107 protein-coding genes (1 of these 107 cut by a window edge) are annotated in these 115,343 nt (G+C 52.9%); 22 read left to right on the plus strand and 85 right to left on the minus strand.

The window, feature by feature from the left end; genetic code table 11:
• Positions 1-628: 628 nt before the first annotated feature.
• The 5 genes from NSS83_RS04420 to NSS83_RS04440 all read right to left on the minus strand — a co-directional run bounded on the left by NSS83_RS04420 (position 629) and on the right by NSS83_RS04440 (position 4,453).
• Complete coding sequence (locus tag NSS83_RS04420) at positions 629-1,117, minus strand: flavodoxin domain-containing protein (protein WP_036695408.1); 489 nt, start codon at positions 1,115-1,117, stop codon at positions 629-631.
• Between the two features lie 11 nt (positions 1,118-1,128).
• Positions 1,129-2,028, minus strand: a complete 900-nt coding sequence (locus NSS83_RS04425) for a hypothetical protein (RefSeq protein WP_341347768.1) — start codon at positions 2,026-2,028, stop codon at positions 1,129-1,131.
• 1 nt (position 2,029) lies between these two features.
• Positions 2,030-2,662, minus strand: a complete 633-nt coding sequence (locus tag NSS83_RS04430) for a TetR/AcrR family transcriptional regulator (protein WP_341185556.1) — start codon at positions 2,660-2,662, stop codon at positions 2,030-2,032.
• A 186-nt stretch (positions 2,663-2,848) separates the two neighbouring features.
• Positions 2,849-3,910, minus strand: a complete 1,062-nt coding sequence (locus NSS83_RS04435) for a hypothetical protein (RefSeq protein WP_341347769.1) — start codon at positions 3,908-3,910, stop codon at positions 2,849-2,851.
• Positions 3,911-3,943: 33 nt separating this feature from the next.
• A complete protein-coding gene (locus tag NSS83_RS04440) occupies positions 3,944-4,453 on the minus strand; it encodes a GNAT family N-acetyltransferase (protein WP_341347770.1) in 510 nt (169 codons plus the stop codon).
• 135 nt (positions 4,454-4,588) lie between these two features.
• On the opposite strand from NSS83_RS04440, the gene xerS reads away from it, so the two are divergent.
• The 4 genes from xerS to map all read left to right on the plus strand — a co-directional run bounded on the left by xerS (position 4,589) and on the right by map (position 8,176).
• Positions 4,589-5,683 (plus strand): tyrosine recombinase XerS, encoded by a 1,095-nt coding sequence (gene xerS, locus NSS83_RS04445; protein ID WP_341186793.1) that lies wholly within the window; start codon positions 4,589-4,591, stop codon positions 5,681-5,683.
• 47 nt (positions 5,684-5,730) lie between these two features.
• Positions 5,731-6,600, plus strand: coding sequence for a pentapeptide repeat-containing protein (locus NSS83_RS04450; RefSeq protein WP_341347771.1), 870 nt, complete (start codon positions 5,731-5,733; stop codon positions 6,598-6,600).
• Positions 6,601-6,742: 142 nt separating this feature from the next.
• Entirely contained in the window at positions 6,743-7,369 is a 627-nt protein-coding gene (locus NSS83_RS04455) for a TetR/AcrR family transcriptional regulator (protein WP_341347772.1), read from the plus strand.
• A 57-nt stretch (positions 7,370-7,426) separates the two neighbouring features.
• A complete protein-coding gene (gene map, locus NSS83_RS04460; protein WP_341185551.1) occupies positions 7,427-8,176 on the plus strand; it encodes a type I methionyl aminopeptidase in 750 nt (249 codons plus the stop codon).
• Between the two features lie 546 nt (positions 8,177-8,722).
• On the opposite strand, the gene glp is transcribed toward map, so the two are convergent.
• The 8 genes from glp to NSS83_RS04500 all read right to left on the minus strand — a co-directional run bounded on the left by glp (position 8,723) and on the right by NSS83_RS04500 (position 15,196).
• The gene (glp, locus tag NSS83_RS04465) at positions 8,723-9,997 is read right to left on the minus strand and encodes a gephyrin-like molybdotransferase Glp (RefSeq protein ID WP_341185550.1); all 1,275 of its coding nucleotides are present in this window, start codon (positions 9,995-9,997) and stop codon (positions 8,723-8,725) included.
• Positions 9,998-10,182: 185 nt separating this feature from the next.
• Complete coding sequence (locus NSS83_RS04470; RefSeq protein WP_036695414.1) at positions 10,183-10,689, minus strand: DUF4178 domain-containing protein; 507 nt, start codon at positions 10,687-10,689, stop codon at positions 10,183-10,185.
• A gap of 38 nt (positions 10,690-10,727) precedes the next feature.
• A complete protein-coding gene (locus NSS83_RS04475) occupies positions 10,728-11,138 on the minus strand; it encodes a DUF350 domain-containing protein (protein ID WP_036695415.1) in 411 nt (136 codons plus the stop codon).
• Positions 11,139-11,264: 126 nt separating this feature from the next.
• The gene (locus NSS83_RS04480) at positions 11,265-11,933 is read right to left on the minus strand and encodes a PspA/IM30 family protein (RefSeq protein WP_036695416.1); all 669 of its coding nucleotides are present in this window, start codon (positions 11,931-11,933) and stop codon (positions 11,265-11,267) included.
• A 68-nt stretch (positions 11,934-12,001) separates the two neighbouring features.
• Entirely contained in the window at positions 12,002-12,352 is a 351-nt protein-coding gene (locus NSS83_RS04485; protein WP_341185548.1) for a hypothetical protein, read from the minus strand.
• A gap of 87 nt (positions 12,353-12,439) precedes the next feature.
• Entirely contained in the window at positions 12,440-13,372 is a 933-nt protein-coding gene (locus NSS83_RS04490) for a dihydroorotate dehydrogenase (RefSeq protein ID WP_341185547.1), read from the minus strand.
• Entirely contained in the window at positions 13,365-14,069 is a 705-nt protein-coding gene (locus NSS83_RS04495) for a dihydroorotate dehydrogenase electron transfer subunit (protein WP_341185546.1), read from the minus strand. The genes NSS83_RS04490 and NSS83_RS04495 overlap by 8 nt, the downstream gene beginning before the upstream one ends.
• 86 nt (positions 14,070-14,155) lie before the next feature.
• A complete protein-coding gene (locus tag NSS83_RS04500; protein ID WP_341185545.1) occupies positions 14,156-15,196 on the minus strand; it encodes an NADH:flavin oxidoreductase/NADH oxidase in 1,041 nt (346 codons plus the stop codon).
• Between the two features lie 171 nt (positions 15,197-15,367).
• On the opposite strand from NSS83_RS04500, the gene NSS83_RS04505 reads away from it, so the two are divergent.
• Complete coding sequence (locus NSS83_RS04505) at positions 15,368-16,267, plus strand: polysaccharide deacetylase family protein (protein ID WP_341186792.1); 900 nt, start codon at positions 15,368-15,370, stop codon at positions 16,265-16,267.
• A gap of 144 nt (positions 16,268-16,411) precedes the next feature.
• On the opposite strand, the gene NSS83_RS04510 is transcribed toward NSS83_RS04505, so the two are convergent.
• Positions 16,412-17,095, minus strand: coding sequence for a 3D domain-containing protein (locus NSS83_RS04510; RefSeq protein WP_036695422.1), 684 nt, complete (start codon positions 17,093-17,095; stop codon positions 16,412-16,414).
• Positions 17,096-17,395: 300 nt separating this feature from the next.
• Between NSS83_RS04510 and ppk1 the strand changes: the two genes are divergently transcribed.
• Positions 17,396-19,516, plus strand: a complete 2,121-nt coding sequence (gene ppk1, locus NSS83_RS04515; protein WP_341347773.1) for a polyphosphate kinase 1 — start codon at positions 17,396-17,398, stop codon at positions 19,514-19,516.
• Here the strand turns inward: ppk1 and NSS83_RS04520 are convergent.
• The 4 genes from NSS83_RS04520 to NSS83_RS04535 form a co-directional block, all read right to left on the minus strand.
• A complete protein-coding gene (locus NSS83_RS04520) occupies positions 19,464-20,990 on the minus strand; it encodes a Ppx/GppA phosphatase family protein (protein ID WP_341347774.1) in 1,527 nt (508 codons plus the stop codon). The genes ppk1 and NSS83_RS04520 overlap by 53 nt on opposite strands.
• Before the next feature lie 108 nt (positions 20,991-21,098).
• Positions 21,099-21,821: an amino acid ABC transporter ATP-binding protein gene (locus NSS83_RS04525; RefSeq protein ID WP_341347775.1), complete on the minus strand. Its 723-nt coding sequence runs from the start codon at positions 21,819-21,821 to the stop codon at positions 21,099-21,101.
• Positions 21,808-22,467 carry an amino acid ABC transporter permease gene (locus tag NSS83_RS04530; RefSeq protein WP_339314715.1) on the minus strand — a complete coding sequence of 220 codons (660 nt, stop codon included), beginning with the start codon at positions 22,465-22,467 and terminating at the stop codon, positions 21,808-21,810. The genes NSS83_RS04525 and NSS83_RS04530 overlap by 14 nt, the downstream gene beginning before the upstream one ends.
• Positions 22,468-22,602: 135 nt before the next feature.
• Positions 22,603-23,427, minus strand: a complete 825-nt coding sequence (locus NSS83_RS04535) for a transporter substrate-binding domain-containing protein (RefSeq protein WP_341185541.1) — start codon at positions 23,425-23,427, stop codon at positions 22,603-22,605.
• A 234-nt stretch (positions 23,428-23,661) separates the two neighbouring features.
• Between NSS83_RS04535 and NSS83_RS04540 the strand changes: the two genes are divergently transcribed.
• Positions 23,662-25,425, plus strand: a complete 1,764-nt coding sequence (locus tag NSS83_RS04540) for an alpha-glycosidase (protein WP_341185540.1) — start codon at positions 23,662-23,664, stop codon at positions 25,423-25,425.
• Positions 25,418-25,789, plus strand: a complete 372-nt coding sequence (locus tag NSS83_RS04545; RefSeq protein ID WP_341347776.1) for a nuclear transport factor 2 family protein — start codon at positions 25,418-25,420, stop codon at positions 25,787-25,789. Before NSS83_RS04540 ends, NSS83_RS04545 begins: the two co-directional genes overlap by 8 nt.
• A gap of 356 nt (positions 25,790-26,145) precedes the next feature.
• On the opposite strand, the gene glgA is transcribed toward NSS83_RS04545, so the two are convergent.
• Both glgA and glgB read right to left on the minus strand, forming a co-directional pair.
• On the minus strand, positions 26,146-27,582 hold the full coding sequence (gene glgA / locus NSS83_RS04550; protein ID WP_341185538.1) for a glycogen synthase GlgA: 1,437 nt from the start codon (positions 27,580-27,582) through the stop codon (positions 26,146-26,148).
• A gap of 45 nt (positions 27,583-27,627) precedes the next feature.
• Positions 27,628-29,544, minus strand: coding sequence for a 1,4-alpha-glucan branching protein GlgB (gene glgB / locus NSS83_RS04555; protein ID WP_341185537.1), 1,917 nt, complete (start codon positions 29,542-29,544; stop codon positions 27,628-27,630).
• Between the two features lie 216 nt (positions 29,545-29,760).
• Between glgB and NSS83_RS04560 the strand changes: the two genes are divergently transcribed.
• Positions 29,761-30,981, plus strand: coding sequence for a glucose-1-phosphate adenylyltransferase (locus NSS83_RS04560; protein WP_341185536.1), 1,221 nt, complete (start codon positions 29,761-29,763; stop codon positions 30,979-30,981).
• A gap of 107 nt (positions 30,982-31,088) precedes the next feature.
• On the opposite strand, the gene NSS83_RS04565 is transcribed toward NSS83_RS04560, so the two are convergent.
• The 5 genes from NSS83_RS04565 to NSS83_RS04585 all read right to left on the minus strand — a co-directional run bounded on the left by NSS83_RS04565 (position 31,089) and on the right by NSS83_RS04585 (position 36,523).
• A complete protein-coding gene (locus NSS83_RS04565; RefSeq protein WP_341185535.1) occupies positions 31,089-32,519 on the minus strand; it encodes a HAMP domain-containing sensor histidine kinase in 1,431 nt (476 codons plus the stop codon).
• Positions 32,516-33,214: a response regulator transcription factor gene (locus NSS83_RS04570; RefSeq protein WP_076079320.1), complete on the minus strand. Its 699-nt coding sequence runs from the start codon at positions 33,212-33,214 to the stop codon at positions 32,516-32,518. The genes NSS83_RS04565 and NSS83_RS04570 overlap by 4 nt, the downstream gene beginning before the upstream one ends.
• Positions 33,207-34,514 (minus strand): hypothetical protein, encoded by a 1,308-nt coding sequence (locus NSS83_RS04575; protein ID WP_341185534.1) that lies wholly within the window; start codon positions 34,512-34,514, stop codon positions 33,207-33,209. Before NSS83_RS04575 ends, NSS83_RS04570 begins: the two co-directional genes overlap by 8 nt.
• A gap of 33 nt (positions 34,515-34,547) precedes the next feature.
• Positions 34,548-35,273, minus strand: coding sequence for an ATP-binding cassette domain-containing protein (locus NSS83_RS04580; RefSeq protein WP_036726471.1), 726 nt, complete (start codon positions 35,271-35,273; stop codon positions 34,548-34,550).
• Positions 35,274-35,362: 89 nt separating this feature from the next.
• A complete protein-coding gene (locus NSS83_RS04585) occupies positions 35,363-36,523 on the minus strand; it encodes an MFS transporter (RefSeq protein WP_341186791.1) in 1,161 nt (386 codons plus the stop codon).
• A 160-nt stretch (positions 36,524-36,683) separates the two neighbouring features.
• Here NSS83_RS04585 and NSS83_RS04590 point away from each other — a divergent pair, with 160 nt between their 5' ends.
• The 3 genes from NSS83_RS04590 to NSS83_RS04600 all read left to right on the plus strand — a co-directional run bounded on the left by NSS83_RS04590 (position 36,684) and on the right by NSS83_RS04600 (position 39,225).
• Positions 36,684-37,601 (plus strand): helix-turn-helix domain-containing protein, encoded by a 918-nt coding sequence (locus NSS83_RS04590; protein ID WP_341347777.1) that lies wholly within the window; start codon positions 36,684-36,686, stop codon positions 37,599-37,601.
• Between the two features lie 24 nt (positions 37,602-37,625).
• Complete coding sequence (locus NSS83_RS04595; RefSeq protein WP_341185532.1) at positions 37,626-38,378, plus strand: HAD family hydrolase; 753 nt, start codon at positions 37,626-37,628, stop codon at positions 38,376-38,378.
• 109 nt (positions 38,379-38,487) lie between these two features.
• Complete coding sequence (locus NSS83_RS04600) at positions 38,488-39,225, plus strand: DsbA family protein (protein WP_341347778.1); 738 nt, start codon at positions 38,488-38,490, stop codon at positions 39,223-39,225.
• A gap of 99 nt (positions 39,226-39,324) precedes the next feature.
• Here NSS83_RS04600 and NSS83_RS04605 read toward each other — a convergent pair whose 3' ends face one another.
• The 3 genes from NSS83_RS04605 to NSS83_RS04615 all read right to left on the minus strand — a co-directional run bounded on the left by NSS83_RS04605 (position 39,325) and on the right by NSS83_RS04615 (position 43,916).
• Entirely contained in the window at positions 39,325-41,601 is a 2,277-nt protein-coding gene (locus NSS83_RS04605) for a DNA topoisomerase 3 (RefSeq protein WP_341185530.1), read from the minus strand.
• Positions 41,602-41,704: 103 nt separating this feature from the next.
• Positions 41,705-42,118, minus strand: coding sequence for a hypothetical protein (locus NSS83_RS04610; protein ID WP_341185529.1), 414 nt, complete (start codon positions 42,116-42,118; stop codon positions 41,705-41,707).
• Between the two features lie 67 nt (positions 42,119-42,185).
• Positions 42,186-43,916, minus strand: a complete 1,731-nt coding sequence (locus NSS83_RS04615) for a proline--tRNA ligase (RefSeq protein ID WP_341185528.1) — start codon at positions 43,914-43,916, stop codon at positions 42,186-42,188.
• Positions 43,917-44,444: 528 nt separating this feature from the next.
• Between NSS83_RS04615 and NSS83_RS04620 the strand changes: the two genes are divergently transcribed.
• The gene (locus tag NSS83_RS04620; protein ID WP_341185527.1) at positions 44,445-46,445 is read left to right on the plus strand and encodes a methyl-accepting chemotaxis protein; all 2,001 of its coding nucleotides are present in this window, start codon (positions 44,445-44,447) and stop codon (positions 46,443-46,445) included.
• 218 nt (positions 46,446-46,663) lie between these two features.
• On the opposite strand, the gene NSS83_RS04625 is transcribed toward NSS83_RS04620, so the two are convergent.
• The 7 genes from NSS83_RS04625 to pdhA form a co-directional block, all read right to left on the minus strand.
• The gene (locus tag NSS83_RS04625; RefSeq protein WP_341185526.1) at positions 46,664-48,151 is read right to left on the minus strand and encodes a glutamate synthase subunit beta; all 1,488 of its coding nucleotides are present in this window, start codon (positions 48,149-48,151) and stop codon (positions 46,664-46,666) included.
• Positions 48,152-48,307: 156 nt separating this feature from the next.
• On the minus strand, positions 48,308-48,799 hold the full coding sequence (locus NSS83_RS04630; RefSeq protein WP_341185525.1) for a dihydrofolate reductase: 492 nt from the start codon (positions 48,797-48,799) through the stop codon (positions 48,308-48,310).
• Complete coding sequence (gene thyA / locus NSS83_RS04635) at positions 48,796-49,590, minus strand: thymidylate synthase (RefSeq protein ID WP_341347779.1); 795 nt, start codon at positions 49,588-49,590, stop codon at positions 48,796-48,798. Before thyA ends, NSS83_RS04630 begins: the two co-directional genes overlap by 4 nt.
• A 243-nt stretch (positions 49,591-49,833) precedes the next feature.
• On the minus strand, positions 49,834-51,246 hold the full coding sequence (lpdA, locus tag NSS83_RS04640) for a dihydrolipoyl dehydrogenase (RefSeq protein ID WP_076079331.1): 1,413 nt from the start codon (positions 51,244-51,246) through the stop codon (positions 49,834-49,836).
• A 3-nt stretch (positions 51,247-51,249) separates the two neighbouring features.
• Positions 51,250-52,905: a 2-oxo acid dehydrogenase subunit E2 gene (locus NSS83_RS04645; protein ID WP_341185524.1), complete on the minus strand. Its 1,656-nt coding sequence runs from the start codon at positions 52,903-52,905 to the stop codon at positions 51,250-51,252.
• Between the two features lie 109 nt (positions 52,906-53,014).
• A complete protein-coding gene (locus NSS83_RS04650) occupies positions 53,015-53,992 on the minus strand; it encodes an alpha-ketoacid dehydrogenase subunit beta (protein WP_341185523.1) in 978 nt (325 codons plus the stop codon).
• A 15-nt stretch (positions 53,993-54,007) separates the two neighbouring features.
• Positions 54,008-55,075, minus strand: a complete 1,068-nt coding sequence (gene pdhA, locus NSS83_RS04655) for a pyruvate dehydrogenase (acetyl-transferring) E1 component subunit alpha (RefSeq protein WP_341185522.1) — start codon at positions 55,073-55,075, stop codon at positions 54,008-54,010.
• Positions 55,076-55,340: 265 nt separating this feature from the next.
• Here pdhA and NSS83_RS04660 point away from each other — a divergent pair, with 265 nt between their 5' ends.
• Positions 55,341-56,072, plus strand: coding sequence for an alpha/beta hydrolase-fold protein (locus NSS83_RS04660; RefSeq protein WP_341185521.1), 732 nt, complete (start codon positions 55,341-55,343; stop codon positions 56,070-56,072).
• A 137-nt stretch (positions 56,073-56,209) separates the two neighbouring features.
• Here NSS83_RS04660 and NSS83_RS04665 read toward each other — a convergent pair whose 3' ends face one another.
• Positions 56,210-56,683: a low molecular weight protein-tyrosine-phosphatase gene (locus tag NSS83_RS04665; RefSeq protein WP_341186790.1), complete on the minus strand. Its 474-nt coding sequence runs from the start codon at positions 56,681-56,683 to the stop codon at positions 56,210-56,212.
• 166 nt (positions 56,684-56,849) lie between these two features.
• Between NSS83_RS04665 and NSS83_RS04670 the strand changes: the two genes are divergently transcribed.
• Positions 56,850-57,491 (plus strand): thiamine diphosphokinase, encoded by a 642-nt coding sequence (locus tag NSS83_RS04670; protein ID WP_341185520.1) that lies wholly within the window; start codon positions 56,850-56,852, stop codon positions 57,489-57,491.
• Between the two features lie 280 nt (positions 57,492-57,771).
• Complete coding sequence (locus tag NSS83_RS04675; protein ID WP_341185519.1) at positions 57,772-58,311, plus strand: C40 family peptidase; 540 nt, start codon at positions 57,772-57,774, stop codon at positions 58,309-58,311.
• Positions 58,312-58,385: 74 nt separating this feature from the next.
• Here NSS83_RS04675 and NSS83_RS04680 read toward each other — a convergent pair whose 3' ends face one another.
• The 18 genes from NSS83_RS04680 to NSS83_RS04765 form a co-directional block, all read right to left on the minus strand.
• Complete coding sequence (locus tag NSS83_RS04680) at positions 58,386-59,144, minus strand: response regulator transcription factor (protein ID WP_341185518.1); 759 nt, start codon at positions 59,142-59,144, stop codon at positions 58,386-58,388.
• 120 nt (positions 59,145-59,264) lie between these two features.
• On the minus strand, positions 59,265-59,567 hold the full coding sequence (locus NSS83_RS04685; protein WP_341185517.1) for a Dabb family protein: 303 nt from the start codon (positions 59,565-59,567) through the stop codon (positions 59,265-59,267).
• 14 nt (positions 59,568-59,581) lie between these two features.
• On the minus strand, positions 59,582-60,649 hold the full coding sequence (locus tag NSS83_RS04690) for a ThiF family adenylyltransferase (protein WP_341185516.1): 1,068 nt from the start codon (positions 60,647-60,649) through the stop codon (positions 59,582-59,584).
• A gap of 77 nt (positions 60,650-60,726) precedes the next feature.
• Positions 60,727-62,283, minus strand: coding sequence for an ABC-F family ATP-binding cassette domain-containing protein (locus NSS83_RS04695; RefSeq protein WP_341185515.1), 1,557 nt, complete (start codon positions 62,281-62,283; stop codon positions 60,727-60,729).
• A gap of 145 nt (positions 62,284-62,428) precedes the next feature.
• Positions 62,429-63,949, minus strand: coding sequence for a serine/threonine-protein kinase (locus tag NSS83_RS04700; RefSeq protein WP_341347780.1), 1,521 nt, complete (start codon positions 63,947-63,949; stop codon positions 62,429-62,431).
• Between the two features lie 126 nt (positions 63,950-64,075).
• On the minus strand, positions 64,076-65,143 hold the full coding sequence (locus NSS83_RS04705) for an SAM-dependent methyltransferase (protein WP_341185513.1): 1,068 nt from the start codon (positions 65,141-65,143) through the stop codon (positions 64,076-64,078).
• A 5-nt stretch (positions 65,144-65,148) separates the two neighbouring features.
• Positions 65,149-65,922 (minus strand): ATP-binding cassette domain-containing protein, encoded by a 774-nt coding sequence (locus tag NSS83_RS04710; RefSeq protein ID WP_341347781.1) that lies wholly within the window; start codon positions 65,920-65,922, stop codon positions 65,149-65,151.
• On the minus strand, positions 65,922-66,245 hold the full coding sequence (locus NSS83_RS04715; RefSeq protein WP_340993191.1) for a thioredoxin family protein: 324 nt from the start codon (positions 66,243-66,245) through the stop codon (positions 65,922-65,924). Before NSS83_RS04715 ends, NSS83_RS04710 begins: the two co-directional genes overlap by 1 nt.
• On the minus strand, positions 66,242-67,102 hold the full coding sequence (locus NSS83_RS04720) for a deoxyribonuclease IV (RefSeq protein ID WP_341185511.1): 861 nt from the start codon (positions 67,100-67,102) through the stop codon (positions 66,242-66,244). Before NSS83_RS04720 ends, NSS83_RS04715 begins: the two co-directional genes overlap by 4 nt.
• Positions 67,092-67,907, minus strand: a complete 816-nt coding sequence (locus NSS83_RS04725) for a DNA-formamidopyrimidine glycosylase family protein (RefSeq protein WP_341185510.1) — start codon at positions 67,905-67,907, stop codon at positions 67,092-67,094. Before NSS83_RS04725 ends, NSS83_RS04720 begins: the two co-directional genes overlap by 11 nt.
• A gap of 45 nt (positions 67,908-67,952) precedes the next feature.
• Positions 67,953-68,741: a TIGR01457 family HAD-type hydrolase gene (locus NSS83_RS04730; RefSeq protein ID WP_341185509.1), complete on the minus strand. Its 789-nt coding sequence runs from the start codon at positions 68,739-68,741 to the stop codon at positions 67,953-67,955.
• 293 nt (positions 68,742-69,034) lie between these two features.
• The gene (rnz, locus tag NSS83_RS04735) at positions 69,035-69,985 is read right to left on the minus strand and encodes a ribonuclease Z (protein WP_341185508.1); all 951 of its coding nucleotides are present in this window, start codon (positions 69,983-69,985) and stop codon (positions 69,035-69,037) included.
• A gap of 235 nt (positions 69,986-70,220) precedes the next feature.
• Entirely contained in the window at positions 70,221-73,658 is a 3,438-nt protein-coding gene (gene metH, locus NSS83_RS04740) for a methionine synthase (protein WP_341347782.1), read from the minus strand.
• Between the two features lie 109 nt (positions 73,659-73,767).
• The gene (locus NSS83_RS04745) at positions 73,768-74,196 is read right to left on the minus strand and encodes a FixH family protein (protein ID WP_341347783.1); all 429 of its coding nucleotides are present in this window, start codon (positions 74,194-74,196) and stop codon (positions 73,768-73,770) included.
• Between the two features lie 445 nt (positions 74,197-74,641).
• Positions 74,642-75,427: an HAD-IA family hydrolase gene (locus NSS83_RS04750; RefSeq protein WP_341347784.1), complete on the minus strand. Its 786-nt coding sequence runs from the start codon at positions 75,425-75,427 to the stop codon at positions 74,642-74,644.
• Between the two features lie 35 nt (positions 75,428-75,462).
• Positions 75,463-75,990, minus strand: coding sequence for a hypothetical protein (locus tag NSS83_RS04755; protein WP_036695464.1), 528 nt, complete (start codon positions 75,988-75,990; stop codon positions 75,463-75,465).
• 47 nt (positions 75,991-76,037) lie between these two features.
• On the minus strand, positions 76,038-76,247 hold the full coding sequence (locus NSS83_RS04760; RefSeq protein WP_036695465.1) for a DUF896 domain-containing protein: 210 nt from the start codon (positions 76,245-76,247) through the stop codon (positions 76,038-76,040).
• Positions 76,248-76,356: 109 nt separating this feature from the next.
• Positions 76,357-76,773, minus strand: coding sequence for a LysM peptidoglycan-binding domain-containing protein (locus tag NSS83_RS04765; protein ID WP_341347785.1), 417 nt, complete (start codon positions 76,771-76,773; stop codon positions 76,357-76,359).
• 197 nt (positions 76,774-76,970) lie between these two features.
• Here NSS83_RS04765 and lexA point away from each other — a divergent pair, with 197 nt between their 5' ends.
• Positions 76,971-77,597 carry a transcriptional repressor LexA gene (lexA, locus tag NSS83_RS04770; RefSeq protein ID WP_036695466.1) on the plus strand — a complete coding sequence of 209 codons (627 nt, stop codon included), beginning with the start codon at positions 76,971-76,973 and terminating at the stop codon, positions 77,595-77,597.
• Between the two features lie 188 nt (positions 77,598-77,785).
• Positions 77,786-78,124: a L,D-transpeptidase gene (locus tag NSS83_RS04775; protein WP_341347786.1), complete on the plus strand. Its 339-nt coding sequence runs from the start codon at positions 77,786-77,788 to the stop codon at positions 78,122-78,124.
• A 79-nt stretch (positions 78,125-78,203) separates the two neighbouring features.
• On the opposite strand, the gene NSS83_RS04780 is transcribed toward NSS83_RS04775, so the two are convergent.
• The 4 genes from NSS83_RS04780 to NSS83_RS04795 form a co-directional block, all read right to left on the minus strand.
• Positions 78,204-78,422, minus strand: coding sequence for a hypothetical protein (locus NSS83_RS04780; protein ID WP_036695468.1), 219 nt, complete (start codon positions 78,420-78,422; stop codon positions 78,204-78,206).
• Between the two features lie 110 nt (positions 78,423-78,532).
• Positions 78,533-78,754, minus strand: a complete 222-nt coding sequence (locus NSS83_RS04785; RefSeq protein WP_036695469.1) for a hypothetical protein — start codon at positions 78,752-78,754, stop codon at positions 78,533-78,535.
• 93 nt (positions 78,755-78,847) lie between these two features.
• The gene (locus tag NSS83_RS04790) at positions 78,848-79,207 is read right to left on the minus strand and encodes a hypothetical protein (RefSeq protein ID WP_341347787.1); all 360 of its coding nucleotides are present in this window, start codon (positions 79,205-79,207) and stop codon (positions 78,848-78,850) included.
• A 15-nt stretch (positions 79,208-79,222) separates the two neighbouring features.
• A complete protein-coding gene (locus NSS83_RS04795) occupies positions 79,223-79,495 on the minus strand; it encodes a hypothetical protein (protein WP_341347788.1) in 273 nt (90 codons plus the stop codon).
• 674 nt (positions 79,496-80,169) lie between these two features.
• Between NSS83_RS04795 and NSS83_RS04800 the strand changes: the two genes are divergently transcribed.
• Positions 80,170-80,568 (plus strand): hypothetical protein, encoded by a 399-nt coding sequence (locus NSS83_RS04800; protein ID WP_341185500.1) that lies wholly within the window; start codon positions 80,170-80,172, stop codon positions 80,566-80,568.
• 380 nt (positions 80,569-80,948) lie between these two features.
• On the opposite strand, the gene glnA is transcribed toward NSS83_RS04800, so the two are convergent.
• The 22 genes from glnA to NSS83_RS04910 all read right to left on the minus strand — a co-directional run bounded on the left by glnA (position 80,949) and on the right by NSS83_RS04910 (position 109,256).
• Positions 80,949-82,277 carry a type I glutamate--ammonia ligase gene (glnA, locus tag NSS83_RS04805; protein ID WP_036724635.1) on the minus strand — a complete coding sequence of 443 codons (1,329 nt, stop codon included), beginning with the start codon at positions 82,275-82,277 and terminating at the stop codon, positions 80,949-80,951.
• Between the two features lie 29 nt (positions 82,278-82,306).
• Positions 82,307-82,717 (minus strand): MerR family transcriptional regulator, encoded by a 411-nt coding sequence (locus NSS83_RS04810; RefSeq protein WP_019910684.1) that lies wholly within the window; start codon positions 82,715-82,717, stop codon positions 82,307-82,309.
• Between the two features lie 260 nt (positions 82,718-82,977).
• On the minus strand, positions 82,978-83,511 hold the full coding sequence (locus NSS83_RS04815; RefSeq protein WP_341347789.1) for an ATP-binding protein: 534 nt from the start codon (positions 83,509-83,511) through the stop codon (positions 82,978-82,980).
• 60 nt (positions 83,512-83,571) lie between these two features.
• Entirely contained in the window at positions 83,572-84,825 is a 1,254-nt protein-coding gene (locus NSS83_RS04820) for a methionine gamma-lyase family protein (RefSeq protein ID WP_341347790.1), read from the minus strand.
• A gap of 174 nt (positions 84,826-84,999) precedes the next feature.
• Complete coding sequence (gene hflX / locus NSS83_RS04825) at positions 85,000-86,289, minus strand: GTPase HflX (protein WP_341185497.1); 1,290 nt, start codon at positions 86,287-86,289, stop codon at positions 85,000-85,002.
• Between the two features lie 32 nt (positions 86,290-86,321).
• Complete coding sequence (locus NSS83_RS04830; protein WP_341185496.1) at positions 86,322-87,296, minus strand: AAA family ATPase; 975 nt, start codon at positions 87,294-87,296, stop codon at positions 86,322-86,324.
• A 90-nt stretch (positions 87,297-87,386) separates the two neighbouring features.
• Positions 87,387-88,043 carry a YdcF family protein gene (locus NSS83_RS04835; protein ID WP_341185495.1) on the minus strand — a complete coding sequence of 219 codons (657 nt, stop codon included), beginning with the start codon at positions 88,041-88,043 and terminating at the stop codon, positions 87,387-87,389.
• A 3-nt stretch (positions 88,044-88,046) separates the two neighbouring features.
• Positions 88,047-88,601 carry a DUF402 domain-containing protein gene (locus NSS83_RS04840; protein ID WP_076079356.1) on the minus strand — a complete coding sequence of 185 codons (555 nt, stop codon included), beginning with the start codon at positions 88,599-88,601 and terminating at the stop codon, positions 88,047-88,049.
• A 158-nt stretch (positions 88,602-88,759) separates the two neighbouring features.
• On the minus strand, positions 88,760-91,411 hold the full coding sequence (locus NSS83_RS04845; RefSeq protein WP_341347791.1) for a PBP1A family penicillin-binding protein: 2,652 nt from the start codon (positions 91,409-91,411) through the stop codon (positions 88,760-88,762).
• 139 nt (positions 91,412-91,550) lie between these two features.
• Complete coding sequence (hfq, locus tag NSS83_RS04850; RefSeq protein ID WP_036695479.1) at positions 91,551-91,790, minus strand: RNA chaperone Hfq; 240 nt, start codon at positions 91,788-91,790, stop codon at positions 91,551-91,553.
• Positions 91,791-91,809: 19 nt separating this feature from the next.
• Entirely contained in the window at positions 91,810-92,790 is a 981-nt protein-coding gene (miaA, locus tag NSS83_RS04855) for a tRNA (adenosine(37)-N6)-dimethylallyltransferase MiaA (RefSeq protein ID WP_341185493.1), read from the minus strand.
• Positions 92,780-93,559: a class I SAM-dependent methyltransferase gene (locus NSS83_RS04860; RefSeq protein ID WP_341347792.1), complete on the minus strand. Its 780-nt coding sequence runs from the start codon at positions 93,557-93,559 to the stop codon at positions 92,780-92,782. Before NSS83_RS04860 ends, miaA begins: the two co-directional genes overlap by 11 nt.
• Before the next feature lie 42 nt (positions 93,560-93,601).
• The gene (gene mutL / locus NSS83_RS04865; protein WP_341185491.1) at positions 93,602-95,695 is read right to left on the minus strand and encodes a DNA mismatch repair endonuclease MutL; all 2,094 of its coding nucleotides are present in this window, start codon (positions 95,693-95,695) and stop codon (positions 93,602-93,604) included.
• A 481-nt stretch (positions 95,696-96,176) separates the two neighbouring features.
• Complete coding sequence (gene mutS, locus NSS83_RS04870) at positions 96,177-99,035, minus strand: DNA mismatch repair protein MutS (RefSeq protein WP_341347793.1); 2,859 nt, start codon at positions 99,033-99,035, stop codon at positions 96,177-96,179.
• A 1,511-nt stretch (positions 99,036-100,546) separates the two neighbouring features.
• Positions 100,547-102,232, minus strand: a complete 1,686-nt coding sequence (locus tag NSS83_RS04875) for a hypothetical protein (RefSeq protein WP_341185489.1) — start codon at positions 102,230-102,232, stop codon at positions 100,547-100,549.
• Between the two features lie 455 nt (positions 102,233-102,687).
• Positions 102,688-103,245 (minus strand): outer spore coat protein CotE, encoded by a 558-nt coding sequence (locus tag NSS83_RS04880; protein WP_036699039.1) that lies wholly within the window; start codon positions 103,243-103,245, stop codon positions 102,688-102,690.
• A 259-nt stretch (positions 103,246-103,504) separates the two neighbouring features.
• Positions 103,505-104,524, minus strand: coding sequence for an HD-GYP domain-containing protein (locus NSS83_RS04885; RefSeq protein ID WP_036699042.1), 1,020 nt, complete (start codon positions 104,522-104,524; stop codon positions 103,505-103,507).
• Between the two features lie 136 nt (positions 104,525-104,660).
• The gene (locus tag NSS83_RS04890) at positions 104,661-105,650 is read right to left on the minus strand and encodes an aromatic acid exporter family protein (RefSeq protein WP_341185488.1); all 990 of its coding nucleotides are present in this window, start codon (positions 105,648-105,650) and stop codon (positions 104,661-104,663) included.
• A gap of 95 nt (positions 105,651-105,745) precedes the next feature.
• Complete coding sequence (locus NSS83_RS04895) at positions 105,746-106,582, minus strand: ABC transporter permease (protein WP_341185487.1); 837 nt, start codon at positions 106,580-106,582, stop codon at positions 105,746-105,748.
• Entirely contained in the window at positions 106,579-107,358 is a 780-nt protein-coding gene (locus tag NSS83_RS04900; protein ID WP_340753306.1) for an ABC transporter ATP-binding protein, read from the minus strand. The genes NSS83_RS04895 and NSS83_RS04900 overlap by 4 nt, the downstream gene beginning before the upstream one ends.
• Positions 107,359-107,372: 14 nt before the next feature.
• Positions 107,373-108,383 carry an ABC transporter substrate-binding protein gene (locus NSS83_RS04905; RefSeq protein WP_341347794.1) on the minus strand — a complete coding sequence of 337 codons (1,011 nt, stop codon included), beginning with the start codon at positions 108,381-108,383 and terminating at the stop codon, positions 107,373-107,375.
• A gap of 228 nt (positions 108,384-108,611) precedes the next feature.
• Complete coding sequence (locus NSS83_RS04910) at positions 108,612-109,256, minus strand: hypothetical protein (protein ID WP_341185485.1); 645 nt, start codon at positions 109,254-109,256, stop codon at positions 108,612-108,614.
• Positions 109,257-109,440: 184 nt separating this feature from the next.
• Here NSS83_RS04910 and NSS83_RS04915 point away from each other — a divergent pair, with 184 nt between their 5' ends.
• Positions 109,441-109,680 carry a hypothetical protein gene (locus NSS83_RS04915; RefSeq protein ID WP_036699054.1) on the plus strand — a complete coding sequence of 80 codons (240 nt, stop codon included), beginning with the start codon at positions 109,441-109,443 and terminating at the stop codon, positions 109,678-109,680.
• Between the two features lie 137 nt (positions 109,681-109,817).
• On the opposite strand, the gene NSS83_RS04920 is transcribed toward NSS83_RS04915, so the two are convergent.
• Complete coding sequence (locus NSS83_RS04920) at positions 109,818-109,955, minus strand: hypothetical protein (RefSeq protein WP_179090468.1); 138 nt, start codon at positions 109,953-109,955, stop codon at positions 109,818-109,820.
• A gap of 328 nt (positions 109,956-110,283) precedes the next feature.
• Here NSS83_RS04920 and NSS83_RS04925 point away from each other — a divergent pair, with 328 nt between their 5' ends.
• Positions 110,284-110,910: an FMN-dependent NADH-azoreductase gene (locus NSS83_RS04925; RefSeq protein ID WP_036699056.1), complete on the plus strand. Its 627-nt coding sequence runs from the start codon at positions 110,284-110,286 to the stop codon at positions 110,908-110,910.
• 447 nt (positions 110,911-111,357) lie between these two features.
• Here the strand turns inward: NSS83_RS04925 and rsgA are convergent, their stop codons facing one another.
• From rsgA to NSS83_RS04945, 4 genes are all read right to left on the minus strand, one after another.
• The gene (gene rsgA, locus NSS83_RS04930; protein WP_341185484.1) at positions 111,358-112,461 is read right to left on the minus strand and encodes a ribosome small subunit-dependent GTPase A; all 1,104 of its coding nucleotides are present in this window, start codon (positions 112,459-112,461) and stop codon (positions 111,358-111,360) included.
• A gap of 525 nt (positions 112,462-112,986) precedes the next feature.
• Positions 112,987-113,658, minus strand: a complete 672-nt coding sequence (locus NSS83_RS04935; RefSeq protein ID WP_341347795.1) for an HAD family hydrolase — start codon at positions 113,656-113,658, stop codon at positions 112,987-112,989.
• Positions 113,659-113,813: 155 nt separating this feature from the next.
• Positions 113,814-114,272 carry a DUF3939 domain-containing protein gene (locus NSS83_RS04940; protein ID WP_341185482.1) on the minus strand — a complete coding sequence of 153 codons (459 nt, stop codon included), beginning with the start codon at positions 114,270-114,272 and terminating at the stop codon, positions 113,814-113,816.
• A gap of 120 nt (positions 114,273-114,392) precedes the next feature.
• A complete protein-coding gene (locus NSS83_RS04945) occupies positions 114,393-114,989 on the minus strand; it encodes a metalloregulator ArsR/SmtB family transcription factor (RefSeq protein ID WP_341185481.1) in 597 nt (198 codons plus the stop codon).
• Between the two features lie 198 nt (positions 114,990-115,187).
• Between NSS83_RS04945 and NSS83_RS04950 the strand changes: the two genes are divergently transcribed.
• Positions 115,188-115,343 carry the start of a YpdA family putative bacillithiol disulfide reductase gene (locus NSS83_RS04950; protein WP_341185480.1) on the plus strand. 831 nt of this gene lie beyond the right edge of the window, so 156 of the gene's 987 nt are visible here — the first part of the coding sequence; the start codon lies at positions 115,188-115,190; its stop codon lies beyond the right edge, outside the window.

Here is a 115,343-nt window from a genome sequence, read left to right on the forward strand (position 1 = left end):
GGATTTTCTACATTTGCTGATGAACGAATCGTCCCTCTTGGGACAACAGTTGGAAAAATGGCACTTCTTCAGGCGCATTCCCGGCTAATACGTAACATCGCCTCCAGTAGATGCTGTTTTTCCAATTGCTTCGGGAAATCTATTGAATACTACTGAAACAAGATACATTTTTCCACGTGTTTCCTTCAACAGCTTCACTCGGCAACCCTCTGCCGGCTCATCCCTCACTGCCTTGGCCCAATGGGTTGACAACGAAGGCCCGATTTGGCAGGGTTTTTCCTCCTTTTTCCGTGTGTTAGCCGCTAAGTTCAGATCAGAGTTTGACGTTAGGCGTAGTGATTAGGGGAGCTTGTATTTTTGTTTTTTCTATTGTGAATTTTTCATATGTTGAAATATGGTGATTAGAAAGTGTGGAGTTGCTGTATTCCGTTTTGTGGGTTTTGTTTTGTTACACTATCGTTAGCGACTTTAAGTTAACATAATATTTATTATGTTCTATCGATGTATTGCCGTCGATGTTTTGCCGTCTCTCTTTTCGTCTAATTCCCCTTCAATTTAACGCATTGGCGCTTCAAAATACTGCTGCTCCACCTCATTACATCGCCGCTAACCTTCGTTCTCCTCCACCCTACCCGCCTGCCGCCATCGTATGCGCGAAGCGTTCCAGCTTATCCATGGACAGCCCGCCTCCTGTCTTGTGCTCCTTGCCTTTTACCATACGTATAACCCACTTATCCAGCGCAGATATCCGGTCCGGGTAGATCTCATCGCCCATGATCTCTCTGGCAAGCGCCTTGTTGTAGATGATCCCGGGATATGCCTGCTTAAGCTCCTGCTCCCCCTTCTCCCCTGTCATTCCTGCACAGATGTACAATCCCAGCCGTTTGGTTAAAAGCTCTTGCTTGTGCTGGGCTGTAAATGCAGCCATCTCCTTACGGATTCTTCCATAGTAGATCGAGCCGCCTAAAATTACTGTGTCGTAGCCAGTCAGATCGGGCAACTTGCCAGATCTCAGATTCACCACCTCAGCCCCGTCCAGCCTGGCTTGCAGCAGTAAAGCGGCTTTTTCAGTACATCCGTATTTGCTTGCATACACGATCAAGATCCGATTGCTCATGAAGTCCGCCTCTATTCTATAGGTAATGGGATTGCAGGTGGTGCGGGTTCCTGCGCGTTGCGAAGTACAAGAATGAGACACCAGATGACTGCCAGATTGAAGATTGGAAACAGGATCAACTCTACCATGGAGACATGAACTCCTGCCCTCAGCATCCCAATCATCATGGAGGAAATAGAGGTTAGCAGGGTTGCCGCTTTTACCAGGACAACAGGAGCCAGAAGGTAACCGTAAGACTGCCTACGGACGAGCAATCCCCCTGTTAGCACCATGACCGGAAGCAATACAGCTAAATCCAGTGCCTGAATCACCAGCGTGGTATAATGCTCCAGCCCCTCAGGTGAGGTACCCTGCCGCCAGCCGCCGGCAATCCGTCCCAGCCAAAGCATGATAATCAGGAAGGCGATCAGCAGCAGGATGAAGCCAATTTTTACCGCCGGAAGCTGCGAATTCATCAATACCCCATCCCGCTCCAACGAGCGAAAGAGCATAATAAATGCAAATAAGCTTGCCGAGAAGAGCATGACATAGACCAGAAACAGATCATTATACATGGCCAGAAAACAGTATGAAGCATAGGTATAGGTGAAATATCCGAGCGCTCCGGCCAGCAGCAGCCGTCCTCTGATCGTTCCTCTAAGACTCAGGAGCAGAGATACGAGCAGCAAAGGAATTCCCGCCACTAGCGTAATGCCATCTTGAGCGATCGCCTGAGAGGCTGCGGATAAAGAATCATCCTTGTAGATGCCGGTACCGTACAACTCAATCTTTTCTCCCCGGATGGAGGTATAGAATGGATGACTCCCCCCCTTCTCCGCCCCGTCACCTGAAAAGAGCCCGATTCCTGACGCAACAATCCCAAGCACTATCACCATCCACGTTAACAAGCTAATGGTTCGTCTATGTCTCACCTTAATCCCCCGATCCTTGTGCAATATGGACCATCGCTTCTATGTGCCGGTTAATCAGAGCCTCCTTCTGCGCCTCAGGCAGATTCCCCTCCACCATCAGCCTCATAATCAGCCCAAAAGCTGCGCTCCAGATAATTTGGGCGGTGAGCTCAAGCTCCCTCTGCTCACAGGAGGCCATACCGCTAAATTGACGGAGCGTATCACAGAGACCCGCGATCCCGCTGCGTTCCAGGGCTGCTCCCTGATGCAAAACCCCAGTGTGGCTAAGCACGGACGGCGAATCATTCAGCATCATACTCCGGTACTGTGAGCCTTCTGCGGTTGTGACCTTAATGAACTGTCTCAGCGAGCGTCTTAAGCGCTCTTCTGGAGAGGTTTCATCCGCTGAAGCTTCCGATCCGGCAATCAGTCCGCCCATTAGCTCCCGGTAGCCCCGCTGAAGAAGCTGCTCCACAATGTCCTCTTTCCCCTGAAAATAGTGATAAATAATACCGGCTGAATACTCCATCCGTTCAGCGATTTTGCGGATCGACAGCTGCCTGATCCCCTTCTCTGCCAACAGCTCGCCAGCCGTAGTCAGAATCAGATTACGCATCGCTTCGCGCTCCTGCTCTTGTCTCTCTGCTTTGCCCATGATCGTTAGACTCCTTCTGTTAGAGTACTGCTGTTCCTAGCTATATTGAACACTGTAATGTTTTTGAACACCGTTCAACCTAGATTATAGCCGCCGTGACCTTAGAAGGTTGTGATTATTTATACAGCAAAAAAGCCTGAAACCCCATAGGTGTCTCAAGCTTTCGAGCTTCGGCAGGTGCTCTGCCTAATCAATACTAGCGATCTTCCACTCCCCTTGCTTATTCAACAGCAGGGAGATCTCATTGTTGCTGTCCGTAATATAGCCCTCAGAGGTCATCTGCGTAAACTCCACAAAGAAGGCCGCCCGTTTAGTTCCCTCGACAGGAATTCCGACTACGGTCAGTTTATTGAAGCGGTAGACATTCTTATTATCCAGTAAGTAGGGTTGTAAGTTGTCATTAAGCAGCGGTGAATACATCGTGGCAGCGAACTTTTCTTTGTCCTTAGCTGCCCAGGCTGCAATACAGTCCAGTGTCTCCTGGAGCGCTTGCTTATTGCCCGGACTGGAGCCTACATCAGGGACCTTGAAGAAGACCCCCGGCTTAATCGGAGGTTGCTTCTCCATGTACTCCATACCACTCAGCATGGATGTGAAGAGGGGAAGCAGCTTATCCCGTTGTTCATCTTGAATGTGGATCTCGGCCCGGTAAGAATCCTTGTTGGCTGTGAAAATAAAGGCCTCAACCCTCCGGTCCCCCTCCACCCTGCTCCCATCATACTCCTTGAACTTCAGCAGTCCCGGGTCTGTACCCGGTTCGAACTTCCCGCCCATTGCATCCTTCTCAGAGCTTAGCTTAATTAACGTAATATAATTATGCTTGTCCGCTGTCCCCCACGCCGTTCTGCCCTCCTGTTCAAAACGAATCATCGTCTCCGGCAGAAACACTCCCAGCGGTAAAGTCTTGTCTGCGGAGTAATCCGCTTGGACATTGACGCCATCCAGCTCGTAGCCGCTGCCGCTTCCTGTATACTCCCGTACTTCGGGAATCAGCGACTTGGATTTGACAGCAGGCGCGGCTGTTGCCGACGGAGCCGGAACCGCGGTTGCAGGAGCCGCTATTGCCGTAGCTGCTGCGGGCGTTGCTGACGGCTGATCCGTATGCTCAACACCCGAAGACCCCTGATCCGCGGCATTACTGCAGCCTGTGCTGATTGCTATTACAACCGCTATACAGCCCGCTCCCCATAAGCTCATTCGCTTGGACAATCTAATCACCTCAGTTACCAGACGCCGGATACGATCCAAAGTTGCGCTGAAGCCTGCCAGGAATAGCTACATTTATTTCTTAACTCTGTTAGTATTTAATGTGCTGAAGTATTGGCTGGGATTGCCTTGGCGCGAGTTGAACCGCTCCTGGAAATCACCGCCGGTATACGCTCCGATGACCCGGTGCCAGAAATCCCGCGCGGGGGTGTTGGCACGAATCTGCGACACCTTCCAGCTGCCGGGGAACATGTCGAACAGCCGGTGTGCCGCCCAGGTTCCTACGCCGCTGCGCCGGTAGCGCTGCATCACAAAGAACTCCGTCATATAGAACTCGCCCTCCGGGTCGCGCAACAGACGGTCGATCAGGGCAAAGCCTGCGACATTGCCGTCTACGGTGAACAGGTAGGCAAATTTATTTTTACCGCTGCTCCAGTAAGCCTCAAGTCCGGGATAGGACGGGAACAATCCTTCACGGTCCACCTGCAGCTCCAGGTAGCGGGTAAAGTCATACAAATAGAACTGCATCAATCTGCTTATAATCTGCTTCTGTTCTTTAGGAACCAGCTCGATTCCAAGTTCCATTAAGGTTCACCTCTGCCGTTTTCGTTTACTACCCATCATATAACTTTGTCTCATCAGGAGCAAGGTTTGCCGGAAACATGGTAAGATAGAAGCACAGCCCTCCCCCTGGGGGAAACTATAAAGAAGGTGAAGCTCATCAGTATTCAAAAAGCTACCGACCGGGCAAACCTGGATCAGCGGCTGCCGCAGATGCCCTGGTTCGTCCAGCAGTTTATCGACTATAAACGGCCGGATCTGTCCCCCTCCACACTGCTGGAGTATATCCGGGACTATGAATCCTTTTTCGGCTGGCTGCGGGGTGAAGGTCTGTCTGTTGCGGCCAGCAATGCTGACATTACTCTGCTTGAGCTGGAGACCCTGCATATGGACAGCATTGTCGGCTACCGTCTGCACTTGACCACCCGGGCTGAGAATGCCAATTCGCGGGTGACCGTCTCCCGTAAGCTGTCTGCGCTGCGCTCGCTGTTCCATTATCTGAGCCAGATTGCTGAGGATGAGAACTTCTACCCGCTGCTGAAGCGTAACATTATGGCCAAGGTTGAGATCAAGCGCATTCACAAGCCGAAGGATACGGCCGCCAAGCTCAAAGGTAAAATTCTGGAGGACGAAGAACTGCTGGAGTTCGTGGGCTACATTTATGATGGATATGGGACAGATGTGGAAGCCAATAAGCAGGCTTATTATTCTTGGCAGCTCAACCGTGAACGGGATGCCTGTATTGCCAGTCTTATTCTGAATTCCGGCCTGCGCGTCTCCGAGGTGGTCAACCTGAACGTGGATGATCTGGATGTCAACAATAAGCTGCTCTATGTCTTCCGTAAGGGTCATAACGACGAGACCTTCAAGACCCCGGTCTATTTCCGGGAACAGTCGAAGGATGATCTCAGCTTGTATCTAGGCCTCCGCCAGAGCAGGTATAAGACGCCGAAACGGGAAAAAGCCCTCTTCATTGCCCTGCCCAACGGCAGCAAAGAAGGCAAACGGATGACCAAACGGGCGATCCAGGAGATGATCATTAAATACGCCAAACGGTTCGGCAAGCCTTATCTGACGGTGCATAAGCTGCGGCACTCTTTTGCCACCGATTATTACCTGCAGAACGATATTTACCGGACGAAGGAACAACTGGGCCATGCTTCTACGGAGACTACCGAGATCTATGCCCACCTCACGGATAAAACGATGTCTGAGGCGATTGAACGCCGTATGGACAATGACCCGCCGCAGTAACGTATGAACCGCTATGTTAATCCCAATCATTTTTTGGAGGAATACACTTGTTAGACAATCATTCATTTCCTGAATCCCATACTACGAATCCCGGACTGCCGGAGCTGCAATCGGATTGCCTGAACTGCTTCGGACTATGCTGCGCAGCGCTTCATTTCTCTGCTTCCTCAGACTTCGCTATTGACAAGCCTGCCGGACAGCCCTGTCCCAATCTGCGGGAGGACTTCTTATGCGGCATTCATACGGAGCTAAGAGAACGCGGCTTCCGGGGATGTACAGTATACGACTGCTTCGGGGCCGGTCAGAAAATCTCCAATCTGACCTATGGCGGACGCGACTGGCGTCAGGCTCCCGAGACTGCGGGACAGATGTTCGAGGTTCTTCCTGTAATGCGCCAGCTGCATGAGCTGCTATGGTATCTGCACGAGGCACTGACGCTGCGCGGGGCCGAGACCCTGCATGATTCACTTAACCAAATGCTGGAGCAGACGCAGACCCTCACCCTGCTCAGCCCGGAAAAGCTGCTTCAGCTCGAAGTGCCTGTGCACCGCGCTGAAGTCAACGAACTACTGCTGCATGCCAGCGAGCTAGCGCGCACCGCTGCCCGCAAGCAGCTCTCCCCGGCTCCGAAGCGCCAGAAGAACTTCGGACGCGGAGCTGATCTGATTGGGGCCAAGCTGCGCGGGGCCGACCTTCGCTGCCTCAGCTTACGCGGCGCGTATCTGATCGCTGCAGACCTCAGCGGCGCTGACCTGCGGTTCGCCGATCTGATTGGCACAGATTTCCGCGACACGAATCTGCGCGGAGCCGATCTGCGGGGCAGCCTCTTCCTGACTCAGGCGCAGCTGCAAGCTGCGCAAGGCAGCCTGTCCACCAAGCTCCCGGAAGCCTTAAGGCATCCGGAGCACTGGGCTTGAGGAGAATAAACCGGATGAAGTTCTATCCGGTCTTTTTTGTGTTGTTCAGAGGGTTGGTTCAAACATTTCTCCTTGCCATATGCCTACCGATGTTTTATATTGACATGACAGCAGGTCTAAAAAAACGAGGTGAACGGATAAGATGACTCCCCGCACGAAGGAACAGAACGAAGATATCCGGCTGCGGCGGCTGGTGCAGATCCGCAAAGCAGCAGCGGACGTATTTTTGAATAAAGGGCCTCTATTAGAAATCCGGGATGTGGCTGCGGAGGCCGGTCTCGGTTATGGTACGGTCTATCATTATTACAGCAATAAGGGCGATTTGCTTCACGACTTGTTATGGGATGCGCTCGACCGGGCAGCGGAATGGCTGAAGTCTCCGCCTATGGCAGAGCCGGAGCTACCGTTAAAGCTCCCGCTGGAGAGCTCTGCCGCCGGGGTGCGGCTATTGCAGCTATGGGCGGAAGATCACGCTATCTATCTGTTGTGTAAGCAGGCGGGTGAGGGATTCCCTACCCTGCCTGAAGCCCGCTCTTCCCCGCTCATTGCCGGGTTCCGCCGGGAGGTGCTGACCCCGCTGTCCACGATGCTTGGCACCGGACTTACGGAGGTCTCAGTGTCTCCTGAGCGAGCAACTGTCGATGCGCAGCATGAATTACAGCACACAGAGATGCTGCTAGCTGCTCTGGTCGGCTGTGCTGCATTGTCCCTCCGCAGAGGGCAGCTGAATGAAGATGCAACGGAGATCGTCAGAGTTCTGAAACTATAAAAGAAAGACACTAAAAGACAGACACTATTGAAAGATGAAGGAGCGGATACACACAACATGATTATTCTTAAATCCCCCAGAGAAATTGAAGAGATGAAGCAAGCCAGCCAAATTGTTGCCGATTGCTACCGCGAGGTGTCCAAACACATTGTACCTGGAATCACTACGCTTGAAATTAATGATTTTGTGGCCAAACATATCACCCAGCTCGGCGGCAAGCAATTCACCAAAGGCTACAACGGATTCCCTGCCGAGACCTGCATATCTATTAATGATGTGGTTGCTCACGGGATTCCATCCAGCAAACGGGTCGTGAAGGAAGGTGACTTGCTGAAGCTGGATATTGTGGCGCAATACGGAGGTTGGTTCGGAGATTCGTGCATGAGCTACGCTGTGGGTGAGATCGGGCCGGAGGCGCAGAGATTAATGCAGGTTACGAAGGAATGCCTCGACCTGGGCATTGCCCGGGCTGTTCCGGGAGGACGGCTGGGTGACATCACATCGGCTATCCAGCAGCATGCCGAAGCACACGGTTATTCCGTCGTGCGTGATCTGTTGGCGCATGGCATCGGACGAAGCCTCCATGAGGAGCCGAGCTATGTACACATCGGCACTGCTGGCAAAGGCATCCGCCTCAAAGAAGGCATGGTATTTACGATTGAGCCGATGATTAACGAAGGCACATACGAGATCACCATCGACGATGATGAATGGACCGCGAGAACGGCTGACGGCAAGCTCTCCGCACAGTATGAACATACCATTGCAATTACTGCAGATGGACCTTTAATTTTAACGGCACAGTAATTATTGTAGTAGAACCCTCCCGTTTCTGTCTAGGGACTGTCCCCTATTAGAAAACTGGAGGGTTTTGTTTGTTACCCTTGTAACCGGGTTTTGCGGTTATGGCGTTGGAAGCAGTCGCGCGATAGGATGGTATTGCTTGTTGGGTGCTGGTTAGTGTTTTGGGGGTAGATTTTGAACTTACTATTGTGAATTTTTCATGTGTTGAATTTTTAACTAATTTTGAATTCAAAGCAGCAGTTATTCGGGTGCTGTAGACGCTGGAACGATAGCAACTGTATTTTGTACAATAGAACGCGGTAAAAACGGCTTCGAAATAAAATCTATTGTATTCCGTACAATCGAATGTTGAACAAAGGACCTTTTTCATCCAAAACACAACATTCTACTGTATGAAGTACAATAGAATCTCATTTCACGGTCAATTAGGCGGTTTCTATTGCAGGAAATACAATCAGCTACCGTTATCAGATAAATGACCGGGTTTTGCGGTTCTATTATGAATTTTTCATATGATGAAATAGTATAATTACTGAGACTTGCCATGTCTCATCCCCTGATCTCACCAGGCAGCTTCAGCACAGTTACCTTGTCACCAGCAGATAATTGTCCGCTGTCCGGCGGGATGACGATCAGGCAATCGCTGTCTTTGATCGTAACCGTGACGGATGACTCGTCTACAGCGGCTGGATAAGCATAGAGCACTGCTTCGCGGATCTCCAGACGGGCGCGGACATAGCGGGTGAAGCTGTTGGCCCGCTTATAATCTTCACCCAGCACCGCGGTCCACTCGGGCAGATACGGCTGGGCTGCACCCTGCATCAGCCCGATGACCGGACGGGCAAACAGCTGGAATCCTACGAAACAGGCGCCCGGATTGCCGGATAAGGCGAGCAGGATGCTCCCGCCGCGAACGGCTGCTGTAGTGACGCTGCCGGGGCGCATGGCTATTTTATTGAACAGCATCTCTCCGCTCTGCTCACGGACCAAATCCCCCATAATATCATAATCACCGACAGATACGCCGCCGGTAGTAATCACCAGATCATAGCTCTCCAGGGCCATCTGCACCTTACTGCGGGCCAGCTCCATATCATCGATGATCGCTCCCAGCATCACGGGCTCACCGCCCGCCTCCCGGATTAGCGCCTCCAGCATGGGGGAGTTGCTGTTGCGGATTTTGCCCGGGACTAACGGCTCGTCCACCTCCAGCAGTTCAGTTCCGGTAGCGAAGACCGCTACCTTGGGTCTGCGGCGGACCGGAACCTCCGGCACCCCGAGCGCTGCCAGAACAGCAATTTCACCAGCGCCGATTAGAGTCCCTTCAAGAAGCACTGGATCACCTGTTCTAAGCTCTAACCCGCAAGGGGTAATATGCAGCCCCCGCTCTTGCGGCTTGCGAATACCGACATAGGTAACTCCGCCTTCCATCCGGCTCTCCGTAGCTTCCATCATAATCACTGTATCTGCGCCGCCTGGAATCTGCGCTCCCGTCATAATGCGCGCAGCAGTACCTGCTGTAATCTCTCTGGAGGCTACTGCGCCGCAGGGAATGACATCTACGACTTCAAGCCATACCGTGTCAGGTTCTCCTGCCGCTAAAGTGTCTGCCGCAATCACGGCAAAGCCGTCCATGCTGGAGCGGTCAAACGCCGGAAAAGGATGCGGTGCATGTGCAGACTCAGCCAGATAACGCCCGCTGCTGAGATGCAGGGGTACAGCTTCCTGTGCAAGCAGCGCAGCATAAGGCTTCAGCCTGCCTTGCGCCTCTGCAACTTGAAGCGCTGCCCGCTGAAATTTATCATTACTGTATTCGTTTGTCACTCTTCAATTCACTCCTTCTGTTTCATCCGGTGGTTTGCTGCTCATTAAGCCAATTATGCCCTATTCTAACATGAAGACATAGCAAAAGGGATGCACAGGCCTGTAACAAGCACATGCATCCCTTATTCAATCCCAATTCTGTTCCATTGTCTGCTGTCAGCAGAACAGCCCTGCTCCAGTCAAGCTTATGACGCGCGGATCACTCTGACATCAGCCGAAAGGACACTTTCACCCTCATAGAGCATGAACCGTCCATTCTGCCATTCCACGCGCAGCAGCCGCGAATCATCCGACTGGTATTGCCAGACATGCTGCTCCCCGCCGTTCATATAAGGCGTCTGTCCGGTAACGGCGGCATATCCTTCATATTCTTCTTCCAGATAAAAGGTCCGGTCATCCAGCTCCAGGGTAGCCGGAACCTCGGAAGGACTGTCCAGACGCCCGTCGATCGGGTGATACAATCTGTATTGCAGCTCTTCCCGCTCTTCTATATACAGATAGGCGATCCGGCTCCCGTCGCGCAGCGTCAGTACGACTGCATTCCGGCCGCTCGTCTTCGTCCGGCCCGTCACTTCATAGGTGACCAGGGAGACCTCACAGATATCTCCGGGAGACAGGGTCAGCATGCTTGCGGGCGCTTTAGGCGCCTCCGGCTTCGAGAACAGATTGCCGATTCTTTTCCAAAGACCCAAAGCCATCATCCTCCTACAGATTGGTACGCTAATCTTTCTTATCCGCGAATAAAGGCCGCAATAATCAATGCTCCGGTCACATGCAGCGAGCCTGCCATCAGGCCGTAGCCGACCTTGCCAAGCTGGGTGCCATGATCCAGTTCAAGGTTCCCCCACCGGCTCAGGAGCTGCTCTACCGTCTTCTCCAGCACGAATAACAGGACAAAAGATACTATAGAGACTATAAGGGCGGTCCCGAGCCGGTTCGCCGCAGCAATGGATGCCGATAAAATATAGCCTTGTGACAGCAGCTTCAACACCAGCCGGGTAGTCACAGCCATGTTCCCCGCCTTCAGCTCTTCCATATCATTATAACGGGTAAACAGCGAATCCACGAGCATCAGCACACACAGCAGCACTGCGCCGCTGACCGTCCATACTACCATGGACACCAGGGTATCGAAATCCATTACTCCAGCCCCCGCTTGTTCATATTTCCTAACAGGTAAGACAAACATAAAGCGAAGGAGAAACCGCTGGTTCTGTCTCCCCTTCGCCTGTGGACAATTGCCTAAAGTCCGGCTTCTGCCAATATGTTATTGTTTCTCGTATTGCTTCATCAGCGCAGCCAGCTCATCTTCAACCGCCTGGTCTTTGCCCAGTTTCTCGAACTCATCATCCAGCGATTTGTTGCCCGAGCTCATCTCGTTGCTGGCTTCTGCCTGTGCTTCGGCCTGCAGCATCTTGTCTTCCATCCGTTTGAGTCCGGCAGAAGCGGAGTCGGAGCTGAAGCCGCTCATCGCTTTGTTGATTTCGGTCTGCGCCTTCGCAGCGTTGTAACGGGCAACGAGTGTCTCCCGCTTGTTTTTCATCTGGGTAAGCTGTTTGCGCATTTCGTCGAGCTTGCCGCGCAGATTGTCTGCGGAAGCCTTGTTCTGGTCGAAGCTGGCCTTGTACTCTACAAGCTTGGCTTCAGCCGATTTCTTCTCTTCAAGAGCACGGCGGGCCAGATCGGCATTACCGGCCTGAGCGGCTGCATGAGCTTGCTGATTACGCTTGTTCACCAGCGCTTCCTGCTCTTCGTACAATTGTTTGAATTTCTTCTCAATAGCGATCTGGGCAGCTACCGCTTTCTCGGCATCCTCCAGATCCTCCGTCATGTCACGGATGTACTGGTCGGTCATTTTAACCGGATCTTCTGCTTTATCAATAATCGCATTCACATTGGACATGGTCAGATCACGCAATCTTTTAAATATAGACATGGTTCATTCCTCCAAAAGTAAAGTTAGTGGTTCAATGGTATCTTTTACGCAGGGAGATGAGGATCGTTTCAAAAATTTCTTCCGGCCTTCTGCACTAAATATTGCTCCACCTTATCATTCACAATATTTACGACCGCAAGGATGCCTTCTTTGCTCAGATCGTCATAGTGAATGCCCATCACAACCGTGACTGTTCGGTTCAATGCGGCCGCAGCCTTCAGCGCAATGGCTTCACTGATCGTATGCTCCTTATGATGGGGAACGGCAGAGGTCATCACCCGCGCGAGTTCTCCGTCCATGTACGCCGTACTTGCCGCACCGATATGGCGCACTCCACCAGTAATCAGCAGCAGCAGATCACGGCCCACCTCGGTCTCGGATAACACAATATCATCAGGATGCACCGGATTCGTTGTCAAGCTGAACTCCCCTCCCTTTATATTAACCATAGGCTGTAGAGATCTCTCCTTCTGCGTCAAAAAGATCATTGCAAACCGGCCTGCTGCCTATACAATACCACGGATCTCATCCAGTGAGGAAATATTCTCTTCCTTCATAAACTGCTGCAATTCTTCTACAAGCGTGCTGCCCGCCCGCAAATTCATGAAGTTGTAGGTTCCAACCTGTATTACAGTCGCTCCCGCCATAATAAATTCAATAATATCCGTAGCCGAAGTGATGCCGCCCATACCGATTACCGGAATGCTTACCCTGCGGGATACCTGGTGCACCATACGCAGAGCCACCGGCTTAATGGCTGGTCCGGACAGTCCCGCATAGAGGTTATTGAACACACTGCGGCGGCGGCGGACATCAATCTTCATCCCGGAGATCGTGTTGATCAGAGAGACGGCGTCCGCACCCTCTGCTTCGCACATCACTGCCATCTCTGCGATATCCTCGGCATTCGGCGACAGCTTCACGGCCAGCGGCAGGCTTGTAGCCGCCCGTACCGCACGAACCACTTCCTGGGCTGCCGGAGTTTTGATGCCAAAAGCAATCCCGCCCTCCTTCACGTTCGGGCAGGAGATATTCAGCTCAATCATATCCACGGCCGGATTTCCGGCCAGAAGACGGGCATCCGCATCACGCTGAATCAGCTCAGCGCCCAGTACGTAATCCGCCAGCGTGTTGCCGCCAAGGTTCACAATACGTGCGGTATCTAGTGTCTCCCAATATGGAAGTTCCTTGGCCAGAAAAGCTTCTACGCCAGGATTCTCAAGTCCTACGCTGTTCAGCATCCCGGAAGGGGTCTCATAGACGCGGATTCCGGGATTACCGGCTTTGGCATGAAGCGTAAGCCCTTTGCCGGAGATTCCGCCAAGCAGTGAAACATCATATAACCGGCCATATTCACGGCCGAAGCCGAAGGTGCCGGAAGCCATCACAATCGGGTTCTTGAAGGATACACCGGCAATCGTTGCACTTGTATTAATCATGGAATAATACCTCCTCAGCCAGGAAGACAGGACCGTCTGCACAGGCTTTGCGCTGCCCGTCCTTGCAGGAGACGCTGCAGACCAGACAAGCGCCGATGCCGCAGGCCATCCGGTTCTCCAGCGACAGATAGACGTCTGGGCGCTTACCTGCGGAATCCGCAGCGGTTCCCTTAAGCTGTGCGGCCTTCAGCATCGGATGCGGGCCGCAGACGAAGATATGGTCATACGCCGAGAAATCCACGCTGTCCAGGATCAGTCCGCCTACATCGACGGTCAGCTCAGCAGCCAGAGGACGGAAGGCTTCAGTACGGAATGGCTCGCGGCTGAAGCCGAGATAGATATCGCTTCCCGGAAGCTTCTGCGCACAATAATACAGCGGAGCAATTCCGATCCCCCCGCCCACTAACGCAACCTTACCTTCTACCTGCGGGAAGCCTGTACCGAACGGCCCCTCCAGCTCCACCGGATCGCCCGGATTCAATCCGGCAAGGATCTCAGTACCTTCGCCTACTACGTGATACAAGAATTCAACACCGTTATCATTCACCTGATGTATGCTAAGCGGTCTGGACAGCAGCGGATAGGCTCCCCACGCCCGCAGCATGTAGAACTGACCCATCTCCCCGCTGTTCCCCCCTTCAACTGCCAGGTGGTATACTCCTTCAGCCAGCCGCTCATTACTAATCACCGTCGCCACGTTATCAAGCTCCTTCAAATTTAATCTTATTAACCATGCCTGAGAAGGAACTTAAAATCTGTGACATTTTTCACAAATGATGCCCTCTATTTCTTGTTCCAGATTCCGCGCACATAAGGCTTGGGCAGATCGGACGGATTGATTCCGCCCAGTGCCTCGGCAGCGTGAAGTACCCAGTACGGATCACTGAGCATGCCCCTGCCTATAGCCACCAGCTCAGCCTTCGCTTCTGTAATGACCGCCTGCGCTTCCTCATACGACTCCAGACGCCCTACTGCGATAACAGGGACCTGCAATCCGCTGCGTATGTATTCGGCAAGCCCCACCTGATAAGCCGGTCCTGGACCTGGTCCGCCATTGGACACGGCTGGCCCCTCCCCGCCCGAGGATACATGGAACAGGTCTACGCCTGCATCCTTATACCGGCGGCAGAATTCCAGCGCATACGCTTCATCATAACCACCCTCCACGTATTCCTTGGCGGACACCCGCATGATCAGCGGCATCTCAGCCGGCAGCACCTCACGCACTGCCACTACCACCTGTTCCCCGAACAAGATGGGGTCTTGTCCATACTCATCATCCCGGACATTGGAGAGCGGGGAATGGAACTGGTGGATGAGATAGCCGTGCGCTCCATGCAGCTCTACAGTATCGAATCCCGCTTCGACTGCACGGCGCGCCGCTTCCCGGTAGGCGGTGATCAGCCCGGCGATCTCTTCACGGCTAAGCGCCTTGGGCATTGCATAGTTGCCGTCGAACGGAATCGCTGAAGGAGCAACCGGCGGGGCGGCATCGACAGCTTTGCGACCGGCATGACCAAGCTGAATCGCTATCTTCGCTCCATAGGCATGAACGGCCTCCGTCAACCGCTTGTACGCCGGAATCTGTCCATCGTCCCAGATCCCGGTGTCCTGATTCGAGATCCGTCCGTCCGGATGAACCCCGCTCATCTCTACAATAATGAAGCCTGTACCGCCGACCGCACGGCTGACATAATGCACATGATGCCAATCCGTTGGAATACCGTCCTGCTTCTCAACCGCATACTGGCACATCGGCGGCATAACCACGCGGTTCTTCAGGGTTAAAGCCTTAAGTTCATAAGGTGTAAACAAATCAGCCATGCTTGTCTCCATCCTTCCCGTATCTATGATCCATCTCAGTATACAACGATTTGGGGAAGTGATAAATCTTTGAATACTCTGCGGACGGTACGGCATAAATTCACGGCTGCTTGGAAATAACAACCCTTATATTCTAAACTAACCGGACCCATGGTTGGAGGAGGCATCGTCCTGATGAAACTGGCAATATTCCGCCGCATAGTGCTGTTTATATCCGTCATTGCCCTGGCCCTGTCTGCACCGGCTGCCGAGCTTGTGTCTGTCTCTGCAGCTGCGGCAGATAGTCCTGCGCCAGTGCCTGCACAAGAGATCCGGCCATCGTCCCGGCCACAAGCTTCTATTGAAGACGAACCGGCGGTGCCGGCCGGATCGGCGGCCTCCCAATCTTCTGTCAGACACCCTAAAAAAAGCAAAGGCCTCTCCCTCAGCCAGTTGCTGCGCAAATACCCGGAGACCCTCAAGACCCAGGGGCCCCGCCGCAAGATCATCGCTCTTACCTTCGATGATGTGCCTGATCCGCGCTTCACCCCGCAGCTCCTGGATGTGCTGCGCAAATATAAAGTCAAAGCCACCTTCTTCGTGGTCGGCAGCCGTGCCGAGAAGCACCCTGCCCTGGTAGCACGCATGATCCGCGAAGGCCATGCCATCGGCAACCACTCCTATAATCACCCCCAGTTCAGCAAGCTGAGTATGAATGCGTTCCGCATCCAGATTATCCGGACGGAGAATATTCTGCAGCTGCTGGCCGGATACAAGCCGAAGCTGATCCGTCCGCCGTATGGCGATATCAACGAGCCTCAGCTTAAATGGGCGAAGTCGCATGGCTATAAGCTGGTGAACTGGAACGTTGACTCACTCGACTGGAGAGGACTGTCCAAAACCCAAATCAAGCACAACATCCTCTCCCGGGCCGGCAGAGGGGCTATTATCCTTCAGCACGGGGGCGGCGGCAGAGGCAGTAACCTCCAAGGGACGCTGCAGGCGCTGCCAGAGATCATCGGCATTCTGCGGCAGCGCGGATACAGCTTCGTGACCGTTCCCCAGATGCTCCAGGTCAGCAAGAGCAAATAACCGCTTGATCATTAGTTATCGTGTGCAACATATAAATTCTTATATTTTAAAAAAAGGAAACAAAACCGGCGGAAGCTGCCTGGTTTTGTTTCCTTTTCATGATTACATATTGCGCTTGCTATGGTGCAAAGATTCATTATCGGTTTATTCAATAATATATAAATGTACATACTGATAACCGAAATCGGCTACAAAGCTCTGGCTGCCCGGAATAAAGATATCGATCCGGTTGCCCTTGATCGCACTCCCCATATCCGTCGCTGTCGCTACGAAGGCTTGCTTCGGAAGGCCCGGATGGGTATACCCGGTCACGAGCACCTTCGTTCCCAGCGGAATCACGCTCGGGTCAACGGCGATGGTTCCGAGCTTCAGCGCATTGCCGAAATAATCGACTGCGCCCCATTTGCCATTCTCGCTGGCTGCCGAGGAATAGGCGGAAGCTTTGACCTGCAGCACTTTGGCATAATTAAATTCTTTGCCCCAGGCTTGAACTGTGTTGGTTGCCGGCTGCACACTCAGGGCTTGAACTTCTGCTGCGTCCACAGCTTCTACTGAAGCTGCTGCAGTATTGGCTACTGCCACAGTCTTGGCTTGAACATCACCCGGAATGGTAAATTTCAGCCCGGGATAGATATTTAGCGCTGAAATCTGCGGGTTCGCATTCATAAGCTCATCAACGCTTATGCCATAATGATTGGATAGAGTATAATAGGTAGTAGTATCTCCAGCGATATGTACGCTGTCAGCTTGAACGGGAGCTGCGTGAAGCAAGGTGCCGAGTCCCAGTACGGCCGCCAGGGCGGTGATGGCTCTGATCTTGAGTTTCATGAATTGCCTCCTTCAATGGTGACGCCAGGTTTGTAAACTAACAGTAATGAATATATCACAACTTTGTAACCATTGGCTATGTTTTTGTGGCAATTGGAAATAATTATCCCAAATAAAGCGTTAACACCGATATAAATATTACATATTCTTAATCATTATTAAGGGACCCGGCATAAATATGCCATGTTTCCTGAATATTCGCAAAAATTTTACACAGTTTTAACATTTCTCACGCAAGCAAATAGTAGAATGAAAGAACACGATATCTTAACTAGACATTGAAGCAACCTTGGAGGGTCCATGAACGTGAATACAGATGAGAAAAAAATCAACAATATTAGTCCTGCAACAGCCTATCTTAACCGTGACCTCAGCTGGATCGAGTTCAACCGCCGGGTGCTCGGCGAGGCACAGGACCCTGAGAACCCGCTGATTGAGCGGGCTAAATTCCTGGCCATAGTGTCCAGTAATCTGGATGAGTTCATCAGTGTCCGGGTAGCCGGCATCCAGGATCAGATCCGGGCGGGATATACCAAAAAAGACTTTACCGGCTACACGCCCTCCGGCCTCTATAAACGCCTCAGCAAACGGGTCACCAAAATCGTCGCCGACCAGTACCGCACCTTTAAGGATATTTCACGCAGCCTGCATAAAGAGGGTATTGTGTTCGTTGATTATGAAGACTTAACACCGGCACAGGAGCAGTCGATTGAGGAGTACTACCGTGATATTATTTTTCCTGTGCTGACTCCTATGGCCGTCGACCAGAGCCGTCCGTTCCCGCTGGTCCACAGCCAGTTCATCTATCTGGCTGTCGTGCTGACAAGGAAGAACAGCCAGGAGGAAGAGCCTTACTTCGCCATTCTGCAGATTCCGTCCAATCTGCCGCGATGCATTCCCTTGCCGCACCGCGCGAACAGCAAAAAACGGCAATTCGTATTCATTGAAGATGTAATCCGCCATCATATTCAGACCTTGTTCAGCGGTTATGAACCGGTAGCCGTCAGTGAATTCCGCCTGACCCGCAACTCTGACCTGACGATAGATGAAGAAGGCGCGGAGGACCTGCTGGAGGAGATTGAGAAAGAGCTCCGCAAACGCCGCCGCGGTGTGCCTGCCCGTCTGGAAGTCCAGAAAGGCATCCACCCCTATGCGCTGGAGCAGCTGCAGGCTGAATTCGAGCTGGAGGACTTCGTCTTCGAAATCGAAGGCCCGCTTGATCTCGGCTTCCTGCGCAGCTTCACGAGCAGTCTGAAGGGCTTCAGCTATCTGCTCAATCCGCCTGTCGAGCCGATGTATCCGGCGGAGTTCGATGAGAATGAAGATTTCTTCGAGGTGCTGAGCCAGCGCGATGTGCTGGTCTATCATCCGTACGAATCCTTCGATGCCATGACGGATTTCATTATCCAGGCCTCCGAGGATGAGCAGGTGATGGCGATCAAAATGACGTTGTACCGGGTCAGCGGCAATTCTCCGCTGATTACTGCCCTCGCCAACGCAGCCGAGTCCGGCAAGCAGGTTACGGTGGTCGTGGAGCTGAAGGCCCGCTTCGATGAGGAACGCAACATCGCCTGGGCGCGTAAGCTGGAGCAGTCCGGCTGCCACGTGGTCTACGGTCTCGTCGGCCTCAAGACCCATGCCAAGGTAACGCTGATCGTCCGCCAGGAAGGTTCTGAGCTGCGCCGCTATGTTCATGTGGGAACAGGCAATTACAATGACAGCACGGCCAAGGCCTATACCGACCTTAGCCTGTTCACCGCCAATCATGAGATTGGCCTGGATGCGTCCGAGCTGTTCAATCAGATGACAGGCTACTCCGCCAACTACAACTGGAACTCCTTCATCGTAGCACCGACTAACATGAGCCTGTCGCTCCAGAAGCTGATTCTGCGTGAGGCAGAACATGCTGCCGCAGGCCGGCCTGCACGAATTATCGCCAAGATGAATTCCCTGTCGAACCAGGAGGTTATTGATTATCTCTACAGCGCGGCTCAGGCAGGAGTATCCATCGATCTGATCGTCCGGGGAGTCTGCTGTCTGCGCCCGGGAATTGAAGGCCTCAGTGAGCGCATTACGGTGCGCAGTATTGTAGACCGCTTCCTGGAGCATTCACGCATCTATTACTTCGAGAACGGCGGCGAACCCGAGGTCTACCTGTCCAGTGCCGACTGGATGACGCGTAACCTGACCCGGCGGATCGAGCTGATGTGTCCGGTCAAGGATAGCAGTATCCGCGATCAGATTGTCAAGATTCTGGAGCTGTCGCTGATGGACAATGTCAAATCCAGCTTCCTTCAGCCTAACGGATATTATGAACGGATCGACGACAAAAAGGCCCCGCTCCGGAGCCAGTTCGCTGCTATGGATGTTACCCGCTGGAAGGGAAGCCGAGCTTTACCTTCACCGACCAAGCATTCCTGAAGGTTTTGAGCGCATTCTCAATGTCCTCCAGGCCAATTAGCACCTGTCCGCCCTGAAGCTCCAGATCCAGCGTATGATTATGCAGACGGGACTTCAGCCCGCTGACAATGCCGATCTCGGTGCTGTCCAGCGCGATGCTTAACTGCACTAATGTACCCAGCTTATGAATCCATTCCTCGTCGGAAGGCAGCAAAATGTCCTTATGCATCAGGGACAATTTCTGCTTCCGGCTTTTTGTGCTGTAAGAAGCGATGTACGCGCTAAGAATCAGCTGGCGGTGCGTTAGTCCGCGGATGGGTGAATTCATGAGCCAGTAGTGGGTGTGCCGCTTGGATTGATAATAGTTAATGTTGGAGCCTGTCCGGTGCAGCATAATCGCCACATAGACCAGCATCTTCTGCTCCTCCCGGTTCCCTTCCCGCTCAAAGGCCCCCAGCAGGCTCAGCGCCAGCTTGTTGATATGGTCGAGATGCCGCTTAGAGGTACGGATATCGAAGCGGATAATCGTATCCAGGCTGTATTCCAGCGCGCTGTCACGCACCGGCTGCTCGGGCTCCAGCAGATCATGCAGCATGCCCTCACGCAGGCCTTCCCCGCTGATCAGCGCCTGGCTGGCACCAATGTAATGATAGACGGTATGGAAAATAATCAGCCCGGACACGATGATATCCGCCCGGCTTTTGGACAACCCGTCCAGGTCCTTACGCTTCTCAAACGGGGTAGCGGGCAGAACCTCCATGAACCGTTCGATCGTCTCGTTCTCCAGAACATAGCCATGGGAATTAGGCAGCGAATAATCGCGGTTCCGCTGATCGAGCTTAGCCAGTGAGCGAAGCGTTCCTCCCAGCCCGTATAGCGGAAGTCCTGTGCCCGTCGACAGCCAGTCATGCTCCACCAGCCTGCCGGTTACGTACAATTGCAGCTTGCGGATCTGATCCGCATTCCAGTTGCCGCCCTGGCTGAACATCTGATTCGTGTTAACCGCACCGAACGGGAACGAGATACTCTGCTGATAACGCCGTCCGCGGAATAAGGTAACCTCGGTACTCCCTCCGCCGATATCAATCACGAAGCCGTCCTGGACGTCAAAAGCATTGATGACTCCAAGGAAGCCGAAATACGCCTCCTGATATCCGGTGACCACTTCAATCGGAATGGACGAAGCCTCGGACAGGTAGCTGATGATCTCCGCAGAGTTCGCAGCATTACGAATGGCGGCGGTGGCGCCTGCGCGGATTTTCTCAACTTCAAAGTCATCACAAATCTCTTTGAACTGCTGAAGAACAGGTATGATCGTATTCATATCCTTCTTCTCCAGCCGGCCTTCCTTCGTAATCTTCTCGCTCAAACGGGCAGAGTACTTACATTCCTTGATGATTTTGTAGCCGCCTGCCTGTGTCGTGTCATAAATTACAAGCCGTATGGAGTTGGAACCAATATCAATAATGCCGATCCGGCAAAGATCATCTCTCATCTGTATGTACTCCTTTTCAAGTAGATTGATCATTTGTATACTATATCAAACATTGTGCACTCCGCCAAAATAAAATAACCCCATACGGTGGGGTTATTAGCCGGCCTACTATAATACCTTGCTGAGAAAATCGCGCGTGCGGGCATGCTTGGGATGACCGAACACCTCTGCCGGTGTCCCTTGCTCCACAATCACGCCGCCGTCCATGAACAGGATACGGTCCCCCACCTCACGGGCGAAGCCCATTTCGTGCGTTACAATCACCATGGTCATGCCGTTCACTGCCAGCTGCTTCATAACCTCCAGCACTTCACCGACCATCTCCGGGTCCAGCGCCGAGGTTGGCTCGTCGAACAGCATGACATGCGGCTGCATAGCCAGCGCCCGGGCGATTGCGATCCGTTGCTTTTGTCCGCCGGAGAGCTGGGCCGGATAAGCATCGCGCTTGTCCTCAAGGCCTACCGTACGCAGCAGCTCCATCGCGAACTTCTCCGCCTCCGCAGCCTGTTGCTTCTTCACCTTAAGCGGGGCGAGCATAATGTTCTGGAGCACAGATTTGTGCGGGAACAGGTTGAACTGCTGGAACACCATCCCCATTTTCTCGCGGGTCACGTTGATGTCATGGCGCTTCGCGGTAATGGATTGACCCTCGAAGCTGATCTCGCCGCCTGTGGGCTGCTCCAGCAGGTTCAGGCAGCGCAAAAAGGTGCTTTTGCCCGATCCGCTGGGGCCGATGACAACAACGACCTCGCCCTTGTGAATATTCAGATCAATATCCTTCAGGATCTCCAGCTTCCCAAAGCTCTTCCGCAGGTTCTTAACCTCGATCATCCGTGTTCAGCCTCCGTTCCAATATACCCAGCAGCTTGGATAGTGTGAATGTCAGTACGAAATACATGATGGCAATAATAACATAGGGTGTTAGCCCCTCATACGTAATCGTTGTAATGGTCTTCGCCTGAAAGAACAGGTCTGCAACCCCGATCATAGACACGATTGAAGATTCTTTGATGATGGTAATAAATTCATTGCCGATGGCTGGCAGCACGTTCTTAATCGCCTGCGGCAGCACGATGTAGCGCAGCGTCATCCCCTGCTTCATTCCGAGGGAACGCGCCGCTTCAACCTGACCGCGGTCTACACCCTGAATCCCCGCGCGGAAAATCTCCGCCAGATAAGCAGAACTGTTGATGGTTAATGTAATCGCACCGGACTGGATCGGCGTAAACTCAAGTCCAAGCTCCGTTAACCCGTAGTGAATCAGAAACAGCTGTACCAGCATCGGCGTCCCGCGTAAGAATTCGACCCATGCGGTGGCGATAAAGCGCAGAATTCTCCATTTGGACATCCGCAGAAGCGACACCAGGATGCCGAGTACGAAACCGAAGAATACCCCCAGTACTGCAAGCAGCAGTGTGTACTGCAGACCGGATAAGAATAAATTACGGTACTCATAAGCCATATCGAATACATTCATTGCCCTCAGACCCTCCTCTTCTCAAAAAAATAGAAAACGGCGGATCACCGCCATTTTCTGCATGGTTGAGCATGATCCCGCAGCCTGCTGCGGGCCTATCTTGATCTCTGCTATCCGCATACGCGGCTTCGCGTATTATTTGCTTTCAGCAAGCTCGCTTGCTGCCGCTACGAATTCATCAATCTTGCCTTCGGAGTTCAGGCGTCCAAGTGTCTTATTCACTTGATCGAGCAGCTCGGTGTTGCCCTTCTTCACGCCGATGACATAACCGTCATCTTCAACCTCCGGCTTGGCATCGGTAATCACGAGGCCCTTGACGTTCTTCACAAAGGACTTGGCTACAGGTCCTTCCATGATGGAAGCATCCACCCGGTTCGACTGCAGCTGCAGGACGATTTCGGAGATTTTGCTGAGGGAGGTCAGCTGTGCGCCTTCAATGCCCTTAGCGATACCCTCCTGGATGGAACCGGTCTGAATTCCGATCTTGGCGCCCTTCAGTGCGTCCATGGTAGCGAATTTGTCCTTGTCGGCTTCACGCACTACAACAGCCTGCTCTGCCTTATAGTAGATGTCCGAAAGGCCTACAGCTTCAGCGCGTTCCGGTGTGGGGCTAAGTCCCGAGATAACCATATCGATCCGGCCGCTAGCCAGCTCATTCAGCAAAGAGTCGAACGGAAGATCCTTAATCTCCAGCTCCTGTCCCAGATCAGCGGCAATCTCTTTGGCAATCTCGATATCGAAACCGACAATCGTATCCTTACCTTCAACTATCTTGTGGAATTCATATGGAGGAAAGTCTGCGCTTGTGCCCATAATCAGCTTCTTAGCCGGCGCCTCTGTGCTTGCAGCACCGCCATTTCCGCTTGCTGCGGTATTGTTCTTATCGTTATTGGAGCCGCATCCGGCCAAGAGTCCTGCTGCCAGCAGCAGTCCCATAGAAAGTTTACCCCATTTGTTCATTTGTTCCGTCTCCCCTATTCTGTTTATGTTCTCTCTACTGTTCCGTCTCATTGACCGATTTATTATAAATCACTTCGTATGAATATGCAAAGACAATTTTGTGACAAAAACCTGTTACGGCGACAAAAAAATGCACATCCTATGAAGGTGGTATATAATACTATCTACTATAGATTATCTCCAATTGCCGCATGAATCATTACAGCTTCCACCCAACTTACAGGAGGTGCTACTATGCTGCTTGAAGCGATGTACCATGTTCCCCGTGACAAATGGGCCTATGCCTATGATACTGAAACGATTCATCTGCGTGTGCGCACCAAACGTGATGATGTGGACTATGTAGTCGCCCTTACCGGCGACAAGTACGATTGGCAGCATACTTCTTATGACATTATTATGGAGAAGGCCGCCTCCGATGACAAATTCGACTACTGGGAAGCGGCGGTCCGGCCCAAATATAAGCGGCTTAGCTATACTTTTCGCGTGAGTAAAGGGATGGAGACGGTCTATCTGCTCGACAACGGGATCCGCTCCGAATGCCCGCCGCCGCCGAATCACTTCTACGAATTCCCCTATATCCACGGGATCGACTTGTTCCGGGTTCCTCCCTGGGCGAAGGATGCGGTGTTCTACCAGATCATGACCGAGCGGTTCGCGAATGGCAATCCCCTGATTAATCCGGAAGGCACGCAGCCCTGGGGCGGCAAGCCCGAGCTGAATAATTTCTTCGGCGGCGACCTTCAGGGCGTGCTGGATCATCTGGATGATCTGCAGGAGCTGGGCGTCAATGCCCTCTACTTCACCCCGCTGTTCGTCTCCCCCTCCAACCATAAATATGACATTGTAGATTACCGGAGAGTCGACCCGCATTTCGGCGATAATGAGCTGCTGAAGCAGGTCGTCGAGGAATGCCACAGACGGGGCCTGCGCGTCATGCTTGATGCCGTATTCAACCACTGCAGCGACCAGTTCCCGCCCTTCCAGGATGTTATGGCCAAGGGAGAATATTCGGTTTACCGGGACTGGTTCCATGTGAACTCTTTTCCGGCTGAGATTGTGGACGGCATTCCCACCTATGACACGTTTGGCTTCTACGGCAATATGCCGAAGTTCAACACCGCCAATCATGAAGTAAAATCCTATCTGCTGGAGGTGGCCGAATACTGGATTAAGGAGATCAAGGTGGACGGCTGGCGCCTGGATGTGGCCAACGAGGTGGACCATCACTTCTGGCGCGATTTCCGCAAGGTGGTCAAAGCGGCGAACCCGGATGCTTATATCGTCGGCGAGGTGTGGAGCGATTCATTAACCTGGCTGCTCGGCGACCAGTTTGATTCGGTGATGAACTATCCCTTCTCGGGGACGGTGCTGGAATTCTTCAACGGCGGGATGGACGGCATCACCTTCGGTCAGCGGATCGGCGGCCTGCTCATGCGTTATCCGCAGCAGACGAATGAGGTGGTCTTCAATCTGCTCGGCAGCCATGACACTCCCCGCTTGCTCACCGTGCTTGGTGAAGACAAACGGAAGCTGAAGCTGACGGTGGTCTTCCTGTTCACCTTCATGGGCACTCCCTGCATCTATTACGGTGATGAGATTGGCCTGACCGGCAACGAGGACCCGGATTGCCGCAAATGTATGGAATGGGATCAGGGCAAGCAGGACCGCGAGCTGTATGACTTTTACCGGATGATGATTAGTTTGCGCAAGGAGCATAAAGCCCTCCGCGAAGGCCGCTTCCGGATTCTTCAGGCCTGCGAGCACGACCCGTGCATCGTCTATGAGCGCGCCGATGAGCTGATCCACTTCACGGTCTGGATGAACAATTCACCGCAGCCCCGCACGCTCAGTCACCCGATGGAGACCAGTGACTGGCTGGATGCACTTACGGGTGAGGCGGTCGTTCCAGAACGCGGGATGATGAACGTGGCGCTTGAGCCGTACGAGTACCGGATTCTGTTCCGGCATATTGTGGAGGTGGAATCAAATGATTGAACGTGAGCAGCGGATTAGACAATATTTCGATTCATGGATTAACAAGGATAACTCTATATTAAGTACCATCTTCGATCCCAACATTGTATACACCGAAAGCTACGGCCCTCAGTATCGGGGATTTGACACCCTGATGTTGTGGTTCGAGGACTGGAATACGCGTGGTACGGTACTCAACTGGACGATCAAGCAATTCATCCATCAGGGCCATATGACTGTGGTGGAATGGTACTTTAAGTGTGTGTATGATGATGTGACCGATGCGTTTGACGGAGTCTCCTTAATCGAATTTAATCCCGGGAACCAGATCGTGAGTCTAAAAGAATTCCAATCCAAAATCCCCCACTCTTATCCTTATACTTGACTTGAATTTTGTTATTTCTATAATGCTAATTGTTTAGTTGGAAAAACGCATCTTAATTTAGCCAATTTTCATGGTTAGAGGCAATTAGTTGGATAAACGTCATCTCTTTTCGCTGAATTCCTTAATATGAGGAAGTTTGGGCTAATTAAGTGCCATTTTTCCATTTGCTGCTGAGGATGTGTTTTTCCTTCCGTTAACAAGTGCCTGAAATACACCTATTCCCTCCAGCTAATCGGCACAAATCCCCCTGGTAATTATGGTTCCTCGAATCCGGGGAATCAAGTGCAACAGAAAAAGGCATCCCTTAGTTCATGATGAACTGAGGGGTGCCTTTTCCATCCTGATCCTGCTATTTCCTATTCCGCTGGAGCGGCCGTAATGTTGTTATAAATATCAATATACTGCTGTGCGGATACGTTCCAGCTGTAGTCGCCGGAGAATGCGTTTTTGGCTACTTTTTTCCAGTGCTCGGGCTTGTGGTAGAACGATACGGCGCGGCGGAGCGTGTGCATCATATCATGGGCGTTGTAATCTTTGAAGGTGAAGCCGTTGCCCTCTCCGGTGTATTCGTTGTACGCCTGCACGGTATCATTCAGCCCGCCTGTCTCACGGACCACCGGAATGCTGCCGTAACGCAGTGCGAGGAGCTGGCTGATGCCGCAAGGCTCGAATTTGGACGGCATCAGGAAGATGTCGCTGGCGGCGTAGATTTTGCGCGACAAGGCATCACTGAAGGTAATCTGCGAGGACAGCTTGGTCGGATAACGCCACTGCGCCTCACGGAACCAGCGTTCGTAGACTTCATCCCCCGTCCCCAGCAGCACGAACTGAATGTCATCATAGTACAGCAGCTCATCCAGCACACGGGTCAGCAGATCGAGTCCTTTGGAATCCACCAAACGCGTAACCATAGCTACCATAGGAATGTAAGGAGCGACCGGCAATCCAAGCTCCTGCTGTAGTCCCAGCTTATTCTCGGCCTTCTTGGCCAGGTTGGAGCGGTACTTGGTGAAGATTGCCGTGTCACTGGACGGATTATAGCTCTTGGTATCAATTCCGTTAACAATGCCGCTCAGCGCGTCAGAACGCGAAGTCAGGAGGCCGTCGAGACCATAGCCGTAATACGGGGTCCGAATCTCATCGGCATAGGTCGGGCTAACGGTAGTGACATGATCACTGTAGACAATCCCGCCCTTCATATAATTCACATTCCCGTAATACTCCACGCCCAGGAAATAGCTGTCATCCAGACCCAGCAGCTCACCCAGCACCGTATACGGAAAGACTCCCTGATACAGGAGATTATGTATGGTGAATACCGTACGCATCTCACTGTAGAACGGATTATGCCGGTAGTGCGCCTGCAGCAGCAACGGAACAACCGCAGCATGCCAGTCATGGCAATGGATCACATCCGGCTGGAAGCTAATCGCCGGCAGGCATTCCAGCACCGCCCGGTTGAAGTACGCGAACCGCTCGCCGTCATCCATATAGCCATAAATTCCGTCACGGCCGAAGTAATACTCATTGTCGATGAAATAGACGGGAATCCCTTCAAACACCACCCGTTCGATCCCGCAATACTGATTGCGCCAGCCAATCGGGACCTCCAGCGTAGCGACATGCTCCATCTGTGCGGAATACTTCTCAGGAATTCCTTTGTATTTGGGCAAAATCACCCGCACATCGACGCCGGCCGCCTTGAGGGCCTTGGGCAAAGCGCCGATGACATCGGCCAGCCCGCCTGTTTTGATAAATGGATGGGCTTCCGCTGCGGCAAATAATACTTTCATTCCATCTCCCCCTTATATAGTGGCTTCTTCGGACAATTCCTGCCCTTAAACGGTCTTGCGGCCTGACTTCTTAAGCACCAAGAAGCTCAGCGGAGGCAGGGTCAGCTCTATACTGTTCACCTGATTATGCCACTCGGTCTTGGTGCTCTTCTGCGGCTCATTATGGAAGCCCGATCCACCGTATTCGTTGCTCTCCGAGCTAAATAACTCTTCATATACTCCGGGACGCGGCACGCCAATACGGTAATGGCGGCGCTCGGCCGGCTGGAAGTTGATGATTATCAGCAGCGTGTCCACCGGACGCTTGCCTCTGCGGATATAGGATACGACACTCTGCCCGCTGTCATCAGCGTCAATCCACTGATAGCCAGTCATGTCATGATCGAGCTCCCACAGCGCTTTTTCGGCAAGGTACAGCTTATTCAGCGCAGCCGTATAGGCCTGCATCCGCCGGTGGCTCTCATAATCCAGCAGCAGCCAGTCGAGCTGCTCCTGATCCTTCCATTCAATGAATTGCCCGAACTCTCCGCCCATGAACAGCAGCTTCTTGCCCGGGTGGCTGATCTGATATCCGAGAAGCTGGCGCAGGCCGGCGAATTTCTGCTCATAGGACCCCGGCATTTTGTCCAGCAGCGACTTCTTGCCATGCACCACCTCGTCATGTGACAGCGGCAGTGTATAGTTCTCGGCATACGCATAGCATATCGGGAAGGTCAACAAATTATGATGATACGGGCGTGCTCCGAAATCCCGTTCTATGTAGCCCAAGGTGTCATTCATCCAGCCCATATTCCATTTGTAGTTGAAGCCAAGGCCGCCTTCATGCACCGGTGAGGTAACGCCCGGCCAGGCACTGGATTCTTCCGCCATCATGAGCGCCTTCGGATAATACTGGAAAATCGTCTGGTTGAGCTGCTGAATGAAGCGGATGGCTTCCAGATTCTCCAGGCCGCCATGCTCATTCGTCCGGTACTGATGGTGTTCCTTCTCGAAATCAAGCCGCAGCATACTTGTAACCGCGTCCACGCGCATGCCGTCAATATGATACTTCTCGAACCAGAACAATGCATTTGAAATTAGGAACGATGAGATTTCAGGCTTGCTAAAGTCAAAGGACAGGGTGCCCCAGCCCGGCTTCTCCGCCAGCATCGGATCGGCATACTCATACAGCGGCGAACCGTCGAACAAGCGCAAACCATGGGCATCCTTGGCAAAATGGGCCGGTACCCAGTCCAGAATGACCCCGATGCCTGCCTGATGCAGCTGATCGATCAGGTACATCAGATCCTGCGGCTCTCCGAAACGGCTGGTAGCGGCAAAATAACCGGTTCCCTGGTAGCCCCAGGACAGATCATAAGGATGTTCAGCCAGCGGCATGAACTCCACATGGGTATAGCTCATTTCACTCAGGTAAGGAATCAGCAGGCTGCTGATCTCCCGATAAGTATAGAGTTCGCCGTCTTCCTTTTGCCGCCAGGTGCCCAAATGCATTTCATAAATGTTCATGGGTGCCTGATATGGACCTTTACTCTTCCGCCGCCATGCGGCATCCCCCCATTTGTAGCCGTCCAGATCCGCCACAACGGATGCTGTAGCCGGACGCACTTCAGCGTGGAAGGCATAAGGGTCTGCTTTGAGGAAGCTTGTACCATCTGCTCCTGTAATCCTGTATTTGTAAAAAGTTCCCGGCTCCATTCCCGGGAAAAAACGACTCCAAAATCCTGAATCGGGTATCTTATATAACGTATCAAGATCGGATGTTCCATCCCAGCTGTTATGATCTCCCGCCAGTCCTACATATGCCGCATGAGGAGCCCACACGGTAAAGCGAACGCCGGCCTGCCCTTCCTGGACGGCAATGTGCGCGCCAAGCATCGTATAGCTGCGATAATTCGTGCCCTCATGGAACAGATAAATATCTTCAGCGGACGGGAGGTTCTCTGTCTTTGGTAAATCGGCCAAATCATCACCACCTTTGTATATAGGATGCACCTTTTACATTACCCGAATATGCAGCATTTGAAAATGATTTTGAGAGTGAATCCGGCGATTTCTGAATAAAGAAAATGTTTATGTAATTTTTCTTGATTCACAGCAATATAATTCACCTATGCCGTTTCAAGCGCCCAGCTTGCGTGTATATTACAAGCATTGACAAAAAAATGGGAGGGATAACAAATGAGTAAAAAAGATTGTATCGCCATGCTCCTGGCAGGCGGGGAAGGCCGCAGATTGGCCCCTTTGACTTCCAGCATGGCTAAGCCTGCAGTCCCTTTCGGCGGACAGTACCGGATTATTGATTTTCCCCTCAGCAACTGTGTGAATTCCAAGATTGATACTATCGGAGTATTGACTCAGTACGAAGCAGAATCCTTACATCAGCATATCGGTGAAGGCGAGCCCTGGGGGCTGCACAGCCGCAGTGACCGGGGTGTACGGCTACTCCCTTCAGGTATTGAAGGCAGAGAGAGCTATACAGGCACCGCCGATGCTATTTATAAGAATATTGAATATATAGACAGTCAGAACCCGGAGCATGTACTTATCCTGTCGGGAGACCATATCTACCACATGGACTACCGCAAAATGCTCGATTATCACATTGCCAAGTCCGCAAAAGCCACCATTTCGGTCATGGAGGTCCCTTGGGATGAAGCAAGCCGCTTCGGCGTGATGAACGTGGATGAAGATTTGAAGATCTCCGAATTTGCCGAGAAACCGAAGGCTCCGAAGAGCAATCTGGCTTCCATGGGTATTTATCTGTTTGAGTGGTCGTACTTGAAGGCTTATTTACTGCGGGATGCCGCGAATGCGGAGTCCGGTCATGACTTCGGCAAGGATGTTATTCCGGCCATGCTGGATGCGAGCGATGAACTGTTCGCTTACCGCTTCGAAGGCTACTGGCGGGATGTGGGTACCGTTGGCAGCCTATGGGAAGCTCATATGGATCTTCTGCAAAAAGATGGATTCCAGCTGGATAACTCACGCTGGCCGATGTACAGCCGGGCACAACGCACCAAGCTGGCTGCGATCAGACCCCGCGCTCAAGCTGCTTCAGCAGATTGCCTGATTCATGAAACCTGCCAGCTCGAAGGCAACCCGCAGCGCTCAGTCATCTTCGGCGGTGTGGAGATCGGCAAGCAGAGCAGAATCAAGCAGAGCGTGGTGATGCCGGGTGCCCGGATTGGGCGCGGTGTTCTCATTGAACATGCCATCATCGGTGAAGGTGCTGTGATCAAGGACGGTGTTGTCATCAAAGGCACTGCAGACAATATCGTTGTTGTAGGCCCGCATGAGATTGTAGCAGCCAAGCCGCTGGTCCGTACCCAGCCTGCCCGCCTGCTTCAGGAGGTCTATGAGACGGCCGGCCGTCTGCGCGCCGAAGGAATGCCTTCATAAACAAAAGTTCAGCCCTAAGGGCTGCTACATACAAAGGGATACAGCTCCGGTCCGCCCGGATGATAGCTGTATCCCTTTTGTATATATCTTTCCACTTGGCTTGCTTATCAAGTTGTTGGCGAATTACTCACGCGGGCATTCCCCTGCTGGCAATCATCCAGCGGCAGAATGACGGTAACCTGAGTACCCTTGCCCAGCTCGCTGTCCATTTCCAGCTTGCCGTTATGAAGCTCCACAATCTGCTGGGAGATCGCCAGCCCCAGGCCCGTCCCCCCGTTAAGGGCATCGACCTGGAAGAAGCGGTCTCTTACTCTTGACAGATGCGCTTCGCTGATGCCAATACCGCTGTCACGAACAGTGACAGCCATCTCGGTACCGGATAGACGCTCCGCCGACAGCACGATACTGGAATCCTCCGGCGAGAACTTCACCGCATTATCCACCAGATTGAGGAAGACCTGCTTGAGGCGGTTGGCATCCCCCTTGATGAAGATCGTCTCCTCGCATTCCAGCAGCAGATGAATCCGTTTCTTCTCAGCCTTGGCCCAGATATTGAGCAGCGTCTCCTGCAGCAGAACCTTAATATCCACTTGTCCCATCGACAGCTTCATTTCGTTCTGTTGCAGCTTCGAGAAGTCGAGGATTTCTTCCACCAGCCCGATCAGCCGGTCACTCTCCCTGGAGATAATTCCGACCCCAAGCTTGGTCTCTTCAGGGTCATAGCCCCCGGAGACCAGCGTCTCGCTCCAGCCCTTGATGCTGGTCAGCGGAGTGCGCAGCTCATGAGAGATCGAGGAGATGAAGTCATCCTTGATCTGGTTGCTGCGGACAATCTCGTCCGCCATATAGTTGAGCGTTGAAGCGAGTTCCCCGATCTCGTACCGGTAATCGCCTTTGATCCGGGTCGTGAACTTGCCCTTCGCCATCTGCACCGACACTGCCGTAATATTATTCAGCGGACGCACAATCGAATTGGCGAGCCCGAAGCTGAGCAGCAGTACGATGGTGAGGACTGCCACACCGATGCCAATAGAGAGCAAAGTAAGGTTAAGCAGATTACTGTTCACGCCTTCCAGCGATGTCAGATAGCGCAGGACATAAGTGTCATGAGCGGTGATCTGCACCATTTTGGATACTGCCATGACATTCTCATTGGTACCTGCCTGGCGGCCCACCCAACGTCCGATACTGCCGCCTACCGCCTCGGGAACATCACTGGTGGTAATCGTCCGGTCCGGCTGGAACCCGGTTGAGCTGGTAATAATATCCCCTTTAAGCGTCAGGACCTCCAGCTCGGTAAACTCCACATTGAATAATCTAAGCAGCTTCTGCAGCTGGGCCTGTGAACTGTCTCCCGAAAATTCATATTTCACCAATGTCTCGGCCACACTGATATGCGTGGTGATTTTACTGTAGATACTGTTGTAATAATAGGTGCGAATCGACAGAAGGAAGATCGTCTCGACCAGGAGAAGCGCTACAAAGACTACAAGAATATAGTGCAGTACGATCTGTCTGCGCATCCCCTTCTTAATCATTGTACCTGGCCTTTCCATTTATAGCCGTGTCCCCACACCGTCTGCAGGTATTCAGGCTCCGATGGATTATTCTCGATTTTTTGGCGCAAGCGGCGGATATTGACGTCAACGATCTTGGGGTCGCCCATATATTCTTTGCCCCAGACATGATCAAGCAAGGAGTCACGGCTGAGCGGTGTATTCTCCTTCTCCAGGAAGAACTGCACCAGCGAGAACTCTGTGGGAGTAAGCTCAATGGCTTCTCCGCTCCGCTTGAACTGCTTGGAGATCAGATCCAGGGTGAACGGACCCGACTGGAACGATACCTTGGCTGACTGCTCGCGGTGAACATTGACCCGGCGCAGCAGCGACTGGATACGTGCGATCAGCTCAGTGGGACTGAACGGCTTACTGACATGGTCATCTGCCCCTACGGACAGCGCATAGACCTTGTCCTGCTCCTGTACCTTGGCTGTCAAGAAAATAATCCCCAGCCGTTCATTGGTTTCCCGGATGCGTCTGCATACCTCAAAGCCGTCGATGCCGGGTACCATCACATCCAGCAAGGCGATATCAATATCATGTATAGTGGTCAGCTTGTGCAGCGCCTCGTTACCGTCTGCCGCCTCCAGCACCTCAAAGCCGTTGCGCTTCAGGTTAATGACAATAAAACTGCGGATGGACTCTTCATCCTCCAATATCAGTACTTTACTCATCGATTCCCTTCCTTTCAATAGAGGATTTGATTCGTCCGTCCTCTCCTCCGATTGTACTCTGTTCCAGTTCTCCCCGGTATCCAATCATCTTATCCAGATCGCGTCCGAGCAGCTTCCAGCCGGTGTTCTTCACATTGTCCCATTCCGCAGGCGAGAAGAATTTCACTTCAGCGACCGTCTCTCCGGTATCCGTCATGATGAATTTGAGCGATTTGTTCTGAACCGACTTCGTGTCCACCGTCACCCGCTCCTGCCATTCGGGGGCAAAGTTAATGGTGAACCGGTCCAGCGGATCATTGTAGAGCTGGGTACTGAAGGTCAGGCCGTCTTTCCCGTCCCATTTGTAATAAGAATTGAAATAAGGAATGGCCTCAGGATCGAAATACTCCCAGCCCTTGGGGGGAACCAGCAACCCTATCTCTATAATTCCATCCGAATCAATATCCTCGCTGACAATTCTGCGGTCCTTGAAGGTGTGGCTATCCCCTGGAATAGCGACACGCAGCTTGTTATTCTCCATTACAACTAAGGTTGTATAAGCAGAACGCGCATCCACAGCAGAATCCAGAACAATACCTTCTTTATTTGCAGCTACTTTTCCTGAGACAATATTGTAATAACTATTGAAATAGGGGTCCAGATCGTCGAGTTCATCCAGCACCTTGAAGCCGTCATTATACTGATAGGTAGTTATTGTAGCGAATTCATTACGCTTGAAGTACACCACGGTAATATCCACGATTCCATCCTCGTTCAGATCATCGATGATATATTTGGTATATGGCTTGGTTAGAATCTCTTCCAGCACTCCCCCGGAATAACTGTAGACTACCATGCCCTTCACACCCTTATCTTCCGTGCGGGAATAACCGGCAATAATGTTGAGCTTACCGTCACCTGATACATCCTGAAGATCTACAGAATCAAGGGTGTTGCCAATACCATCGAACGTAAGCTTCTTGACCCAGGATTCCCCCTGCTTCTCCAGAATCATCCCGTGATTAACCACAGCTTCATTCTTCGTCTGGTAGAACACAAGCGTCTCCATCACGCCATCCCGGTCCAGGTCCTCTGTAAAGATGGAGCTATTATCATCATTGGCCGGACGGATCAAGGTGCCATCCAGCGCCTTCAAGGAAGAATTGATGGCTGCCATCAGCGAAGCCTTGTCCGCAGGCAGCTGGGGCACCCTCATCTGGGATACCGGATCGCTGATGAAGGTGCAGCCGGGCAGGGTAAACAGCGACAGGGCGGCTGCGGCAAGTCCTCCAAGAACACGCATACGCATATTCAACTTCATTTACGCTCTCCTTACTGAACGCCTTGCCTTACTTCACAGATGCAGCCGCTCCTGTGAGGTCAGCCGGCGTCCTTTGACATCATGCTTAATTCTTCCGTCCTCCAGCACCCACAGACGGCTGGCGTAACGCTCGGCCAGCTCAATCGGCAGCACCGTAAGCACGGTAAGTCCTGTCTCCTTGCACAGATTGCGGAGGGTCTCCAGAACATTCTCCGCAGTCTTGGGGTCAAGGCCCGTAACCGGCTCATCCGCCAGGATGACCTTGGCGCCGTGGACCAGTGCCCGGGCAATGGCTACACGCTGACGTTCACCGCCGCTGAGCTGGCCGGACTTCAGCTTGGCCTTGTCAAGCAATCCTAGCAGATCAAGCTGGTCCATCGCCCCCATATAATCATCTGAGCGGACCATGCCTGTAGCCATCCGCCACAGCGGCGTCTGGGAGGCTTGTCCAATCAGCACATTCTTGAGTGCAGTGCGGTTCGGATTCAGCTCCGCATTCTGCTCCAGATAGGCCCATTCCCGGCGGATCTTACGTTTGCCGGCGAAGGGGCTCTTCATAATATCCTGCCCATCTACCCTGAAATTCCCTCTGTCCCACTTCTCACGCAGGGCAAGGCAGCGCAGCAGTGTTGATTTCCCGCTGCCGCTGGCTCCCAGCAGCGCTACAAATTCTCCCGGTTCTAATTGAAATCCGATATCCTGAAGCACCGGTGTTTTATCTTCCCCGACCGCTTTGGCCAAATGTTCAACTGTAATCATAGGTCAGCCTCTCCTGTCTTCGACTCTACTCTATAGTGTACTCTGAAAACGGGATCAAATTCCATGCGAGCATTCGTTCTTATTCTACCTCATATCGTCTTCCGTGGCGAGAACAATAACCCTGCCAGCCCAAATACAATATACAGCCCGCCCATCACGGCAAACACACTGCCGCCCCAGCCGAATTGCAGCAGCAGCCCGCCGATGCCCGGACCCGCTATACTTCCCAGACTATAATGGAAGGAAGCGACTACATTGGCAGCGGGAAGCAGCTTGCGCGGCAGGATATCGGCGGCATAGCTTAACCCCAGCGAGAAAAAAGAGCCGACAAGTCCCCCGGCCACCATCAGCACCAGCAGGGTGAGCAGGAAATGGTCACCGGTAAACGGAAGCAGCGTGAAGGCCAGGCCTCCTCCTGTCCCCGCAGCAATCAGAATGGCCTTGCGGCCAAAGCGGTCGCTCCATATGCCGAGCGGCAGCTGGAGCAGCAGGCCCCCGATGCCTGCAAAAGGCAGCAGGGCGGCAATCTGGTCTGTACTGAATCCGGTGCGCAGCCCGTATACCGGGAAGCTGCTGTTCAGGCTGGCTTCCATATAGCCGTATAGCAGCGCCGGAATCAGCGCATACCAAGCAAGCCGGTAGCTCCGGCCAAACCTGCTTGCCTGGCCTTCGCTGTGATCCATAGCTTCCGGACGTGAGTCAGGCAGCTTGAAGCCGACAATCAGCAGCACAATTACGAACAGCAGGGCTGTAATCAGGAACGGTGCGGACTGTCCGAACCGCAGCAGGCTGATACCCAGCGGTCCGAGGCTGAAGCCCAGGCCGTAGGACATCCCGTAGAGCGACAGGTTCCGTCCACGGTGCTCTGCCGGCGTCATGAGCAGCACCCAGAGCTGCGCGGCGTAGTTAACCGCCGAATCGCCGATCCCGACTAGCACGCGGAGCACGAACCAGATCTTCACGCCGGTAAGGAGCGGGAACAGCAGCAGTGATACCAGCACGAGCGCGAGACCGGCGGCGATCAGCTTTTTGAAGCCGATGGCGCCAAGCACCCGTTCCGCAATCAGGGTCATGGCAAATGAGCCTACATACAGCGCAGCTGCGTTAAGTCCGTTCAATGAGGACGATACGCCCTCCTGCTCCAGCAGAATGGATAAGACCGGCAGCAGCATCCCCTGGCTGAGCCCTGCCAGAATAATCACAGCAATCAAAATCGAATAATTCATTCTACCGCTCTGACCATGCGGCATCGGTGTGGAATCTGACACAAATAAATCCTCCTATGTAATTCATTGATGTGCGGAACCTGATGTCCATGCGGCAAACACCGAACATTATAGTAGACAACCCTCTTCAAAACAAGAGATAATATATAGAAGTGACTGATTTTCTGGAGGTGATCCGGCTTAAATGAAGTATGAACTTAACATTGATGTTTCCCCCGTATACGAACTGCTGGACAGTTTCATGCTATATGTAACCAAGAAATGGACTTCTAACCTGGACATCGGCACCGACTGGATCCGGGATGTGGACGGCCGCTTCACTCCCGCGCAGCTGGCTGCACTGAAGCAGGCCGCCGAATGGCCGTTCGAAGATTATGATGTACTCTACGCCTGGGCCTACAGCCGGGGCGAGGCTTCCAAGGTGCTGCAGTTCCTGGCTGAGCTGGAGAACTCTTCACTTGAGGATTGCCTCCGGCGGACCGAGCCGTTCTTCCATAACTTCACGGCTGAGGAATGCGCACGGATCAAGAACGGGTATACGCCACTTTTGCGGATATGGTATGAGCATTATTTCCGCCATGTGGAGCATACCCTGCTGCCGCTGCTGATTGAAGACGCCTCCGAGAAAAAAATGCTGGAGAGCAAAATGGACATGGTCCCGCTGATCGAATATGCTTCCGGCGGAATTGTCATTGAGGATATTCCCGGGTTGGAGACGATCGTGCTGCTGCCTACCGTGCATAACCGGCCGATCAACACGTATTGCTTCTTCAAGAACCTGATGCTGGTGCAATATCCGGTAGATGTCCCTTCCGATAATGAAGAGGAGCCACCTACGGTGCTGCTTCGTTTAACACAGGCTCTCTCTGACCCTACCCGGCTGAGACTGCTGCGATTCGTGGCAAATGAACCGAAGACACTGTGGGAGATGCAGTCCGAGCTGAACCTGTCCCGGGAGATGCTGATGCATCATCTGCTTAGTCTGCGGGTCGCAGGGCTGCTGCGGGTCCATCTGCGCGGTGAAGGCACCGAACGCTATAGCATACGCCCTGACGGGGCCTCGGAGCTCCAGATGTTTCTGGAGTCTTACATCCGTATCTAACACACCAACTTAGGAGTGAACCTCATGAAGTATTTGACCCAACAAGTGATCTTTGATCTCGACGATACCCTGGTGCATTGCAATAAGTATTTTGACCTCATTCTTGGACAGTATTTCGAGCTGATGTCAGACTGGTTCAGCGATTATCAGCCTACCATCGGCGAATTGCGCACTAAGCAGCTAGAGATTGATGTCGAGACCGTTAGCACAAGCGGCCTGGCCAGCGACAATTTCCCGAAATCGCTGATTGCCACCTACCGTTATTTCTGCAGCAAATATAACCGCAAGCCCGATGCGTTCGAGGAACGGCAGCTGATGAAGCTGGGGATGAGCGTGTACGACCAGGAGGTGGAAGCATATCCCGGCATGGTGGAGACGCTGGATACCCTCAAACAGGAGGGCCATTCGCTCTATCTCTATACCGGCGGCGACGACACCATCCAGCAGCGCAAAATCGCCCAAATGAAGCTGGACGCCTATTTCGATGACCGTATCTATATCCGCCAGCACAAGAATGTGGAGGCGCTTGAGAATATCCTGACCACCTACCCGTTCGACCGCAAAATCACCTGGATGATCGGCAACTCCCTGCGTACGGATGTATTGCCCGCGCTGACTGCCGGGATCAACAGCATCTATCTGAAGCAGCCGAATGAGTGGCTCTACAATCTGATTGAGCTGGAACGGGAGATGCAGCAGTCCGTCCTGACCATCTCTGCCATTCACGAGGTGCCTCCGGTGATCCGCACCGCTGCGCTGCGGGAGCATCACGGCTGATTGACCAGCATCATCAGAAGCAGGCAATTGTTACAAATGGCATAGGCAGCCTGCCGCCGGTATGTTTATACTATTTGAGTAGATTTTCACACCGCTCAGGAGGCTGGCCATGAATAACAAAGCTAACCGTTCCAGGAACACCCCCAATCACGGGCGTCTGCTCCCTATGCTGCTTGCAGTGATTGCCGTGCTGCTAATCGCCCTTCTTGCCTTCTTCCTTACACAGGGCAAATCTTCCGGCACAGAGGCGCTCGATAATCTTCCCAACTACACCGATGTGAAGGGCAAGATTGTCGTAGACGGGCTGAAATACGAGAAGCAGCCGCATTTGGGCAGCGAAGACGCCAAGGTGAAGGTGATCGAATTCGCCGATTTCAAATGCCCTGCCTGCAAAAATTGGACCGCCACCTACCTCGATACGTTCATCAAGGACTACGTTGACAGCGGAAAGGTCCAGTTCTACTTCATGAACTTCGCCTTCATTGACCGGGATTCTTATCTGGCCGCCAGTGCCGGGGAAGCTATCTATCAGCAGAATAACGAGAAGTTCTGGGAGTATCTCCACAAGCTCTACGAGAACCAGGGTGACGAGAGCAAGATCTGGGCAACCCAGAAGTTCATCAGTAAGTTCGTGAAGGATAATATTACAGGAATTGACCAGGAGCGGTTCGAGCAGGATCTGAAGAACCATACGTATATGTACGATGTCAAAGAGGACTTCAAAATCGCCGGAGCCTACGGCGTCAACGGCACACCAAAGTTCATGGTGAACGGCGTCCTGCTGCCGGATTCCTCCTATGAAGGCTTAAGTGCCACCATTGAAGCAGCCTTAAGTGAAGCTAAGTAACTTAACCCCAAAACACTTAATTTCCTATTAAAAGAGCGCCCCGGCCGGGAGATCTGGCCGGGGCGCTCTTCAGTTAATGAATGATCAACAGGTAATGAATTATTCCACAGCCAGCTGGCCCGTATCCATATTCTGCAGCACCAGCTTGCCTTCAAGCGGCTGGCCGTCCTCGCCGGTCAGCTTCAGCTTCCCGGTTCGGCCCTTCTCAATCAGGGCCTTCACCTGAGTGTCGGTAAGCGTGCGCCCGTGATTCTCCTTCCAGATCACGAAGCCGCAGCCCTCCTTATAATGAGAGCAGCCGTAGCCCTTGCGGCCCATGAAGATCATGCCGCCGCAGCCGGGACGCGGGCAGCTGCCGATGACCTTCGGCCCGGTATCCCCGCTCTTCCCGGCAGCCGCAGGTGCCGCGCGCCGCGATTTTGCCGCTGCGGGCGTGCCCCCGGCCGGTTTGGATTCGGCGGCCTTGCGCGGCGCAGCAGCGGAGCTGCGGCCCTTGCCGCCGCTGTTCAGCGAAGGCGTCTCGCCTTCGAAGGAGGTCTTGGCGGCGCGCGACTGCACGCGTACCTTGTCCACAATCATCGAAGCGAAGCGCTTGACGTTCTCCATGAATTGCCCGTCCGCTGCGGTGCCGCGGGCAATTTCATTGAGCCGGCGCTCCCACTGCCCGGTCATTTCCGGGGAGGTCAGCAGCTCCACGCCTGCCCCGCGGATCAGCTCAACCGCCGTCCGCCCCTTTTGGGTGATGGCGATCTTTTTCCCCTGCATCTCCACATAGCCGACATTCTTCAGCCGTTCAATCGTAGCTGCCCGGGTCGCCGGAGTGCCCAGCCCCGAGTCCTTCATGGCATCGCGCAGCTCTTCATCCTCAATCTGCTTGCCTGCACTCTCCATGGCCTTCAGCAAGGTTCCTTCCGTGTAATGCTTCGGAGGCTGGGTATCCTTCTCCTTCACAATGGCATCGCTGCAGAGCACTTCACCGTCCGCGTTGACCGAGAACGGCTCGTTCACCTCAAGCTCCTCTTCCTCCTCATCCTCCTTGCCTTTACCCTTGGCCGGTTTGGATTTGTCCTTCTTCTGGTCTGCATAAATCACCTTCCAGCCGAGGCTGAGCAGCTCCTTGACCGTCGTCTTGAACTTCTCGGCTTCCACTTCGGTCATCACCGTATGCACCTTATATTCCGCTGCCGGATAGAACTGGGAGAGAAAGCGGCGGACAATCAGATCATAGAGCTTGGCCTCATCCGCACTCAGCCCGTTCGCCTTACGATTCGTAGGCAGAATCGCATGGTGATCCTCCACCTTGGACGGATTACAGATAAATTTGTTGCCTTTATGGACCAGGTTACGGTTCGCACCCTTCACCCAATCGTCGTACTGCGTGCCCTGAAGGGCCGACAACGTCTTGTGCATTTCAGGAATATTCTGCTCCGTAACATAGTTGGAGTTGGTACGCGGGTATGAGATTACCTTGTGCTTCTCATATAGCGCCTGGGCGATATCCAGTGTTTTTTTGGCGGAGAAGGCGTATTTCCCGTTCGCCTCACGCTGCAGCAGCGTCAGATCGTACAGCTTGTTCGGATATTCCTTGGTCTCTTTGACCTCATAGAGAACAATCCGGGCGGGCTTGCCTTTGACCTTGCCCGCAAGCGCCTCTGCCTTCGCACCATCCGTTAACCGGTCACCCTGCCACATTCCCTTATACGTCAGCTCATTCTGGGTGAAATGCCCTTCCACCTCAAAGAACTTCAGCGAGGAGAAGGCCTCGATGGTCTTCTGACGGTCATAGATCAGCGCAAGCACCGGGGTCTGTACCCGGCCTACTGAGAGCAGCACATTATGCTTGGTGGTAAAAGCGCGCGAGCCGTTCATCCCGATCAGCCAGTCCGCCTCGCTGCGTGCCCGGGCTGCTTTGGTCAGATTCTCGTATTCCGACCCGTCCTTCAGCTCCTGGAAGCCCTTGCGGATCGTCTCCGGTGTCAGATCTGAGATCCACAGCCGCTTCACCGGCTGGTTCAGCTCCAGGTAACGCTGAATCAGCGAGAAAATATGCTGACCCTCACGCCCGGCATCGCAGGAGTTCACCAGCAGATCGCTGCGCTTCGCCAGCTCCCCGATCACCTTCAGCTGATCCATGGTGCGTGCATTGGGCAGCAGCTTGAACTCCTCGGGGATGATCGGCAGATCATTAATGTTCCATTTTTTATATTTATTGTCGTAGGCTTCAGGCTCTGCCAGGCCAATCAGATGCCCAATTGCCCAGGTGATGATGTACTGCTCCCCTTCCAGATAGGAACGGTAGTTTTTGGCCTTCGGTTCTATTGCGGCGGCGATATTCCGCCCCATGTCCGGTTTCTCCGCAATAATGAGTGTCTTCAACAATAATCGCTCCTTACCCTCGGTTCATTACAAAAGTTGTCCAGTAGTCTATTATACCATTCCCGGACCCCAAAATCCGCTTCACATGATTAAAGCCTGTGACCTATGGGCGGAAGATAGCCATCAGAATGAGCAGCGTCCCGACGATCAGGCTGAACAGCTCAAGCACATCTCCCCTGGACCAGTGCCTGCGGAAAAATACAATTGCAGGCTGGGCAAGCCCCGCTATCAGATACAGAACGGCCAGCAGCAGACCAAAGGAAAGTATGGTGAAGACAGGCGCATTGCTTTGCGGACCCCCAATGAAGGTAATCAGCACAATTAGCACGGACAGAATATACAGAATACACCGGAAGAAGATAATCCACGGCCCGGACTTTGCGGGTGCCGGTTCTACCGGGACTTGCTGTTCCTTGGCCCGCTCTTCCAATAGGCGGCGGATCTCTTCGGGATGCTCGTTACGCATTTTCTGCATCTGTCTGGCATTGTCAAGCCGGCGTCTCAAGCGTCCAAACATTCTTTCCCCCTCCTCTCCAAGGTAGCGGATTCATGTGGCTTTTCCCCTATTTTACCAGAGCTTCAATTCAAGCAAAAGCAGTATCCGGTGCGGACTTCAGACTGCTTACGCGCAGCACGGCCTCACCCATATCAATTACTTCCTTGTTACCCGTTCTGCGGTCCATGTATTCAACCCTGTGCTCTGCGGCCAGCTTGCCGACAACCAGCGCAAACGGTATACCGATTAGTCCGGCATCCTTGAATTTGACCCCGGCCCGCTCATCGCGGTCGTCCAGCAGGGTATCGATGCCCAAGGCGGTCAGCCGTGCATACAGGGCTTCGGCCAGCTCACGCTGTGCTGTATCTTTGATAGACATCAGCAGAATATGAACCGTATATGGAGCCAGGCTCTGCGGCCAAACCAGCCCTTGGTCATCGTTGTTCTGCTCAGCCACTGCGGCCAGCAAGCGGGAGATTCCTATGCCGTAGCAGCCCATTACCATTGGCTGGCTGCGGCCGTCTGCATCCAGATAATCTGCCCCCAGCTTCTCGCTGTAGACCGTCCCCAGCTTGAAGACATGCCCTACCTCGATGCCCTGATGGAAATCCAGCTCCCCTTCCCCGCACTGCGGACAGCTGTCGCCAGTGACCGCATTACGGAAATCCCCCACCTGCGTCAGCGGAAAGTCCCGGCCGGGCACCACTCCACGCAGATGGTAATCCTCATCCCCCGCGCCTGTGACTGCTTCAGTCATCGCTGCAACAGCAGCATCTACCAAGACAGGCACAGACAATCCGGCAGGACCGACATAACCGTTTACGGTTCCGGCGCTCTCCTGTACATGCATGGCATCAGCCAGCATAATGTCACCGCAGCTGAGGTACTTCTGGACCTTCAGCTCATTCACCCCATGATCGCCTCGGACCAGCACAGCAAATGTCTTGCCTCCGCCCGTGTAGATTAATGTCTTGATGATATCCTGCGGTCTGAGCTGACTCTCCTGCTCCAGCTGCTGAATGGTCTTCTGGGCAGGGGTATGGAATCGCTCTGGAGCAGGCCGTCCGGCAAAATCTTGTCTATGCGGCGCGGCCCCGCTCTGCACTTCCGCCTGCTCCAGATTCGCAGCATATCCGCATAGGGAACACACAGCTACCGTATCCTCGCCTCTCTCTGACAGAGCCATGAATTCATGATTCTGGCCTTTGCCGCCAATCGCTCCGGCATTCGCCTGCACCGCCCGGTACTTCAGGCCGCAGCGGTCAAAGATCCGCTCATAAGCGCTGTACATCACCTGATAGGCCAGATCCAGGCCTTCCCAGTCCGTATCAAACGAATAGGCATCCTTCATCAGGAATTCCCTGCCCCGCAGAAGTCCTGAGCGCGGACGACGTTCATCCCGGAACTTCGTCTGGATCTGATAGACGGTCAGCGGCAGCCGCCGGTAGGAGCTGATCTCTCCGCGCATTAGCGCCGTAACCACTTCCTCATGGGTCGGACCCAGCACGAACTCACGGTCGTGACGGTCGCGGAGCTTCATCAGCTCTTTGCCGTACACCTCATAACGTTCCGATTCTCTCCAGAGCTCTGCTGGCTGCATGGAAGGCATAAGAACCTCCTGCGCACCGGCGGACTCCATTTCCTGGCGCACGATCTGTTCTATCCTGCGCAGCACCCGCCGTCCGAGCGGCAAATAGGTGTATACCCCGGCGGCCACCTGCCGGATATATCCCGCACGCAGCAGCAGCTGGTGGCTCCTTGTCTCTGCTTCGGCAGGAGCTTCGCGCAGAGTAGTAACTAATAGATTGGTTTGACGCATACAGATCAGCCTCTTTCGTCGATAAGTGTGTACAGATATAGAACATTTCGCTGCCATAATGAGAACGCAAAAAAGACGCATCCGTCAGGGACGAATGCGCCGTGTTACCACCCTGTTTCAACCTCCAGACTCTCCAAGCCTGCGGTCCTCTAATCCGGATAACGGCCGGGTCCGGCAGAATTATGCCCATCTTCAGCATAAGCTGCAGCTTCCAAGGCAGGATTGGTGTCTTACGCACTCGGGGGATCTTTCAGCCGGTGAATCCCCTCGCTGTTCCGGCGCTTACAGATACCAGGTCCTTGGTCAACGCTGTTACGTTATAAATGTTGGTACTTAATCTATACGATATTTCGGGCTGCGTCAAGGCGGCGATGAATAGATCGTGAATGCAATTAAATATTTTGCAGCAAATATCTTCAGATATGACAAGAATGTGTCGATAAATTCAATAGGATAAGAGGTATTCAGAGAGAAACGGCTAGCGATACTACCAGCCGATTTCCATGTACCAGAGGGGGAACCGTTCCAATGTTCAAGTCAGTCAACCGCTTCATCAGCAAGCTCAGATCACGATCACTGCAAAGGCAAATGATGATGCTTTTCACCATAATGCTGGTGATTCCGATCCTCTTGGTCAGTTATTTCTCCTATTCCAGTGCGAAACGGGAATTGGAGCTTAAAATGCAGAAAGCCACACATTCCAGTGTCGATCTGGTCGCCGGGACCATTCAAGAATATGTATCCGCTGCTATGCGGAATGTAGATTTGCTCAGCCGCCAGATTGAGTCTTCCGAGGTCGATGTTAAGGCTCCCGGCACACGCACGCTCATTGATCAGTTCATGAAGGCACATCCTGAGCTGGAGATTCTTACGGTGGGCAACGAACAAGGAGCCTGGATGAAGGCCCCGGACCCCGGCAAACAGGATTATGATCCGCGTACTCGGGACTGGTATAAGGCGTCCATGCAGAATGCCGGTACCACAACAATCATTGATCCTTTTGTCTCGGCAACTACCGGCAACTATACGCTGTTCCTGTCCCATTCGCTGGAGGATGGCAAAGGAGCTGTCACCACCAGCCTCAACCTCAAGGCAATGAGTGAAAGAATCCATACCACCCATCCAGGTGAAACCGGCTATTTCTACATTGTGGACCGTAATCATAAATTCGTCTCTTATCCCGGCAAAGCTGCAGGTGAGGATGTAGCAGATTATATAGTGAAGCTGCTGGCTAACGACAGCGGGGACCTGCATTATACCAATCCGGACACGAAAATGGATATGCAGGGTTACTATACAACTGATCCGAATACCGGGTTCAAAATTGTCGGCATCCTGCCCACCCAAGAATTCTCGGATGCCTCACAGCCCATTATCTATACTGGACTTATGGTTCTGGGCGTGGCCTTGATTGTCGCCCTATCGCTGATGTTCCTGATTGTCCGCTCCATCACGAAGCCGATCCGCAGTCTGAACCGTTCTGCACAGCGGGTAAGCGAAGGCTATCTGAATGAACAGATTGAGATGAACCGGGTGGATGAGATCGGTCAGCTGGCACAGAATTACAACCTGATGATAGGCTCTCTGCGCGGCATCGTCTCGGATATTTCGGACACTTCGGGACAATTGGCAGCCTCCAGCCAGCAATTGAATGCCACCACTGAAGAGAACTCCAGAGCCACCGCTTACGTGGCTGAACTGGTGCAGGACTCCTCTGAGGGTGCGCAGACACAGACCTCGGCTATGGCAGAGACCTCGCGCGCGATGGAGGAAATGTCTTCCGGTATTCAAAAGATTGCCGAAGCCGCTACCTCCATCGTCGATTCTTCCGCGGACACTGAAGCAGATGTGCGCAGCGGCAGCCGGAAAATGGAACAGGTCAGCCAGCAAATGGATGCCATCCGGACCTCTACTCATCACTCTTCGCAGCTAATCGGGCAATTGAACGGCCTGAACGATGAAGTCTCCGCAATGAGCAGTGCAATTTCGGCCATTGCCGTACAGACGAATCTCCTGTCGCTTAATGCCGGCATTGAAGCGGCCCGGGCCGGAGAGCAGGGCCGGGGCTTCGCCGTCGTGGCTTCTGAGGTACGGAAGCTGGCTGATCAATCGAAGAATACCGCCGGGGATATTCAAGATACCCTCCAGCAGATGACCCGGTTGATCGACGAGACCTATGAAGCGATCCGGCATACCGTTGCAGCCGATGTAGAACTGGGTATTCAGGTTACCGCCGAAGCCAAGGAATCCTTCACCAGCATTGAACAGTCGACCGCAAAAATCAACAGCCAGCTGCATGACATCTCCGCTATTACCGAGCAGATGTCAGCAGGAGCGCAGGAGGTTGCCGCTTCCGTACACGAAATCTCCAGTATTTCCCGTTCCACCTCAGATGCCTTCCAGAGTGTAACGGCAGCTACAGAAGAACAGCTCGCTTCCATGGAAGAGATCTCCGCCTCCTCTACAGAGCTGTCCAGAATGGCGGGCGATCTGCAGCTTAAGATTGAACGGTTCAAGCTGGAAGACTAATCCCAGTGATTATGTGAGCGGTGAAGGCCATTCATTCTCATAGCAGCATAATCCCATAGCGCACAAGTGGAAACGGCTTTGCCGTCCTTTTAAGGACGGTACCGTTTCAGCGAGAAATAGAAGGATAATGTATAGCGTGAAACATATAAATTCTTAAATTTTAATAAAAAGCCGTCTCTCAACAATGCTGAGAGACGGCTTTTTCGTGCATATCGGATTTAAGCAAGTACAGTCGAACCCATCAGATATTTATCCACTTCACGAGCTGCTTCGCGGCCCTCGTTGATGGCCCAGACCACCAGACTCTGTCCGCGGCGCATATCGCCGGCTGCGAATACTTTATCCACGTTCGTATTGAATTTGCCATAGCGGGCCTTCACATTGGTACGGCGGTCCGTATCCAGCTTAAGCTGCTCAATGATATCCTGCTCCGGTCCGTCGAAGCCAATCGCAATCAGCGCCAGCTGAGCCGGATAGACAGCCTCGGTTCCCGGAACCGGCTGATAGATCTTCCGTCCTGTCTCGTCCACCGTCCGGCGGATCTGAACTGTATGCAGCTCCTTGAGGTTACCTTCTTCATCGCCGACGAACTTCGTCGTCATGATAGAGAATTCGCGCGGGTCTTCACCGAAGACCGCTTTGGCTTCCTGCTGGGCATAATCCAGAGTGTAGACATTCGGGAACTGGGGCCAAGGGTTGGCAATCGGATCACGCGTAAGCGGCGCTTTGTCATGGGTGCCGAACTGGGTGATGCTATTGCAGCCATGCCGCAGGGAAGTTGCTACACAGTCGGAGCCGGTGTCGCCCCCGCCCAGCACGATTACGTCCTTGCCTGCGGCGGATACGTAATTGCCATCCTCCAGATTGGAGTTCAGATAGCTCTTGATCGTGCCGTTCAGATAATCCATGGCATACATAACCCCTTTGAGGTCATGGCCCTCCACGTTGAAGCGTCTTGCCTTGGTCGCACCGCCGCAGAGTACAACGGCATCATATTCATCCACCAGCTGCTGTGCCGGAATGTCTTTGCCAATCTCTGTGTTAACCACGAACTCGATACCTTCTGCAGCCAGCAGATCGACGCGGCGCTGTACGACACGTTTGTCCAGCTTCATCGTCGGAATCCCGTACATCAGAAGGCCGCCGATCCGGTCACTGCGCTCAAAGACAGTTACCGTGTGACCCGCTTTGTTCAGCTGGGCGGCTGCGGCCAGTCCTGCCGGACCGGAGCCGACAATGGCGATCCGTTTGCCTGTACGCTTCTCCGGCGGACTCGGGACGACCCAGCCCTCTTCAAAGCCCTTGTCCACAATGGCCAGCTCGATCGTCTTAATCGTAACAGGCTGTCCAATCAGACCGACGGTACAGGAGCCCTCGCAGGGTGCAGGACAGATGCTGCCGGTGAATTCAGGGAAGTTATTGGTCTTGTGCAGGCGCTCCAGCGCTTCCTTCCACAAGCCGCGGTAGACCAGGTTATTCCACTCCGGGATCAGGTTATGCACAGGACAGCCTGAAGTACCGCCGCTCATATCCATGCCGGTGTGGCAATACGGTGTGCCGCAATCCATACAACGGGCACCCTGGGTCCGAAGCTCGTCCTCGGTCAGATGCTCGTGGAATTCTTCCCAATCCTTCACGCGCTGCTCGGGATCGCGGTCCCCTGGGAGCTGGCGCTTATACTCCATAAATCCAGTAGGTGTAGACATATATACGTTTCCCCCATCCGTTCTCTTCGTGTTGATGTATAGTACACCATTTCTAATTTTAATTATATTAGCATTCAATACTTTCGCACTGTAATGGACTAATCTGCTGATTATTTGTACTATTTCACATCTTGTGTCAGAGAAAACGCTTCATCGTCACTCCTTGCGGTCATACACCATAAAACGATAATCATACGGATTCTGCTCATTCTTGAGTCCCGGGGTATTGGAAACTTCCTTCCACTGGGTCCAGTCTACCTCAGGGAATCGCGTATCGCCTTCAATCTCCGCCTCTATCATTGTAACACGCAGCTTGTCGGCATACGGCAGCATCAGGCTGTAGATCTCGGCTCCGCCGATCACCATCAGCTCATCCTCCTTGCGCCCCTCAGCCAGCGCCTCAGCCAGCGAATGGATGACCTCAGCCCCTTCGGGTGCGAAGTCCTTGTCGCGCGTCAGAATCAGGCTGGTACGTCCCTTCAGCGGCTTGCTGCCCAGCGAATCCCAGGTTTTACGGCCCATCAGCATCCGTTTGCCGAGTGTCTCTGCTTTGAAATAAGCGAAATCCAGCGGCAAATGCCAGGGCATATCGTTATTTTTGCCAATTACGCCATTCGAGGCCATCGCCCATATCATGGTAATACTCATATAGCAACCGGCGCCTTGATTCCCGGATGGCAGACATAGTCGGTAAATTCAAAATCCTCAAAGGTATAATCAAAAATACTGTCCGGCACTCTGCGGATGTTAAGCTTCGGCAGCGCATAAGGCTCGCGTGCAAGCTGTGTAGCTACTTGTTCCATATGATTTGTATATATATGCACATCTCCGCCGGACCAGATGAAATCTCCGACCTCAAGCCCCGTCTGCTGCGCCACCATATGGGTAAGCAGCGCGTAGCTGGCAATGTTGAACGGAAGCCCAAGGAATGTATCCACCGAACGCATTGTAAGCATGCAAGAAAGCTTGCCGCCGGCTACGTAGAACTGAAAAACGAAATGGCAGGGCGGAAGCTTCATCTGCTCAATCTCGCCTACATTCCACGCACTAACAATATGGCGCCGTGAATCGGGATTATGCTTAATCGACTCAATTACATTCGCAATCTGATCGATATGCTGCCCGTCCTTGCTCTCCCAGGCCCGCCACTGCGAGCCGTACACCGGTCCCAGCTCCCCGTTCTCATCGGCCCATTCATCCCAGATCGAGACGCCGTTCTCCTTCAGATACGTTGTATTGGTATCCCCTTTGAGGAACCATAGAAGCTCATGTACCACCGACTTCAGATGAATGCGCTTGGTGGTCATCAGCGGGAAGCCCTTCGACAGATCGAAGCGGAGCTGACGCCCGAAGACGGACACTGTACCTGTACCTGTCCGGTCGCTCTTAGCTGTACCGTTGTCCAGAATATCCTGTAATAAATCCAAGTAATTACGCAAGCCGTATCGCACCCCACTCTCTTTTTTCTTCTACCAGTTTACCATGAGCTGACGGTCGTTGTAACTTCCCTAATGATAAAAAAAAGCAAAAAAACATTCATTTCTCTCCCCGAATTGGGCTGACTGCCAGCTATTTCCGAACATTCATGACAGTGACTTCAGTCAAAAGAGGATGTTCCCTGACCATCTGCATGGCTTCGGGAACATCCTCCTATGTTCTTACCGCATAAGCTTAGGCGGTTATTATTTCATTACGTGGATCGGGTGGCCTTCTACCAGCTCAGCCGCTTCCATGACGATCTCGCCAAGGGTTGGATGCGCATGGATGGTCAGTGCGATATCTTCAAGCGTTGCGCCCATTTCAATCGCCAGACCCAGCTCAGCGATCAGGTTGGAAGCTTCGATACCGACGATTTGCGCGCCAAGCACCTGATTGTTATCGCTCTTCGCTACAATCTTGATGAAGCCTTCAGGAGCATTCAGGGACACGGCACGGCCGTTGCCTGCGAACGGGAACTTGCCGGCTTTCACCGCATAGCCCTTATCCTTCGCTTCCTTCTCGGTCAGGCCTACGCTGGAGCATTCTGGATCTGTGAATACTACAGCCGGCATTACCTTGTAATCCACAACCGATTTGTGTCCGGCAATGGCTTCCGCAGCAATCTTGCCTTCGTAAGAAGCTTTGTGCGCCAGGGCAAGACCCGGAACGATATCGCCGATTGCGAAAATGTTAGGAATGTTAGTCCGTCCCTGATGGTCTACCTTCACCAGACCGCGGTCATCCAGCTCAACGCCGATCAGATCCAGACCCAGTTCGCCGTCAGTATTCGGGCGGCGTCCAACGGTTACCAGCAGGTATTCAGCAGTAACTTCTTTGGATTCTCCGCCAACGGAGTACTTCACAGTAACTTCCTTGTCGTTCTGAACCGCAGATTCTGCTTTGGCGTTGGTTACAATTTCAATGCCAGTCTTAGCCATATTTTTGGCCACCAGACGGGTCATGTCTTTGTCGAAGCCAGGCAGAACAGTGTCCAGACCTTCAATGATGGTAACCTTGGTGCCGAATTTGGAGTACATCTGACCCAGCTCCGCACCGATGTAGCCGCCGCCGATAACGATCATGCTCTTAGGAATTTCAGGCAGATCCAGCGCTTCCGTGGAGGACAGGATGCGTCCGCCGAACGGGAATGGCTTCAGTTCAATCGGACGGGAGCCCGTTGCAATAATGCAGTTATTGAACTTATAGCGCGGGGATTCATGATCATTGAACAGACGGGCTTCGTTTGTGCTGATGAACATAGCTTCTCCGCTGAATACTTCGATCTTGTTGCCCTTCATCAGGCTGGTAACGCCGGAAGTCATTTTCTTGACTACGCCGTTCTTGAAGGCCTGAGTCTTGGACCAGTCCACCTTCACGTTCTCGGCAGTAACACCGAATACTTCACCGTGCTGGGCAGCCTCGAATTGATGAGCAGCCGAGATCAGAGCCTTGGAAGGAATACAGCCGCGGTTCAAGCACACGCCGCCGAGTTCCGATTTATCTACAATGATGACCTTTTGGCCGAGCTGGGCGGCACGAATTGCCGCCACATACCCGCCGGGACCTGCACCAATTACCAATGTGTCGATTTCGATTGAAGCGTCTCCGACTACCATTAATTACACCTCCATAACTAACATATCAGGATTTGCAAGCAGGGTCTTAATGTAATTCATGAAATTCTGTGCTGTTGCGCCGTCAATAATCCGGTGGTCAAAGCTCAGGGACAGAGCCATTACAGGTGCTGCAACGATTTCGCCATTCTTCACAACAGGCTTCTCAGTGATACGTCCGGTTCCGAGAATAGCAACTTCAGGGAAGTTGATAATCGGAGTGAAGAACATACCGCCGGCAGAGCCGATGTTACTGATCGAGATCGTGCTGCCCTTCATTTCATTCGGTGCCAGCTTGCCGTCGCGACCGCGTACAGCCAGATCTGTAATCGCACTTGCGATCATCCAGATGCTCTTGCGGTCAGCGTCCTTGATGACAGGAACGATCAGACCGTTGTCTGTATCCGTAGCGATACCGATGTTGTAGTACTTCTTGTAGACAATTTCGTTCGAAGCTTCGTCAATCATCGCGTTAAGCGCAGGGAACTGACGGGAAGCAGCAACGAGTGCCTTCACGATGAACGGAAGATAAGTAACCTTCACGCCCTTCTTCTCGGCTACCGGCTTCATGCGGGCACGGAAGGCAACAAGCTCCGTAACATCCACCTCGTCCATGATGGTAACATGCGGTGCAGTGTAAGCCGATTTAACCATAGCATTGGCAATCGCCTTACGGATACCCTTGAATGGTACGCGTTCTTCTTCCAGGTTTGCATTGCCGGAAGCTGCTGCCGGTGCTGCTTCTTTGGCTTTGGCTTGCGGTGCTGCCGCCGCTGGTACAGAAGCTGCAGGAGCCGCTGCCGCAGGAGCTGTAGAGCCGCCTTTCAGGAAGGCTTCCACATCTTCAAGTGTGATCTTGCCGTTCTTGCCGGAGCCGTTCACCTTGGAGATATCTACGCTATTGTCGCGGGCATACTTGCGTACGCTTGGTGTTGCCAGCACTTCACGGTCAGGAGCTGGAGCTGCTGCTGCCGCTGCCGGAGCTGTACCTTGGGAAGGAGCTGCTGCCTGGGCACCGGATGCTTCAGCATGGCCGCCCTCCTCATGAGGAACATCACCTTCTGCAGCAATGATAGCCACAACTTCACCTACACGGCAGACCTGACCGTCTTTGGTGAACACTTCGACTACAGTACCGTTGACTGGAGAAGGAACCTCCACCACTGCTTTATCATTCTGAACTTCCATAATGATATCGTCGTCGGTGATTTTGTCTCCAACCTTGATGTGCATCTTGATGATTTCCCCTTCATGCAGGCCTTCGCCCAGTTCAGGGAATTTGTATTCAAAGTTCGTTGCTCCGCCAGTAGCCGGGCTGCTGGTTGCCGGAGAAGAAGTAGTATCTGCTCCGCCCTTGGCTGCATCAGCTTCCTGGGAAGCATGCTCTGCCGGATGGCCGCCTTCTTGCTCAGGGATGTCGCCTTCGGCATCAATAATGGCTACAACTTCGCCTACACGGCATACTTGGCCGTCCTTGGTGAAGACTTCAAGCACTGTGCCGTTGACCGGACAAGGCACCTCTACTACCGCCTTGTCATTCTGAACTTCCATTACGATATCGTCATCGGTTACTTTGTCGCCGGCTTTGATATGCATTTTGATAATTTCGCCTTCATGCAGACCTTCGCCCAGCTCAGGGAACCGGTACTCAAATTTTGCCACCTTGATAACCTCCTATAAATTATGTTGAGTTATTCCAACAGCTCTGTTTAGCAGAAGACAGAAACGGCTGCCGCCCTTAAATACAAGGACGGCAAGGTCGTTACTTATCCTAGAATTCCATGACTTTCTTAACTGCCGTAATAACACGTGCAGGGGTAGGAATCCAAGTGTCTTCGATTTGAGCGAACGGGTAAATTGTATCTGGACCTGCTACACGAAGCACTGGGGCTTCCAGGTGCAGCAGAGCTTTTTCATTAATCTGGGCAATAACCTCAGCGGCTACGCCGGAGCTCTTCTGAGCTTCTTGTACAACAATCGCACGGTTGGTCTTCTTGATGGAAGCCACAATAGTGTCGATATCAATTGGGCTAACGGTACGAAGGTCGATAATTTCGACTTTGATGCCTTCTTTTTCGAGCTGGTCAGCCGCTTTGGTCGCTGTATGTACCATTAGGCCGTAGGTAATGATAGATACATCCGTACCTTCGCGAACTACATTCGCTTTGCCGAGTTCAACGGTATATTCGCCTTCAGGCACCTCTGCACGGAAAGCATGATACAGGTTCAAGTGTTCCATGAAGAATACAGGGTCATTGTCGCGGATCGAAGCGATCAGCAGTCCCTTCGCATCATATGGGTTAGAAGGAATAACTACCTTGATCCCAGGGCTCTGGGCAATCAGACCTTCCAGGGAATCGGTATGCAGCTCAGCTGCTTTAACGCCGCCGCCGAATGGAGTACGGAAGACTACAGGAGCGTTGTACTTGCCCCCGGAACGCCAGCGCAGGCGTGCTGCCTGAATAACGATCTGATCAAGAGCTTCGAAGATGAAGCCTACGAACTGGATCTCAGCGATCGGGCGGAAGCCCTGCACGCCGAGACCGAAAGCCAAACCGCCGATAGCGGACTCTGCCAGCGGTGTATCGAAGATGCGCTCCTCGCCAAATTCCTTCTGCAGCCCTTCTGTTACACGGAACACGCCGCCTACATTACCAACGTCTTCTCCGAAGATAAGGACATTGGGGTCACGAGTCAGTTCAACGCGCATTGCGTCACGAATTGCTTCTTTCATATTCATCTGTGCCATTGCCTGATATCCCCCTTATTCAAAATCGGCTTTTTGTTCTTCAAGATGTTTCGGAGTTACCTCGAACATGCTGTCGATCAAGCCGGGAATGGTCATTTTTTCGGTCTGTTCTGCTTTCTTAATCTGCTCGTTAACAGTCGCTTTCGCTTCTTCTCTTACGCGCAGAGTGTCCTCTTCAGTCCAGAGGCCTTTCTTCTCCAGGTACTTGGCAAGACGGGCAATCGGATCTTTCTCATTCCATTGTCCTTCTTCTTCCTTCGTACGGTACTTACTGGCATCATCGGAGAGGGAATGCGGACGGAAACGGTAGGTTACCGCTTCGATCAGTGTGGCGCCTTCGCCTTTGCGGGCACGTTCAGCAGCCTGCTGTACAGCAGAGATTACTGCAAATACGTCCATACCGTCGATCTTGATTCCGGGAATCCCTGCGGCAACCGCCTTGTGGGCGATGGATTTCGCTGCCGTCTGCTTCGAGAACGGAGTGGTGATGGCATAGCCGTTGTTCTGAACGAAGAAGATCACCGGCAGCTTGAATACTCCTGCATAGTTAAGGCCTTCGTAGAAGTCACCTTCAGACGAACCGCCGTCACCAGTGTATGTGATTGCAACGTTCTGCTGTTTCTTCAATTTGAAGCCCATAGCAATACCGGTAGCATGAAGGATCTGTGCTCCGATAATGATCTGCGGCATCAGTACATTCACGCCATCAGGAATCTGTCCGCCATGCTGATGTCCGCGGGAATACAGGAAAGCCTGATATAATGGAAGGCCATGCCATACGAGCTGTGGAATATCGCGGTAGCCCGGGCAGACGAAGTCTTCCTTCTGCAAAGCGTACTCGCTGCCGATCATTGTAGCTTCCTGTCCGGATACCGGTGCATAGAAGCCGAGACGGCCTTGACGGCCCAGGTTGACAGCACGGTCATCCCAGGTACGGGTAAATACCATACGGTACATAATTTCTTTCAGTTGGTCATCGGTAAGTTTAGGCATCATTTCCTTGTTGATAATTTCTCCATCCGGGGAAAGAACCGAAAGGGCCTCAACGTCCTCTGTATACACTTCATAGGGAACCTTAGTCATTATCTTCACCTCAATAAAAAAATTTGAATATCAGTGGTCTCTGTTATAGAATTATTATACACCTGTTGTATCTGTTTCGTCAAAGAAATACGCATAAAATTTATGTTTCCATAAATTTTGTATGTATAACAGGCGTTTAAATATCCTATAACAGATTAAAGGATATTTATCAAGTAAATGATATATCCCACATTTGCCGCTTGGCTAATTTTAACGCAACACTAAGTCTTAAGCAAAATTCGACATGAAAGGTGACGATTTGACAATGAGCGAACCTGTTTTTCTGAAACGTACAATTGTAAAACAAACACTGTGGAGTGAACACCTGCAGGAAGAGCGCAAGCTGCGTATCTATCTTCCCCCCGGATATAATGAAGTACTCAGCTATCCCGTCGTCTACTGCCAGGACGGTGAAGAATTCTTCAACTTCGGCCGGATTGCCACCTTGGCCGGTCAGCTGATTCTGGAGCAGGATGTGGAACCCTTCATTATAGTGGGCGTCGAAGTGAACGTGGCAGTCCGCACCGCTGAATACGCTCCGTTCGGCAGCCGCTTCAAGCAGTACCTCGCATGCTTCGCCGAAGAGATTATTCCCTACATTGAACATAATTATCCTGTCCGGCGTACACCCGAGGAGCGGATCGTAGCCGGTGATTCCCTGGGCGGCAGTGTCTCCCTCCACCTCGCACTGGCGTATCCGGGATTATTCAGCCGTGTGCTTAGCCTCTCCGGCGCTTATTATCCCGAGACCCGCGAGATGCTCTCACAAGAGGAGGATCTCTCCTGGCTTCAGATCAATATGGTTGTAGGGCTTCAAGAGCGGGACTACAAGACCGACACCGGCGTCTATGATTTCGTAGAGATGAACCGGGAGACCAAAGCCATGCTTGAAGCCAAGGGGGCGACGGTGTCCTACCGCGAGAAGGACGGCCAGCATCTTTGGGGTTTTTGGCAAAAAGAGCTCCCGGAATCATTACTCTATTTCTTCAGCTCCTGAAACAGCAAATAGAACCTTAAAAGTGAACATCTTACGAACTTATGTATTGCAGCTCGATTGACTGCGCTTTCATCACCAATCGGACATACGGTGCCGTTCCTTAAAACATAAGGACGGCAACCGGTCCGGCTGTGGCACTATGCCTGCTGTAGCTTCTCCCCAATAATCTGTTCCAGCAGCACATCACAACCGGCGTTGATTAAATCATAGACCTGCTCGAAATTGCCGGTGAAATACGGGTCAGGCACTTCACGCAGCTCCTCATCCGGTAACAGATCCATGAAGAACAACAGCTTGGACTGCTCACCGCCGGGAATTTTGCGTACATTCTCCCCGTTGGACTTGTCCATACAGATGATATATTCGAATCTCTCGAAATCCTCACTGGCAACCAGTCTTGCTCTCATATTCTCATAGCTGATACCGTGCAGATCCAGGATACGCTTTGTCCCTTCATGCGGCGCTTTCCCGATATGCCAATCTCCCGTCCCTGCAGAATCCACTGTAATCTGATCCACAAGCTGACGCTGTTCAATCTTGCTGCGCAGCACAGCCTCCGCCATCGGCGAACGGCAAATATTCCCCAGACATACAAACAACACGTTAACGATCCCTCTCACCTCCTGCGCTCAAGCATTCCTTAACATCCTCTACGGATGGGTGCGGCCAGCCGCACTAACCCTATTTTAGCGTCAGCGCGGCAATTGTACAACTTTTGAAACTGCTATATACTGTTCAGGATGATGAACTTAATTCAACTACAAGGAGGGGGAGCTATTGCCATCCGGGCGTATTGTAATTGTTGCAGGCGGCAAACTTACAGCGGAATGCCTGCACTTATTAGATGAAGAGGATTATATTATCGGCGCTGACCGGGGAGCGCTGTTCCTGATTGACCATGGCTTCACCCCCCAGCTTGCCGTCGGTGATTTCGACTCTGTCTCTCCTGAGGCACTGGAGCGGATTCAGGCGGGAAGCAAGGAGACTATCAGCTGTGATCCGGTCAACAAAGACCTTACTGACAGTGAAATGGCCCTGGATCTTGCCCTGAACCTCCAGCCGCAGTCTATTCTGATGATCGGGGTAACGGGAACACGCATGGACCATACGCTGGCCAGTATTCAGATGATGACAAGAGCACTGCAGCGGCAGGTAGCCTGCTCCATTATGGATGCGAACAACTACATTACGCTTACCGGCTCTCAGGCGGTTGTAGAGGAACGGGGATATACCTATGTCTCCTTGCTGCCTCTGACTCCCGAGGTAACGGGCATCACCCTTCAGGGCTTCCAATATCCTCTGGAGAACGCCACCCTCAAATTAGGCCAGTCCCTGGCCGTGAGCAATGTGTTGCAGGAGCACAAGGGAACCGTTCATATCGAGAGCGGACTGCTGCTGATTATTCAGAGCAAGGACTGAATACATAGATCTTTTGGAGACATAGCTGTAACCTTTGTTTCAAAATCAAAAAGCCGGGAATCCCTTGACGTTCAAGGGAATCCCGGCTTTTTTTGTCGAGTAAAATATCTAAATATTAATATTTTGTAACTTTTAATGCGATTTTAATATAACGCTTACATTGTATATCCCGCCTGCTTTTAGCCCATCTCTTCCATAATTTAGGTCTGTCATAACCTGCTATACTACGAATCAGAGAACGAAACTACTAGAATAGATTACAAACTTGGAGGTATACAACATGAATAAGCAACAATGGTTTAAGCAAGCAATGACAATCGGTCTATGCACAACAATCGGGTTCAGCGCCTTACTCGCAACCGGAGCAGGAACAGCCCCTGCCGCCGCTTCTGCTGTATCCGCTGATGCTGTATCTGCCGATTCCGTATCCGCATCTTCCACCGGCTCCAAAGTGGTCAGCTTCGGCAAAAAGTATCTGGGTACGCGTTACCAGTTCGGTGCCTCCACTTCAACTACACGTTATTTTGACTGCTCCTCCTTTACTCAATATATTTTCAAAAAATATGGTGTAGATCTGCCCCGTACGTCCGTAGCCCAATCTAAAGTGGGTAAATCGGTCACCAAGGCCAATCTGCGCGTCGGCGATCTGGTGTTCTTCTCCAGCGGAAGCCGGGCCAACGGCAAGAACGTCACCCATGTGGCTGTATATGCCGGCAATGGCAAGATTCTTCACACTTACGGTTCACCCGGCGTAACCATTTCAGATCTGAATTCGGGTAACTGGAAAAAAACCTACCTGAAGTCGCGCCGCGTACTGTAACAGCCAAAAGATCTATTATAGCTTGTACCAAGAGAGTACATGCCTATTAGCCGGAGAGCTGCTTGCAGCGGCCGTCAGCTTATGGCCCCGCTCTCCGGTGTCCGCAGTACATATCCGGTTCCACGCACCGTATGAATCAGTTTATTCCGGCGCCCTTTATCCACCTTGAGCCGCAGATGCCGGATGTACACATCCACCACATTGGTGTCCGCATGAAAATGATACCCCCACACCTGCTGTAATATCTCAGCCCGGGGACAGACTTCATTCAGATTCTCTGCCAGATAATACAGCAGATCGAATTCCTTGGGGGTCATCTTCAGCTCGGCTCCATCCCGGCTGACCTGCCGGCGCCCGGGATCAAGAATCAATCCGTCTACCTTAAGCAGCGTGGCCGTATCTCTTCGGCGGCCTGTCAGCTTAAGTAAATTCAATAATCTGCGTTTGAACTCACCGGTATGTACAGGCTTCTCCATATATTCGTTGCCTCCGGCATCAAATACGGAGACAGCCGCTTCCCCTCTGTCTTCAGGTGTTCCTCCGGATAGGACCATTACCGGCAGAATCATCCCCTCCTTCCGCACCTCCGAGACGGCTTCCCAGCCCGCCCAGCCTCCGGGTTCATCCAGCTCCGCGAGCAGAAGCACAGGCTCACCGCCTGACAGCAATAAGCGAAGACTATTCAGGTCTTCGCTTATTGCTGTTGTCATCCCAAGGCTATGGATGGCTTCCTCAAGCCCGGTATGACCGGCTGCCCTCTCCTCCCGGTCTGCATCTGCTTCAAGGCTATCCGGGCGCGGTCCGGGTATGTACCATGCGATCTTTTCATTCACCGGGATCGTCCCCCTTCACCAGTCTTGCACCGGCTGTGCCGCCGCAGATGATGCTTAGAATTCCCGCAAAACAAAGAGACCATTCGGGGGAATGGTCTCTTTACGGCATTAATTATAACCTTAGAGTACGAAATCAATCTCCTGGAACGCAGCGACCTGAGTGTCCCAGCGTTCTGCTACAAAAGCCTGGTGCGCCGGATGATGATTATAGGCATCATAAGCTGCCTGATCAGCGAACTCCATCGAGAAGGCGTACTGGTGCTCACATTTGGCGCTGACCTGACGCAGCACCTCGAAATTCCCGACCGCCGGAATCGCGCTAAGAATCTCAGCTCCATCCCGCAGGAAAGCTGTAGTCTCCTCTGAATCGGGGGCGGATTTCAGTGTAAATACCGCCATGTGACGGATGGCTCCCTTGTTCATTGTGATCTCCTCCATTATCCGAAATACCGGTGATAATAGCTGCGGGCGGCAGCGATATCACTCGTTCCATGTATTAAGGCTCTCCCGTCTGCGAATACAACCATCCGGTACGGCTCCTCTGTAAAAGAAACCAGATACGGGTTGCTCTCCACCTTACCGCTGCCGAGCCTGGACAGGCGGGCAGCCGTCTCCTCCAAGTCAAGACTTCTACGGTGTGCCGGACGAATCTGCACCGTATCTCTGCCGCACAGCACATCGCTGCGCTCTGTGTTAGAAGCTGACAGATACGGATAGCTCCGTGATTCACCACATGAGGGACAATCGTTCTTCTTCGCCGTCCGAACCCCAATCTCCTGCTGCTCATTACGCCAGATATCGAAGGTCAGCAGCTTGCCGCGCAGCTTGTCCTTGAATCCCCCGAGCAGCTTCAGCGCCTCGGCCGTTCCGTTCGTGGTAACCATCTGCACCGCTTGCGGAAGAATGCCCGCTGTGTCGCAGGTATCCCCGCCCAGCGGGATCGTGCCCAGCAGACAATTCAGACAGGGGGTTTCACCCGGCAGAATCGTATATGTAATGCCGTAACTTCCTACACAGGCTCCGTAGATCCAGGGGATGCCGTGCTTTTGCGCCAGGTCATTAATGATCAGCCGGGTATCGAAGTTATCCGTCCCGTCCATAATCAGATCCACGCCTTCAAGCAGGCTCGCAAGCTCCTCTGCACGCACATCAAGCACATGGGACTCGATCACAATCTCCGAATTGACCGCCGTCAGCCGGGTACGGGCTGCAGCCGCCTTAGGCATGCGCAGACGGGCATCTTCTTCCGTATACAGCTGCTGGCGTTGCAGGTTGCTCCACTCGACATAGTCACGGTCAACGAGGATCAGACGTCCTACTCCGCAGCGGGCCAATGTCTCGGCGATCCCTGTCCCCAGCGCCCCCATGCCAACGACCAGCACACTGGAACTTGCCAGCCCCTGCTGTCCTGCTGCGCCGAACGGCGCGAAGCGGACCTGTCTTGAATATCTGCCATCCCTGCCGGCTGAAGAAGCCGGGAGCGGCGTGTTTTGGTCAGGACCCATCTCTGAACAGCCCCCTATGTACGTTTTTGGTGAAAAACCGGGAAAAGCGCAAACCTCCACTTTTCCCGGACTCCATATTATACGGTCTGTGCCGACCACTGCTCCACATTCCAGACCTTCGTCACCCAATCCTCGTAAAATTCCGGTTCATGGGACACCAGCAGAATCGTACCTTTATATTCCATAAGCGCCCGCTTCAGCTCAGCCTTGGCCACAATATCAAGGTGATTCGTAGGCTCATCGAACAGAATCCAGTTGCTCTCACGCATCATCAGCTTGCACAGGCGTACCTTAGCCTGCTCGCCGCCGCTCAGCATGTTCATCGGACGGGTGATATGCTCGTTTTTGAGACCGCAGCGGGCCAGATGGCCGCGCACTTCATTCTGGGTCAGACCGGAGAATTCACTCCATACGTCTTCAATCGGCGTGATATTTTGGGCCTTTAGCTCCTGCTGGAAATAGGCGGAACTCAGATAATCACCAAGATACGTTTTTCCGCTGAACGTAGGGATGACACCCAGAATCGTTTTGAGCAGCGTAGATTTGCCGACCCCGTTGTAACCGACAATCGCAATCTTTTCACCGCGTTCTATCATCATATTCAGCTTACCTGGCAGCAGCGGACGGTCGTACCCGATCTCGAAATCAACGCCCTCGAACACCGTCTTCCCGCTGGCCCGGCTCTCCTTGAACTGGAAGGTAGGCTTCATCGCCTCTTCCGGCTTGTCAATCCGCTCCATCCGTCCAAGCTGCTTCTCGCGGCTCTTGGCCCGGCCTGAGGTGGAGGCACGCGCTTTATTGCGCTGGATGAAATCCTCCTGCTTTTTGATGAAATCCTGCTGCTTCTCGTACGCATCAATGTGCTGGGCCTTGTTCATCCCCGCCATCTCCAGGAACTTCTCGTAATTGGCCGTATAGCGGGTCAGCTTCGAGAACTCCAGATGATAGATCACATCAACCACCTTATTCATGAATTCCGTGTCATGGGAGATCAGCATGAATGCATACGGATATTGCTTCAGATAATTCGTCAGCCAGTCTATATGCTCCACATCGAGATAGTTGGTAGGCTCATCGAGCAGCAATACATTCGGTTTCTCCAGCAGCAGCTTCGCCAGCAGAACCTTGGTACGCTGACCCCCGCTCAGGGAAGTGACATCCCGGTCCAGACCGATCGCGCTCAGGCCCAGTCCGTTCGCCATCTCTTCAACCTTCACATCGATGAGATAAAAGTCGCCGATATCGAGCTGCTCCTGAATGTCGCCCATCTGCTCAAGCAGCAGGTCCAGCTCCTCGGGAGTCGCCTCCCCCATTTTATCGGTAATCGCCATCATCTCATGCTCCAGCTCCAGCAGCGGCAGGAAGGCATCCTTAAGCACATCGCGCACGGTTTTACCGGCGGTAAGCAGGGTATGCTGATCCAGATATCCGTAACGGACCCGCGGCGTCCACTCCACCTTGCCGTTGTCCTTCAGTAATTTGCCGGTCAAAATATTCATCAGCGTCGATTTGCCCACGCCGTTCGCACCCACGATCCCCACATGCTCTCCATCCAGCAGACGGAAGGACACATCCTTGAACAACACCCGGTCCCCGAAATTATGGGAAACGTCTTCTACACTAAGTAAACTCATAAATTCTCTGCAAGCTCCATTCTATATTGTAAATACCAAGAGGTTCAATAATTATAGATATCGCTCCATTTTAGCACACCTGCGCCCTGCACTGAAATAGAAATAAAGCCCGATTTCTGAAAATCCGTCAATAATCTCTGAGCATTCAGCTCTTTTTCTGAAACAATCTACTATTCTTTGCAGGAAAACGGGCACCTTTAAGTGGTCCGAGCAGCGCCTTGATCGTCTGAACCAGCTTTCCCTTACTCTGAAAAGGGTCCTGCTGAAGCGGCAGGCTGCATACACTGGCAGGTTCAAGCAGGGAAGCCAGCAGCTCCACAGTATGCTCCCCGGCCAGCGGCAGACCAATCCGCCATTCCGGCAGGGGAGTCAGACCTCTGCGGCGCAGCCAGTGCAGAATATCCTCCAGCCGCCAATCCGCAGCGGAGGCAATCAATAACGGGAGCCTGCTGCCGGTGAACACCCCCAGCGCCCCCTCACCGCCGCCGGTTCCAAGATCCAGAACGATGTAAGCATAGGCTTGATCCGGCAGCTGCGGGAGTCCCTCCGAAGGGGGAAGCTTCCAGTAGTCCACCCCCATCCAGTTGAACGGTTGCTCCTGTGTTCCCTGAACAACGCTTATTTCAGGGCTCCCCGCCATTTCCTTCATGCGGTTAAATACCTGCGAACCGGGATTACAATCTACCCATGCCGTCCGTCCTGCGGGCGACAGGCAGCGGCTGACAGCAAGCGATGTATGCGTGGTCCCAATTCCTGGGGACACCCCTAATACTGCCACCACCACAGCAGAGGGCTGCGACTCCTTGTCATCCGCAGCCTTGCGCATGTTCGTCCGTTCATGTCCAGCTTCCACCCCGCCGCCAATCTCCAGTTGCCGGAGAGCCGCCCTTACCTCCTCAGCACTGCCATACCGTTCCTCCGGGTGATGCCGCAGCAGACGTCTGATGACCGGAATCATCCGGCCCGGGAGACGCCCCTGCAGCTTCCGCTCCATCCCGGGCTGCCAGGCGCTAAAGTCACCGCCGGAGGCCATATACAGCAGCAGCGCGCCAAGCCCGTACAGGTCCGATACCGGACTGCTTTGCCCGCCGCCATATTGCTCGGGGGCTGCGAATCCGGCTGTCCCCAGCTTCTCGGTGTCCTCACCGGAGCCGTTCCTCAGCCTGCGCGCAATCCCGAAGTCAATGACCTTCAGCTCATGCTCCCCAGTCAGCATGATATTCGAAGGCTTGAGATCCCTGTAGATGATTGGCGGCTCATGGCTGTGCAAATAATTCAGCACCTCCAGCAGCTGCCGCGCATAGCTTAGAATTCGCTCCCCCGTCATTGCAGCAGGCTGCTCTGCCATATACTCATGCAGGGTGATGCCCCCAATATAATCCATCACCAGATAGGTGTAGCCTTCAGCGTCCGGCGGGAAGAAATCCGCAATCTGCGGCAGCAGAGGATGACGGAGCGAGATTAACAGCTCTGCTTCCGCCTGAATCGCGCCTGCACCATAACTCCCCTCCCGGATTACGCTCTCTTTAATGGCCCGCAGCATACCCGGCAGCCGTAGATCCTCCGCCAGATATACCCGGCTCATTCCGCCTGTCCCTATCAGCCCGGTTACATAATAGCGCCCTCCCAGCATCTGTCCGGGACTTAGCTTTCCTGTGAATTCCATTTCTTCCCCGCCTGTTCTTATAGATTAATGTATAACGCAAAAAAAGCCCCCACTGCCCGCACCGGAACCGGCATGAAGCCGGAGGTGCAGACTGCGGGATGCTTTCCCTTAATCCTGAAATATGAATTAATACTTAATCATATAAAGTGTAATCTCGTCCCGGTTGTGGAACAGCTGCTTCGCACGCTGGACCTGCATCCGCTGGCCTTCAAACATGGTGATGATCTCCTTGATCACCGCCATGGGCTTCTTGTGCATCAGCTTCACCGTAACAATTGCGCTGCCGCCCGGTGTCAGGCTGTGCAGCAGCTCTGTGACCAGCTTCGCCATCAGCTTGGGGCTCCAGCTCATATCGCAGACCAGCAGATCGAATTCATTCTCACGGAATTTGACCTCACCGGCATTTTTGCGCAGAATCTTCAGACCCGGATGCTTGCGCAAGGATTCGTGCATAAGTGCAGGGTCAACAGCGGTAACCTTGAGGCCGCGCTCCAGCAGGAACGAGGTCCAGCCGCCCGGAGAAGCGCCGATATCGACCGCATTCTTAAAGCTGTAGAACGGAATGGCGAATTCCTTCTCCGCCTCCATCAGCTTGAATTTGGCCCGCGAGATCTGTCCGTCCTCCTTTCGGAAGCGGATCATGCCGCCATTCCAGCTGGACAGGTTCGCCTCCGGCCGGGATACCCCGGCGTACAGCGCATCACCGTCCGCATAGACGGAGATCACCCAGGCAGGCTCCTGCACTGTGAATTCGGCACCCAGGCTGTCAAGCCTGGCTTGCAGCCACTCGCGCAGCTCGCCCGGACTCTGCTCCCAGAAGGAGGACGGGCCTTTACGGACATGCAGCGATACCTTCTCGCCTTCCAGCTCCGCATGCCGGCTTAAGAATACCGCCAGCCGTTCCAGAGCCGGCAGATCGCCGGTATCCTGGAAATCAACAGGCTGGATATGGCGCAGGAAGATCGGCAGATTCTGTGCCAGCCGCTGCGTTACCTCCTCCGGCTCCGCCTCAAGCGACGCCAGGAAGATTTCTCCCGGCAGCAGCAGGGTGCTTTTCACCGCTCCGAACAGGCGTCTAAGCTCCTCCTGCGCATAGGGGGCGAAGCCATGGTTCGCCGTGCAGATATATCTTGAGAGGATCTTATCCTGTGTAGCAGTATCCTGCTCCGGTGTAACTTCTGTGAAATCGTTCAAATCGCTTAGCCTCCAGAACTTATTTTAATCCAAGGACGTCCATTGTCCCAGTCAACCGTCACCGGAAGATCGTAGGTAGCCATCAGCATCTCCTGCGTCAGCACCTCTTCCTTGGGACCGGCACCTGCAAGCTTCCCGTCACGGATCAGCGCCACGTGAGTGAAGAGCGGAACAATCTCCTCCACATGATGGGTGACATACACCACTCCAACATTATGCTGACGCAGCTTGTCGATCTCGGCGAGCATTTTCTCCCGTTCATATAAATCAAGACCGGCGCAAGGCTCGTCCATAATCAGCAGCTTAGGCTCTGCGATCAGGCAGCGGGCCAGCATAGCCTTCTTGCGCTCTCCCTGGGATAACAAGCCGAACGGATGATAGGCTAGTTCGCCGAGGTTCATCTCCTCCAGCAGCTTAAGCGACCGGTCCTTCACACTTTGCGGAATCTCCTGGTAGAAGCGTAAATACGCATAGGCGCCAGTAGCGACAACCTCCCAGACAGGGTCGGTAAGCGAGAGCTTTTCCATCAGGGACGGGCCGATATAACCAATCTCCTTGCGCACCTCGCGCAGATCACATTGACCGTATTTATACCCCAGCACTTCAACAGAACCCTTACTGGGGAACAGGTAGCCGGTCATCATTTCCAGCAGAGTGGTTTTGCCGGAGCCGTTACGTCCGAGAATGACCCAATTCTCCCCCTGCTTCAGGGTAAGCGATACATCGTCAAGAATCTGGCTCTCGTCCCTGCGCAGGGACAGATGTTGTAATGATATCATTATAATGTCACTCTCCTTATGTATGCCAGCACCCGTTCAACAGAGTGTATGGAATAGATGATGTCCGGTTCAGCGCTGCGGTCAGCAGATACGGCCAGCAGAGCAGGCACACTTGAGATTTGATAGGTGTTCACCAGATCAGGGAGCCTATTCACATTCCCCTCCGCAATCAAAAGGCCAGGCGGAAGCAGATGCTCCGCCACCTCTATCATCCGCCGCGCTGCCTTACAGGTTCCGCATAGCGGGGTATGCAGGAACAGGACAAGCGGCTCGCCCTTCGTGGCCAGCAGCTCCAGCAACTCCGGCTGATTCATTTCCTTCATCCTCCGTCATCCCCCGTCTCAAACCAGGTCCTCACAGCAGCAATTTCCGCTCTGTGGGTGCCATCCGGTCCCTTTTCTGTTTCCATAACGATCACTTTATCAGCTAGAGCCTCCATCTTCAAAAGCCGGCTAAGCGCCGCTTCCCCGATATATCCGCTGCCGATTCCGGCATGCCTGTCCCGCCTGGAGCCGAAGGGGAACCGGGAGTCATTCAAATGCACAGCCGCCAGATTCGCCCAGTACCCCAGCCGCTCACCCCGTACGATAAGCTCCTCCGTCTTCTCCGGATTCCAGATGCCCGCCGCGAAAGCATGGCAGGTATCGAAGCAAAAACCGATCTTCTCCGGGTAGAGGCACAGCTCACGGACCTTGACCAGCTCTTCTGGCGTCATACCCTCATGTCCATGATTCCCTGCCATATTCTCAAGCAGCAGCTTGGTATGTCCCGTCCAGTCCGCCAGCACCTCGTTCATACATTGAATAATATTTTGATAACCCTTTAGCGGCTCCATGCCGGCAAAATGTCCGAAATGCACCACAATGCCCACCGATCCGCACGCCTCAGCAATCTCCAGATCGTTGCGCAGGGAGGCAATCATCACGTCTCTATCACCCGGTCCAGCAGCCAGATTCGTCGGATACGGGGTATGGGCAATAGAAGCCATCCCCTGCTCACGGCAGTATTCCGCGCAGCTGGTTGCATCGCGGTAGTCTACCGGCTTTGGCTTCAGGCTGCGGGGGTTCTTCGGAAAATACTGAAAACAAGCAGCACCGCTCTCCCTGGCAGACCGGGCAGCCTGCCCGTACCCGCCGCGTATGCTGACATGCGCCCCTATAAAGGGGCTGCTATGCGTCATGCTGGCAATCCGGGCAATAGAATACCTTGCGTCCGGACAGCTCTATCTTCATTATGGTTCCCCCGCCGCGCAGGCAAGGCTCGCCTTCACGGTCATACACTTTACAGGCATCATTATAAGAACCGGTCACGGTGTCGCCGGTCATGAACGGCATTTCCATATACCCGCCAATTTCAGTGGCTTCGGTTAATACCTTACGCACGCTGTCGTACAGCCGGGTCACCGCTTCCGGTGACAGATTCTGAACAAGCGTGGACGGAAGCAGACGCGCTTCATAAGCAATCTCGTCGGCATAGCAGTTGCCGATCCCAGCCATTACATGCTGGTTAACCAGCAGACTCTTCAGCGCGCCGCGCCGTCCCTTGAGCAGTCCGGCGAAGCGTTCGGCCGTCATCCGGCGGTCCAGCAGCTCGGGTCCAAGCTTCCCCATTGCCGCTTCGCCTTCCTTGACGGACAGCAGATGGAGATACCCAAGCCGCAGTCCCATGAAGTAGAGAATATGCTCACCGAACGCCAGCTCAACCTGTGTAGTACGGTCAGGACGTTCTTCCTCTGTACCATAGAACAGTAGTCCGCCCAGCATCAGATGCAGCAGCAGTCTGCGGCCGTCATGCAGATGGAAGAGGATATGCTTGGCACGGCGTTCCACAAATACAATTCGGGCACCGACCAGCCCCTTCACGAATTCTTCAGTCTCCATATTGATGGTCTTTTCTCTATTTACGGTTACCCCTGTAATGGGTACGTTTATTAGATGTTGGCTAAGCAGCTTTCGGTAATTCTCCATTTCCGGCAATTCCGGCATATTGTCATCTTCCCTTCTTGGATGGTCAAAAGGTCACCTTTGTCATTATACACCGAGCAGTACCATAAGTTCAGCTAAATCAGCACAAATTTCATCAGGCTTGACTCCGGTCAGCTGCTGGTAATGCTCCAGATTATCCCTGGTGGTAAGTCCCGTTAGCACCAGCACAGTCCGGCAGCCTGCATTAGCCCCCGCCAAAATATCCGTTCTCATATTGTCGCCCACCATCACCGCATCCTCCGGCTTGATGCCGAGCAGAGATGTCGCATACGTCACCAGGTGCGTTTCGGGTTTGCCAATGACCACAGGCGCTACCCCGCTGGCTGCTTCAATAGCTGCACCTATCGTACCGGCACCAGGCATCACTCCATCATCGGATGGGAGCATCAGGTCGGGATTGGTCAGGACGAATCTCGCCCCTTCCCGGATCCAGCGCGAGGCACGGGCCAGAGCTTCGTATGTAAAAGAACGGTCGATCCCCTGCACGACAACCTGCGGATGCTCGGTGACCAGGGTTAGCCCTGCCTCCGTGCAGGCTTCCACCAGCCCCTCTTCTCCAAGTATCGCCACGGTTGCTCCAGGAGATTCTCCGGCAATATAACGGGCCGCAGCCAGGGATGAAGTGCAGACCTCCTCAGGTCTTGCTTCAATACCCATTCCGCGTAAATGTTCAGCTACACTGGCTGGTGTTCTTGAAGAATTGTTCGTCACATACAGGAACGGAATCTCCGCTGCCCGAAGCGCCGCGATCAGCCGCTGGGCCCCGGGAATCATTCTTCCGCCATGATACAAGGTGCCGTCCAGATCAATTAACAAGCCTCCGATATTGTTCATAAGTCCTCCTGTTAACTCGAGCTAAGTGATTCATCCTATATATTATTAATCCTATGAACTATATTTCAGAGCAGCGGCAGCTTCTCATGGAAGCGCGCTGCGAATGGATTTATTGCCCGCCTGCCTGCGATTTTTAACCGCTTTGTTTCGGCATTTTCTCTACTGCTTCGTACGCTTATTCCTTAGGTTTTACTTTAAATTTAACGTTCTTCGTCGAACGCTAGCGAACTCCTGCAGCCCCCGGCTATTTTTGGCACAGCCCTGTCATTTCCTGCGCTTTCCCGGAAAATAATTCAGTCCGCAGCGTCATTTCCCGGTGTTCTCCGGTAGACCGGGAAGGTGCAGAATTCCTCCGCCAGCAGTGTATTCGGGAAGATCTCCTGCGCTTCCTTCAGCAGCGGAGCGAGCTCCTCCTGCGAAGTGTAACGCGAGCTGAAATGGGTCAGCAGCAGCTCAGCCCCGCCTGCCTCCCTTGCCAGTTCCGCAGCCTGCTGTGCCGTACTGTGATGATATTGATGAGCCATATCCGCCAGTTCATGGGCAAACGTGGCCTCATGAATAATCAGATCGGCATCCTGCGCCAGCGGCAGTGACCCCGCACAAGGCCGGGTATCTCCCAGAATAACTACGATACGTCCGCGCTTAGGCGCATGAATCACCTCAGCCGCCCGGATCAGCACGCCTTCATCGGTAGTGATATCCTCGCCCTTTTTTAACCGGCCATACAGCGGTCCCGGCTTCAGTCCATAGCTCTTCAACAACACTGTATTCAGGTTACCCGGGCTGTCCTTCTCTGTAACCCGGTAACCATAGCTGTCAATCCGGTGCTCCAGCAGTCCCGCTTCCACCTTAAAGGTCTCATCCTCAAAAATCACCCCGCCGCTGTGCTCCACAATCTCCAGCTTATATGGAATGCGGGACTGGCTGACGGACAGCGATATGTCCAGATAGGCCTTGAGCCCGGGAGGTCCGTACACCGTAAGCGGTGAAGTCCCGCCCTGGTAGCCCCTGCTGGAAATGAGTCCGGGCAATCCAAACAGATGATCACCGTGCAGATGGGTGATAAACAGCTTCTCCAGCTTGCCCAGCCGCAGCGGCGAGCGCAGCACCTGATGCTGTGTCCCTTCCCCGCAGTCGAACATCCAGAAGGTGCGCCGTTCTTCAAGCAGCCGGAGTGCAACCGACGTCACATTGCGCTGCAGCGTCGGCACCCCGGCATTCGTTCCGAGAAAATAGATTTCCATTATGCCCCTCCTCTCTCTCTCCCTGATGTCTTTATTATTTTTTGAGATCTTGACCGTTCTTATGACAAGAATTCTACTCTGTTTTGGCTGCAAAAGCATCTTTTCAAGTGGAATCGGCTTTGCCGTATATCGTGAACATATACATTCTTATATTTGCAGCAAAAAACCTCCCGGTAACGGGAGGTTCCGAAAAGTCGGGGCAAAGCCCCTTCCGGCCGGTTAATCTGCGGAAGGCTTAGAGCTTCTCCACATTGAAATACTGCGCTTCCGGGTGGGCAAAGACCATTGCCGAGACCGAAGCCTCCGGTTCCATCATGAAGCCCTCAGTAAGCTGCACGCCAATATCCTCAGGCTTCAGGAGCTTGAACAAAGGCCCCTGATCCTCCAGATCCGGGCAGGCCGGGTAGCCGAAGGATACCCGGATCCCCTGGTAACGTGCGCCGTGTCTTTGCTTCATGGTCATATCTGCCGGGTCCGGGAACCCCCAGGTGTCGCGCATCATATGATGGACACGTTCAGCCAGACCTTCTGCGACCTCAAGAGCGACTGCCTGCAGAGCATGCGAGCGGAGATAATCTCCCTTATCCTTAAGCACCGTCGATAATTCACGGACGCCATGGCCCGCAGTAACCACCAGGAAGCCCACATAGTCCATGACTCCGCTCTCCACTGGCTTCAGGAAGTCTGCAAGGCAGAGATGCGGCTCCACATTCTGGCGCGGGAAGGTGAAGGTATGCAGCACCTTAGCCTGATCCTGCGGATCATAGATCAGAATGTCATTCCCGCGTGACTGGGCCGGGAAGAACTGGTACATCGCATGCGGCACGATCGTGCCTTCGAGCATCGCCTGATGCAGAATATCATCCACAGTCTCTTTCAATTCTACTGTACGCGGGTCACGCGCTGCCAATTGCGCCTCTACAGAACCGCGCAGGCCGAGATGATGGCCGAGCAGCATCTGCATATTCACATAAGGAATCACATGTCCCAGCGGATAATTACGCAGGACATGACGCTCCAGATCAGGCGGGATGAACACTGGGGCATCTGCCGAGATCTTGGAGCGGACCGCACGGGTCAGCTCGGGAAGCGGCGCTTGCGGAGCGACAGCTACAGCAGCCTCTGCCTCCAGGCGGACCTCCTCCTCAATCTTCACCCGCTCCAGCGGATTCATCAGCCGGTTGGCAATATCCAGACCATCCATGGCATCCTTCGCGTATAAGACGAGACCGTCATATTCGGGACGGATGCGGGTCTTGGTGAATTTGCGGGTCAGAGCTGCGCCGCCCACCATAATCGGCACATCAATACCGGCGGACCGCAGATCCTGCGCAGTCAGCACCATCTGCTGCGCCGACTTCACCAGCAGTCCCGACAAGCCGATGGCGTCGGCCTTTTCCTTGCGGAAGGCCTCAATAATATTCTCTGGCGGAACCTTGATCCCCAGATTGACGATCTCATAACCGTTGTTGGAGAGAATAATCTCAACCAGGTTTTTGCCGATATCATGCACATCACCCTTGACGGTCGCAAGCATGATTCTCCCCTTCACCGAAGTCTCGTCCTTCTGCATGAACTGCTCCAGATGGCTTACAGAGGCCTTCATGACCTCCGCACTCTGGAGTACCTCTGCCACGATTAATTCATTGTTATTGAACAGCCGTCCGACCTCAGACATCCCTGCCATCAGCGGTCCATTAATGATCTCCAGCGGCGGCGAGGTCTTCAGCGCTTCATCCAGATCCGGGATCAGCCCCTCCTTAGTGCCTTCTACCACATAGGAAGCTAGGCGCTCCTCCAGGGAGAGATTGGAGATCTTCTCCTTCTTCTCCACCTTTTTGCCGCGAAAAGCTGCTACGAACGCAGACAAGGTATCGTCATTCGTATTATAAATCAGCTCTTCAGCGAGCTTGCGCTCCTCTTCAGGGATCGATGCATACCGCTCCACCTTCTCGGTGTTCACAATGGCATAATCCAGCCCGGCCTTAGTGCACTCGTACAGGAATACCGAGTTCAGCACCTCACGGCCGGCTTCCGGCAGACCGAAGGAGACATTGCTGATGCCGAGAATCGTGTGAACAGCCGGCATAGCCTCCTTAATCAGACGGATACCGTCAATCGTCTCCTTCGCAGAGCCGATATACTGCTCATCCCCTGTTCCAACAGGGAACACCAGGGTATCGAAAATCAGATCCTCGGGGGCCAGACCGTATTTGTTGACCAGCAGATCATAGGAACGTCTGGCAACCTCCAGCTTGTCCTTAGCCAGGATGGCCTGACCGGTCTCGTCGATGGTGCCTACAACAATCGCTGCTCCGTATTTATGAATCAAAGGCGTAACATGCTCGAATTTCTCTTCACCATCTTCAAGGTTAATGGAGTTAATGATCGCTTTACCCTGACAATATTGCAAGGCCAGATCAATGACCTTCGGGTCCGTCGTATCGATCATTAACGGCACCTTGACCTTCTTCACCACCAGTTCCAGGAACCGCATGATATCTTCCGTCTCATCCCGGTCCGGGTCCTGCACACAGACATCAATGACCTGTGCGCCGCTCTTCACCTGGGCACGGGCAATCTCCGAAGCTTCCTCATATTTCCCCTCAACGATTAGACGCTTAAACTTCCGGGAACCAAGGACATTGGTCCGTTCACCGACCATATATGGACGGTTCTCACTCTCCACATACACCGGCTCAATCCCCGACAAAGCCGGAGGATGCTGGCCATCCAGCTTACGCGGCGGGTAGGCTGCCATGACCTCAGCCATCGCCCGGATATGCTCCGGCGTGGTTCCGCAGCAGCCGCCGGCAATATTCAGCCAGCCCTTCTCAGCGAAGCCGCCCAGCTTACGGGCCAAGGAATCCGGGGATTCATGATAATTCCCGTTCTCATCCGGCAGACCCGCATTCGGGTAGCAGCTGACAGCTGCTGAAGAGATCGCGGAGAGCGAACGGATGTGATCACGCATGAACTCCGGTCCGGTGGCACAGTTCAGTCCGATAGATACCGGCTTCAGATGCTCCAGTGAAATATAGAAGGCTTCTATATTCTGTCCGGCCAGTGTGGTTCCCATAGGCTCAATGGTCCCCGAGATCATCACCGGCAGCGTAATTCCGCTCTTCTCGAAGGCGTTACGGATGCCAATGCTTCCAGCCTTCACGTTCAGGGTATCCTGGGATGTCTCCAGGAGCAGTGCATCCACCTTACCGTCGATCAGCGCAACCGCCTGTTCTTCATAGCTGTCTATAAGCTCCTTGAATGTGACTCCCCCGGTGACAGAGAGCGTTTTCGTGGTCGGACCCATAGCTCCTACCACATAACGCGGGCGCTGAGGTGTATCATATTTATCAGCGGCATTACGTGCAAGTCTCGCGGCCGCAAGGTTAATCTCCCGGGCACGGTCCTGAATATCATATTCAGCAAGCACCACTGAGGTGGCACCGAAGGTATTCGTCTCGATCAGATCCGCACCGGCCTCCAGGTATTTCTCATGAATGTCCTGAATAACCTCCGGCCGGGTCAGGACCAGCATTTCATTACAACCATCCAGGTCATCCCCGCCGAAATCCTCGCCGGTGAGCGGCACCTGTTGAATCATGGTACCCATAGCTCCATCCAGTATCAATATGCGCTGCTGCAAGCTCTCAGCAAGTGTGTATTTGGCCACTTTCCATCCCCCCAGTGAAACATTAGAGTAATTTTAGCAGAATAAAGGGATTTCGGAAAGCCTTCCTTTCCACCCTGCATTATTTGTATTTCTATTGATTTCATTCCTATTACGGCGCTACCACAAGATTCTTGCTTGGCATGGAATGCTGTGTCCGGGCAGTCACATGTGAAGTGACGCTGAATTCGCCCGCCTCTTCAAAGGTATGTTCCCCGACATAAGCCCCTTCTCCGGCACTTTCACCCTTGATTTCAATCTTTTTAGTCTTATCTGTGGACTCATTTACCTCAAACATAACTTCTCTAGCATCATCTACCGGTTCACCGTCCTGTGTCACCACAGCCTTGAAGCTAATTGCCGTTCCTGCGGTTACTTCCTCCGGAGTCCAGCTCAGCTCCACCTTAATCGGTGACATGGAGGAATTGGCCGCCGCCTGCATCTGCATCTGCATCTCATCGTCCTTATTCCCCGAGCATCCGGCTAGTGTCATCCCCATCACAATACATATAAGTCCCCTGCGCATCCTTGGCTTCATCATCTGAAGTCCTCCCGGTTCATAGGTAGATTCTTCTTCATTCATGAAACATATCAAGCATGAAACATATCAAATCTATATTACAATGAAAGTCAGATCGCTGCTCTCCTTATTATACACATTTTATTCAATTTGCCTTAAAAAAGCTGCATGATTCACTCATGAACATGAGAATAGTCATATCTTTGATTCAAAGTGTTTGTATTGGGATTGCCGTGACTCCAAAGAATGTTTGGCCCTCCGGCCGCTGTTGTTCCCAGATTTCTTGAATTAAACCGCTGCTAGCGGTTGAAATCCGGTAACAAAGGCGGACGCTAACGCTCCTACAGTTCCAAAATTCTCCTCCGCCACTTTTCCCTTTACAGTATATTTTCAAGTTCAAACAATATAGCAGTTACATAAAAAAGCCAATACCCACTAAATAGGATACTGGCTTCATAGAATTCAATTATAGGGAGTCTACAAGCGGCAGTAGCTCGGAGAGATGGCTGATCTGGTAATCCGGCGTAATCTCCGGGTCCGATGCTTTCGCATTCCGGTTGATCCAGACTGTGGTCAGTCCGGCAGACAATCCGCCAAGAATATCTGTCGTAAGCTTATCGCCCACCATGATCCCTTGCTCTGGAGCAATATCCAGCAGTCCGAGCGCATGCTCGAAGATTCCCTTGTCCGGCTTGCCTTTGCCGAAGCTTCCCGAAATCACAACATGGTCAAAATACGGAGTAAGCTCCGGCACACCGTCCAGCTTCTCCTGCTGAAGTGCCGGACAACCGTTTGTCAGCAGCAGCAGCTTGACCTTACCGCGCAACTCGTTCAGCACCTGAAGCGTCTCTTCATAGATATAAGGACGGCTGCGGCGCTCAGCGGCGAACTTGTCAGCCAACTGTGCAGCCAGCGCTTCATCCTCTACCCCGAGTGCGGCGAGGCCGCGGCGCCAGGATTCCTTACGGTAGACAGGGGCAAGCTGTTCCAGTTGACGGAACTCCGGCTGTTCACCGGCAGTGAAATTCGCCCATAGCGCTTCAAATGGGTTAATACCGATTAGCTTGGTGAACGGATATGTCTCATAGGATTCATAGAGGGCACGGGCTTCTCTGCGTACAGCAGCTTCCAGCTCCTGCGGATCAACGGAATCTCCAGCCGCCTCACTAGCATAGCGGAAGGCTTCTTCCACGCTGCGGTCATCCCACAGCAGAGTATCGTCAAGGTCAAATAGTACGGCGGTAATCGGCATTAGTTCTCCCACTCCCTATATGCTGGTCTGTCTTCCTATTCGTGCACTAGTTCAATATTGTTGTTCTTGGCGAACTGCTCCAGACGTTCCCCCATCGCAGCGGTGTCATAACGGTTAATCAGCTTGGAGAAAATCCACTGCTTGCGCTTACCCTTATACTTAATGGTAACTACACTGCGCGATAAAGTGATCTTCTCAATATCCGCCGCAGCCAGGAAACGTTCGCGGTTGTATTTAATAGTAGAGATACGCGCACGCTCAACCTTAAGGAACGGACGGCGGAAGAACAGCAGCGCAGCGAGCAGGAAGTACAGCACTACACCCAGCCAGTTGGCCAGAATACCGCTTCCTTTAGCTTCGTCAATCGAGCCGACCACCCAGAACATGATGCCAAGCAGCATCAGTACTACGGGGAATACAATATTGCGGCCTTTGAAAATATCGATGCTTTTCGCGGCAGTCTTAGTGCTGGAAGTGTAAATAGAGTCCTTCCCCTGCTTCTTTCTTTGCTGGTTAATTTGCTTCGTGTTGCGTTGAACCATTCTTTCCCAAGAACGGGCCATGTAAGTTCCCCCTAGTCATCCTGTATTATCTATGAAAAGGCAACAGGCTAATGCTTAAGTCCGTTATTGCCCTCTTCATGCTCCGGATTGTCCACAATTTCGATAGTATCAAGCTGGGCCCGAAAGTTAGTGCGGATATTCCCCAGGTAAATCTCGCGGAGCTTGGCACGTTCAGCCAGTTCCTCTTCATTCAGGCCGCCGTTCTTAGCTTTGCGTGCCAATTCATTGATGCGTGCGACCAATTCGTCAATATTCAATACGTTTCCCTCCCTCTAAATTCATTTTAACTTTGCCATGAGAAAAAGAGCTTGTCAAGGTCTACCCCCTGAAAGCTCTCCGAGTCGATCATTAGTCTGACACAATCCTTCAATATAAAGGTAAAGTCAGAATATCTCCGGCCTTAATGACGCTGTTCTCCAAATGATTCGTCTTCATTATTCCTTCTATATATACGGCTGTCCTCATGTCCTCAGGCTTGTTACTTAACGCAATGCTCCATAAGGTATCTCCGCGTTCGACTACGATCCGCTTATCGGGCTTCAGTGAAGAGACCGAACCGGCAAAAACATTGCCCACTACAGTGAATCCAGAAATGACAAGCATCAGCACCAGGACCATCTTCATCAGGCTGACCTGACGGAATAGTGATGATAGCACAGTGAGACTATGAAGAATCGCATCCTTGACCTTGGTTACATTACTATGAGCAGTTGGATTACCGGGAGCAGACACCTTGATATCCTCATTATTGTAGATGCTGTTGTAGGTACTATACTTTAACATGATCATCATCCTCCAAACACATGTTCTTGCTTTCGAAAATAATATAACACGAACATGTGTTTCGAACAAGAGTTTTTTCGGAACGTTTGTTCTCTTTATTTCCGTTCTCGTTTTTTCCTCATTTTAGAACTTATGTTTGTACGAACGGAAGTTCTATGTTATAATTTTCCCAAACATAGTATATGGGGTTGATACCGATGTCAAAGATTTCTAGTCGTCAGCTGGCGATCCTGGAATTTATACGTAATGAAGTCCGCAGCAAGGGTTATCCTCCGTCTGTCCGCGAGATTGGCGAGGCTGTCGGCCTGGCCTCCAGTTCTACTGTGCATGGTCACTTGGACCGGCTTGAGAAGAAGGGCCTGATCCGCCGTGACCCTACGAAGCCGCGTGCGATTGAATTGCTCGGCCAGGAAGATTCAGAGAATGTGCATCAATTCGTCCAGACCGTTACCCGCATCCCGGTAGTGGGTAAGGTTACAGCTGGTGTTCCTATTACTGCAACAGAGAATATTGAGGATTACTTCCCGTTGCCTGCTCATTATGTAGGCGATAACAAGGTATTTATGCTTTCTGTCCTTGGTGACAGTATGGTGGATGCCGGAATTATGAATGGGGATTATGTCATCGTACGCCAGCAGCAAACTGCCGACAATGGCGATATTGTTGTAGCGATGACCGAAGAAGATGAAGCAACGGTCAAGACCTTCTACAAGGAACGGGATCATATCAGGCTGCAGCCGGAGAATCCGGCGTACGAGCCTCTCCGCCTTAACCGCGTTACGATTTTGGGCCGGGTCATCGGATTATTCCGCGATATCCACTAATCTACTCCCCGCTTAAGAACAGGCTGCTCCGCACCATGCGAAGCAGCCTGTTTTCTGTTCATTTCATTTCGTAAAGTGGCCAAAAAGCAGAGCGCGAACAAATGTTTGCATTCTCCTTTTTGGCCACTTTTTCTGTGAACCGCTGTACCGCTCCGCACATATCCTGTTATAAAGGAGTGCTGATCTGTATGCCCAATTATCGAATTATCGTCGATCTGTCACAGCGCATGCTGTACCTGCTGGATAATGACGTTGTCACCAGAGGCTTCCCTGTCGGCATCGGCAAAATGTTAACCGTCTCCCCTGTAGGCGAATACACCATCATTAACAAGCAGCCCAATCCGGGTGGCCCGTTCGGTGCCTTCTGGATGGGACTGTCCAAGCCGCATTACGGCATCCACGGAACCAATGACCCATCCTCCATCGGCCACATGGTCTCTCACGGCTGTATTCGTATGTATAACGCAGATGTACTCGCCCTGGCCGCCCTTGTTCCCATAGGTATCCTTGTCACCATCCGGGAATAGGAACGTCACAAAAACCCTTGAGACGCCAGATTGCGGCCCAAGGGTTCCTGTGACTCCTATGAATTAGAGCGGATACAGACTACAGCACACTTCTCAATAGACGGATAGCCACCGTATTCAAACGGATGGCCTCGCGGATCGATTCTCTGGCTGCCAGCAGCTCTCTTCTGGCCCGCGAACCTCTAGGCACTCTGCGCAGATTCTCATTGATTTCTTCCAGTCTCTCCAGCAGGACAGCCCGCTGTGTCAGCAGGACATTAATGGCTCTGCGAATCCGGTTACGTTCTCTTTGGCTCATCTTTACACCTCTTTTACACTTGGATAGTATAAGAGATGCCAAGAATCGCTCCAAAGCTTGTGTGATTCGGCAGTAATGTTAGAGCTGCAAGCAGCGGACAGGTAATCTGCTTACTTTTTGTTCAACCGTACCCGGAATTCAAATTCATCGCGTCTATAAGTCATTCCGGCCAGCACTATGTACTCCGGTGTCCATTTCTGTACAGGTCCGGCATAATCAGCAATCACATGCGGTTTGCCATCAACCAGCTGAACGACGTAGACCTGTACCTGTGCCAGTGCGGCAGCGAATAGATCAGCATCACTGGACAGTACTTTATAAGCCGTATTCAACTTCGTTCCTCCTTGTTCCACAACCATGATAATAGATTTAGCCCAACAATCTATTCAATTATACCGGGTTATGGAACAATATGTAAACCATATTTACAGCTTGATAAAAAGGATTTTGAACAATCCGATATACTTCTTAGTAGCCCCGCCATCCCCGGTAAAAAATTTGGTATTCTTAAGGTCCGGTACACTGAATACTGAGAACAAAATGTAGTTATCCCTCTTGGTCAAAGACTCAATTACAGGCTGGGCCACCAGCTTACTAATTCCGTCTCCTATTTCCTGATCAAGCGTATTCTCCAGATTCTTTACAGAATACTCACTGAATGCTTCCTTCCCCGGATTCGTAACAGCCATCACAACCAGAACAAGAATAAGGACCAGTAACGACTTACCGCCCGATCTCCTGCGGACTCTGCGTGCAGGACTTGGCGTATCATAACGCGAATTCATTCTTTTCCCCCTCAGCTACAGAATATACAACATCACTTGCAACAGGACTCCCAGCGGATTCAACATCATCCGGTACACGAACAGCATCCCACCTGTAATTCCACTGGCCCCGACATCAACACTGCTCCAATCCCACACCGGCAGAGGCGGCGCATCCAGCCCATATTGCTCCACAAGCCTTTCTTGGGTCTCCGCAGGCACAGCCACTCCTTCAGCTCCTGCCACCTGACCCATCAACGTCAGCACCAGCATCAGCGAAAGAATAATCTTATATGTATTCTTCATCATCCGCTCCCATGTCTGCCACTAGAATTCTCTTCTGGTTAAGTATATATGATATGGAATAGTATGTAAAAGGATTTGATTTGGAGTTTTAATTCCTTTATATTATGATGTAAGGGCTTTGCTCCGTCTTCATCTTCACTCTCTCCCCCACACTCAAAATCGGGAGAGTTTTTTTATTTAGGAGGTAAATGTATGAACGGAAATAAAGTTATCCTCATTCTTCTGTCCATATCCATACTCGGTATACTCCTTTATTTCGGATTAGCTTATGGATTACTATGGTATGCCTTCCGGTCCTCGGTTCCTATTGAAGAATAATCTAAGAACATCGGGGGATCATTGTGAAGAAATATAACAGATCTGAAAAAGTCATTATTGGAGTGCTTCTTGGCATGACGGCTGTGCTATTTTTGGGAAGCCTGTTTTTTTGGTATGTCTTCAGCACAATATAAAACAACTCCGTCGCGCTCAGGTGGGGACTATTAGCCCCTTATTTATGGTGGCTTGGTTTATTCATGACAAAAAAATAGAAGGCAGGAAAAGCTTCCTGGCCTTCTGTGTTTGTACATATTTCTATGAAGTAATAATATCATTGATATAGTAGATCGTTTTACGAATCAGTGAACCAACCTACTATAACGTTGCTTAGTTCTTGTAATATAAACGGAGGTTATAATGTGGCTAAATTAAAAGACTATTATAACAGTAATAAGTATTTGAATATGAAATTTGTTTATTATGATAATAGACCTGATCAAGGCTGTAGATTTATAGTATCGAATACTGAAGATGGAAACAGCATGACTAGTGAAGTAGGATGGACTAATTTTACATTAAACAAATTTATTGAGATGCTCAATAACTTCCCGATGGATTCTTATGATGGATATTTCTCACATTATGATGAATCGTTTGAATGGAAATGGATACAACAACCTGATAAAGAAGTATTTTTGCTCACGGTTTTTTCCTCAGCCAAAGAATTTTCTTATTACAGCAGCATTAAAGACATTAAAAAATTTGGTGAAGCAGTTCTTAAGGATATTAACCTTGCTCAAAAATTCGATTCAATCTAAAGGTTCATTGCTGCGCTTGGTGATTCTGTCGGAACGATGGACTTCGGCCTTGACCTATACTTCTCTCATTTCACCTCAGACTTTCAAACAGTGGCCCTTTATCCAGTGAAGTAATGCCATTTCCCACAGCCTGGGCAAGCCCACTGACCTGAACCGTCCGCATAATAACCTCATGATTGGCAGATCCAATCCGGTACACTCCTAAGCTTCAATTCCAGTCGCTTAGAGAAATATGAAGCCCACATGAAATCAATCCTCGAATAAACACCCACCAGTATTTGTGGGCATTTTGTGGGCACTATTAATTTTGGCCCCTACTGTTCCCGCCAACCAAACACAAAAAAGCCCCCAGCGCGTATAGCGCCGGGGGCTGCTGTATCCTAGTAAAGCGTCATGTACTGATCTCTTTCCCACTCGTGGACCTGGGTGCGGTAGATATCCCATTCGATTTCCTTCAGCTCGTAGAAGTGGGCCAGGGCGTGTTCGCCGAGGGCTTCTGTGATCACGTGGCTGCGGATCATTTCGTTCAGGGCTTCCTTCAGATCGGCTGGCAGACTTGGAATGCCTTCTTCGATCCGCTCTTCTTCGGACATCACATAGATGTTACGGTCGATAGGAGCTGGAAGATCGAGCTGACGCTTGATTCCATCCAGACCTGCCTTCAGCATAACAGCCAGTGCAAGGTAAGGGTTAGCTGCTGGGTCCGGGTTACGAACCTCAACGCGTGTGCTAAGTCCTCTCGAAGCCGGAATACGGATCATCGGGCTGCGGTTACTTGCTGACCAAGCTACATAACAAGGTGCTTCATAACCAGGCACCAGACGTTTGTAAGAGTTGACAGTCGGGTTAGTGATCGCTGCAAAAGCACGTGCGTGCTTCAGAATCCCTGCCATGTAATAACGGGCAGTCTTGCTAAGGCCCAGCTTATCGCTCTCATCGTAGAACATATTCTCTTTGCCTTTGAACAGGGATTGGTGAGCGTGCATACCAGATCCGTTCATACCAAACAGCGGTTTAGGCATAAAGGTTGCATGCAGGCCGTGATGGCGGGCTACCGTCTTCACGACAAGCTTGAAGGTCTGAATCTGATCCGCTGCCTTGATAGCATCGGCATATTTGAAGTCAATTTCATGCTGGCCGGAAGCCACCTCATGGTGGGAGGCTTCAATTTCAAAGCCCATTTCTTCCAGTGTCAATACGATTTCACGGCGGCAGTTCTCCCCAAGATCCATCGGCGCAAGATCGAAATAACCACCCTGGTCATTCAGCTCTGTAGTCGGATTGCCCTTCTCATCTGTTCTGAACAGGAAGAATTCCGGCTCTGGTCCAACATTCATAGCGGTGAAGCCCATTTCTTCCGCTTCCTGCAGACAACGCTTAAGGATACCGCGCGGGTCTCCGGCAAACGGCGTGCCATCCGGCATGTACACATCACAAATCAGACGTGCCACACGGCTGTCAGTCACCCAAGGGAAGATAACCCAAGTGCTCAGGTCCGGATACAGATACATGTCGGATTCTTCAATCCGCACATAACCTTCGATGGAAGAGCCATCGAACATCATTTTATTGTCGAGTGCTTTTTCAAGCTGGCTTACAGGAATCTCTACATTCTTGATTGTTCCCAGCAAATCGGTGAATTGCAGGCGAATAAACCGGACGTTCTCGTCCTTGGAAATGCGCAGAATATCCTCTTTAGTAAAGCTCACGTTACCCTCTCCCTTTCAACAGCTCTATATTATTTATTAAAAAACCGGGATAGCTCACCTTGGATTAGAGACACTTGTCCCGGTCTTTTACCGGAAACCAGCTCCTGCTTCAGCAGACGGTGAAGCTGCGAATCAGACAACTCTCTACGTCTCACCTCTGTATCAGGGGTAATAACCGTAGCTTCTTCAGATTCCTTCGAGACAGGATTCATCACCTGCTTGATGCCGGCAATGTTAACACCCTTCTCAATCAACGCCTTGATCTCAAGCAGACGTTCCACATCATTAAAAGAGAACAAACGCTGGTTGCCGGAGGTACGTGCAGGTACGATCAGGCTGTGCTGCTCATAATAACGAATCTGTCTGGCGGATAGATCAGTTAACTTCATTACGATTCCAATAGGAAATAATGCCATATTTCTGCGGATTTCATCACCCATGACTCATCCAACCTTCCAATGATCTTTTTCTCATCTCATTGTACATTTCCTTATATGGCGTGTCAATGGTATGTGAGTTTTTCTCACAAGATTTCTTTCACCCATTGTGAGATTAAGAGATCAAAGTGTCAGATGCATGGAATTTGGTTTCCCGAAGTATACCACATCGAGCAATCCTCACGCAAAATCACAGGCTACTGTGAAGGCTGCGGCAAGCCAGTATTCGGCTGTACAACCCTGGTATCCCGCTTCATGTCATGTTATGCTTCAATGATCCATTCCCCTTCACCCGTTGGCGTCTCAAATCCGTTCAGGAAACGGGTCAGAATCTCCCCGGTAATGGTGAATGCCGCATTGGCGTCAAACCGTGCGCTGCGGATGCGGAGCCTCCGGCGCAGCTCTACCGGCTCTACCTTTAGATGAACCAAGACCCACTGTCCGCCGTACTGCTCGATCAACTGTTTGTATTCGTCACGTCTTCGCTGCTGCCAGAAGCTGAAATCTATCACGACATGACGCTTCCCTGCAAGCAGCTCTATTAGCTCCTTGCGCAGCTTCTGTTCCGACTGCTCTTTGAAGGATTCATAAGCCTCTTCAGGGTAATCAATGCCATAACGGCCATGGGTGCTCCAGATATCCTCATCGATGGACAGCCGGACGAATCCCTCCTGCTCCAGCTTGAGCGCAAAGGTTGTCTTGCCCGATCCCGCTACTCCACACATCATTACAGCAACCGGAGCTGCATTCTCCTGCTTTCTCTGCAGCAAGCTTTCAATAGCTGTTGCTTCCTCCAACGTACGACCCCCACTCCAAGTTTGATACATAAACATCACGGTTTCTATGTCGCACTTATCCTACAACAGCTTGCGCTCCCTCATACTCTGCAAGGCCATTAAGACCCCGTATTTGACATGAGAATAGGTTAATCCGCCTTGCATATATCCGATATACGGTGCGCGGATGGGCGCATCTGCCGACAGCTCCAGGCTGCCGCCCTGGATGAACGTCCCGGCCGCCATGATGACCGGATGCTCATACCCCGGCATGTCCCAAGGCTCAGGCACGACATGGCTGTCTACCGCCGCTGCGCGCTGGATGCCCTGTACGAACGCAATCAGGTGCTCGGGTCCGTCAAAAGCCACCGCCTGGATCAGATCCGTACGCGGCTCATGCCAGGCAGGCTTGGTAGTGAAGCCGCAGCGCTGGAACACCGCCGCAGCGAAAATACTGCCCTTCACCGCTTGTCCCACCGTATGCGGGGCCATGAACAGACCTTGATATAGGCCGCGAGTCGTGCCCAGCATCGCCCCTACCTCGCCGCCGATTCCAGGGGCAGTCAGGCGGTAGGCCGCCAGCTCCACCAGATCTGCGCGGCCGCAGATATAACCGCCGGTCTCAGCGATTCCGCCGCCGGGATTCTTGATCAGCGAACCTGCGACGAGATCAGCGCCAACCTGCGGCGGCTCCAGCTTCTCGGTGAACTCTCCGTAGCAGTTATCCACGAATACGATGACATCCGGCTTAATGGCTTTTACCCGCGCTGCCATCTCGCCAATCTCAGCGACCGTGAAGGATGAACGCCAGTCATAGCCGCGTGAACGCTGGATTCCGATGACCTTGGTCTTGTCATTTATCGCTAAGGCGACCTCATCCCAGTCAACCTTACCCTCTTCTGTCAGCGCAGTCTCACGGTACCCGATGCCGAAATCCGCCAGAGAGCCGGTCCCGTCTCCAGGCTTGCCGACTACCTTATGCAGCGTATCATAGGGGCGTCCTGTAATATATACTAGCTCATCCCCAGGCCTTAACACGCCGAACAGAGCTGTAGAGATCGTATGCGTTCCTGAAGCGAAATGCGGCCGGACCAGCGCAGCTTCCGCACCGAATACTTCGGCATAGACCAGATCCAGCACCTCGCGCCCCCGGTCATTGTAAGCATACCCGGTAGAGCCTGCGAAGTGAAAATCACTCACATGCTGGCGCTGAAAGGCTTCGATCACCTTCCACTGATTATGATCCACAATCCGGTCCAGCGCCTTGACCGCGCCTTCGATTTCCTGCTCTGCAGCTTCCGCTGCCTGTAATAAATCCTCTGCAAATCCTGCCATGTCCCCTTCATCTCTCCTAACATTCTGTATAATGATATCCCGCTTCTGCATCAGGGAAAACCCGCACAGCAAAGCCTGCCTGGATCAGTATCCAAAGCAGACTGTTGCAGTGCGGGGATATAGATACTTCATCTCTAACCAGCCAAATCAGCTTCAAATGGGTCAGATAAGCAATTATTGCGGCTCCACAAATTCAGCCAGCTTATAGCTCCATTTATCGTAATCCTCTTTGTTCAGCCGCACGTTATAGAGTACGTCGCTTCCGTCATAATCCTGTTCAAGCACCTCGCCCACCCGGTAGAGCAGTGAGGACAGATCGCCCCGGTCTCCGGGAATGCGGAAGATAAGAGTATCCCCGGCAAGCTGGTCGCTGATGATCTCCGTAATCCGTGAGAGGTCGTCCTCATTAAAAGCACTGATTTTCAGGAAGCCCTCTCCGGTCGGGAGCATCTCCAGCTGCTGCGGCTGACACAGATCGATTTTGTTGAACAATACAACCTGCGGCTTGCCTGCCGCGCCCAGATCCTGCAGAATAGTCTGAACGACCTCCATCTGCTCCTCACGCATCGGAGAAGAGGCATCCACTACATGCAGTACCAGATTGGCTTCATTCACTTCCTCCAGGGTAGCGCGGAAGGAGGCTACGAGATCATGCGGCAGATTCTGAATGAAGCCGACGGTGTCTGTAAGCACGACCTCCTTGCCGCCCGGAAGCTGAAGCACACGTGAGGTAGGGTCAAGGGTAGCGAATAATTGGTTCTCGATGTACACATCGGCATCTGTCAGCTGCTTCAGCAGTGTGGATTTGCCCGCGTTGGTATAGCCTACCAAGGCCACCTGAACCGCACCGCTCTTCCGGCGGTGTTCACGGTGCAGCTCACGCGTCTTGACCACCTCGTCCAGCTGGCGCTTCAGCTCGGTAATGCGGTCACGGATATGCCGGCGGTCCGTCTCCAGCTTGCTCTCTCCGGGACCTCTCGTACCGATTCCGCCACCCTGACGCGACAGATTCTTGCCTTGCCCGGACAGACGCGGCAGCAGATAAGACAGCTGAGCAAGTTCTACCTGGATAATCCCTTCACGGGTCTTCGCCCGTCCGGCAAAGATATCGAGAATCAGCTGCGTACGGTCAATGATTTTGAGATCCAGCGCCTCTTCCAGATTGCGCACCTGCGCCCCGGACAGCTCCTGATCGAAGATGGCGGTATTCGCGCCAAGCCCGTCAGCGGCCATCCGGAGCTCTTCCACCTTGCCTTTACCGATAAACCACCTGGAATCGGGGGTCTCCTTGTTCTGCCGCAAGACATCCAGCACCTCTACCCCGGCGGTCTCTGCTAATTGTACCAGCTCCTGAAGCGATAGCTCCGGGTCGATCCCGGTGCGTTTGATCTTGTCAGTCACCAGACTGACGAGAATCGCCCGGTCCTGCACTTCTGTCTCTGTGTCATGTGTTGTAGTTGCCATTCATTCCATGCTCCTCATCTATTCTTCCTGGACTATCCTTTGAAATCCTCGGTCCGCAGCGTCATTAGCTCCTGCTTACCCGGACTTGTACTCTCATACTGGTTCAAGAGCCGCACAGCCTGAGCGCGTACCGCCTTCTCAATACTGTTGCGCACATACCTTGCATTGCTGAAAGCATGCAGACTCTCTGTCTTCTCCATAAGCAAATGCTGCTTGAGTCTGAGTATGGCCTGCGGCATCAGAATATAATCACGGTCCTTGGCCATCAGCTCGGCAATCTGCAGCAGCTGGTCGATGGTATAATCGGGAAATTCAACCTGGATCGGAAACCGCGAGGGCAGACCCGGATTGCTCATCAGAAAATAATCAATCTCGCCGGAATACCCGGCCAGAATCAGAACAAACTGGCTGCGGTGGTCCTCCATCGATTTGACTAATGTGTCGATGGCCTCTTTACCGAAATCCTTATCTCCGCCACGGGCCAGACTGTAAGCTTCATCGATGAAGAGAATGCCACCGAGCGCTTTTTTAACGAGATCCCGCGTCTTCTGGGCAGTATGTCCGATATATTCGCCTACCAGATCTGCGCGCTCTACTTCAATCAGATGCCCTTTGCTGAGCACACCCATCCGCTGGAACAGCTTCGCCACAATTCGTGCAACTGTGGTTTTGCCTGTCCCCGGATTGCCCTTGAATACCATATGGTAGGCCTGGCCTCCGGTGGCAAGTCCGGCTTCACTGCGCATCTGGGCCACCTGCAGCAGGGCATAGATCTCAAAGACCAGTTCTTTGATGTTATCCAGACCTACAAGTGCATCCAGCTCCCGGCTCAGCTCCTGGAACAGTCCGCTATGGCTGCCGGGCTTAGGAGTTGCCGTACCGCCCGCGTGATCAGCCGGCAAGCCGGACACCGGGGCCGGAGCCTGATTATTCAGCACAATGTTAATCTGCCTGGACGGTCTGCGTTCTTCCCGTCCGCTGCTTGCCGCCGCTACATGTCCGTTCACCTAGTTCACCTCATTATACAGGTCTGACTTGCTCTAACCAGTCTATTCCAGTATAAAAGGCGTTATTAGCAGTTTTGAAAATTAGCAGATTTACAGCGACAGCTCCTGCAATTTCCATTTGGTGTAGGCCAGAATCTCGCGGGGCTTGTACTTAAGCATTGACATCACTTTAGACTCCGTGACGCCAAGCTCCGGGTTCTTATACCCCAGCTTACGCGCAATCTCCAAGGCGCGGCGGCCATGGAAATCATGGGTAATTACGACGGCTGAAGACAATCCTTCCTGCTGCATAATTGTCTTGCTGAACAGCAGGTTCTCGTAAGTGCTGGTAGACTGGTCCTCCAGATAGATCACCTTATCCGGGACTTCATGGGCAACCAGATACCTCTTCATACCTTCGGCTTCCGTGTATTTGTAGTCCGGCTGATCCAGCCCTCCAGAGACAACAAAATGGCTGAATGCACCAGACTTATACAGCTCAAGCGCATAATCCAGCCGTTCCTTCAGCCCCGGACTCGGTTCATCCCCCCACATCGACATCCCCAGAATGACTCCCGCGTCCGCCTTCACCATGGGCGAGGTAGTTGCTGCACTGTTAATTCTGTTAAAGACTACTCCGCACCAGATGAATCCGGCCACAATCAGTACCAGCAGCGATACCGTCAGTACCCTCTTCGTACGATGGTGGCGCCTCCGCGACACTTTGCGGATCGGGGATGAACCCCGTTGATAGACATACCAATCCATGATCTACTTCCTCCTAAATTCTCCGTGATGAAACAATTCGGCACGATGCTTCAGTGAAAGGGAGAAATACGGAAAGGCATGAGCGTCTATCGCACGCAGTATGGCATTGGCTGTTGACCAGGCTAACTGATAATCACTGTCCGTGATATCTTCCCGCTCCAGCGCTTCCTCCAGTTCATCCTCATCCAGCAAAAACACTTCACCATTCCACAGCACTACAACGTCCAGATACAGATCGTCGAACCAGGGAACCCCTTGATCCGTTACGCCCTGAACCTTGCAGGTGTCAATGTACCACTGCACAATATTTTGCCGTTCATCAAACATGGCCGTCACAATATAGTGGCTGTCCTTGGGAAAATACTGCAGCCATGAATATCCCTTGTCCGCAATGCGGTATGTATGCCTGCCGTAACTCTTCCATAGCGGCTCCTTCAGCCCGTATATAGTGTAGAGTGTGATATAACCGCTGAACTCCCGGGTCTCCACATAGCGGCAGGCAAAATGGCGGCGGGTAATCCTGCGCCAGTTGGCCCGGTCTCCGAATTTACGTTTCATATGAATAACCCTCTTCTGATAATGGTGCATTCAGCTTAACACATTTTGCAGAGACACTCAAAACAAGAAAACCCCGACATCCGGCAATTCTGCATCGTGCAGAGCTCCCGGAGCTGTCAGGGTGATCGTTAATGCTATGAATTTGACTTCATGTTATTCTAATGCACATTGCCGGGGCCTTCAACAAAACCGCTGCCCGGATCACTTGCCGGATCAGTTCCGGCATTCGGGTCAGGGATGATTCCGGGATCGACAGTACCGCTCGTCGCCTCCGGTGCCGGTGTCGGTAACGGCTCTGGCGTGGCAGGCGGCGGTGTCATCTCAGGCGGGGATGTGGCTGCTCCGCTGCCGTCCTCCCCTCCTTGACCATTGCCGTTATTGCCAGGACCATGGTTACCCGGTCCATTATTGCCGGAACCGTTATTTCCCGGTCCATTATCCGGCGGATTGCCGCCATTCTCGCCATTTCCGGAATTGCCGCCGTTATCGGGGTTATCCGTAGGCATATTCGGGTCAGGCGTTATCTCTGGCTCAGGGGTCTGAAGCTCATCCTGAACGGACACTGTTACAGTCTCGGACGGTTCGCTCTCCTGATCAAGCTCCTGATAGTATGCAGTCACATAATATTCATAAGACAGTCCCGGCATCGCACTGATGTCCCCTATATTGGAGGCCATGGTGTTCATGAGCGGGGTGAAATCTGTCTCAGACGTCTCGCGGCGGTAAATACGGTATTCCACCCCGCTGGCCGCAGCAGGGTTCCAGCTCATATTCACCGTCATCGTGGAAGGATCATACGCTGCCTGGAAGCCCGTCACCGTAGTTACCGCTTCAGGCGTCGGTGTAACCTCTACCTCTGGAACAGCTCCCTTCGGTACCGGGAACTGCTTGGCAGGTACACCTTCCAGCGCCTTCTCCATGACCTTACCCCAGAAGGCAGCAGCCAGCGGACTGCTGTTCTTCAGCAGATGGGTCTTGCTCGGCTTGTCATAGCCCATCCATACCGCTGCTGTCCATTCCGGCGTATAACCCACGAACCAGACATCCCGGTTCGAGCTGATGCCCTTATACCCGCTCTGCGTTGTACCGGTCTTACCGGCTACCGGACGGTTAATTTTCGCTTTTTTACCCGTACCGTCCTGTACAACACGCTGCATCATCTCAGTCATCTGATAAGCGGTCTGTTCACTCATCACGCGCTCAGGCTTAGTGTTCGCCTTGTAGACCGTCTTATCATCACTATCGGCTATCGACTTAATAGCATATGCTTCCCGCAGCTCTCCGCCATTGGCGAAGGCGCTGTAAGCCTGTGCCATCTCCATCGTGTTCGTTCCCTCACTCATCCCGCCGAGGGCGAGCGACAGGTTCTTGTCTTCATCCTTCAGGTTGATCCCCAGCTTCTTGGCGAACTGGAAGCCGGTATTCACACCGATCTCATTCAGCAGCCAGACCGCCGGAATATTCTCCGACTTCGTCAGCGCATCACTCATACTGATCGATTTCGAGTACCCGTGCAGATTGTTCGGACAATATTTGCCGAAGCACTGCTTCTCATTGCTCAGCATGGAATCATTCGTGAATTTGCCGGATTCCAGTGCCGGTGCATAGGATACCAGGGGCTTGAAGGCAGAACCCGGTGAGCGGCGGCTGCCGTCGATCCGGCTGTAGCCTTTTTTCTCATAGTTACGTCCGCCCATCAAGGCTACAACACTGCCATTCTCCTGATTCACAATAGTCATTGAGCCCTGGACCAGCTCATCGTCCACACTCTTCTCGAAGTTATCACTGTCGGCAAAAGCATCCTCAATCGTCTCCTGGGCATGCTTATCCATGGTTGTATAAATCTTATAGCCGCCAATGTTGAGATCATCCTCGGTCAGCCCGAATTTGTCCTCAGCCTCACCAATCGCATAATCGATGAATGCCTGGTAACGCTGCTTCTTCTCAGGCGGCTTGTAGTTGTAATCCACGGCCTTCGCCTCGTCCATCTGCTCCTTGGTAATCAGCTTCTGCTCATACATGAGTTGAAGCACTACGCCGCGGCGTTCCTTCGACAGCTCAGGGTTACGCAGCGGATTATAGCGGGACGGCCCTTTGGGCATTGCAGCCAGAGTGGCTATTTCCCACAGCTCAAGTTTATTCAGATTGCTTTCCCCGAAATAACGGATGGAAGCAGCCTTGATCCCGTAAACCGTTCCGCCGAACGGAATCCGGTTCAGGTACATCTTAATGATTTCTTCTTTGGTTTCTGTTTTCTCCAGTGCCACGGCAATCGAAACCTCGGTCGCCTTACGGAAGAAGGTCTTATCCCGGGTCAGGAAGATATTCTTTGCCAGCTGCTGGGTGATCGTACTGCCGCCTTCAACCATGCTGCGCGCCGCAATATCCTTGACAGCCGCGCGTCCGATGGACCAGAGATCCACCCCGTTGTGCTCGAAGAACCTTTTGTCCTCGGTGGCTACGAATGCGTCAATCAGCAGCTTGGGAATATCCTGGTATTCCACCGGGTCGCTCTTCTCCAGCGACAGCTCGCCGATCAGATTCCGGTTCCGGTCAAAAATCTGCGTCGGCGGGTTCACCGTCAGCTTATCCCTGTTCTCATCAAGCAGCTTCTGCCCGTTCAGCATGATGAACAAGTAACCGCCCAGCGCGCAAAAAATAGCCAGCGCAACTGAAAAAAACAAACTCCACAGCACACGTTTTTTGGTTAAGAACCTTTTCTTTTTTTTCTTCGGCTTCCCTTGGGAGCTAGACGGCTGACTTCCTCTGTTTCTATTGCCGCCGCTCCGGGTTAGTTGGTCTCTGGACATGCTGCCTCCTGACTCCCTTAACGGAAAAAACATAAATGATGTTCACGAATGAAAAGAACAACCTTCTCAGGTTGCTCTCTCGCACTCTCTATTCAAACGATTTATAAACAAAAAGGTTTCGCTTCAAAACAGTAAAATCTTAATTCTCGTTATTGTTGTCCTGCATCAGTGATACGCTTCGCTGCGGAGTAAACGTGGAGATCGCATGCTTGTACACCATCTGCTGGCGCCCGTCACTGTCGATGACAATGGTGAAGTTGTCGAACGCTTTGATAATTCCCCGGATTTGAAAGCCGTTGGTCAAATATACTGTAGCAGGGATATTCTCTTTGCGCAGCTGGTTCAAGAACGTATCTTGAATGTTAATGGACTTGTTCATATGACGTACCCCCAATGGTTCAATTAGATTGTTCAGAAGTATATTCAAGACCTGTAAGAAACTTTCCTGCTATTATACCATTTAATTTCGCAAAATTCTCAGAAAAGTTTTGGCTCTCCAGGATGTCAATCCACTGAATCTCCTTCATGTGGCGAAACCATGACAACTGCCGCTTGGCAAACCGGCGGGTATCACGCTTCAGCAGCACCACGGCTTCCTCAAGCGTCATTTCCCCCTCCAGATAGGCGGCAATTTCCTTGTAGCCCAGACCCTGCATAGACACAAGACTCCTGCCGTAGCCTTGATCCAGCAGCCGCTGCACCTCAGGCACGAGGCCATCCGCCAGCATCTGATCGATTCGCTCTTCAATACGTTTATATAGTATTTTCCGGTCCATTGTCAAACCGATCAGACATAAATCATAGGGAGACTCCTTGTTCTGGCCGGCCAGCGAGTCGGATAACGGGACGTTCGTCTGGTGAAAAATCTCCAGCGCGCGGATGATCCGCCTGCGGTCATTGGGATGCAGCCGCTCCGCGCTGGCCGGGTCCACCGCTGCCAGACGGGCATGCAGGGCATCAGCCCCATGCTCTTCGGCGTAAGCCTCCTGCTGCTCGCGGAACGCCTCGTCAGCCACTGCTTCAGAGAAGCGGAAGCCGTAGCATAACGATTCAATATACAGTCCTGTTCCGCCCACAATAAAAGGCAGCTTGCCTCTCGCGCTGATCTCCTCGATCAGCCTTGCCCCCTGCTCCTGGAATTCAGCCGTAGAATACGCATCCTGCGGATCATGAATATCAATCAGATGATGGGGGATGCCCTTCATCTCCTCAGGCGTAATCTTGGCCGTCCCGATATCCATCCCGCGGTAGACCTGCATTGAATCCCCGGAGATGATCTCGGCTCCGTGCGCTTCGGCCAGCTCCAGGCTCAGTCTGGTTTTTCCGACCGCAGTCGGTCCCAGCAGTACAAGCACTTTGCGTTTCGTCTCAATTGTCAATGGTAATCACCCCGTACGATGTTTTGGCATTGGCCCGCAGCAGCTCCTTGAAGCCGAGGCGGGTGAATTCTCCGCTCAGCGCCTTCTCCTTGAGCAGCACGGTCTTGCGTGCCACCCTGGTGGCCTCAGCCACGCTGTCAGCCGATAGCGCAGCAGAATTGGCGAATTGCCGCAGCGGCGAGATCGCTGCCGAATCCGTCAGCGGGACCCGGAACATCGGATCGAAGTAGACAATGTCGATGCTCTTGTCCGGCTGGGCCCGCAGGTATTCCAGATGGTCCCCGTGCCGCACATCAATACGGCGCAGCGCCTCATTCACCTTCACCTGGCCGGATACATACCCGCTCATCCCTTCCAGAAGGAGGGCGTACAGCGGCAGCGAGCTTTCCAGCGCCGTCACCTTGGAGGTCTCTCCTCCAGTGACTGCGAACAGCAACGAATCCGCTCCGAGTCCGGCCGTGCAGTCCAGCACGCTGTCGCCGGGGAGCATGCCTGCGGCATCGATCATGGGATCCGGCTCACCTCTTAAGATTCTTTTGGCGCGGACAAAACCCATGCTGGGATGGAATTCCATCGGCGGCATTCCCGGTGTAATCAGCCGGACCGCCTCCTGGAGGACCACCAGAATCTGTTCATCCCCGTAATGCTCCACCAGCTTGCCCATCGAGAATTTCGCTCTCGGCGCATAGGCGCAGCCAGTGCGGTCCGCAAGCTCCCGGGCCCGGGCCACCACTTGCGGTATCGGGTCAAAGCCCGTCGTTATAATCATGTTGCCTCCGATCCTGCACTCTATAAATGTACAATATAGCCACTACATCACGCGCTTAAACAGCTTCTCCAGATCATAAGCCGAGAATGACACAACGATCGGACGTCCATGCGGGCAGGTATAAGGCTGACGGCAGGCCGCGAGCCTGGTAAGGAGCGATTCCACTTCCAGCTCTGTAAGCTTCTGGTTGGCTTTGATCGAAGCCTTGCAAGAGCAGAGAATGGAGGATTTCTCGCGCAGCTTGGCGAGGTCAATCGACCGTTCGCTCAGCACCCACTCTGCCATCTCTTCAATGACCGCCTTCTCGTCCCCTTCCGGGAACCAGTACGGCAGGGAACGAACCAGGAAGGTCTGGCCGCCAAAATGCTCAAGCACGACCCCCGCCTGCTCGAACCAATGCAGCCGTTCGCTAAGCTGCCTGCTCTCCGAAGGCGTGAACTCCAGCGTAATCGGCAGCAAAAGCTCCTGTGAAGCATCCTCCGGCTTGCCGAATTTCTCATAATAGAATTCATAATTCACCCGCTCATGCGCAGCGTGCTGGTCAATCAGGTACAGCCCGCTGTCATTCTGGGCGATGATATAGGTTCCGTGATGCTGGCCGATATAATTCAGCTCGGGAAACTGCGGAAGACCAGTGTCAGTCTGCTCAACAGGTGCGTACAGCTCCCCGGCCGCCTGCTGCTGCCCCCGGCCAGCGGTGGCTGCCTGAGGACGGTAGCTGTCGCGGAAGCCGCTAAACGGCTGGCGGTATGAACCCTGGGTGGCGTTACCGCCGCTGTATGCAGCGGCCGTCTCTCTGGCCTGCTGCGTATTGCTGCTATATGGCTGGGTATTCCCGGATGCTTGGGAAGCAGTATAAGGGGTTCCAGCGGCAGGGTTGGCAGCGTCCGTTAATGGACCAGCACTGCCAGAGAACGGGACGCCGCTCCGTCCGCTGACAGGCGGCTGACTGCTCCCTCCAGCGCCAGCACCGCCAGGCATTCCCTGGCCGTAGCTGGTCGGAGTTGCTATCTTGTCTGTGCCTCCCGTTTCCGTACCTTGCTGAATACTGCCCGGAGCTGCACCTTTGGAGAAGGCGAATTGCTCCTGAATGAAAGAGCTGCTATTCTTGCCGCCGATGATCTCCTTGGTAGGGCGCGGAATCAGGCTCTGGCCCATCAGCAGCGCGCGGAGCTGCTGCTCAATGAACCCGTACAGCTCAGGTTCTTTGCTGAAGCGCACTTCAAGCTTGGCCGGGTGCACGTTGACATCCACCAGTGACGGGTGCATCTCCAGCTTCAGGACCAGCAGCGGATAACGGTTGATCGGCAGCAGCGTATGATAAGCGCGCATAATCGCTGCGTTCAGTCCGTTGCTGCGGATGTAACGTCCCCCGACCAGCGTCGTAACCGCATTGCGGTTCGAGCGTGTCCACTCCGGACGGCTGATATAGCCGGAGATCCGGAAGTCCGGATCTTCCGCCGACACTGGGAGCATGGCCTTAGCCGCTGAGGTGCCATATACTGCAGCAATCACCTGCAACAGGTCTCCGTTGCCCAGCGTATGCAGCAATTGATTGCTGTTATGCTGGAGGGTGAAGGAGATATCCGGGTGGGCCAGTGCCATCCGGTACATGGCATCCGAGATATGGCCCAGCTCAGTCTGGATGCTCTTCATATACTTCAGGCGTGCAGGCGTATTATAGAATAGCTCGCGCACGGTAAGGTCACTTCCCTTGCCGGAAGCTGCATCTTCATTACGGATCAGCCTGCCGCCCTCGATATCCAGCACCCGGCCCTTCCCGTCGTCTCCGCTTGCGGTCAGCAGCGTCAGCTTCGATACCGCAGCGATACTCGCCAGCGCTTCACCGCGGAAGCCGAGGCTGGTGATCAGGAAGAGATCACGGCCGCTGGCAATTTTGCTGGTCGCATGTCGGTAGAAGGCGGTCTCGCAGTCCTCCGGCTCGATCCCCGAGCCGTTATCCTTCACCCGGATGCTCTGCAGTCCCCCCTCTTCCACTGAGACTTCAATGCGGGTGCTGCCTGCATCGATCGCGTTCTCGACCAGCTCCTTCACTACGGAAGCTGGACGCTCGACTACCTCCCCGGCCGCAATCTGGTTGGCAATATGCTCATCCAGCACATGAATTTTAGCCATATTCGTTCACCCCGCATTTATTTAATTTATAAATATTATTGAACACTAACGGACTGTAAAGACTTATTCGGACAAGCGGAAGCGGATTTTCCGTCCTTTGCCGTCCTTTTAAAGGACGGTAATGTATGCTGTTTTTCACATACATTCAGGCCGTTTGCCTGCTTGGGGCCTGAATGTATGCTGTTTTTCACATACATTCGGGCCGCGTGTCTGCTTGCGAGCACAATGTATGCTGTTTTTCACATATATTCGGGCCGTGTGCCTGCTTGCGAACACAATGTATGCTGTTTTTCACATACATTCAGGCCGTTGCATGCTTGCGGGCACAATGTATGCTGTTTTTCACATATATTCGGGCCGCGTGTCTGCTTGCGAACACAATGTATGCTGTTTTTCACATACATTTGGTCCATATTCCGCTGTCAGTCAAGTCCGGACCTTGCTTTACTTTAAACAGGATGCCTGCAGCAGTTCTGCTGAACTACAGCTCTCTTGCCTTCAGCTTCAGCTCATTCAAGAGGCCCATCGCCTGCAGCGGGGTCATGTTCATCAGATCCGCGCCTTGCACGGCGTTGATTAACTCTTTGAGCAGCGGATTGTCTTTGACGGCAGGTGCCGCTGCTCCGCCCTTGCGGTTCTTGCGCGGCTCTTCCTCGCCAAAGATAGACAGTTGTACCACTTCATTGTCCTCTTCCTCTACAGGAGAAGCAAGGGATACGGCAGCTTCCCGCTGTCCGGCAGCCATAGAAGCCGCTGCTTCGGGATGCGGATCTGGATGTACCGGAGCCCCCGTGGTGCGTTCACCCGAATAGGACTGGCTGCCTGTGGCAGTTCCCTCTCCGGCATCCGGCGTCTGCGCAGCGGTAGCCTGATTCTCCTCTATAACCGTTCCGCTCCCGCTCCGGTCACTGTAACCCGTGCCGTAATTCAGCGCTGCGCTGCCCGGCGGAGAAGCCTGCTCAATGCTCTGAAGCAGCCCGTAGGCCCGGTCTATAATTCCTTCCGGCAATCCGGCCAGCCTTGCACAATAGATCCCGTAGCTGCTGTCCGCAGCTCCCGGCACCAGCTTGCGGAGGAAGTTCACCTTGTCGCCGCTCTCCTGGACCGCCATCGAATAATTCCGCAGCCCCTCAAGGCTCTGCTCCAGATGGGCCAGCTCATGGAAATGCGTCGAGACCAGTGCCTTACAGGCGATGGTATCATGCACATATTCGATCACCGCCTGGGCAATCGCCATCCCCTCGCTGGTCGAGGTCCCCCGGCCCAGCTCATCGATGATGATCAGGCTGCGGGCAGTTGCTTTCTCGGTCATGACCTGAATGTCGGCCATCTCGACCATGAACGTGCTCTGGCCGCCGATCAGGTCGTCCGCTGCACCGATCCGCGTGAAGATGCGGTCGATCAGTGCCACCTCGGCGCTGGCCGCAGGCACGAAGCAGCCGATCTGGGCCATGATGCAGATGAGCGCCACCTGGCGCATATACGTGCTTTTGCCGGCCATGTTCGGCCCTGTAATCAGCAGGATATTGCCCTCGTCCTTGCTGAGTGTGCTGCCGTTGGCAATGAACGCCGAATCCTTCAGCACCGCCTCCACGACCGGATGGCGTCCGCCTTCGACCCGCAGATCATAGCTGTCGGACAGCTTCGGCTTCACGAACCGGTGCTCCGCGCTGACCGCTGCGAGGCACTGATACACATCAATCTCTGCCACCTTCTCGGCCAGCGCCTGCAGGCGCGGAACCTGGCTGCTGATCCGCTCGCGCAGCTCGGTGAACAGACTGTATTCCAGATCTGTCATCTTGTCCTGGGCTTCCAGGATCAGCGCTTCCTTCTCCTTCAGCTCAGGCGTGACATAACGCTCGGCGTTGGCCAGTGTCTGCTTGCGCTCGTAACGGCCTTCCGGCAGCGAGGACAGATTGGAGCGGGTAATTTCTATATAATATCCGAAGACTTTGTTGTAGCCGATCTTGAGGGATTTGATCCCGGTCACCTGGCGTTCCTTCGCTTCAAGCTCGGCAATCCAGCGCTTGCCGCTGCTGCTGGCTTCCCGCAGCTCGTCCAGCCGCTCATGGTAGCCCGCGCGGATAATTCCGCCGTCACGCACGGACACCGGTGCATCCTCCACAATCGCCCGTTCAATATCCTCACGAAGCTCCGCACATTCATCCATGGACGCGCCGATCTCCCTTAAGGTAGAAGAGCCGGAGGTCAGGCACATCTCCTTCAGCGCAGGAATCTGAGCCAGAGACAACCTCAGTGCATTCATATCCCGCCCGTTCGCGCTGCCGAAGGCAATCCGTCCGACCAGCCGCTCCAGATCGTAAATCTCCTTCAGCGCCCCGCGCAGATCCTCGCGGACGATGAACTGGTTATACAGATAATCGACGGCTTCCAGACGGCGCTCAATCGGCGCGCGCTGCAAGAGCGGCTTATCAATCCGGCGGCGCAGCAGGCGGCCGCCCATGGAGGTCTCGGTGCGGTCCAGGAGCCAGAGCAGCGAGCCTTTTTTGGAGCGTTCCCTCACAGTCTCGGTCAGTTCAAGATTACGCCGGGTGAACGGATCGAGAATCATATAATTCCCCGGCTCGTAAGGTGAGATCTGGGTAAGCTGTCCCAGGGAACGGCGCTGGGTCTCACTGAAATAGGAGATCAGCAGCGCCAGGGCACGGCCGCGCTCCTTCTCCAGCCGGACCCAGGCCGCTTCGCCGAATTGGCGGCGGGCCAGCGCTTCCTCCTGCTTGTCCCATGGGGTATAGACCACCGGCTTAGCCAGCAGAGAAGCTTCACTGCGCAGCTCCTCCAGCAGGGCCGAATCTCCGATAATCTCCGCAGGCTCATAGATACCAATCTCATCGCGCAGCCACTCGGTGCTTGCGAGTACCGAGGTAACATACAGCTCACCTGTCGTCAAATCGCAGGCGGCCAGCGCCATCATCCCGTCTTCCTCTGTTACGCAGACGAGATAGTTGTTGCTTTTGTCCGAAATGATCTTGCCGTCCATCACCGTACCTGGTGTTACGACCCGGACGATATCGCGGCGGACCATCCCTTTGGTCACCGCAGGATCATCCAGCTGCTCGCAGATCGCGACCTTGTAGCCCTTCTCGATCAGTCGCTGTATGTACCCCTCGGCGGCATGATACGGCACACCGCACATCGGAATTTTTTCCCCGATCCCGCCATCGCGGCCTGTTAAAGTAATCTCAAGCTCTTTGGATGCAAGCAGCGCATCCTCAAAGAACATTTCATAGAAATCGCCCAGACGAAAGAAAAGGAAAGCATCTTTAGCCCCTTCCTTGACTTTGAGATACTGCTGAATCATCGGCGTATAGTTTGCCATCGTCTACCTCCATACCTGCTTCATACTGTTCTCTATTATAGCAGAAACTCCGCTCCCCGGGTTACCCCCGGCAAGCACGCGGCGTTTGCTAAAAGTTGGGGCGGGTGTGGCGGGCGCTGGGGGCGGGTTGTTCGTGGGGAATTAGGGTCTTTGTTGGGAGGATGCGCGATGTGAGTGTAGGAGATATGGTGGTTTGAGGGTCGGAGTAATGCGGAGATGTTGGGGGCAGGTGTAAGGACGGGGTGAGGCGGATAATGGGGCGGTCGTGAGTAGCTGCTGTGGAGGAGATACGCGTGCGAGGGCAGGGTGAGACGGAATGCTAGGGCAGGCGGAGATGTGCGGAGCGAGAGTAAACTGTGGGGAGAGATGCGCGTGCGAGGGGCTGAGTGAGATGGGATGCTGGGCGGGGTAAGGGTGTGGGGGCGGGTGTGTGGAGCTTGTGGGTGATCGAGTCTAAGAGCTGAGTGAGACGGTATACTGGGCTAGTCGGAGATGTGGGGGCGGGTGAGAGTAACTTATGGGGATCGAGTGTAATGTGTATGCGGAAGAATGTTGGTCAAAAAATCAGTACAGAATGTGGGTGAGCATATCGGTGCAGCTGAGAACGCTTGGTCAGAGTGCGGACTGCATGTGGTAGGAATATAGTTGAGAATGCTGGGTGAGGATGTGGCGCTGGCGGGTGTAACTTCTGGGGGATTGCAAGTGTGGCGTGCCGAATGGGGCTGCATGTGTGAGCGAAAAATATGGTGGCGGAGGCCCAGACCATCATAATGAAGCATGGTGCTGAGAGTTCCCGGTAATTTTTTCATTCTATTGCACTTTATACTTTAGATGGTCCTGTAAATAGCTAAAAAATGGGATCTGTTGCAATTTGTACAGTAGAAATCCTGAAAACAAGAGTTTTCGGACCAAATCCCAGAAATCTAATGTACGAAATACATTAGAATGAATCACAGCGCTGGGAAACGGCGATTCTGCTGCAGTAAATACAATCACTTTGATAACCACTTCCTTAATGACTCCACCAGACCCATGTAGTTGCGATAGCGGGGTTAGAATAGTAGTTGTATTGGGCGTTAGGCTTAATTGCAGTTCGTACAACTAAAACGTCCGATATTCCACCGATTATCCATTTAGTTGTAATCTGTACATATAAAAACCCATCTGTACTTGGGTTCTGGCGATTCGGGCAAATTTAGTTGTACACACTACAATTAGAAGAGAAAAAGCTTCTTTTAGAGTGTGTTTAGTTGTACAGAGTACACCTATCGCTAGGCACCTATCACTGAATGATCGCTTCGAACGAAGTTTCATATAATGGGCGCAAGTTTGAAGGGGATGATTAGCTGAGTAACTTAAGTATTCAGAGTAATTTAGAGTACTTGTAGTAATTTAGAGCAATTGTGCACAGTAGTTTGTTTTTAAAACAGCCGCCATAGTTACAGATTTCCACACCTAGCGGTGCAGAAAAGCTGTAACCGGCGGCTATCTGGACTTGACGGCGGCGGGCTCTATTGATAAGCATCCGCCCGCCCGGAGGGCAGCGCCCCGGAGTCCGGCGGGGCGCTCCGTACCCAGGAGCCGCGGATATCCCGCGACTCATCCCAGCTCTGCTGCTCCGCTATGGCGCGCAGCAGCGGATCAATCCACCGGGCGGCGGCAGCGTAGCCGCCCAGTGCGCGCAGCTGCGCCTCCAGGGGAGGCCAGGCTGTGCGCAGAAGGTCTTTGCCGCCGCTGTAGAAGGCGGCATGCAGGTCTTCCCGGTCGAGCGGACGCAGCGGCAGGTCTTCATAATGGCTCACGATCAGGTGAGCCAGGCAGACCGCGCCTTTGGCGATGACCGGGGAGACCAGGAAGCTCGGCAGGGTCCGGTACTCGAAGCCGCCATGCGGCTGAGGACGGAAATCGCCGAGCACGCCATAGCGGGGACGCCGGGCCGCAGCCCGGATGTCCTCCAGCAGGAACAGGGGCAGCGCTAGATAGTTATCTAGCGCGCGCAGGAGCGGCGCACACAGCGTGACGCCGCTGAAGTGCAGGTGGCCGCCGAGGGCCCAGCCCCGCAGCGGCATACCTCCCGCCCGCCAGCGCAGCGAGCGGTCGGCAATGAGCCGGTCCGCCTCGCGTGCGGCGGACATCAGCTGCGCCAGCAGCGCGCGCGGTTCCCCGCGCGGCGCAGGGCGCAGCTCCGCCACCGGGAACACGCCGCGCGTTCCCGGGGGTCCGGCGTCGCAGCCCGCGACGCCGTCCATGGGCAGGTACCGCGACGCCGGCACGACGCGGCCCGTGGATTCCCGGAGCAGCAGGAACTCCGGGTCCATGCCCATGAGCAGCCCAGGCCGGCCCGGCTGCTCACTGTCGAGCATCCGAGCAAGCGCTGCGGATGCTGACCGGTACGGCTCAGGCAGCGCTCCTGAGGAATCAGGCATCACCGGAGTAATGCCTGTCACCATATACCGCCGCCCGCCCATGGCCCGCAGCTCCACCTCGCCGCTGTCCAGCCCCAGACTATAGAGCGCCCGCACCGCTGTAGTCCGCAGAACCCCCGCAGTCCCCCGCAAATCCCTTCCCCCACCACCTAAACTGCCAAGCTCATCCCCACGACTCCCATACTCACCCTGCCCTTCAACTCCCCCACCAACACTCCAGTACTCACCTTGCCCTTCAGCTCCTCCCACACCACTCCCATACTCATCTTGCCCCCCTGCTACTCCCTCACTACTCCCATACTCACCTTGCCCTCCAGCACCTACTCCATTACTCCCATCCCCATCTCGCCCTCCAGCTACACGCCCAACGCTCTCATACTCCCCTTGCTCTCCAGCTCCTCCCATACCATTCCTATACTCCCCCTGCCCTCCGACTCCCCCACCATCACGCTCATACTCCCCTTGCCCTCCAACTCCCAGCCCGCCGCTCCCATCCCTACCCAACCATCCAGCCGCTCCCCCGCCAGCGCCCATAGCTGCTCCCGCTCCAAGCGGCTGGCAGTCCAGCACGGCCAGATTGAAGATGAGCACGCGGTAGTGCTGTCTGTAGCTTGCAGGGTCTTGTCCATGTGAGTGGGCATGGGTACCTCTTGTATCTTGCCGCGACCCTCTAGCGATAGAATCGGAGTCGGCCTCAATCCCGCAGCGCCGGAGCCTGCGTTCCATCTGCTCCGGCGCAAGCTGCCGGAATACGTTCAGCCCTTCATTCATGTCTAATGCCTCCGCCCATACGAAATTCCTCAGTGCCTTATCCCCTTGCGTACCATCCTGTACCGGACAATACCCTTTGAGCATAAGCCGCTGAGGAAGCCTGACCCCCAAATGTTCAAGTGGAAATAGCGTGAAAACCAAAGTAAAAATAATACATATATAAGACCGTATAAAAATTGAACCCGAAGCTTGATCGCCGCTGCGGTGTATACTTAGACATCCGAACGCCGCCCTGTTTAAATTCCCTGATGAATGCCGCTTCTCCAGCGCAAGCCTCCCCCTCCGCATCCCTGTGCCTTGAAGGATACTCAACAACCTGAAGCCTAAATCCTTACCCTGCAAAAAATATTTTTATATTTTAAAAAAAAGAGGGCATTCGCCCTCTACGCCGCTGCCCTCTCATCATATAATGGATCATAACCCACACAGTACTTCAGGCAGCGGCGCATTCCTTCCTACAACTCATCATCCAGAGCGTCAGGGTCCAGATCATCGTAATCATAATTCTCGCCTTCAAAATCATAATCCTTGTCTTCCAGATCGTCACTCTGATCACTGACAAACACGCGGAGCTTGGTCTCAGCCACCAGTTCCGCATCGAACTCGCGTTCCACGCGGAGTGTCACACTGCCTCCGCCCGGTGATACCCCGGCTTCCACACAATTGGGTTCCTGCGTTGCCTCCGCAGAGACCTGTGCCGTGGAAGCACGGTGTCTCGGGTCGAGGTACGACAATGGAATAAGCTCCACATAGGAGACCGTTTCCTTGGCAACCTCGGTCTGCTTGTTTTTGTCGTACGAATACCAGATGTTCACATCATAGGTACCAATCACTTCGATTCCGTTCCCGGCGGCAACCGCTTCGTACTGGTGGTTAATGATCCAAGCCCCCAGAATACTAGTCGGATGATGTGGCGGAGTCACGGTATGGGTTGCTGTAGAGAACTTACGACCTTTGCCGCAAATTGCCTTCGTAATGATCTCCCTTGTTTGACGTTTATGGCTTAATGACATCTTTGAACCTCCTCCATACAATCATTCACTATCAAGTGTATGCACGTTCTGGGCATTTGTTGATTGTTAGAGTAGAAATAAATTTGGGTAAGCCCTCAGATGCCGTAACTGAAGCCCTTTGCTTCATTTTATTGCCGGATTTAGTCCATTATGAGTCTCCTGATCCGAAAAAAAACAAAAGTAGCGGCTCCCCCAAACCGGGAAAACCGCTACTTTTTGTTGTGCCAACATCTTAAGCCGGGAAGGGCCAGGCTCTCTGCTAGGAAAGCACACGTACGATACCAAGCTGCCGGTGGCGGCTGAGATCGATGAAGTCCTCACCGATGTTCACCAGCGGACGCAGCGGGTCATGGGCCAGAATCATAATGATTTTGCCGATCTGCCCGTCCGTCAGGAGCACCTCATTGCCGATCATCGACTGCATCAGCTTATTAATGAACACACTGCAGATATACGGGTCCAGCTTGCCGTAGACATTCTCGTCCATCTGCTTAAGCACCTCATACAGCGGCGCGGCTGTACGGTAGAACCGGTCCGAAGTCATCGCGTGGAAAATATCCGCCACCGCTACGATCTTGCTGAAATCCGTAATCCGGTGGCCCAGCACGCCGAACGGATAGCCGCTGCCGTCCATCCGTTCGTGATGCTGCAGCGCCACGAGCGCCTGCATATGATTGGTGCCCACCGTATCGCGGATCATCTCATAGCCATAGGTCGTGTGCTTCTTCATCAGGGCATATTCATCCTCACTCAGCGGACCCGGCTTGGTAAGGATCTCGGCCGGAATCATAATTTTGCCGATATCATGCAGCGTCGCAGCAATCGTCAGCATACTCAGCTCGTCAGGCTTCAGCTTCAGCCATTTGCCGAGCAGTGTAGAGATGATCCCTACTGCCACATTATGCCTGTATGTATAATCATCCTTAGTCTGCAGCGCAGACAATATTCCAAAGAAATCATTCTTCTCGCTCACCTGCTGGATGAACGGGATCACTTCATTCCTAAGCTCAATCATCGGCAGACGCTTCGTCTTCGTATAGCGCAGCTGTTCAAAAATACTCTCCATTGCCGCCGTACAGTCATCCACAGCCAGCTGATAGAATGCAGCGCTATCGACCTGGACCACATCCTGCGGCTCCAGAACGATCTTGTGCTGCGTAATCAGGCGGATATGCTCTCCGGTGAGCAGGGTCAATGCCGGCAAGACAAATACACCGCTATGATTAAAAAGGTTCGCTACCAGCTGTTTGCCGATATATTGATCATTGCTGTTATTCATATTCCTCACCTGCCAGACCAAGATTCTTGAGTTTTGGACATCACTTAAGAGACAAGCTCACTTGCGGTGCTTATGTTTCTTATCGTTATTTTACACCGGATTGTGAATACCTGACACCTAAATTACATGGATTTGCTTACGCTTTGCCCTTCGCAGGCTGCTTGTCCTTCGCCGGACGCAGCTCCACCGGGCTTTTATAGCGTTTGGCAATCTTAAGATACAGCGCAAGCTCACGGCATAATTGCAGAATCGCGGAGCGGATCTCGAATTCCTCACGCGAATCCGGCAGCTCCATCTCCTGGAACTCCTGCTGCAGCTCCTCCAGCAGCCGTTCGGTCCGGCCGGTATATTCCTCAGCCAGCACATCACCGCTAAGCTGGTCGAACAGCTCTGCCACCATATCTCCGTGCGGCAGCTGCCGGTAGACCTGCGAGAGCAGCTGCATCATATTCTGGATGGACTCCAGCTGCTCCTTACGCATATAGAAGTACACATTCCAGGCTTCATCCGGGTGGATCACATGATTCTCCATTTCCCTGGATGCCGCGCTCAGCCCCTTCTGTACAGCCTCCCCTGCCCCGATCAGCTCTTTCCCGTCCCAGATATAGCCGGGATCACGGAGCGTTCTGGCCATTTGCCGGAAGATGACCGAGAAGTAGCCGTCCACCTCTTTGCGGATGCCCGCAATGATCCCGCCGGTCTGCGGCATATAGATGAAGTTCACAAGTCCGGCGGAGCCGAGGCCGATAATCAGCAGCTCCACCTGTTGCAGCAGGATATGAACCGTGATATCAGCTTGTCCAAACACGCGGAACACAATGACCGAGCTGGTGACGATCCCTTCCTTGAAGCCGGATTTGACGATCAGCGGGAAGCCGAACAATACATACAGTCCTAGTACCCAATAATGAAAGCCCAGGGCCCAAAACAGAATACAGCCCAAAAAGAGTCCCACCAATGAGGCGAAAAAGCGCGCCGAAATCGTGCGTAGACTCCTTTTACGGGTCGTTTCCACCCCGAGAATGGCCAGCAATCCCGCGCTTTGGGCATTAGGGATACCAGCGGCGGCTGCCAGCAGAATAGACAGCAGAGTTGCAGCCGCCGTTTTAATAATACGAAATCCCATGTGAATATCTCTCCTACACCGTTAAGCTTCAACATTCAGATAAAGATATAGTCATGGTACAAGATTTTGCCAAGAGACACAATATGACATGGTTCTTACCGTCTCGACAGCAGCAGCTTCTCCACATACACCACCAGCTGGTACATGGCCGTAGCCACAGCCGCAATAATGAGCAGGCTCGACATGACCAGGGTGAAGTTGAACACCTGAAAACCGTAAATAATCAGATACCCCAGTCCCGATTTCGCCACCAAAAATTCACCGACAATGACACCGACCCAGGACATGCCGACATTCACCTTGAGGGTGGAGACCACCGCCGGGAACGACGCCGGGAGAATAACTTTGCAGAACTCCTGGCTTTTGGAGGCGCCGAAGGAGCGGACCACCTTGACCAGATTCGGGTCCACGCTGCAAAAGCTGTTGTACACTACCAGAGTCGTGATAATCACGGTAATCGATAAGGTGGTAACGACGATGGCGGTGAAGCCTGCCCCGAACATGACAATGAAGATCGGTCCGAGCGCCACCTTCGGCATACTGTTGAATACAACCATATAAGGGTCCAGGACGGCGGACAGAAAAGGTGACCACCAGATCACGACAGCCAGCAGCGTCCCGATTAAGGTGCCCAGAATAAAGCCCACCGCGGTCTCGCCCACGGTCATTCCCAGATGCGGCCACAGACTGCCGCTGACCATGTCCTCCCAGATCTGCCCGAACACCTTCGTCGGGTAGCTGAACAACAGCTCATCGATCCAGCCCATTCTGGCCCCGGCTTCCCAGAGCACGAAGAACACCAGCAGCAGGCTGCTCCGGACCATAAGCACCTGACTCTTGCGGCGCAGCTTCTTCTTCCTGTAATCCGCATGCTTCTGTTCCAGCCACTGCGCACGGGAGGCCGTCTCACGGGGCTGCGCTTCTGTATTCACATCTCTTCCCTCCCTGCCAGCTCCATTTCCTTCCATACCTCGTGAAAAAGCTCCGCGAAGCCCGGCAGGTCCCGCGCATACAGCGGCGGGGTGCGGCGGATCGCTTCCGGAATCTCAAAAATCCGGCGGATTCTGCCCGGATTCGGCTGGAGAAGAATGACCCGGCTGCTGACCGCAATCGCTTCAGACAGGTCATGCGTAACCAGAATCGCCGTGGTTCCCCGGCGCATCAGCGTCTCCGAGACCAGATCCTCCAGCTGCAGCTTAATCTGGTAGTCCAGCGCCGAGAATGGCTCATCAAGCAGCAGCAAGCTGGGGTCGGTAGCCAGCGTCCGCACGAGAGCAACACGCTGGCGCATCCCTCCCGAGAGCTGTGCCGGATAGGCTTGCTCCTTGCCTTCCAGCCCCATATCGGCCAGCAGCTGCAACGATTTGGCACGCGAGCTTCCGGTGAGCCTTCCGGTCAGCTCCAGCCCGAGCAACGCGTTATCCTCAATCGTTCTCCAGGGAAACAGATAGTCCTGCTGGAGCATATAGCCGACTTCCGGCGAAGGTCCCGCGGCCTTACGTCCGCTGAGCAGCACCTCACCGCGTGAAGCCTGCAGCAGCCCGGCGATGATCGACAGAATCGTTGTTTTGCCGCAGCCGCTCGGTCCGACCAGACTGACGAACTCGCCTTGGCCAACGCTGAGATTCAGATCCTCTATAGCAAGCGAAGCCTCGCGGTCTCCCAGATAGGCGTGCGTGACTTCCTTCAACTCGACTACTGGAAGCATAGTGGTCGGCCTCCTCACTCCTTGATGGTGCTCTCTGCCTGCTCTGCAAAGCTGTTATTAACTATTTTAGCGGCAGGGATTCGTTCCTTCAGCTCACCGGCATGGTCAATAACATCCAGCAGATTATTCCATTCCTTGTCATCAATTACCGGATTCACCGCATAGGTATCCTGTTCCTTATAACGGCTGATGGCAGAGACCACAATGCCCCGGTCAATCTTTTCAAAATAAGGCATGACCGCGTCAGCAATCTCCTCAGGACTATGAGCCTTCACCCATAACTGGGCACGCTGGACCGCATTGGTGAATTTCTGCACCGTGTCCTGATTCTTAGTAATGTAGCTCTGCTTGGACATGAATACCGTATACGGCAGATAACCGCTCTCTACCCCGAAGGAAGCAACCACCTGGCCCCGGCCCTCACTCTCGAAGATCGATGCCTGAGGCTCGAACAGCTGTACATAATCCCCGGTCCCTGAAGCAAACGCGCCGGCAATATTGGCAAAATCAATGTTCTGGATCAGCGTCAGATCCTTCCCCGCATCAATCCCCTTATTCAGCAGCGTGAATGCGCCCGCCATCTGCGGCATGCCCCCTTGCCTTTGCCCCAGGAAGGTCGAGCCCTTCACTTTGTCCCATGTGAAATGGCTGTCCGGTGTACGCGCGAACAAGAAGGTTCCATCCCGCTGTGTAAGCTGGGCAAAATTGATTACAGGATCATCCGCCCCCTGCTGGTACACATAAATGGAGGTCTCCGAACCGACCAGCGCCACATCGATTGCTCCTGATAGCAGGGCCGTCATGGTTTTATCTCCGCCAGGTATCGTCTGCAGCTCCACATCCAGCCCTTCATCCTTGAAAAAGCCCTGCGATAAGGCCACATATTCAGGCGCATAGAACACGGAACGGGTAACTTCGCCGATCTTCACCTTGACATCACCGGATTTACTGCCGCAGCCTGCAAGAACAGAGCCGAGCACAAGCATTACCAAGAACGGCAATGACAGTCTTTTGAACCCTTTCATCCTCTCCACTCCTTTCCTCCCGGGTCTTTCGCCCTTGCTCTATGCATATGCGGGAGTCTATGGAAAGGTTAAAGTACAATATATAAAGCGCTTACATTAAATTGCGTTCGTATACCCCGCCCGCATTATGAGCGATCGCAGCGCCGTATTCACGCTGTACCGGACCAGCGAGCCGGACCCGTCAGAGTTAGTCGGTGCTTCCGCCAAAGCTATTTTGCCAGAACAATCTTAATAGAGCAGCCATTCCCCAAAAGCATGACATAGCTCTGCCCGGGTCAGCGGGAACGCAATGATATAACCGTCATCCTGTTCACTGCTGCTGCGTAGAAGCCATCCGCCCGAAGAAGCTTCTATGTAAGAGATCTGCTGCAGGGTCCAGCCCTCATCATTCCGCACACATAACCGCAGTTCACCGGAAGCTGTCCGGTTCTTAAGTACTTTAGCCAATTCTACAGAGCTGTCAGGATCACCTGTCTCCGCTTCCAGTGAAGCCGCCAGCACACAGAGGTTCCACGTTCCGGCCTTCTTATGAATCTCCTCATAACTCCGTCTGGACAGGAATACCGCTGGAGCGGACTGGTTCCGGGGCTGCGCACGCTCGAAGCAATTGAACAGGTAACAGCAGGCGCGCTTCATCTCTGCCGGCTCTTTCAGTTCGTAGGCGAAATCGTCCTCTTCTGTTAACCCTCTCAGGAGGATCTTATCCTTATGTACTTGCAGGCATACATCCTGCGCATATTCACGCTCATTGAATTTCACTCTGCAGATCCGCTTGGAGCCGGAGGCTGCGTGCAGGAGCTCCGCCACCACTCTACGCTCGGTCTCACCGGGGAACAGATACTGTGCCAGACAGATCACCTCTTGCTTATTCACATTCTTTATCCCTTCCTTTTAGGCATACATCTATGTTTTAATGTAAATGAGTGGCTTTCAAAAAAACAAGCAAAACTATAAAACTTGCAATCTTTATGTTATCATAAGCTAATTTTAAGGTAAAATTAAGAAACACAGGGTAAGATCAATACCATGAAATACTTTTAGCGAGGTGGTTTTCAAAATGAGAATGCTCATCACATTTCAAAACAAGCTTGTCCCTGTATATTTCACAACAGAAAACAAACAGCCGACCCAAAAAGTACTTCGACTGCTAAACAGCACCCTTGAACTCAAAATTCAAAAAGGCAAAAACGCCCTGCAGACCTGTTTGAATTCCCTGATCAGTATCGAAATTAAAGGCTCAGAAGCTATATTGCACAGTTACAGTGAAAATGATTCATTGGCCTTATCCCTCTATTAAACAGAGGGATATTTTTTTGCCGGTATTTGGCGGTATACATATATGGATAAACAACTTAAAAAAGCACATTCCCGCAAGTGAGGGATGCGCTTAGTCTATGGTTTACAGGGGCTTAACACTCAACATTATACCGGCAGTTATCCAATCCGGAGGTTCCGGTTCTCCTCTTTCTCCGCCTTTTTAATTCGCAATTTGAACAACTTCACCAGGTTACGCCGGGTATGCTCTTCGTGACAGCTGTCCAGTTTCTTCAGGATGAAACGGTCGATGGACATGTCAATCGCTCCTTTAAATGGGGGCTTAGTCCCGTGATCTGGAGAGGGAATCATTTCCTCTTCTCCTTATATCACCTATATAACCGGGCCGCAGAATCATTAAACTTGTCCCTGGCTGCGCCTGCACCGCTTGCGAAATTTGGAATACTACATATAGACCGTTCCCGGGCGGATTAGAGCGCTGTTATAGAAGATATGGTACATTTGCGAAGAATAGCAGCTTCTGCAAGCAGAATAAAAATTTTATACGACGGATATTTACAAACTAAAAATTAAATGCTATATTATCGATAGTTAATATTAAATAGATATCTAAGGAGAAATCATAATGTCGAATGTACTGTTTATCAAAGCTAATAACCGCCCTGCCGAGCAATCCGTAAGTGTTCAGCTCTACAACGAATTCCTGTCCAGCTACAAGGAGACTCATCCGCAGGACCAGATCACTGAACTCGACCTGTTCGCTGAACAGCTTCCTTACTACGATAACACTCTGATCACTGGTGTATACAAAGCCGCTCAAGGCTTCGAAGCTACTCCTGAAGAAGCAGCAGGCGCAGCACTTGTGAAGAAATATCTGGACCAGTTCCTGGCTGCTGACAAAGTAGTATTCGCCTTCCCGCTCTGGAACATGACCGTTCCGGCTGTACTGCACACTTATATCGATTACTTGAACCAGGCTGGAACTACCTTCAAGTATACTGCAGAAGGTCCTGTAGGACTCTTGACTGGTAAAAAAGCAGCTGTTCTGAACGCCAGAGGCGGCGTGTACTCCGAAGGCCCGGCCGCAAGTGCTGAAATGGCTGTTAACTTCATCATGGGCAACCTGAACTTCTGGGGCTTCAAAGAAACTACACAGGTAATCATCGAAGGACACAACCAGAACCCGGACAAATCCGCTGACATCATCGCTTCCGGCCTGCAACTGGCTAAAACTGCAGCAGCATCGTTCTAATCTGATCATAAAAGCTTTTTGAAAGTCTTCGTAGGGAGACTGACCAAAAACGGAAAGCAGCGATTCCCCACTAACGGGAGAATCGCTGCTTTTTAGTGTGCCAGATGCCATTTTTATAATAGTTGCTGAAGCAGGTGGATTTTCTCCACTTGTTATTTAATAAGCGGCCTCGAGCTAGGGAGCAGTTGGAAAAGCAGCACTTAATATCCTTGATTTTGTCCAAATGAGCTATTTACGGTGTAGTAAGTGACGTTTATCCAACTAATTTCCTCTCTAGCTCCCAAACCACCAAATTAAAATACGTTTTTCCAACTACTCTCCAGGGTGGCGTAGCTCCTACTTACACAATGCTCAGCATCCAGCAAGCTTATTCCGTTATGCAAACTTTCATCCCTATTCCCAAGCTCGCTTCCATGCTCCTGCAACGCCCTGCAATGTCATCGCTGCTTAATATTCATCCAACACCCGCTGCCAGCTGTTGCCCTTGGCACGGGGCGGGGTGCTCTTGGTGGAGGCGGCGGCTGTCTTGCGCTTCTGCCGCGCTTCCTTGCTGTTCTGGAACTGCAGCTCCTTCTGCGTCTTGTGGTAATTCTGCAGCCGCTTCCCGTCCAATACTCCGCTCGCGGCCGCCTCAAGCACGGCGCAGCCTTCCTCCCGTGTATGCGTACAGTCACTGAAGCGGCATTCAGCCGCAAGGCTGCTGATCTCACCGAACGCCAGGTCCAGTCCGCCGTCATCCTCCCACAATTGCAGCTCGCGCATTCCCGGCGTATCGACGATAATCCCGCCGTCCGGGAGGACAAACAGCTCACGGTGAGTGGTCGTATGACGTCCGCGGCTGTCCCCTTCCCGCACATCCTGGGTGAGCTGCAGATTGCGGCCGCTGAGCCAGTTAACCATCGTGGATTTGCCGCAGCCGGACGAACCGGTCAGAGCTACCGTCTGGCCGCTGCCGATGTAAGGCTGGAGCTCCTCCCGTCCGTCGCCTAGTAAGGCGCTGACCACATGGACCGGGACACCTGGAGCCGCCTGCTGCATTTCGGCCATTTTCAGCTCCGCATCAGTGCACAGATCTGCCTTGGTCAATAGAATGACCGGATTCGCCCCGCTGTTCCACGCCATAATCAGATAACGCTCCATCCGCCGCACATTGAAATCATCATTCAGTGCACTGACCAGGAATAGAGTATCTACATTGGAAGCCACGATCTGCTCCTCCTGAGTCGGGCCCGCCACCTTGCGCGAGATGACGCTGTGACGGGAAAGCACGCCATGAATTACTGCATGTGCTCCTCCATCCTGCATCGCCAGGACCACCCAGTCGCCTACCGCTGGATACTCGCCTGACCCGCTCAGCGAATGCCGGAACTTGCCTGACAGCTCACCCCATATTTCACCTGCTGTGGTAATTACTCTGTATTTACTGCCGAAATCCCCGGCAATCCGGCCCGCTGCATAGTCCCTGCCGTCCAGCAGCCGCAGCTTATCTGTCCATTTCCGGTTCCATTCTTCATTCCAGCCGTACTGTTCAAGCTTAATATCGATATTCATGCATTTCCTCCTGAATGGGTTATTATTGTTCTTAATACATCCGCTTACCACACATCCATGTATCTCCGGGAAGTAATGCTCCTTAAGGCGCACGCAAAAAAGCCGCCGGAACCCAAAGGTTCCGGCGGCAGAGGCAGACCCGGCAGCGAGCTGGCCCATGCTGTGGTACAGCAAAGAACCGCCCGCTGGGCAGAGTCATTCCAGAATAGCGGAAGCTACTCTCTTCGCGAGAAGGAGCAGACTCCGCTATTTCGGGCGTGATGCAGCAAAACTGCACACGCAAAAAAGCCGCCGGAACCGATACGGTTCCCGGCGGCTCTAGAAGGCAACATAGAGCTTACTTGCGAAGCTGGGATTAATAATTACTCCACAGCCGCTTTTCCCGGAAGACACGTATCCACAACAGTAGCAACCAATCCTGAACCGCTTGTATAAACTGCCATTTGACATCGTCTCCTTCCGAAATAATATGCTGTTATAATATACGGCCCGGATGCCGTTTGTCAACAGCAGGCCCTAACTTTCTCAAATAATCCCCCTCAGCTCATCCAGTTCCTGAATGACCGCAACCGGCTTCACGTTCAGCGATTCATCCCAGGCATGATTGCGTTTCAGCCAGATCGTATCCATCCCGCTTCTCGCCGCCCCCCAGATATCATTCACGGGGTGATCCCCGATGAAGATCGTCTGTTCCGCCGTGGAACCCAGACGTTCCAGGGCTAACCGGTAGATCGCAGGATCAGGCTTGCTGATCCCGGCTTCGCCCGAAATGACAATCGTGCGGAAGTAGCCGCGGAGTCCGAGCAGATCGATTTTGCCATATTGAATATCTGTGCCGCCGTTCGTGACCAATCCCAGCGGATATCCGCGTTCCCGGCAATACTCCAGCGTCTCCACCGCATGCTTCATCATCGCCCCGTGACGGATATAGGTCTCGTCATAATAGGCCCGGATGTCCGCAGCGGTCAACGCCTTCTCCCAAGGCAGAACCTCGCTCAGCTCCGCGAAAAACCCGTCCTTATCCCGGTATCCGTCGGCATCCCTGATAATCATATCCTCCACCACCTGCAGTGCCTGCTCTTCGCTAAGATGTCCCAGGAAATCCTGCACAAACTTCATGCTGAAGCTGCGGAAGGTCTGATCACGGTCCATCAGGGTGTTGTCCAGATCAAACAGCAAAGCTTGTACCTCTCTCATGTATACGCTCCCCTTCTGTCGTCCATTTCTGCGATAAAACACCAGATGCTTATTGTACTACGCCCCGTAGCGCAAAATAAAGACCATTCCGCCGGGAAGGACAACCTCTCCTTCGTCAGAATGGCCTGTATAGGGGAATCAGGTTGGCTGAGCTGTCAGGATTCAAAATGCTCTGCCCGGTGCGTCAGCATCATTTCCTCGTCGGTAATATAGAGCGGGAACGGCGGTGTCTCCTTCAGATAACGCTCAGTGGAGAGCAGCCGGTAATGAACCTCAGGGAGCCAGGCGTCTTCGAGCAGCGGGAGCTTGCCAGTGTCACTGATATAATTGTCTACCGCCGATTGAACCATGTCGAGGTAGTATGGCACCAGCTTGTCAGATTCTTCAAAAATCTCAAAGGTCTCGCTGGACATATAGAACTTCTGCTGCGGGACTCCGCCTAAATATCGTTTGAGCCGGTTCAGGTCAATACTCTTATCTTCCTGGATCAGAGCGGTACGGTTAATGGGAGCGGGCATATCTTCTTCAAATTGCCTTACAGCCTGCTTGATCTGCGGCAAGGTAACGGTTGGATGATTGGGTTGCAAGTTTTTTTTGGCACGTTTGAATATCATACTGAAGGTCTCCTTTCGAAGCTTTTGTCAGATAACGCTTACAATACCATTTTATTCGTTATTTGAACAATTAATCAGCAGTTTCGCACTTGTCATAAAAAATCCCCATTTATTAGATCATTATTTGACATTTTCCCAGTGAGTCCAGAGTTCGGGCGGGTTGAGCTCGTACTTATCATTCTCCCGGTACATGAACTGGTGCATAATGAACTCGCGGCGGATTGTGGCATAATCATCATGGAACGGCTTAATGAACTCGTTGATCTCTTTCTCCGAATAGACTGTGCCGGGTTCGAGCTTCTCCACCATATATTGCAGCGCGATTAATTTCTTCTTGTATTGTGCGGGAATCTGGCGCAGGCGTCCGTCTTTGGCAAAAAAATTACGGAGCACCGACTCCTTCAGACTGTGTTCAGGCGACTCTTCCTCCATCTCCTCCACCCCCTTTGCAAAAATAAATTTCAGCGAAGCCTCGGAGCCTGACTGGATAAACTCGGGATTCAGCTTAAAATATACGGTATTCTTGTCTCTGCGCTCCTGAATGAGAGCGGCTTCGCGCAGCTTGGCGGCATGGTGGGTCACGGTAGGCTGCGAGAGATTCAGCTTCTCGGCCAAGGCATGACCGTGAACCTCGCCCCGGGAGAGGAGCAGCAGTATACGCAGCCGGGTCGGATCGGATAAGGCTTTGTGATAGGCGACAATTTTCTCTAATTGCAAGCGGGACCACCCTCCTAGTGATGTTCGTAATGCAGTTTGTGTGACCTGACATCTTAACTTTAGATATATATCTAATTATATACCCATCATGGCCTTGGATCAATCCCCAATTTGCGGAATTCACCGGCCATGGCAAAAAACAAAAATATAAGGTACCATTTACTGAATAGAATACTACCTTAGGAGGACATAGATATTATGCTAGACGTGATTATTATCGGCGCCGGTCCCTGCGGACTGTCTGCAGCCATCGAATGCCAGCGCCAAGGGCTCTCCAGTCTGATTGTGGAAAAGAACTTCATTGTCCATTCCATCTACCTGTATCCGACCAACATGCAGTTCTTCAGCACCACC

The organism is Paenibacillus sp. FSL H3-0469 (assembly GCF_038051945.1).
Lineage (GTDB): Bacteria > Bacillota > Bacilli > Paenibacillales > Paenibacillaceae > Paenibacillus_AQ.

Coding starts and splice junctions, on each gene's coding strand:
- NSS83_RS04420 (WP_036695408.1), bottom strand. CDS start 1,117: ATGAGCAATCGGATCTTGATCGTGTATGCAAGCAAATACGGATGTACT.
- NSS83_RS04430 (WP_341185556.1), bottom strand. CDS start 2,662: ATGGGCAAAGCAGAGAGACAAGAGCAGGAGCGCGAAGCGATGCGTAAT.
- NSS83_RS04440 (WP_341347770.1), bottom strand. CDS start 4,453: ATGGAACTTGGAATCGAGCTGGTTCCTAAAGAACAGAAGCAGATTATA.
- NSS83_RS04455 (WP_341347772.1), top strand. CDS start 6,743: ATGACTCCCCGCACGAAGGAACAGAACGAAGATATCCGGCTGCGGCGG.
- map (WP_341185551.1), top strand. CDS start 7,427: ATGATTATTCTTAAATCCCCCAGAGAAATTGAAGAGATGAAGCAAGCC.
- NSS83_RS04475 (WP_036695415.1), bottom strand. CDS start 11,138: ATGGATTTCGATACCCTGGTGTCCATGGTAGTATGGACGGTCAGCGGC.
- NSS83_RS04480 (WP_036695416.1), bottom strand. CDS start 11,933: ATGTCTATATTTAAAAGATTGCGTGATCTGACCATGTCCAATGTGAAT.
- NSS83_RS04490 (WP_341185547.1), bottom strand. CDS start 13,372: ATGATTAATACAAGTGCAACGATTGCCGGTGTATCCTTCAAGAACCCG.
- NSS83_RS04500 (WP_341185545.1), bottom strand. CDS start 15,196: ATGGCTGATTTGTTTACACCTTATGAACTTAAGGCTTTAACCCTGAAG.
- NSS83_RS04510 (WP_036695422.1), bottom strand. CDS start 17,095: ATGAAACTCAAGATCAGAGCCATCACCGCCCTGGCGGCCGTACTGGGA.
- ppk1 (WP_341347773.1), top strand. CDS start 17,396: ATGAACGTGAATACAGATGAGAAAAAAATCAACAATATTAGTCCTGCA.
- NSS83_RS04520 (WP_341347774.1), bottom strand. CDS start 20,990: ATGAGAGATGATCTTTGCCGGATCGGCATTATTGATATTGGTTCCAAC.
- NSS83_RS04525 (WP_341347775.1), bottom strand. CDS start 21,821: ATGATCGAGGTTAAGAACCTGCGGAAGAGCTTTGGGAAGCTGGAGATC.
- NSS83_RS04530 (WP_339314715.1), bottom strand. CDS start 22,467: ATGAATGTATTCGATATGGCTTATGAGTACCGTAATTTATTCTTATCC.
- NSS83_RS04535 (WP_341185541.1), bottom strand. CDS start 23,427: ATGAACAAATGGGGTAAACTTTCTATGGGACTGCTGCTGGCAGCAGGA.
- NSS83_RS04540 (WP_341185540.1), top strand. CDS start 23,662: ATGCTGCTTGAAGCGATGTACCATGTTCCCCGTGACAAATGGGCCTAT.
- NSS83_RS04545 (WP_341347776.1), top strand. CDS start 25,418: ATGATTGAACGTGAGCAGCGGATTAGACAATATTTCGATTCATGGATT.
- glgA (WP_341185538.1), bottom strand. CDS start 27,582: ATGAAAGTATTATTTGCCGCAGCGGAAGCCCATCCATTTATCAAAACA.
- NSS83_RS04560 (WP_341185536.1), top strand. CDS start 29,761: ATGAGTAAAAAAGATTGTATCGCCATGCTCCTGGCAGGCGGGGAAGGC.
- NSS83_RS04565 (WP_341185535.1), bottom strand. CDS start 32,519: ATGATTAAGAAGGGGATGCGCAGACAGATCGTACTGCACTATATTCTT.
- NSS83_RS04570 (WP_076079320.1), bottom strand. CDS start 33,214: ATGAGTAAAGTACTGATATTGGAGGATGAAGAGTCCATCCGCAGTTTT.
- NSS83_RS04575 (WP_341185534.1), bottom strand. CDS start 34,514: ATGAAGTTGAATATGCGTATGCGTGTTCTTGGAGGACTTGCCGCAGCC.
- NSS83_RS04580 (WP_036726471.1), bottom strand. CDS start 35,273: ATGATTACAGTTGAACATTTGGCCAAAGCGGTCGGGGAAGATAAAACA.
- NSS83_RS04585 (WP_341186791.1), bottom strand. CDS start 36,523: ATGCCGCATGGTCAGAGCGGTAGAATGAATTATTCGATTTTGATTGCT.
- NSS83_RS04590 (WP_341347777.1), top strand. CDS start 36,684: ATGAAGTATGAACTTAACATTGATGTTTCCCCCGTATACGAACTGCTG.
- NSS83_RS04595 (WP_341185532.1), top strand. CDS start 37,626: ATGAAGTATTTGACCCAACAAGTGATCTTTGATCTCGACGATACCCTG.
- NSS83_RS04600 (WP_341347778.1), top strand. CDS start 38,488: ATGAATAACAAAGCTAACCGTTCCAGGAACACCCCCAATCACGGGCGT.
- NSS83_RS04610 (WP_341185529.1), bottom strand. CDS start 42,118: ATGTTTGGACGCTTGAGACGCCGGCTTGACAATGCCAGACAGATGCAG.
- NSS83_RS04615 (WP_341185528.1), bottom strand. CDS start 43,916: ATGCGTCAAACCAATCTATTAGTTACTACTCTGCGCGAAGCTCCTGCC.
- NSS83_RS04620 (WP_341185527.1), top strand. CDS start 44,445: ATGTTCAAGTCAGTCAACCGCTTCATCAGCAAGCTCAGATCACGATCA.
- NSS83_RS04625 (WP_341185526.1), bottom strand. CDS start 48,151: ATGTCTACACCTACTGGATTTATGGAGTATAAGCGCCAGCTCCCAGGG.
- NSS83_RS04630 (WP_341185525.1), bottom strand. CDS start 48,799: ATGAGTATTACCATGATATGGGCGATGGCCTCGAATGGCGTAATTGGC.
- lpdA (WP_076079331.1), bottom strand. CDS start 51,246: ATGGTAGTCGGAGACGCTTCAATCGAAATCGACACATTGGTAATTGGT.
- NSS83_RS04650 (WP_341185523.1), bottom strand. CDS start 53,992: ATGGCACAGATGAATATGAAAGAAGCAATTCGTGACGCAATGCGCGTT.
- pdhA (WP_341185522.1), bottom strand. CDS start 55,075: ATGACTAAGGTTCCCTATGAAGTGTATACAGAGGACGTTGAGGCCCTT.
- NSS83_RS04660 (WP_341185521.1), top strand. CDS start 55,341: ATGAGCGAACCTGTTTTTCTGAAACGTACAATTGTAAAACAAACACTG.
- NSS83_RS04675 (WP_341185519.1), top strand. CDS start 57,772: ATGAATAAGCAACAATGGTTTAAGCAAGCAATGACAATCGGTCTATGC.
- NSS83_RS04685 (WP_341185517.1), bottom strand. CDS start 59,567: ATGAACAAGGGAGCCATCCGTCACATGGCGGTATTTACACTGAAATCC.
- NSS83_RS04690 (WP_341185516.1), bottom strand. CDS start 60,649: ATGGGTCCTGACCAAAACACGCCGCTCCCGGCTTCTTCAGCCGGCAGG.
- NSS83_RS04695 (WP_341185515.1), bottom strand. CDS start 62,283: ATGAGTTTACTTAGTGTAGAAGACGTTTCCCATAATTTCGGGGACCGG.
- NSS83_RS04700 (WP_341347780.1), bottom strand. CDS start 63,949: ATGGAATTCACAGGAAAGCTAAGTCCCGGACAGATGCTGGGAGGGCGC.
- NSS83_RS04710 (WP_341347781.1), bottom strand. CDS start 65,922: ATGATATCATTACAACATCTGTCCCTGCGCAGGGACGAGAGCCAGATT.
- NSS83_RS04715 (WP_340993191.1), bottom strand. CDS start 66,245: ATGAAGGAAATGAATCAGCCGGAGTTGCTGGAGCTGCTGGCCACGAAG.
- NSS83_RS04720 (WP_341185511.1), bottom strand. CDS start 67,102: ATGACGCATAGCAGCCCCTTTATAGGGGCGCATGTCAGCATACGCGGC.
- NSS83_RS04725 (WP_341185510.1), bottom strand. CDS start 67,907: ATGCCGGAATTGCCGGAAATGGAGAATTACCGAAAGCTGCTTAGCCAA.
- NSS83_RS04730 (WP_341185509.1), bottom strand. CDS start 68,741: ATGAACAATATCGGAGGCTTGTTAATTGATCTGGACGGCACCTTGTAT.
- rnz (WP_341185508.1), bottom strand. CDS start 69,985: ATGGAAATCTATTTTCTCGGAACGAATGCCGGGGTGCCGACGCTGCAG.
- NSS83_RS04745 (WP_341347783.1), bottom strand. CDS start 74,196: ATGATGAAGCCAAGGATGCGCAGGGGACTTATATGTATTGTGATGGGG.
- NSS83_RS04750 (WP_341347784.1), bottom strand. CDS start 75,427: ATGCCGATTACCGCCGTACTATTTGACCTTGACGATACTCTGCTGTGG.
- NSS83_RS04755 (WP_036695464.1), bottom strand. CDS start 75,990: ATGGCCCGTTCTTGGGAAAGAATGGTTCAACGCAACACGAAGCAAATT.
- NSS83_RS04765 (WP_341347785.1), bottom strand. CDS start 76,773: ATGTTAAAGTATAGTACCTACAACAGCATCTACAATAATGAGGATATC.
- lexA (WP_036695466.1), top strand. CDS start 76,971: ATGTCAAAGATTTCTAGTCGTCAGCTGGCGATCCTGGAATTTATACGT.
- NSS83_RS04775 (WP_341347786.1), top strand. CDS start 77,786: ATGCCCAATTATCGAATTATCGTCGATCTGTCACAGCGCATGCTGTAC.
- NSS83_RS04780 (WP_036695468.1), bottom strand. CDS start 78,422: ATGAGCCAAAGAGAACGTAACCGGATTCGCAGAGCCATTAATGTCCTG.
- NSS83_RS04790 (WP_341347787.1), bottom strand. CDS start 79,207: ATGAATTCGCGTTATGATACGCCAAGTCCTGCACGCAGAGTCCGCAGG.
- NSS83_RS04795 (WP_341347788.1), bottom strand. CDS start 79,495: ATGATGAAGAATACATATAAGATTATTCTTTCGCTGATGCTGGTGCTG.
- NSS83_RS04810 (WP_019910684.1), bottom strand. CDS start 82,717: ATGGGTGATGAAATCCGCAGAAATATGGCATTATTTCCTATTGGAATC.
- NSS83_RS04820 (WP_341347790.1), bottom strand. CDS start 84,825: ATGGCAGGATTTGCAGAGGATTTATTACAGGCAGCGGAAGCTGCAGAG.
- hflX (WP_341185497.1), bottom strand. CDS start 86,289: ATGGCAACTACAACACATGACACAGAGACAGAAGTGCAGGACCGGGCG.
- NSS83_RS04835 (WP_341185495.1), bottom strand. CDS start 88,043: ATGGATTGGTATGTCTATCAACGGGGTTCATCCCCGATCCGCAAAGTG.
- NSS83_RS04840 (WP_076079356.1), bottom strand. CDS start 88,601: ATGAAACGTAAATTCGGAGACCGGGCCAACTGGCGCAGGATTACCCGC.
- NSS83_RS04845 (WP_341347791.1), bottom strand. CDS start 91,411: ATGTCCAGAGACCAACTAACCCGGAGCGGCGGCAATAGAAACAGAGGA.
- hfq (WP_036695479.1), bottom strand. CDS start 91,790: ATGAACAAGTCCATTAACATTCAAGATACGTTCTTGAACCAGCTGCGC.
- NSS83_RS04860 (WP_341347792.1), bottom strand. CDS start 93,559: ATGATTATAACGACGGGCTTTGACCCGATACCGCAAGTGGTGGCCCGG.
- mutL (WP_341185491.1), bottom strand. CDS start 95,695: ATGGCTAAAATTCATGTGCTGGATGAGCATATTGCCAACCAGATTGCG.
- mutS (WP_341347793.1), bottom strand. CDS start 99,035: ATGGCAAACTATACGCCGATGATTCAGCAGTATCTCAAAGTCAAGGAA.
- NSS83_RS04875 (WP_341185489.1), bottom strand. CDS start 102,232: ATGAATGAAGGGCTGAACGTATTCCGGCAGCTTGCGCCGGAGCAGATG.
- NSS83_RS04880 (WP_036699039.1), bottom strand. CDS start 103,245: ATGTCATTAAGCCATAAACGTCAAACAAGGGAGATCATTACGAAGGCA.
- NSS83_RS04885 (WP_036699042.1), bottom strand. CDS start 104,524: ATGAATAACAGCAATGATCAATATATCGGCAAACAGCTGGTAGCGAAC.
- NSS83_RS04890 (WP_341185488.1), bottom strand. CDS start 105,650: ATGGGATTTCGTATTATTAAAACGGCGGCTGCAACTCTGCTGTCTATT.
- NSS83_RS04900 (WP_340753306.1), bottom strand. CDS start 107,358: ATGCTTCCAGTAGTCGAGTTGAAGGAAGTCACGCACGCCTATCTGGGA.
- NSS83_RS04905 (WP_341347794.1), bottom strand. CDS start 108,383: ATGAAAGGGTTCAAAAGACTGTCATTGCCGTTCTTGGTAATGCTTGTG.
- NSS83_RS04915 (WP_036699054.1), top strand. CDS start 109,441: ATGAGAATGCTCATCACATTTCAAAACAAGCTTGTCCCTGTATATTTC.
- NSS83_RS04920 (WP_179090468.1), bottom strand. CDS start 109,955: ATGTCCATCGACCGTTTCATCCTGAAGAAACTGGACAGCTGTCACGAA.
- NSS83_RS04925 (WP_036699056.1), top strand. CDS start 110,284: ATGTCGAATGTACTGTTTATCAAAGCTAATAACCGCCCTGCCGAGCAA.
- rsgA (WP_341185484.1), bottom strand. CDS start 112,461: ATGAATATCGATATTAAGCTTGAACAGTACGGCTGGAATGAAGAATGG.
- NSS83_RS04935 (WP_341347795.1), bottom strand. CDS start 113,658: ATGAGAGAGGTACAAGCTTTGCTGTTTGATCTGGACAACACCCTGATG.
- NSS83_RS04940 (WP_341185482.1), bottom strand. CDS start 114,272: ATGATATTCAAACGTGCCAAAAAAAACTTGCAACCCAATCATCCAACC.